We start from the raw sequence: 115343 nt of genomic DNA on the forward strand, positions 1-115343 counted from the left end.
GCCATGGCGACATACTTCTCGTAACGCGCATCGGCACTGACCGCACCTGGATCCTTGCCGCCGTGGCCGGCGTCGATGGCGATCACGTACGGATGCAAGCGCGAGCGCGTCGCGATGATCGGCGCCTCTGCAGCCACGACTGTCGACAGCGGCCCCGCGCTGGATGCGGCAGCCAGGTCCAGTAACAAAACATTGCCGTCCCAGCGCGTAGTGACTGCGACCGGCTGGGCCAGATCGAGCACCACACGCATCCCATCGGCGTGTGGCCCGCTGCGGATGGCGATGACCGCCGTGCCAGGGGGCAGAGGCGCAATGCGCGGCGACTGGCTTGAGACGCCCGACAAATCGATCACCAGTCGCTCAGGATCGGACAACCCGAAATTGTTGTAGACCGCCTGCGCACTCAACTCCAGCCTTAGGCGCAGCACATCGCCTTGCTGCTGCACGCTGCATCCCTGCAGGGCTGGAAGCGCCTGCGCATTTCCCAGACCCGGCGAGAGCACCAACCCAGCGCCAACACCCTGCAGCAATTGCCGCCGCTTCATCGCGCACGCCCTCGCTCAACCAGGCGTTCGGTACGCCACAGAAGGCGGAACCACGTGATGAGACGCGATTCCAAACCGCGCACGGACGGCAGCAAAGAGAACGACATAGAAGGAAACGACTGCCCGGAGAAAATTAAGTGTTATAAAGTAACATTAGTTCTGCGAAAGCAAGTCCGTCACTCACTTTCTGCGCCTCGGCGTTCATCTCCTCGCCCCGGAACCCTGCCCGATGTCTACCCACCTCCCCGATAGCTACGCCGCCTGGCGTCATTGCATCGAAGTCGACTGCGCCCAACCGCTGACCGCACTCTTCATCGCCCAGCGCCTCACCGACCTGCGCACGCCCACCGACCACCATACCCAGCAACTCCTGCGCCGCTGGGGTCCGGGGCATCACCAGCAGGTGATTGATTGGTTTGAACGTGCCTTTAGGGAGCTTTCGCCGAACTGATAAGAGCGGCTAACAAAACGTAGGGAGCAGTCGTCAGCTGGGGGCGGACGGCGCGCTCAGAGCCGGAATGTACGAGTGGTACATGGTGGTACATGCAGGTTCTGAGCAACGGCCGCGCCCGCCTGGCGGCTGCACAGTCCTTTCGCTAGCTGCTCTAAGTTGGAATATCTCCAAAGCTGCACCTCGTGGCGAGGTAGATGGGACCGGCACAAGCACTTTGCCTGGTTCTTCAAGCCATACAAGCAGCAAGCCATAAGACCGAGAGGATTGGCACCCAACAAAATCCACCGCATTCGTCCGACTATCGCGTTAAACGATTTTGCGACCAGGGCGCAACACTCCGGCGCGTCTCAGACGTACCTTATGCGGGCCTGAATTGCAGGCAACATCGCCCCGCGCAGGGGAAGGCGACATCATGGAAGTAAAATCGAACGTATTGAAGGCACTTCTTGTGCTGGGCTGCGCATCGCTCGCTGGTCACGTCTCGGCGCAGTCAGGGGGGTGCTGTGCAGGTGGCGTTGGCGCGCGCGCAACAAACGGACTAGGCGAGCGTAGCCCCGCTGCAGCAACCAATCTTGCACTGGATTCCGCCTGGTCGATCTACGAGTTTCAACGCGACGGTGTGACCTACCTCCAGATCAACGATACTGCAGGGTTGGTCCGAGCAGTCGTCGCTCGCGTCGATAATGCACTCTGGACCCTGCCGATGGGCAAGGATGCTGATCGCGTCATTCTCCCCGCTACAAACTCGATCTGGGCCAACACCGCACCTACGACGTCGTCAGACGAGCTCGGACCAAGCGCTAAAGTGGTTTACCGGACAGAAAACTTCACCGTGCATGTCGAGCGGCAAGCCAACGGGGAACGCTGGAAGGTTGCGCCGTCGCAATAGCAGGCGACGCTTCGGCCATAAGGAAAGTTAGGACCAACGCATGGCGGCGGCGAAACGTGCCGCCATGCGACTTAAGCCGGGCACGGAATTCGGCCTCAGCCTCAGGAGAATCACGCCGCACCGAATCAATCAAAGATGTGTCCGCAAACACGCGCATGACGATGCCCTGCGCCCCCCGGCCACGCCAAACACGCGCATGTAGAAAATGCTTGTCTGCTTCAGGCAGAAGCTCTAGCGCATTGAGCGTGCACCGGTAAGCAGCCAGCTGCAATCCCAATGAAAGTTTGAAGCAGTCCCCGTGCAGAAGGCATTCGAACGTGCTTGACGTCAATCGCTCCAAACCTTCACGTCGAAGTGAGCCGAATAAACCGTGCGTCTCGATCTCAAGCGGATAGAGAGCGGAAACATATTCATGCAGAAGCCTGGATTCGATCACCGCGATACGCGTCATTTCCATTGCAACCGCATGATTTCCGCGTTCCCGCAGATCAGCAATCGCGCGCTTGCGTATACGGTTCATTTGAACATTGAGATCGGAGTACTCCACGACCCGATTACGCAATGTTCGCTCAGCGGCAAGATAACTGGCTTGGACGGCCTCCTGAGCGTCAGCCTTGATTCGCCTGATGGTGTCGAACCGCCTGATCGGCTTGACCAGTTTCTTACCGAAGATAAACAAGCACGTACTCACGGCCACATGAAGGAGCTGAGCAGCATAAAGATTTGCGTTGTAATAGCCTATTTCATAGGTCTTCGGAATCGTAATCGCCAACGCAAAGTTGGCTAGAAGCGTACCCAGTGCGGTTCCTGTCCATCCATGACGAAACGTCAAGAAAACAGCGGGCCCAATTAACGCCACCATCAAGCCCGTTCTGAAAGAAGGCTCCTGGACGAAGCCGATTACATAGAACAGACCCACGATCACAGCGACCGACACGCCGAGATCTCTCGGCAGATCCAGACGAGCAATTTCTTTTCGCCGAGGCGACCAAAGCATCGCGGGAAGCAGAAACACCAAAATGCCCAAGTAACTGCCCAGCCAGTACCGGAGCGAGAACTCCATAAAATTCTTTGTATCTGGCCCTCCGAGTCCCGCATTGAGGGCGATGCTCCACAACGAATTACACAAGGCGATTGCAATCGCAAAAGGGATAAGCACGGAAGCATGAAAGAGCACCTTGCCCACATAGTTGCGGGCCAACCAAACAACCAGCGCAATCATGGGCGCATGGACGAATGGGCTGACGTATGCCCAGGCAAGATCGTAATTTTGGGTGTGTGAGAGCGGAACACGCAACCAGAGCATGGCGGCCGCGTCGCCTACCAACAGGAACGGCCACTCCCGATAAGGACGGAACAACAGCGTGATGACACGCAAGCCGACAGGCAGGTACCACTGATCAATGGAGCAATACCAAAGCGACAGAAATGCCAAGCAATAGCAGACGCTTATCAGCGCGCCCCTGAAGAATTCCTTTGCTACCACCATCCCACCACTCCTTGGTTCCACGATTGATCTCTAGTCTGTAGGGAAGCGCCCGATGGAGTATAGCGTTGGCGCACAATTTGAAATAAGGCTGTCAATTTCCTTGAGCCACGCTCGTATCCAGAGACCCACGTTGCACTCCACTTGGTGCACTGTTCACGCGCCTGGAGGGTTCGAGCGCAAGACCCAACGCATCAACTGACGCACACACCGTATCGAATGACTGGCTAGACAGGCAGAAAGCCGCGCATTGCGCGGCCTTCTGCATTTCCTATGCTGATTTCAGCACAACGCGCTGGTCAACCCTCCATCTGCTCCAACTCCTTGCCCTTGGTCTCGTAGACGTACTTGAGCACGAAGAACACCGAGATGAAGGCGGCAACCGTGTAGATGCCGTAGGCGCCGGCGAGACCGATGCTGCCTAGCAGGATCGGGAAGCTGACGGTGATGGCGAAGTTGGAAGTCCACTGCGCGGCACCGGCAATGGCCAGGCCCGAACCGCGGATCTGGTTGGGGAACATCTCGCCCAGCATCACCCACATCACCGGGCCCCACGAGGCGTTGAAGAACACTACGTAGACGTTAGCGGCCACCAGCGCCAGCATGCCCATGGCATCGGACATCGCCAGCTTGCCTGTGGCGTCAAGCGACGCGGTGGCGAACGCATAAGTCACCAAGGCCAGCGACACAGCCATGCCGACCGAGCCGATCCACAGCAGCGGCTTGCGGCCGATCTTGTCGACCAGCATCACCGTGACCAGGCAGGCGCCGATGCTCAGGCCGCCGGAGAGCACGTTGATCAGCAGTGCGTCCTGTTCGGAGAAGCCCACCGCCTGCCACAACACTGCGCCGTAATAGAACACCACGTTGATGCCGACCAATTGCTGGAACACTGCCAGGCCGACGCCGATCCAGACGATGGGGCGAACCTTGCCGGTGGCCTTGCTGATCAGGTCGGAGAACTTGGGCTTGTGCTGGTCGGCCGACATGGACGCGGAGATTTCGGTCAGCTTGGTCTGCGCGGCAGCATTGCCGTACAGCCGCTTGAGCACCACCAGCGCCTGCTCGCGACGGCCCTTGACCACCAGGTAGCGCGGGCTTTCGGGGATGACCAGCAGCAACAGCAGGAACGCCAGCGACGGAATCGCCTGCATCCAGAACATCCAGCGCCAGGCGGCCTGTCCGGCCCACAATGGCTCGGTGGAGGCACCCGCCGCGTTGGCGAGCAGATAGTTGCTCAGGAAGGCGCAAAACAGCCCGCTGATGATGGCGATCTGCTGCATCGTGGCCAGCCGGCCGCGATAGCGTGCGGAGGCGACCTCGGCGATGTAGGCCGGTGAAATGACGCTCGCCGCACCGACGGCAAAGCCGCCCATGACGCGCGCGAAGATGAAAAAGCCGGAGCTGTGCGAGGCACCGGCACCGATGGCCGAGAGCAGGAACAGCGCCGCAGAAATGATCAGGACCGCGCGGCGGCCCCAACGGTCGGCCAGGCGGCCGGCGAAGAAGGCGCCGATGGCGCAACCCAGCAGCATCGAGGCGACCTCGAATCCGGTCTCGGCTGCGCTGGAATGGAAGGTCTGCTTCAGGCCATCGACAGTGCCGTTGATCACGCCGCTATCGAAACCGAACAAAAAACCGCCGATCGTTGCAACGCAACTGATCAGGACGATGAAACGGGTGTTCTCACCGGCATCGGGGGCGCCGTTTACGGAGACACTGGACATGGGTTCACCTGGAAACATGCAAGGGAGCGGTCACTGGTGTGGCCGCCGTCGGCCGGCGACGCGATGCGCCGCCGGCCACGGGACATCAACGCGTCAGGTACTGATTGATCAGGTTTTCGTAGGCTTCCTGGCGGCCGCTGATCTGGGTCGGCACATTGCCGGCCGCATGCTTGGCCACGTCCACCAGCGTGCTGGACCCATTGGCGAACGCCGCACCGGCGCCGCTGTCGAAGCTGGCGTAACGCTCGGCGCGCCAGGTTTCCAGCGGCGAGGACGTCAGCAGCGCGTTGGCCACTTCCAGACCGCGTGCGAACGCGTCCATGCCGCCGATATGCGCCATGAACAGGTCCTGCGGGTCGGACGATTCACGACGCACCTTTGCATCGAAGTTCAAGCCGCCCGGTGCCAGCCCGCCCTGCCGCAGCACTACCAGCATCGCGCCGACGGTGTCGTACAGGTCGGTCGGGAACTGGTCGGTATCCCAGCCGTTCTGCGGGTTGCCGCGGTTGGCATCGATGCTGCCGAGCAGACCGGCATCGGATGCCACCTGCAGGTCATGCTCGAAGCTGTGGCCCGACAACGTCGCATGGTTGGCTTCGATATTGAGCTTGAAATCCTGGTCCAGGCCATGCTGACGCAGGAAGCCGATCACCGTGGCGCTGTCGAAGTCGTACTGGTGCTTCATCGGCTCCATCGGCTTGGGCTCGATCAGGAAGTTGCCCTTGAAGCCGATCGCGCGGCCGTAGTCGCGTGCCAGGGTGAGGAAGCGCGCCATGTTGTCCTGCTCGCGCTTCATCTGCGTGTTGTGCAGGCAGGCATAGCCTTCGCGGCCGCCCCAGAACACGTAGTTTTCGCCGCCCAATTCCACGGTGGCATCGATCGCAGCCTTGACCTGCACCGCCGCGCGCGCCACCACATTGAAGTCCGGGTTGGTGGATGCGCCATTCATGTAGCGCGGGTGCGAGAACAGGTTCGCAGTGCCCCACAGCAACTTGATGCCGGTGTCGGCCTGGCGCTGCTTGGCGATGCCGACCATGTGGGTGAGGTTGCTTTCGTATTCGCCGATATCGTCGGCATCCGGCGACAGGTCGATGTCGTGGAAGCAGTAATACGGCACGCCGAGCTTGGTGAAGAATTCGAACGCGGCATCGGCCTTGGCTTCGGCGCGCCCCAGCGCGGTATTGCCCGCATCCCACGGATACGCGCGCGTGCCCGGGCCGAACGGATCGGCGCCGTTGCCGCAGAAGCTATGCCAGTAGGCCACGGCAAAGCGCAGATGCTCGGCCATGGTCTTGTCGCCGATTTTTTTGTTGGCGTCGTAGACCTTGAACGCGAGCGGGTTATCGGAGTCGCGGCCTTCGAAGCCGATCTTGCCGATGCCGGGGAAATATTCCTTCGCGCCGATGAAAACGGTGTTGCTCATGGGGTGTGATGTCCTTGGTTCTGGGGGAGTGGTGAATCAGTCAGCGTAGAGCGGGCTGACGACGTGCAGGTGCTTGAGGAAGGCTTGGTAGTGCTGCTGATACTGGGCCACGCGCTGCGGGTCGGGCTGTGCGGCGAGCGCGTCGTCTACCTGCAGGTGCTCCAGCACCACCTCCGACAACGCGGCATCGCCACCATCGTCGCGGTCGCAGGCCCACAGCGCTTGCAGCGCGGCACCGAAGGCGGCGCCTTCGGGTTGGGTTGGCACCACGACGGGCAGATTGAAAACGTCGGCCACCATCTGCCGCCACTGCGCGCTCTTGCTGCCGCCGCCGGTGAGCAGGATGGTATCGAACTGCAGGCCGGCCGCGACGAAAGCGTCGAAGCCATTGCGCAGGCTGTAGGTGGCGCCTTCCATCGCGGCGCGATAGAAATGCGCAGCAGTGGTGTTGTGCAGATCCATGCCGAACAAACAGCCGCGTGCATCGGGCAAATTGGGTGTGCGCTCGCCGTTGAAGAACGGCAGCAACACCAGCCCGTCGGCACCGGGTGCGGTGTCGGCAATCATCGCCTCGGTCTGCTCGCGGGTGATGGAGAACATGCGCATCACCGCTTCGGTGGCGACGGTGCAGTTCATGGTGCAGATCAGCGGCAACCAGCCGCCGCTGGACGAGCAGAACGCGGCCCAGCGTGCGTCGTCGTCCACCACCGGATGATCTGCGTAGGCGAACAAGGTGCCGCTGGTGCCCAGGCTCATCGTCAGGCGGCCCGGCACCACATTGCCGGTGCCGATGGCCGCCATCATGTTGTCGCCACCGCCGGTGGTGACGCGCACGCCGGCCGGCAACTTCAATGCATCGGCGGCCGCATCGGACAAGGCATACACCGCACCGGTTTCCACCAGCGGCGGCAACGCCGCGCGCAGGTCGCGCTGCGCATCGACGGCGCCGAGCATGCGCTCGGACCACTGGCGCGTGCGTACATCCAGCCAGCCGGTGCCGGAGGCATCGCCCACTTCGGCAAAGCGTTCGCCGGTGAGCCAAAAATTGATGTAATCGTGCGGCAGCATCACCGTGGTCATCGCCGCATACGCCTCAGGGCGATGCTTGCGCGTCCACGGCAGTTTGGATGCGGTGTAGCCGGCCAGGATCGGGTTGCCTGCGGCAGCCACGCTGCCTGCCGCGCCGCCCACCGCGTCCATGATTTCGTCGCATTCCAGCGCCGTGCTGGTATCGCACCACAGCTTGACCGGCGCGGTGACGCTGCCATCGGCGGCCACCGGCACGAAACCATGCTGTTGGCCCGACACGGAGATACCGCGCACGCGCGCACGTTGTTCGCCATCGAGCTGCGCGAAGCAATGCACGATGCCATCGACCCACCACTGCGCCTGCTGCTCGCGGGTGCCGTCATCGCGGCTGATCAGCTCCATCGGTGCGGCGATGGTGGCAACCACAGCGCGCTCCTGCGCGTCGTAGGCCACCAGCTTGACGCTCTGCGTGCCCACGTCCAGTCCTACGTACAAGCTCATTGCTTCACCAATCGGTTGTTGTTGAGTCCCACCTGCTGGGTGCGGCCCGCGCCCAGTTCCAGGTCCAGGGTCTGCCCTGCATAGGACAGTTGATAGCGTCCGCCACGATCGCTGTGCAGGCGTGCCTGCTGCAAGCGACCGCCATCCCATTCCAGATCGATGCTGGCGCCGCCACGCACGCGCACGCCGCGCATGCTGCCGCGCGGCCAGGTAGCGGGCAAGGCGGGTAGCAGGAACACACTGCCGCCCCAGCTTTGCAACAGCATTTCGGTGATGCCGGCGGTGCCGCCGAAGTTGCCGTCGATCTGGAACGGCGGATGTGCGTCGAACAGGTTCGGGTAGGTGCGATCGGGCGAAATCAGCAGTTGCAGGATGCGATACGCATGCTCGCCATCGGCCAGCCGTGCCCACAGATTCAGCCGCCAGCCGATCCCCCAGCCGGTGGCGTTGTCGCCACGGATTTCCAGCGAACGCCTGGCAGCAGCGGCCAGCTCCGGCGTATCGCGCAGATTGATCTGGCTCGACGGATGCAGCGCGTAGAGATGCGAGACATGACGGTGGTGGATCTCCGGCGCGTCCATATCCCAATCCTGCTGCCACTCCTGCAACTGCCCCGCCTTGCCGATGCGGTTGGGCGGCAGTTGCTCGCGCAGCGTGGCCAGCTGCTGCGCCAGCGCCGCATCGACGTTGAGCAACTTGCTCATCGCGATGCACTGCGCGAACAGGTCGCGCAACAGCTGCGCATCCATGGTCGGCCCGGCGCACACGGCAGCGCCGAACGGATGCTGGTTTTCCGGCGACATCGATGGATTGGTCACCATCGCGCCCGTTTGCGGGTCGCGCATCAACGTGGCAACGAAGAACTCCGCCGCACCCTTGAACAACGGGTAGATCTTGCTCAGATACGCACGGTCGCGGCCGTAGTCCCAGCGATCCCACAGCTGCTGCAACAACCACACCCCGCCCATCGGCCACAGGCTCCACTTGGCGCCATCGATGGGCCCGGCCTGACGCCAGAGATCGGTGTTGTTGTGCACCACCCAGCCGGGCGCGTCGTAGAGCGTACGTGCGGTATGCGCGCCGGTGGTGGCCAGGTCGAACAGCATGGATTCCAGCGGTTCCACGCACTCGTGCAAGGCGTTGGCCTCGCTGGGCCAGTAGTTCATCTCGGTGTTGATGTTGATGGTGTACTTGCTTTCCCACGGCGGCTGCATCAGGTCGTTCCAGATGCCCTGCAGGTTGGCCGGCTGGGAGCCGGGCCGCGAGCTGCAGATCAGCAGATAGCGGCCGTACTGATGGTAAAGCGCGGCCAATGCTGGGTCGTTGCCGCCGGCAAACCGCTGCACGCGTTGGTCGGTGGGTAGCGCTGCCGCGTCGCTGGTGCCCAGGTCGATCGCCACACGCCGGAACAGGCGTTGGTGATCGGCCAGATGCGCGCGCAGCAATGCGGCATAGTCCAACGTTTCGGCCTTGCGCAGGCTCGCTGCGGTGCGTGCGAGCGGGTCGCCATCCACCGCGTCGAAGCGTTGGTAACTGGTGGCTGCGGTGAGCAGCAAGACCACTTCATCGGCGCCTTCGATACGCAAGCGATCGCGCAACGCGGTCACCTTGCCGCCTTTCACCCGCGGCAGCACGCGCAACGCAAACCGCAACTTGCCGTCGATGCCGGCAAAGCTGCCGTTGCGGCCGGTGAACAGCAAACTGCCCTGCTCTTCCGTGATCTCGCCGTGTTGCGGGCTGTCGATGCCAACGCGCAAGGAAATCGCGCGCGGCCGCTCGCACGACAGACGCACCACGATGCACTGCGCCTGCGCAGAGACGAACACCTCGCGCCGATGCAGCACGCCGCCGGAGCGGAAGCTGGTGGTGGCCACTGCGGTGTCCAGATCCAGCTGACGGCGATAGTCACTGATGCCGTCGACACGATCGAAATCCAGCAACAGATCGCCCAGCGGTTGATACGGCATCTGCTTGAGCGGACGCGAGAGCAGCTTGGCATCGGCCAGTTGTTCGGCCTCGGCATAGCGCCCGGCGAAGATCAGCGCACGTACCTGCGGCAACGCGGCCAATCCGTCCGGGCTGGTGGAATCGTAGGGCCCGCCAGCGTAGAGCGTGTCTTCGTTGAGTTGCAGGCGCTCGTGGGCAATACCGCCCCACACCATCGCGCCGAGTCGGCCATTGCCGACCGGCAAGGCCTCCACCCATTCGTTGGCCGGTTCGCGATACCACAGCTGCAATGCGTCAGCGGGCGCCACGGGCGGCAACGCGGCGTGTTTGGAAGACGCTGCGGCCTGTGCGGCAACCGGTGCGGCGCCCAGGACCGCCATCGCGGCCCCGGTTGCCTTGCACAGTTCCCGACGGGTCAGCACGGCCACCGCCGTGCTGCATCACCGGAACCGCCCGCGACTGCCTTGCGGCGTTCCGGCATCTGCTTGCTCATCGACTGAAGACAGCCTGCGATCATCGACGACGCGCTTTGCCGGACGCAATCTTGCGCTGCAACACGCTGACCGCCTTGCCGTCGTACTGGAGGCTGGTGTCGGTCTTGGGCTCGAGAGCACCGGCATCGTCGCGCGGGCCATCGACGAAGCGCACATTGATGGTGCGTTTGGCCTGCATGCCGGTCCAGCTGCCTTCGCGCTTGCCGATGCTCAGCTCGCCCTTGGCCTGGTTCCATACCAGCGGAATGCGGCTGAACTCGCCCTTTTCGTAGCCATAGCCCTTGCCATCGTCTTCGTACAGCGAGAACTGGCCATCGGCGCCGGTGTAGACCACCACGGTCAGCGGCGCGTCGGGTTTTTGATCTACATATTCCTGCACAGGGCCGGTCGGCACGATGGAGCCGGCACGCACGAACAGCGGCATGCGTTCGATCGGCGCGGCCGCTTCGATGGTCTGGCCGCCGTCGTAACGCTTGCCGGTGGCGAAATCGAGCCAGCTGGTGCCGGCCGGCAGATACACCTGACGCGAGGTGGCGCCGAAGCGGGTCACCGGTGCGACCAGGAACGCCGGTCCGAACAGGTACTGGTCGTTGATGTCGCGCGCCTTCGCATCATTCGGGAAGTCCATCATCATGCCGCGCATGATCACGCCATCGCGCTGATAGGTATCGCCGGCCAGGCTGTAGATATACGGCAGCAACGCGTAACGCAGGCGGTTGTAGTAGGCCATGCTGTCGTAGAACGGCGTGCCTTCCGGGGCGATGTTCCAGATTTCGCGGTACGGGAACTGGCCGTGCGAGCGGAAGATCGGCACGAACGCACCGAACTGGAACCAGCGCGTGTTGAGCTCGCGCCATTCCGGCAGATGCGCCGGGTCCTGGTTCTCGTAGCGCTTCTCCACCGCAAACCCGCCGATGTCGAAGGTCCAGTTGGGCAGGCCCGACAGCGCCATGTTGACGCCGGCGGAAATCTGGTCGTGCATGTCGTCCCAACGCGACACGATGTCGCCGCTCCACACCGCCACCGCATTGCGCTGGGTGCCGGCATAGCCCTTGCGCGAGAGGATGAACACGCGCTTGTCGTCAGCCGCACGGTCGCCTTCGTAGACGCCATGGGTGTGCGGCAGCGGGTAGGAATTGAAGTATTCGGTGGACGAGCCCAGCGCGGTCGGCGTGGTGCGTGCCTTGCGCTCGCCGATGTCCAGGTTGGAGTGCACGTCCGGCTCGTCGGCGTCCATCCACCACGCATCGAAGCCCTTGCTGTTGAGCTTCTCGTTGACCTGGCGCCAATAGATCGCCTGCGCCTTCTCCGAGTACGGGTCGTAGAACGAGTTCTTGTAGCCCTTGGCGATCCAGTCCAGCTCATTCACTTCCACGTTGCGCTTGTACATGAAACCGGCGGCATCCAGTTCCTTGTAGTTGGCGGTGGTCGGATAGAACTTGGGCCAGATCGAAATCATGATCTGCGCGTGCATGTCGTGCACGGACTTGACCATGCCATCCGGATCCGGGAAGTGCTTCGGGTCGAAATCATGCGACCCCCAGGCGTTTTCCGGCCAGTACGACCAGTCGAGCACGATGTTGTCCAGCGACAGCTTGCGCTTGCGGTACTCGGCCAGCACGCCAACCAACTCATCCTGGCTTTTGTAACGCTCGCGGCTCTGCCAGAAACCATAGGCCCACTTGGGCAGCATCACCGACTTGCCGGTGAGTTCGCGGTAGCCGGCCACGGCTTGGTCGTAGGAATCGGCCGAGACGAAGTAGTAGTCGATCATCTGGCCGGCTTCAGACCACAGCGAGAGATCTTTGGCTTCGGCTGCCGGCAGCGGGTCGCGGTGCAGCAACGCGATGTAGCTGGGGTCGATCAGATCCCATTCGACCTTGACGGTGTGGCGCTTGCCCGGCTCCAGGTCCAGCTTGAACTCGTGATTCCACGGGTTCCAGTTCTGCCGCCAGCGATCGATCACCAGCTTGCCGTCGACGTACAACTTGGCGTATTCGCTCGAATACAGCGAGAAGGTGTGCTCGCCACCGGTGAGCGCTTCGATCTCGCCCTCCCAGGTGACCTGCATGCGGCTGTCCTTGTCCTTGGTGATGGCCTTCTTCGGGAACTTGGTCAGGTCGCTGAGGTACTGGTAGTTCACCTCGCTCTCGCGACGCTCCAGCACCTGCTTGCCGTTGATGGCATAGCGTGCGGTCAGTGCGCCGGCCTTGCCCTTGGCGTCGTACAACTTGAGCGTCTTGGGCAGCGGCTGCAGGCCGCGCGGGTCACCCAGGCGGCTGATCGAGTTGTTGTCCCACAGCAGGCCGTAGTTGCGGCTGGACACCAGGTACGGTACCGCCATGTCGATGTTGTTCTGCTGCAATTCGACATTGCGGCCCTTCTGATTCATCCAGCCCTGCTGGTGCTGGCCGAAGCCATACAACGCTTCGTCATCGGGCGACTGGAAGCGCTGGCGCACGCTCAGGTACTGCTTGCCTTCGACCTTGAGCGGGGCAAAGCTGCGCCCGCCGGCCACTTCAGACAGCACCGGCTTGCCATTGGCATCAGCGAAGCTGACATGGCCGTCGACGGTGGACACCGTGGCGGTGACCTTGCCGGTCTTCAGCTGCACGCTGTCGGCCTGCTCGGCCACCTGGAAGGCGCTATCGCCCTGCACCGGCACGCGCATCAGGCTGGGGCTGCGTGCGAAGTCGCCGTCCGGATCGGCACTGACGCGGATGATGCCGGCATCGACCACCTGCAGGCGCACCGGTGCGGCGCCCTTGGCGCTCGGCACCACGGTGACGCCATCGGCGGCCTTGCGCACTTCCTGCGCATGCGCGGCATTGGCCAGCAGGGCCAGCGACAACGCCAGGCAATGGGCAAGCGGTGTACGTCGGTTGGCAGGCGCGGTGCCGGCGGAACGGATGGTGGTTTGCATGGTCACTCCCTTTGAATTTCGAAACGCTGCCGCGGGGGCGGCAGCGCATGGGTTGCTGATTATTTGTAGGTGGCGAGCTTGATCTTGAGCAGCTGTGGCACGCTGGAAAAATTGACGCCGTAATCGGTCTGGTCGCCGTTCCAATTGCGCTGGAACTTCCACTGGGTGTCTTCGTACACGCCTTCCTCGACACGGTCGTAGAACATGTTTGCGGTGGCGTCGCTGGCCGGGTGCAAGGTCACGCGCACGTGGTAACCGGTGACCAGAAATTCGTCCGGGCCCAGCTCGGCGATCAACGCCGCACCGATCGGTTCCGGGTTGCCTGGCGGCTCGCCCTTGAACCAGAACTGTGGCACGCCGTAGGTGATGGTGGCGCTCCAGCGGTCGTTGAGCTTGAGTTCCTGCACGGCCTGGCCGGGCTCTTCGGCGGTGCCGTGCAGCTTGCCTTCGGAGGCGGCCTTGGCGAACGGGCGCATGCCCATGCTGACCGCCTGGAAGCCGAGCGCGAACGGCGCCAGCGTTTCTTCGTTGACGTGCTTGGCGCCCAGCGGATAGTTGGAGTAACGCGTGTAGTCCATACCGAACGCCGACCAGCCGATGCCGTTGTGGCCCAGCGTGGGATACAGGTAACGCGCGTATTCCTGGCGGTTGCCGGTTTCGGCCACGAACAAGGCATTGTCCGGGCGCGCGTAACGCTCCAGCACCGTGGTGTACATGCGGTATTCGGGCATGTAGATGTCCGGCGCCAGCAGATCGATATGCGGGCCGGCCGCCTTCCAGACATCGAGCACGTTGTCGGTGGGACCACCGCTGGCGTACTGACCGGGCTGTCCCGGATTGAACGGGCCACGCAGCGCGGCATTGACGTACATCGGCAACGGATACTCGGCCTTGCCGGCTTCGGCGACCTGATCGATGTAACGGCCGATCGACCACGCATGGAAGATTTCATCGGCATCGGCGCCGAACACCTGCGCCCAGCTACCCGGCTGCTTGTTCAAGCGCTTGAGCAGTGCCTCCGGTACCGGGCCGTCGAAGAGTTTTTGCGCCATCGGCGAAAAGTCGCGCACGCTGCCGTAGGTGCCCGGCTCGTTTTCCGGCTGGATCATGATCACGGTGTGTTGCGGGTCGACCTTTTTCAGGTGCTGCATGAAGGCGACGAACGCCTTGCGATCGGCATCCAGCGTGGCCTGCGCATGCGGCGACAGCGACCCGATCGCCTTGCCCTCGCGAGTGATCACACGCGGGAAGCGCTGGTTGTCGGCCTTGACCCACAACGGCGCGTAGGCCGGGCCATTGTTTTTCCAGGTCGCAAACCACAACAGCACCAACCGCACCTTGTGTTCGCGCGCCTGGCTCAGCAGCGTGTCGACGAAGGAGAAATCGAACTTGCCTTCTTCCGGCTCGACCTGTTCCCAGGCGATCGGCACCTGCGCGGTGTTGGGGCCCAGCACCTGCATGGCCGGCCACACCTTGTCCATCACGCCGGGATAGTTGCTGGAGTTGTTGACCTGCGCGCCCAGGATCAGGAACGGCGCGCCGTCGACCATCAAGGCATGCTTGCCGTCCTTGCTGACGAACTGCGGCATCGCTGTCTGCGCGGCCGGCGTCTGTGCGCTGGCCGGCGTTGCAGCTGCGGTGGTTGCAGCCGGCGTGGAGGCGGCAGGCTTAGCTGCATCGCCCTGCTCGCCGGACTGGCACGCGGCCAAGGCCAGCGTCAGCGCGGACAGCAGCAGCGGACGCAGGCAACGCCGCGCGTTGGAATACGTGATGGCATGTGCAACGGGGGAATACATGGACATAAGGCTCCGTGTCACCAGGTATCGGTGCGGAATGGGGAAACAGGGAGGGCGTCGCGATTGATCAGGTTGGCGTCGTCGGGGTTCTCGCTCCAGCCGTAGCGCACTGCAACCGGTGCAGGCACCGCATCGCTCTGCACGCTCACCCGATCGCCGTCGATGCGCGCGGTGGCCGGATGGAACTGCTTGTCAGCACCAGCGACACGCAAGCCCTGCACTGCACCGCCGCCACGTACCTGCAGCGCACTGCCCTGCAGGTCGAATGTCAGCACCGCCTTGCCATCTTCAAACCTTGCCCGCTTGAACACCGGCGCGCTGTACACCAGCGTTTCGCCGTACGCCACGTGCCGCGCCGCCAGCGCCAGACGATGGCCGACATCACGCTTGTTGGTGGGATGGATGTTAGTGGGGTTGCCGATATCGATGATCACCGCCTGCCCGGTCGCCGGCAGCGCCAGCGTCTTGGACTGCGACTCACGCAACAGCGCCCACGGGCTCAGCTCGCCCTTGTCGCCGCCGGCCTTGAAGTTGGCCAATTGCACCCACAAAAACGGCAGCGCCTTGGCACCGCGCTCGGCACGCCATTGCTGGATCATCGCGGCGAACTGCTCGCGATACGCCACGGCTCCGCTGTCGGTGGCGTTGGTTTCACCCTGGTACCAGATCACGCCCTTGACCGGGAACGGCTGCAGCGGGTGGATCATCTGGTTGTAGAGCAGTGTCGGCAGTTGGTTCTTGTTGTCGACCAACGACACGCGCACCTGCGCCGGGCGGAATTTCCAGCCGCTAAGCGCGCGCTTGGCGCCATCGTTGGTCTGCACGAAGCGTTGCTCATCCGGGCCGTGCATGCCGCCACCGCCGCTGAGGTCTTCCACCCGCACGGCGATGTGATTGACGCCGGCATGCAGTGCCGCCGCAGGCACGCTGTAGACGCGCGGCAGATTCCATTGCTTCTCGGTCGTGCCTACCTGCTGACCGTTGACGTAGGTGATGTCCGAATCGTCGATCTGGCCCATGCCCAGCGTGATTCCGGCCTTGGCCTCGGCAGCGCTCAAGGTCACCGTAGTGCGGTACCAGGCAATGCCGTCCATGCCGTCGTACCCGCTGGATTCCCACTGCTGGGTGGTAGGGATGCTGTCCCAATCGCTGTCGTTGAACTCGGCGTTGCGCCACTGCGGCATGTCGCCGTCGACCTTGGGCCAGCGCGCAATGCGCTTGCCGGTGGCAGCCTGTGCGGCAGCGTCGCGTTGCTTGATCGCCTCGATCGCGCCCTGGTTCTGCTCGGCATTCAAGCCCAGCGATGCGGCATCCATCCACGCCTCGATCGCACTGCCGCCCCAGGTGCTGTTGACGATGCCGATCGGCACGCCAGTGCTGGCGCGCAGCTCTTTGGCGAAGAAATACCCCACCGCGGTGAACTCGCCGGCAGTGGCCGGCGTGGCGGCCTTCCACTCGCCACCGGTCAGGCGCGCTTCCGGCTGCACCGACCACGACTTGGGCACATTGAAGTGGCGTAACTGCGGGTCGTTGGCGGCAGCGACCGCCTGCGGGCCGTCGCTGGCCTGCGCCAGCGGCCATTCCATATTCGATTGCCCGCTGGCCAGCCATACATCGCCGACCAGTACGTCGCGCACCTGCAGCTGCCCACCATCGCCCTGCACGCTCAACACGTACGGGCCGCCCGCCTTGTGCGCGGGCAGGCTCACCTTCCAGGCGCCCTGTGCGTCGGCTTTGGCGGTGGCGCGCTTGCCATCGAAGCTGACCGTGATCGCGGCATTCGGCGATGCCCACCCCCACACCGGCATGGGCTGGTCGCGCTGCAACACCGCGCCATCGGCAAACAACAGCGGCAGGGTCGGCTGGGCCAGCGCGAGCGGGCTGGCCAGCACCAGACCCAGCAGGCAGGCGCGGCGAACGAGAGGTGCGGTCATGCGGTGATCTCCAGGAACAGCGCGGCCGGTCGGCGCGCAACGAGGCGATAGGGAATGCAGCGGGTCAAGGTACGGCAGCGCGATGCCGCGCGCAGGCACGCAGCGCTCATCGTGGATCACCGTAAAAAATGCCACGGCCACCGGTGGCGAAGTAGACGCGGCCAGGTCGTCGTGGGTCGCCGGTGACGCTGTAAGGCTTGCCGAAACGGTGCGCATCGTCGTTGATGCGCAGCCACTGCGCGCCGTCGTCGTCGGAGCGGAATACGCCATCTACACCGGCCACACGCCCGGCCAGATACAGCGCTGGCGGTGCGCCATCGCGCAGTGGTTTGCCGATGCCCAGCGAGCGCGCTTCGTCCGGCTTGGACAGGGTCTGCAAGCGTCCGTTCTGCCAACGCATCACGCCCAGCGAAGGGCTGGCCAGATACACCACGCCGGCACGCCAGGGGTCGGGCCGCAGCTGCGGACGCACACGCTCATCGCGTGCAGGGTTGCCGACCTGGTGCCCGATATCGCGGAAGCTGGCCGCGCCATCGGTACTTTCGTAAAAGCGTCCGCTGACGGTGTCGGCGGCATACCAGCGCTGCGCATCGACGCGGTCGGCCACCACCACCGCCGTGTCGGGCAGCCCTTGCACGCGCTGCCAGTGCTTGCCGAAATCGGCAGTACGCCAATTACCGCCGTTGTTGGGCGTCCAGACCACCCGCGATGCATCGGCTGCAATGGCAATGGTGCCCGCACCCTGCCCGGCCGGTGGTTCACTGGCAAACGCGCTCCAGTGCGCGCCACCATCGCGCGACAGCAGCGCGCGGATCTCGTTGTGGCGACGGTCGCGCACGGTGCCGCTGCGCACCAGCGTCAGCGGCGCCTGTCCTGAAGCATCGATGCTCTCGCCGTTGGTCAGACGCGGGCCGGCATACTGCAGCTGCGCGGTATCCAGAGTGTCGTGGCGAAACCCATCGATATCGCCCAGCGCGCTGAGCAGAGGCGCGCCGGCCATCGGGCTGAGCAAGTCCAACGGCACGGTCTCTTCCAGCCCCCGGTCCTGGAACCACCACTGCAACGGTTGCCGCGTGCCGGCGAAGTCGCGCAGATTGCGCGAGGCCCAGATGCCGTAGCCGGTGACAAACAGCGCGTGGTTGCTGTCGAACGGATCGATCGCCAGTGCGCCGATCCAGTGCGGTGTCGCCTGCGCGGTCCACGGCGCGGCGCTGTGATCGAACACCGCATCGGCCAACAATGGCGTCCAGTGCTTGCCGCCGTCGACGCTGCGAAACAGCTCATCGCGCGGCGTCCGCCGGCGGAAGGTACTGGCCAGGAGCACCTGTGGATCGTGCGGGTCCACCGCCACCGCGCCCCAGCCAAAACCATCGCCAGTGGCCGGCTGCGGAATCGGGCTGATCTCGCTCCAGCGCCCCTGCGCCGGGCTGTACTTCCACAGCGCACCACCGGCCATCAAGTCCGGGCCGGGCTGATCGCCGTAGCTGAGATACCACTGCCCATCGCGCCCGCCGTCCATATGGCTGGGGCGCAAGCCTTGCGGCTGCCCGGCCACCGCCGACCACGTGCGACCGGCATCGTCGGACACATACAGGCTGGTGTGTGCGGTGGAGACGCCAACGTAGATCCGTGGCGTGGGACTGCCAGCGCGGCCGCTGGCGGCGTCGAACACGACAAAGGCAATCCCCACCGCCTGGTCGCGTCCGACATGGTTGCGCGCGGTGGCACTGGCCAATGCCTCGGCAGGAAATCCGTCCACCCGCGCCCAGTGCGCGCCGCGATCGTCGCTGCGCCACAGGCCTGCATCGCGTGCGCCCAGCAACAGCACACGACCATCGTGCGGGTCCACCGCCAGCCGTTCGCCGTTGGCGCGGCCCAGTTGATTGCCGCCCAGTTTGAACGGCAGATCGGCGCGCTCGAAGCTGCGGCCGCGATCGAACGAACGCAGCACCGCGGCATTGCCGGCGCGCGCGTGCATATAGGTCCCGGCCGCCAGATAGATGGCGGCGGGATTGGCAGGGTCGATGGCGAACGCATCGATGCCCATCAGATTCCAGTCGTCGGCGCCCAACCAATCGGTCAGTGCCACCCACTGTTGCGCACGCGCATCCCAGCGATATGCGCCACCGACATCGGTGCGCGCATAGGCAAGATCGCGTTCGGCGGGATGAAACAGCACACCGGTGACAAAGCCGCCACCGCCAATGGCCACGCTGCGCCACTGGTACGGCCCCTGCGTGACGGGCTCGGCCGCGTGCACGTGAGACGTCATGAAGAGCAACACCAGCGTCAGGCAAACAGCTGTCAGCCACGCATGTGCTGCGAAAAGGCGGCGCTTAGTAGGCGGATCGATCATGGCGATCATTCCTCCGGCTCCCTTCGCGATCGACGGCAGCGCCATCGATAGGAAAAACACCGGTCCAACGAGCTGCCTGCACAGCTCGCCGGACCGGAGACGCACTTCCTACGGCGCGTTCTACAGGCTGGCCCGCAATGTCAGGCCATACCGACGATCGTTGATCACAAAGTCGCGGTAGCGCGACTCGTTACCCAGGTAGCTTTCGCGACGGGTATCGAGCAGATTCACGCCGTCCAGCGAAATCGACCACACAGCATTGATGTTGAAACGCAGCGAGGCATCCAGCTGGCCGAAGCCCTTGTTGTAGACCGGCAGATTGCCGGTGCCGTTGCCTGCGGTGGTCACCAGCCAGTCGCTGCGCCAGTTGTAGGCCACACGGCCCTGGAAGCGCGAAGTTTCGTAGCTGAGGATCGCGTTGTAGCTGTTCTTGGACAGGCCTTCCAGCGGCACCGTCAACGACTGGCCGTTGGTGTCGGTGGCAGTCGGGCTCGGCGCCTCGCTGTCGACGTAGGTGTAGTTGGTCTGCACGCCGAAGCCGCTCAACCAGCCCGGCAGGAAGTCGAAGAACTGCGTGTAGCCCAGTTCCGCGCCGCGGATCTTGCCCGAGTCGCCATTGACCGGACGGGTGATCTGCCATACCTGGCCGTCGTACACCTCGTTGAAGACGGCGTTGGCGATGAAGCCTTCCACCTTCTTGTAGAACAAGGTGCCGTACATCATCGAGCCCTGGCCGAAGTACCACTCCAGCGCGGTGTCGAACTGATCGGCCTTGACCGCTTCCAGACTCGGATTACCCGCGGCACCGGTGAAGGTCGACGCACCATTGGAGGTGCCGGTGCTCAGGCTCAGGTTCGGATTGAGGCGATCGAAGGTCGGGCGCGAAATGCCGCGCGAGGCCGCAAAACGCCACTGCAGCTGATCGCTCAGCATCCAACGCAGGTTCAAGCTCGGCAGCACGTCGGTGTAGGTCTGCTGTGCATCGACCGGAATCAGACCGCCGCCTTCAGCGTCGGTGCCGGTCCGCACGCCCTGCGAGCCGACTTCGGTCCGCACCACGCGCACACCGATGTTGCCGTCGAACGGGATGTCGCCATCCACGCCGAAGCGCAGCACGCCGTAGGCGGCGTAGGTCTTCTCGTTCTGCGTGTTGATGTTGTTGGGCGCAAATTCCAGCGGGGTGCCGCCAAAGGTCGCAAGCGTCTGCTCGTAGTTACCCACGGCCACATCGGATGCGGTCAAGGTCGGGCCGAAGGTGCTGCTCTTGCCACGGAAGAAGTCGGTGATCGGGTTGGTCACGACGCCAACGGTGGGGAACTGCGAGAACGGTGTGCCGGCGCATCCGTTGATGCACATGAAACGGAACACGTTGCCCTTGGTCTCGGCATCGCGGTCGGTGTAACGCACGCCGGCCTTGAAGCTGCGCACGAAATCGCTGTCGAACGCCAGATCCATATCCGAACGCCAGGCGAATTCGGTGCCCTTGTTGTCGTCCTTGTTATCCAGGTGCCAGCGCCAGCCGTTGTAGTTGTCCTGGTTGGCCAGGAAACCTTCGGCACCGCTTGCATCGGTCACCGACAACTTGGGCAGGTCGCCGCGGAAATCGATGTTGAAGAACGGCGTGTTGTTCAAGCCGGTCGCCACGATGTAACGCGTGCCGGTGGTGGTGGCATCGACATACTGGAAGTCGGTGCTCAGGGTCAGCTTTTCGTTGACCGTCCACTTGGCGCCCAGCGAGTAATCGGTGGTCACCGAATGCCGCTCGGTCAGGCTGGTGTTGGAGTCGGCCGGCACGTTCTGGAAGGTGCCGTTGACGAACTCGTTGCGATCGTTGATCTGGATGCCCGGCGTGCCCTGCATCGGGTTGGCACCGGTCAACGCGAAGAACGAATAGTCGTGCCAGCTGAAGTCATAGTCCGAACGCAGTACCTGCGTATAGACCTCGACCGCATCGTTGGGACGCCACTGCATCGCAAACGCGCCGGTCTTGCGCTCGCGCTCGCCGACGGTGGTGTTGATACCGGCGCCGTGCGGCACCGAGATCTGCTGGCCTTCATAGCCCGGCAGATCGGTCTGGGTGTACCACGGCTCGATCGAAATGGTGTCCTGGCGGAACGGGCTCTTCTGCTGCGAGTAGTTCACCAGGATGCCGATCTCGCCGATCCCGGTCTGCCAGCGATCGCTGAACAGGCCCGAGAACGCCGGCTTACCGTCGTCGGCCAGGTCGTAATGGTTGTACTGCACGCTACCGGCGATCTTGCGGCCGTCGTAATCGAACGGCAGACGCGTGCGCAGGTCGACGGTGCCGCCCAGGCCACCTTCGATCATGTCGGCAGATGGGTTCTTGTACACGTTGACGCCGCCAAGCAGCTCGGCCGACACGTCTTCGAAGCTCAGGCCGCGGCCGTCGTTGGCGGTGAAGATGTCACGGCCATTGAGTTCGGTACGCACCTGGGTCAGACCGCGGATGGCGATCGAGCTGCCCTCGCCGTAGTTGCGCGAAATCTGGATGCCGGAGATGCGCTGCAGCGCCTCGGCGACGTTGTTGTCGGGCAGCTTGCCGATGTCTTCGGCGACGATCGAATCGACGATCTGCTCGGCGTTCTGCTTGACCAGCTGCGCCTTGGTGACGCTGCTGCGCGTGCCGGTGACCTGCACGGTGTCCAGCTGCTGGGTGGTGGCGTCCGATGCGGGCGCGGCAGTGGTGGTCGCATCCTGCGCGTAGGCCTGCGCGCTCAGCAGCGTGGCCACACTGATGGCCATCACGGAGCGGCGGAAATCACGGATCGAACGCTGACCCACAGTCCGGCCTGCCGGAATGTGGCGATATTGCACTGACATGGTGCTCCCTCCCAGGACGCATGTACTACTCGTTTTAGCGGGCCGGTGCGCGAACGCCCTGCCCGTCGTTGTTGCTGGCCCGCATCTGCCACCCGGCAAGACCGGAGGCGCGGATGCGTGGTCGCCCTGGCGGGCAGACCTGCGGCTGCGGCGGGAGCATAGGGCGCGGCCGTCATGCCACACCAATGAAATATTCCTGGAAAGGTATTCGTTAAAACTATAGCAAGCCTGGCAAACCCGATTGCTCCGGCATCGGCAGGCAGGGTAAGTGGCCCGGCAGAAGCGGACTCGACTCTGCGAGTCCGCTCACAGTGGATCCGTGATCGACGTCGCTTACCAGTTCATGCGCAGCACCAGCGAGTAGCGCCGGTCGTTGACGAAGGACGAGCGCGTGTACAGGCGCGGGTCCACTTCGCCGTCCGCATACGAGGTCGGGCCCATCAGCACCTTGGTCACGGTGTTGGTCAGGTTGTTGGCCTGCACGCCCAGCTGCAGATGGTCGTTGAAGCGGTAGAAGAACGAGCCGTCGAGCTGGCCGTAGTCGTCGGCCCAGGTCGGCAGGCGCGTGGCTGCATCGCTGGTGGTCAACAGATAACGCGAGCGCCAGTTGTAGGCCAGGCGCAGCGACAGCGGGCCCTTCTCGTAGATGCCGGCCAGGTTGTAGCTGCGCCGCGACAAGCCTTCCAGCGGCAGCTCGACACCGGTCACCGTGGTGCGGGTGTACGGATCGATGGCGGTATTGGCGCCGCCCTTGCTGTCGACGAAAGTGAAGTTGGCATTGATGCCGAACCCGCTCATCCAGCCCGGCAGTTCGTCGAAGAACTGCGTGTAGCCCACTTCGGCGCCACGGATGGTGCCTTCGTCGGTGTTGTACGGCCGGGTCACCAGCCACTCGCGGTTGTCGTAGGTCTCGCTGCGGGTCTGGGTGGAGAAGTAATCCTTGACCTTCTTGTAGAACAGCGTGGTGTACAGCATGTCGCTGCTGTCGAAGTACCACTCCAGCGCGGTGTCGAACTGGTTGGCTGTCATCGGCTTGAGGGTCGGATTACCTGCAGTGCCGACGAAGTTGGTCGCATTGCCGGCGTCGTCGGTTTCCACGTTGAGCAGCACGTACGGCTGCAACTGGGTGTAATCCGGGCGCGCCATTGCCTTGGACGCAGCGATACGCCACTGCAAGGTGTCGGTGAAGCGGAAGCGCATGTTCAAGCTCGGCAGCACATTGGTGTAGCTGCCTTGCGCGTTGTTGTCGAAGTACTGGCCGGTGTAACGGGCCTGCAGCTCCGGCGACACGTTTAACCCGGACAGGTCCTGAAACTGACCGAAGCCTTCGGCCTGGGTCTTGGTCTGCACGATGCGCACGCCGATATTGCCGTCCACCGGAACACCCCATGCCTCGTCGTTGCCGAAGTACAGCGCCGCGTACGCGGCCTGAGTCCGCTCGAACTGGCGATTGGTGTCCTGCGGCTGATAGGTATCCGGCGCCCAGCCGTAGCCACGCAATGCCACGATCTGCTGTTGCAGCAGGTCCGACGCGCGCCGGTAGTTCTTGACCAGGCCGCCGTTGGGCACCACCAGCGTGGTGGGCACGTTCACGCCGCCACGGAAGAAATTGGAGAAGGTGAACCGCGACGACTCGTCGGGCAGGTATTGCGACATGTCCGCCAGGCCGGTCGCGCTGCCGGGGATCGCCGCCCAGTTGTCCGACAACACGCCCCAGTTGTACCCGGAGTTCTTGTTGGTCTGGTTACGGTCGGTGGCGCGCATGCCAAAGCGCATGAAACGCAGCCAGCTGCTGTCCTGGAAGGTGTATTCCAGGTCCACGCGGGTGGACAGCTGCCGTCCGCGATTCTTGCCCAGGTGATCCATCGCCGCCGCCCAGAAATAATTGGACGGGTCCTGGGTGAAGCCCTGGTTGGCAATCTGCACGGTCGGATACTTGCCCGACACGTCATAGGTCAAGCCAGGCAGATAGGTCGCGCTGAACACGGTGAAGTCCAGCTGGTCGTTCTCCGACTGCACCAGCTGCACATCGCCCTTGATTTGCAGGTTGTCGTTGAAATAGTGGCTGAAGCCCACCGACAGGTCCGAGGTGGTGGTGCGCTGCTCGGAATAGCGGTTGTCGGTATTGAAGCGCACGCCGTCGCCGGTCAGCACGCCGCGCCAGGAGTTGGACACCGGCGAGCCGCGCTGGAAGACGCCGTCCTGGTCGTACTCGAAGGTGGTGCCGGGTGCCGGGCTGATGCTGTTGTTGCTGTCGTTGAAGAACGCCGCGCGCTCCTGCCAGTTCATGTCGTAACGCGAGCGCAGGTATTGCGCGTAGATCTCGGTCTGGTCGCTGGGCTTCCACTGGAACGCTGCGGCAATCCCGTCGCGCTTGCGTTCGAAATCCAGCTGACGCCAGTTGACGCCACCGGGCACGTACACCTCGCTGCGCCCGCTGCCGGCCAGCACCGCGTCGTCGGTGCGCCGCACATACGGCTCCACCTGGATGCCGTCCGAGCGTGTCGCCAGTTCCGAATGGGCGATATCGATCATGAAGCCCATTTCGCCGACACCGGTGTCCCAGCGATCGCTAAACAGGAAAGACGCCGACGGCTTGTACTTCTTGCTCATGTCGCCGTAGTTGACGTCGATATTGCCGCCGACGATGCGCCCCGGGTTGTCGAACGGCATGCGCGTGCGCAGGTTGACCGTGCCGCCCAGACCGCCTTCGATGATTTCTGCCGAGGGGTTTTTGTACACGTCCACGCCGGCCATCAACTCAGCCGGGACGTCTTCAAAGCTCAGCCCACGGCCGCTGGCGGCGCTGAAGATGTCGCGGCCATTGAGTTCGCCGCGCACCTGGGTCAGGCCGCGGATCATCACGCCACTGCCTTCGGCCGAAAAGTGGTCCGGGTCGCTGCGCGCGGCAAAGTGGTCGATGGTCACGCCACTGACGCGCTGCAGGGTTTCGGTGACGCTGCGGTCAGGCAGCGCACCGATGTCTTCGGCACTGACCGAATCCACGATCTGGGTGGAGTCGCGCTTGATCACCTGCGACTTGATCAGGCTGGCGCGCACACCGCGCACCTCCACCGTATCCAGGTCCACCGCGCTGGCGCCGGACTTGTTCGACGCAGCGCCCGGCGACGATTGCGCCTGTTGCGCATACACCGGTGCGGCAAGCAACACGCCGATGCTGACGGCCATGGCCGAGTGACGCAGATGTTGCAGACGACGGGCGCGCACGCCCGCACCTGCCGAGGCATGGCTTGAAAACTTGAACATCTGAATCCCTCCCAGGACGCAAGACGACTGAAGACTGGTTGTCGCGGCGCAAAACGCCCCGCGTGATCGGGTGGAAACAGGCACTGATGCCGATCTCCACCGTTGCTCAACTTGGCGGCTCGGCCGCCGATCACCTGCCCGACTTCACGTGCGCTTCAGCGTGCGATCTGGCGCACAGATATAGGCGCACGGTCTAGCGCCAGCCAATGAAAAATTCACGGACTGGTATTACTTCACGGAATAGAAATGGAAGAGCCCGCTAGGTAAGGGATTCCGGCCCGCGCAGACCGGGGTACAAGCGGCGCGCGGTAGTCCGCAGCGCTTGCAGGATGCGCTCGGCGCCCGGCGGCAGGATGTAATCGCGCCGACGGATGATGCCGAACGACTCCATCCGCACCCCCAGCTCGATCGGCAGCACCGTCAGCAACTTGGCCTGGATCAGCGGCGCCACCGATTCCACCGGCAATGCAGTCAGCATGTCGGTGCCGCGCAACAGCGTGGAAGTCACCGGCAACGACGAGGTTTCGATGGCGTTGGTCGGCGTCTGCACGCCGTGCTCCATGAACATCGAGTCCAGACGCGCGCGCAGCACGCTGTCGGCCGGCGGCAGGATCCAGCCATACCGCACCAGGTCCGCATGCTGCAGGCCGACGCGGCTGGCCAGCGGATGGCCGGCACGGGCGATCACCGAATGCGGCTCATCGGCCAGCGGCTCGAATTCCAGTTCGCCCACGCCTTCCGGGCCGAGGATGCGGCCGATCACGATATCCAGCTGACCATCCAGCAACTTGGCAACGAGCGGGCGGCTGTAGTCCATCTCCACCCGCACCAGGATGTCCGGAAACTCGCGTTTGACCTCGGCAATGGCCTGCGGCACCAGATTGGTTCCTGGATTGACCACGGTCCCGATCGAGGCCTGGCCCATGCGGCCGGCCCGCAACGCGGCGATTTCTTCCTGCGCGCGGCCGATCTCCGACATCGCCGCACGGGCACGCCGGATCAGCACATGGCCGTACCAGGTGGGCTCCACGCCGCGGGCATGCCGCTCGAACAATTTGACCCCCAGCATGTCTTCCATCTCGGCCAGCAGCTTGGACGCGGCCGGCTGGGTCATGCTGGCGGCCTCGGCCGCACGCAATACCGAGCGCTGTTCGTGCAGATGCAGCAATAGCAGCAGTTGACGCGTCTTGAGGCGGGCTGCGTTGAACCAGGGAGTACCGGAATTTGCCATGGGGTGCGGTTGCGGCTGTGTATTCGTCGGAGGAATAGAATATGCCGAAAATTTCATTTGCAGCACATATCTCCCCAGGCGAGGCTAGCGCTCGCCGCAGCAGGAGCCCCTACCTCCCGGGCGCGGCCAGAACAGACGTGACCGCCTTTGATCAGGTGGCAGCACGCACGCCATGACCGCGGAGGTGGACGACGATGACGGCATCTTGCCGGCCACTTGCAGGCCGTAGCGATAGACATGTCGCGCATCACGCGCGCATCGATCACCCGGGCGCCCGCCCACCCGCACTTCGTTTTCTCCTCCGGATTGCGCATCGGCAGCACCTGCTTGCCGCGCGCAGTCGCGCAAGCTCCCACGACGTTGCCGGCCATCTGGCCGCCAACGGCCGCTTTCCGCTCTATCGCGAGTAACACCATGACCTCAGACACCACCGCCAGCCTGTTCGCCTTGCCACTGATCGCCATCCTGCGTGGCATCACGCCGGAAGAAACGCTGGACCATGTCGGCGCACTGATCGACGCCGGCTTCGATGCGATCGAGATCCCGCTCAATTCGCCGCGTTGGCAGCAGAGCATCGCCCTCGCCCAGCAGGCCTATGGCGAGCGCGCCTGGATCGGTGCCGGCACCGTGCTGCGCAACGAAGACGTCGACACCCTGGCCGACATCGGTGCGCGCTTCATCGTCACCCCCAACACGCGCCCCAGCCTGATCCGCCATGCGGTGTCGCGCGGGCTGACCGTGGTGGCCGGCTTCGCCACCGCCAGCGAGGCATTCGACGCCATCGACGCCGGCGCAACGATCCTGAAGCTGTTCCCGGCCGCGACCTATGGCGCTGCGCATGTGCGCGCGCTGCGCTCGGTGCTGCCCACCCACATCCCGGTCTACGTGGTCGGCGGCGTCAGCCCGCAGACCCTGGCCGGCTTCATCGCCCAGGGCGCCGCCGGCGCCGGCATCGGTGGCGAACTGTACAAACCCGCGCAATCACTCGAAACGACCCAGACGCATGCACGCAACTTCGTGCAGGCCTACCAGGAACTGCAAGGATGAAGATCACCCGTCTCACCACCTACCACGCCGCACCGCGCTGGTTGTTCCTCAAGGTCGAGACCGACGAGGGCATCACCGGCTGGGGCGAGCCCGTCATCGAAGGCCGCGCGCGTAGCGTGGAAGCGGCCGTGCACGAACTGGCCGGCTATGTCGTCGGCAAGGACCCGGCGCGCATCAACGATCTGTGGCAGACCATGTACCGCGCCGGGTTCTACCGCGGCGGCGCCATCCTGATGAGCGCCATCGCCGGTATCGACCAGGCGCTGTGGGACATCAAGGGCAAGGCGCTGGGCGTGCCGGTGTACGAGCTGCTGGGCGGGCTGGTGCGCGATCGCATGAAGACCTACCGCTGGGTCGGCGGCGACCGCCCCGGCGCCATCATCCAGCAGATCACCGATTACCGCGCGCTGGGCTTTGACACCTTCAAGTTCAACGGCACCGAAGAAATGAAGCTGATCGACAGCGCGCGCGCCGTCGATGCCGCCGTGGTCAAGGTCGCCGAAATCCGCGAAGCCTTCGGCAACACCATCGACTTCGGCATCGACTTCCACGGCCGCGTCGGCGCACCGATGGCCAAGGCGTTGCTGCGCGAGCTCGAACCGTTCAAGCCGCTGTTCGTCGAAGAACCGGTGCTGGCCGAACAGGCCGAGTACTACCCGCGCCTGGCCGCCAGCACCTCGATTCCGCTGGCTGCCGGCGAGCGCATGTTCTCGCGCTTCGAATTCAAGAACGTGCTGTGTGCCGGTGGCATCGGCATGGTGCAGCCGGACCTGTCGCATGCCGGCGGCATCACCGAGTGCGTCAAGATCGCCGCGATGGCCGAAGCCTACGACGTGGGCTTCGCCCCGCACTGCCCGCTCGGCCCGATCGCGCTGGCGGCGTGTCTGCACGTGGACTTCGTGTCGCACAACGCGGTGCTACAGGAACAGAGCATCGGCATTCATTACAACGAAGGCGCCGACCTGCTCGATTACGTCATCAATAAAGACGATTTTCAGTGCGTGGATGGCAGTATCGCCGCACTGCCCAAGCCCGGGCTCGGTGTGGAGATCGACGAAGAGATGCTCAAGCGCGCAAACGAAAATCCGCCTGACTGGCGCAACCCGGTGTGGCGCCACGCCGACGGCAGCATCGCCGAATGGTGAGCATGCCCGAGCACACCGCCGTACTGGCGGTCGACAGCCGCTGCACGCACGGCGAAGGCGTGCTGTGGTGCGAACAGCGCGAGGCGTTGTACTGGGTCGACATCAGCGAAAAACGCCTGTGGCGGCATCATCCGGCCAGCGCGCAGACACGCTACTGGACGCTGCCCGATCGCCCCGGTTGCCTCGGCCTGATGGACGACGGCCGCCTGCTGATCGCACTGGCCAAGGCCATCGGTATCGCCGACCCGGACAGCACCGAAGACGACGTGTTGCCCTTCGAAAAACTGGCCGATATCGAGGCCGACAACCCGCTGACGCGCAGCAACGATGGCCGCGCCGATCGGCACGGCAATCTGGTGTTCGGCACCATGGACGAACACGACAACAAGGCCGCGCGCGGCGCGATGTATCAGTTCTCGCTGGCACATGGCTTGCGCGCGTTGCCACTGCCGGGCGTGTCGATCCCCAACTCGATCTGCTTCAGCCTCGACGGCCGCACACTGTATTACTGCGACTCGGTGCGCCCGCAGATCCTGTGCTGCGATTACGACCCGGAGACCGCGCAAACCAGCAACACGCGCGTGTTCACCACCCTGGACCGCGACGACGCCGAGCCGGACGGCTCGATCATCGACAGCGAAGGCCATCTGTGGAATGCGCAATGGCGCGCCTCGCGCGTGGTGCGCTATCGCCCCGACGGCAGTGTCGAGCGCATCGTGCACCTGCCGGTCAAACACCCCACCTGCAGCGCCTTCGGTGGCGCGGCGCTGGATCGCCTGCACGTGATCTCCTCGCGCCTGGACCATAGCGCCGAAGAACTCGCACGCATGCCCGAAGCCGGCGGCCTGTTCGTCTGCGACGTCGCCATCGCCGGTCTGCCCGAAAGCCGGGTGGCCAGCGCATGATCGCGGTCGATTGGGGTACCAGCAGCCTGCGCGCCTACCTGCTCGACGCCACCGGCGCCGTGCTCGATCAACGCCGTGGCAGCGACGGCATCCTCGCCTGCCAGGGCCGCTTCGGCGAGGTCCTGCGCACATTGATTGATGGCTGGGACGGCCCGGTCGTGCTGTCGGGCATGATCGGCAGCCGCAACGGCTGGGTCGAACAGGCCTACCTGCCCTGCCCGGCCGACACCACCGCATTGGCTGCGGCCATGCGCTGCTACGACGATCTGCTGCCTGGCCGCACGCTGTGGTTCGTGCCCGGCGTCAGCACCGGCGCGCAGCATGGCGTGCCGGATGTCATGCGCGGCGAAGAAACCCAACTGGTCGGCCTGTTCGCCGCACTTGGCGACGGCGACCACATCGCCTGCCTGCCCGGCACGCACAGCAAATGGGCGACGATCGCCAACGGCCAGCTGACCGACTTCGCCACCGTCATGACCGGCGAACTGTACGCGGTGCTGCGCCAGCACAGCATCCTCGGCAAGCTGATGCCCGACGAGCATGCCGATCTCGATGAGGCCGCATTCCTGTCAGGCGTGGATCGCAGCGCCGAACCCGGCGGCCTTAGTCACCACCTGTTCGGCACCCGCACGCTGGGCCTGTTCGACCGCCTCAGCACACAGGCCCTGCCCTCGTACCTCTCGGGCCTGCTGATCGGCCACGAGCTACGCGAGCATCGCGGCAGCCACGCCACTGTGCACCTGGTCGGCAGCCCCGCCTTGGCGCAGCGCTACGCCCTGGCGTTGACGCACCTGGGCGTCGCCACCCAACAACACCCGGAAGACCTGGCCGCCACCGGCCTGTTCGCGCTGGCCCGGCAACACGGCCTGACCTGAGTTCCCTGAGGGGAGACAGGACGCAAAGCCCCTCTCCCCGTGGGGCGAGAAGGCACGGCTTGCGTACCATCGGCGCGCGGGCCTTGGAGCGCCCGCGCCGCAAGCGCGGGCCGGGACGCGGAGCGGAGGTTGGGGTGAGAATACGGCGGAAGACAGCCAACCCACCCAGCGAGATCCAGGCATCAAGGCACCCGCAGACCACGACCAATCCATCATATGCGCGGCAAACAATCTCCGTCCCACCTCACACCCACCACCCGACTGCTTTAGAATTACGAGGCTAAACGCCGGATTCCGCCATGCCTTTTGTTGTCACCGAAAACTGCATCAAGTGCAAATACACCGACTGCGTCGAGGTCTGCCCGGTGGATTGCTTCCACGTCGGCCCGAATTTCCTGGTCATCGACCCGGACGAGTGCATCGACTGCACCCTGTGCGAGCCCGAGTGCCCGGCTAATGCGATCTATCCGGAAGATGACGTGCCCGCAGGCCAGGAAGGCTTCGTCGCGCTCAACGCCGAACTGGCCAAGGCCTGGCCAGTGCTGACCGTGCGCCAGGAGCCCCTGCCCGATGCGGCAGACTGGGACGGCAAGCCGAACAAGCTACCGCTGCTGCAGCGCTAAGGCGCTGTCCCGGCGCGCGACACCATCGCTGCCCGCTAGCAACACCGCAACAACGCAAAACGGGCGCCCTGAGCGCCCGTTTTGCTGTCCGGCAATGGCCAAACCACTCAGCCGCCGAGCTTGCCCTTCAGCGCGCTGATCACCGCCACCGGTGCGGCAGCCGTCGCCGGCATGCCGCGCGGATCCACTGCCGACACATAGCTGCCCGCCTCGACCTTGACCACGCGCACCAGGAAGCTGGAACCCTCGTAGCTGACGTCGTAGGAGCCCAGCATCTGCGCCTTGCTGGCGACGGTCAGGCCGGGAATCTCGGCCAGCGCCGTGCCGACCTTGGCAAACACTTCATCGCGCTCGCCCGGCACGGTGAAACCGCTGTTGGCGCTTGCCGACGGCGGCGTGTTGGTCTGCTGGGTGGTCGATGCCAGGGTCGGCACCTTCATCGCACCGGAGGTGTCGGGCAGGTTCAGATCCGGCGGCACTTCCAGCGGACGGGCTTCCGGGGCCAACGCATAGTCGCCGCGCGCGCCCTTGTGAAACCAGCTGCAACCACTCGTGGCGGCGACGGTGGCGGTCGCCAGCAACGCGAGCGACAGCACGCGGACGGGGGAAACGGAATGACGCATCGATAGATCTCCTGGGTCAGGCCGCGAGCATTTCGCGGCTGGAAAGTGCTTCCAACGCAACGGCGTCGGCGGCAAGGCGGTCGGCGGCAGGCTGGTGCGCCGCAGAAAGTGGCAGCAGCGGCAAGCGCAGGCCGTGCCCGATCCCGGCGCGCTGCAGCAGCGCCTTGACCGGGATGGGATTGGATTCGATCCCGCAGAAGCTATGGTATTCGCTCAGGCGCGCATCCCATGCGAGGGCAGCATCGCGCTGGCCATCGCGGGCCAGATCGCACAAGCGCCGGTACGCCGACGGCAACGCGTTGGACGCCACCGAGATCAGCCCTTGGGCGCCGGATAGCATCGATTGCGCGGCACTGCCGTCATCGCCACTGAGCACCACGAACGCGTCGCTGCGCAACGCCACCAGCGCGGCGACGCGCTCGGGCTCGCTACGCGCTTCCTTGATGCCGACGATGTTGGGGTGATCGACCAGCTCGGCCACCGTCTCCGGCAGCAGATCGCAGCCGGTACGGCCGGGCACGTTGTACAACACCACCGGCAACCCGCCGCTATCGGCCACGGCGACAAAATGCGCTTTCAACCCTGCCTGGGTCGGGCGCACGTACGGCGGCGTCACCACCAGCGCGTATTGCGCGCCCAGCGCGGCGGCGCGGCGCGTCTGCGCAATGGTTTTTGCGGTGCCGGACAGCCCGGTACCGGCCAGCACCGGCACCCGGCCGGCGACCTGGGCCACCGCGGCGCGCAGCAATGTGTCGTATTCGTCGTCGCTCAGCGCGGCGGCTTCGCCGGTGGAGCCGGCAACCACGATTCCCTGGACGCCACCGTGCAGCTGCTGCTCCAGCAGCCGCCGCCAGGCATCCAGGTCGAGTGCGCCGTCCGGCCCGAAGGGGGTCGCCAGCGCGGTGATGATGCCGGAAAGGGACAAGATTCTGCTGCTCTTACGTGACAAGGGGAGGCCCGCGCGCACGCGGGTTGCGACCGCCTGCATGTTACTTGCGGCGCGAAACCACGGGCAAGTATGCTGGTCACCGCCAGGGCGCCTGTCCGGGCGGCCATTCAGCCTGATGCAATGCCGGAAGCCCCTTTGACTGACTCTACACCCCGGCCCTCGCCGACCGAAAATCACCTCCTGATCAACGCCTACACGACGCATCCGGAGTCCCCCCTGTTGCCTGTCACCCGCCGCATCGCCGACAGCGGCTGCAATCTCGTGGACGCTCGCCTGGCCACGGTGGGGCGCGATGTCTCGGTCACCGCACTGGCCACCGGCTCCTGGGATTCGGTCGCCAAGCTCGAAGCGATGCTGACCCGGCTGGAACGCGAGGAAGGCCTCAAGCTGGTCTGGTACCGCACCGGTCCCAAGCAGACCCAGTCCAACCTGTTGCCGTACATCGTCGAAGTGATCGCCGCCGACAAGCCGGGCATCCTGTTCCAGCTGGCCGATTTCTTCGACCGCCAGGGCATCACCATCGAAAACCTGCAGAGCACCCGCTACCGCGCCATGCAGACCGGTGCGGAGATGTTCTCGGCGCAGGTGACCATCGGGGTACCGGCCAACATGCACATCGCCGCGTTGCGCGATGATTTCCTGGAATTCTGTGATCACCTCAATCTCGACGCGATCATGGACCCGATGAAGTTCTAAGGCAGACGCACCGATGGCCATCGCCAAATCCGCGCTGAAACAGATGTTCGATCACATCCGCTCCGAGACCGACTGGAATCTCGACGGCCCGTTGCGCTGGGAATACTTTTTCGCCGACCCGGCGCAGCAGCCGCTGCAACGACTTTCCGAGCAGCTGACCCAGGACGGCTATCGCGTCATCGACATCTTTCTCGGCGAACGCGACGAAGACGACGGCGACGATGAGGAGTCGTATTTCCTGCATGTGGACAAGCGCGAACACCACACCATTGAATCGCTGAATCAGCGCAATGCAGAGTTCGACGCCCTCGCCAAACGTTTCCATGTAGCTGCTTATGATGGGATGGACGTCGGGCCGGCCTGATCGGCCGCCGACCGCCTCTCCCCTTCAGGCTGAGCAACGATGACCGACGCTGTACTGGAACTGCCCGCCACCACCCTCGACCTGCCGCTGGCGCTGTCCGGCGGCACCCAGACCACCCTGCGCGGCTATGCCGGCACGTGGGTGGTGCTGTACTTCTACCCGAAGGACAGCACGCCCGGCTGCACCACCGAAGGCCTGGACTTCAATGCCTTGCTGCCGGACTTCAAAAAAGCCGGCGCTGCCATCCTGGGTGTCTCGCGCGACTCGGTGAAGTCGCACGACAACTTCTGCGCCAAGCAAGGCTTCAACTTTCCCTTGATCAGCGATGGCGACGAAGCCTTGTGCCGCGCTTTCGACGTGATCAAGGAAAAGAACATGTACGGCAAGCAGGTGCTCGGCATCGAGCGCAGCACCTTTCTGCTGTCGCCCGAGGGGCGCATCGTGCAGGCCTGGCGCAAGGTCAAGGTCGCCGGCCATGCCGAGGCCGTGCTGGCTGCCGTGAAGGCGCACGCCAAACAGTGACGCCCCTCGTTTCCCCTGTCCTCCATCACCCTGCACACGCAGGCGTGATGGCTCGCCCCTGCTCCATCACTTGGAAGACCCAATGACCCGAGGCAAGCGCATCTACGTGCTGGACACCAACGTGCTGATGCACGATCCCACCTCGCTGTTCAAGTTCGAAGAACACGATGTGTTCCTGCCGATGCAGGTGATCGAAGAACTCGACAACGCCAAGAAGGGCACCTCCGAAGTCAGCCGCAACGCGCGCCAGGTCAGCCGCTTCCTGGACGAACTGCTGGAAAACACCAACGCCGAGCAGATTCAGGCCGGCATTCTGCTCAGTCATCCGCAGGGCATCCAGCTCAAGGGCCAGGCCGCGATCGGCCGGCTGTATTTCCAGATTCACCCGATCGACCCGGGCCGCACCTTCGGCGCGATGCTGCCGGACAACAAGATCCTGGCCTCGGTGCTGGCGCTACGCGAAGAAAACCCGGATGTGCCGGTCATCCTGGTGTCCAAGGACATCAACCTGCGCATCAAGGCCTACATCAGCGGCCTGGTGGCAGAGGACTACCAGAACGACCGCGCGCTGGACGATTTCAGCCTGCTGTTCACCGGCGCCATCGAGTTGCCGGAAGACTTCTGGCAGAAGCACAACGAGGACCTGCGCAGCTGGAACGAGCGCGGCCGCACCCATTACGAGATCGTGCTGGCCGACGACGAAGACTGGTACCCCAATCAGTACCTGTATCTGCCGGGCGAAGACGACGTCGAACTGCGCGTGGCCAAGGTCGGCGGCGGCAAGGCCACGCTGTGCCTGGTCGACGATTTCCGCCACACCCAGCACGCGGTCTGGGGCATCGCCGCGCGCAACCGCGAGCAGAACTTTGCGCTCAACGCGCTGATGGACCCGGAGATCGATTTCGTCACGTTGCTCGGCACCGCCGGCACCGGCAAGACTCTGCTCGCGCTGGCCGCGGGCCTGGCGCAGACGATGGATCAGCAGCGCTACCGCGAAATCATCATGACCCGCGCCACCGTCAGCGTGGGCGAAGACATCGGCTTTCTGCCCGGCACCGAAGAAGAAAAGATGACGCCGTGGATGGGCGCGCTCACCGACAACCTGGAAGTGCTCACCCACAACCAGGACGGCGGCTCATGGGGCCGCGCAGCCACCAACGACCTGCTCGCCAGCCGCATCAAGATCCGCTCGATGAACTTCATGCGCGGCCGCACCTTCCTGTCGCGGTATCTGATTCTGGACGAAGCGCAGAACCTCACGCCGAAGCAGATGAAGACGCTGATCACCCGCGCCGGCCCCGGCACCAAGATCGTCTGTCTGGGCAACGTCGAGCAGATCGATACGCCCTACCTGACCGAGACGACGTCCGGCCTGACCTACGCGGTGGATCGCTTCAAGGCCTGGCCGCACAGCGCGCATATCACGCTGCGCCGTGGCGAACGTTCGCGTCTGGCCGACTTCGCCTCGGAGGTGCTGTGATGCGAACGCTTCGCAGCGCTACTGCCCTTGCAGTGCTCGCGCTGGCCGGCTGTGCGACCACGCAAGCGCCCTCTACCGTACCGACCAATCTCAAAAGCGGGCAGTCGTGGATCATCACCCGCCAGAGCGTCGCCGAGCAGGTGCTGGACACCTGCTCGCGCGACAGTCCGGCGCGTCATCCAGGCCAGATCACCGGCTATTGGGAACCGAGCCATCAACAGATCGAGCAGCTCGAATCCCGGCAGGATGCGTTGACGCCAAGCATCGCCGAGCCGCGCGAGTTCGACCGGCAATATGTGGGCGTGGTGATCGAGGGCCAGCAACTGGTCTACATCAACGCCTTCAAGCTGCCCAACGACCCGCCAGTGAAACCGGCCAGGGAAGCGATCAAGGTCTGCGACGGCGGTAGCGCCTTCTGGGGTGCGCTGTACGACCCGCAGACCGGCGCGTTCTCGCAGATCGCGGTCAACGGCACCCCGTAACACCGCCCACACGTCAGCATCGCTGCGCCATCCCTGCACAGCCGCCAGCCGGCAGTGCAGAATCGGCGCATGACCACGCCCAGCACGCTGTCCGCATTGACCATCGCCGGTTCCGATTCCGGCGGTGGTGCCGGCATCCAGGCCGATCTCAAAACCTTCGCCGCGCATCGCGTGCATGGCTTGTCGGCGATTGCCGCATTGACCGCACAGCACACACGTGGCGTCACCGCGGTGCACATCCCGCCCATCGCATTTTTGCGCGCACAAGTGGATGCCTGCTTCGCCGATTTCCAGATCCAGGCCGTCAAACTCGGCATGTTGGCCAATGCCGACGTCATCCACTGCGTGGCGGACCTGCTCGAAACCCATCGCCCGCCCTTCATCGTGCTGGACCCGGTCATGGTCGCCACCAGCGGCGCGCGCCTGCTCGAGGACGCCGCACTGGATGCGCTGCGCACGCGCCTGTTGCCGCTGGCAACCTTGATCACGCCCAATACGCCGGAAGCCGAGCTGCTGACCGGCCGCCGCATCGACACGGCCGACGCCGCCGAACATGCGACTGCCGCGCTGCTGGAGCTGGGCGCGAACGCGGTGTTGCTCAAGGGCGGCCATCTGCATGAGGGCGCGCGCGTGATCGATCGCTTCGATGACGGCGTCACCCAGGACGTGTTCATGCATCCGCGTATCGATGTCGATGCGCACGGCACCGGCTGCAGTCTGTCGGCAGCGATTACCGCGCAATTGTGCCAGGGCCTGTCGCTGCTCAATGCCTGCGAAGCAGCGATTGATTACGTGGCGCGCGCCATCCGCCTGGGGCAGCGCCCAGGGCACAGCGAGGTACTGGTGCTCGACCACTTCGGCGCCGCCCCAGCGGTATGAGCGTGCATAGCGAAGGCGTGCACAGCGACATGCTGCCCGCCAGCGCAGCCGATGGACATCGCTGGCAGGTGATTCGCAGCGCACCAGCGCAACCGATCGCCAGCTTGCTGTGGCTGCCGGCATTGGGCGTGGCAGCGCGGCATTACCAAGCGTTTGCCGATGCATTGGCCGCTACCGGGATCGCGGTCTACCTGCACGAATGGCGCGGCAATGGCAGCAGCACGCTGCGCCCATCGCGCCAACACGATTGGGGCTATCGCGCCTTGCTTGCCGACGACCTCCCGGCCAGCCAGGCGCTGATGGATCGGCACGACCCGCAGTACCCGCGCATCGTCGGCGGGCACAGCCTGGGCGGGCAGCTGGCCTGCTGTCATGCCGCGTTGCAGGCGTCGCGAGTTCCTTCGCGACGCGACTCACCGCTGACGCAGCTGTGGCTGGTTGCCAGCGGCTCGCCGTACTGGCGCAACTTTCCGCGCCCGATGCGCTACGGGCTGCCGCTGGCGTATCGCGCCCTGCCCTGGCTTGCGCGCGTACAAGGCGTGCTGCACGGGCGATCGCTCGGCTTCGGCGGCACCGAGGCACGCAGCCTGATCGCGGATTGGGCACAAGTCGGTCGCAGCAATCGCTATCGCGCTGCAGGCAGCACCTGGGATCTGGAGCGCGCACTGGGCGCGTTGACGGTACCGATCAAGGCGCTGACCTTCGACCACGATCACTTCGGCCCGGCTGCGGCGTTGCATGCACTGCTGCAGAAGATGCCGCAGGCGCATGCCGAGGTGCAGCAGTTGGACGATGCGCAACTGGGCGTGCGCAGCGATCACTTTGCATGGATGAAGGCGCCCGCCGCCGTCGCGGCTGCGCTGCAACGCACGCGTGCCGATGCGGTCGGCGACAATCGAATTTCACAAAGGGATTGACGAGTACGTCGGGCATCCGCATAATTCCGCTCCTGACGAGGCGCCCGTAGCTCAGTTGGATAGAGTACCTGGCTACGAACCAGGCGGTCGGGAGTTCGAATCTCTCCGGGCGCACCATCTTCAGGAACAAAAAAAGACAGCACTGAACCGCTGTTTTTTTAGTTAAAACGTCCGACTGCATCGCATCGGATGGCAAGTCAAACAAGATATGCGCCCGTAGCTCAGTTGGATAGAGTACCTGGCTACGAACCAGGCGGTCGGGAGTTCGAATCTCTCCGGGCGCACCAATCTTGAAGAAAACGACCAGCTTGCTGGTCTTTTTTTTGCCTGTCGTTTTTGTCCTGCATCGCCCGCGAATGCGGCTTGTGCAGCATATCGATACGAATGCGCTGCGATGCGCGTTAAAGCGCCCATCAAGACGTAGCGCGCGTTGCCGGATGGGTATGGAAGGCGCGCTCAGAACCACACTGCAAGCAACGCGGCAGCGAGCACCGGCCGCGCCCGCGCGCCAGGCAGGCAGGCAGGCAACTGCACAGTCGTTTGGTGAGCTGTTCTTATCGAACAGGACGCAGAACGCTCACGCGGTAGCGCCCACAGCATCCGACTGGCCGACCACCACCACCGGCAATAACGAGGTCACCGGATGCCCGGCATCGCGCCACGCATCCAGCCCGCCCAGCAACGGACGCACATCGCGATAGCCACGCTCGCGCATCCGACCTGCCAGCCACGCCGCAGACACTTCATCGGGACACGCGCAATAAATCACCACGCTGCGATCGCGCGGCACGCTGGCCAGAATCTGTGCAAGCTGGCGTTCGTCGGCAAACACCGCACCAGGAATCGTGTACGGCTGCAGGTCACGATATCCCGGCGCACGGATATCCAGCACCGTCGGCCGCAGGCTCTCGTCACCGTCCAGCAGCGGCACCAACTCGTCCACTGCAATACGCGCCTGTTCCAGCGAGCGCAGCAGCGTGTGACGCCGCCACCAGCGCCACCCGACGTAGCAGGCCAGCAGCGCGGCCAACACCACCACCGCACCGGAACCGAGCTCGGACAAGAACACGAGCACGTCCTGCACCTGATGGGCGAACACCGCCCCAAGCCCCAATCCGACCAGCGCCCACAGCGAGGCGCCGAACGCGTCGTAACGCAGGAACGCGCCCGGCCGCACCCGCATCGCACCAGCCATCGGGACCGACACCATCGACAGGCCCGGCACGAACTTGGCCACCGCCAGCACGCGTACGCCCCAGCGCGAGAAAAAGCGCTCGGTCTGCTTCATGCAGGTATCGCGCGACAGCGACAGCCGGCACAGCGACTGCAAGGTGCGATTGCCAAAACGACGGCCTGCCAGATACCACACCAGGTCGCCAAGCAGACTCGCCAGCACCGACACGCCCCACGCGGCAAGACCCGCCAGCCACGCCTCGCTACCACCGCGCAGCGCGTAACCGGCGCCGACCAGCACCAGCGTCGGCAGCGCTGGCACCGGCAGCCCGAGCGACAACGCCAGCACGTTGGCAAACACCAGCGCCAATCCGTACTGTTCGATCAAGCCTTGCATGCGACGACCCTGCGCGACGGCGAACGGTCATTATCCGCTCTTGATCACGTTTGCGACTGCCCGGCGGCAGCGAAACGATACGTTTCGGCAAGCGCTTGCAACCATCGCTCGAACAGACCGTCGGCCCGCAACGCGCGCCGCCACCAGCCAAGCGCCTCGCCCTCTTCGCCCGGCCGCCACGCCAGGGAGAAGGTCTCGTCGGCCTTGTGTGCTTCCACCGGCACCTGGCGCAAACGGCCCTCCAGCAGCGCGCCCTGCGCATACGGCTCAGGCAGAAACCCGTAGCCTGCCCCGGCCAATTGCAGCAGCAACTTGGTGTGCATGTCCGGCACGGTCAGCACATCGCGGCCGGACAACAGGCCGACCGTGCGCGGCAGCAGACGCCGCGCCGAGTCCGCCACGGCAATCGCGCGATGGTCGGCCAGCTCGGTCGCACCGAGCAGCTGCGCGCCGGCTAGCGGATGTGTCGCGGCCACTGCGAACACAAAGCGCACGGTGCCGATCTGTTCGGCGACATAACCGCCGCCGCTGGGCCCCTCGCCCGCCGCCACAATCAAATCCACGCGCCGGTCCAGTAGCGCCTCCCAGCTGCCGGACAGCGACTCGCTGAGCACACGCAGCCGGGTGCTGTCGGCCACGGCGTAGAAGTCCAGGATCTGCGCCTGCAGCAGCGCAGCCGGCAACATCGCATCCAGCCCGATCGCAAAGTCCGACTCCCAGCCCGAGGCGACGCGCCGCACGCGCACCTCCAGCTCCTGGGCGGCACGCAGCAGGTTGCGTCCTTCGCGCAGCAGTTCGCGCCCGGCCTGGGTCGGCGTTGCCTTCGGCCCCACCCGCTCGAACAGCTGCACGCCCAGATCGTCTTCCAACTTGGAAACCGTGTACGAGATCGTCGAGGGCACCTTGAACAACACCTTGGCCGCCGCAGTGAACGAGCCGCGGCGGTCGATCGCATCCAGGATCTGTAGCGCTTCCAGGCTGATTTTCATTGTTCGAATTTTTCGATGGTAGCAGCCAAATCTACTCGCTTTTTCTCTGATCGGCAGAGGCGGAGACTACGCATCAAGCCGCTGGGACACCGATTCACCCCCGGCACCAATTCGAATCTTTCAAGGAGAAGCAACATGTTGAATGTCCGCAAGAGCGAAACCCGTGGCCGTGCCGAGCATGGCTGGCTGTCTTCGCGCCACACCTTCTCCTTCGCCAGCTACCACGACCCGCGCCACATGGGCATCGGCCCGCTGCGGGTGATCAACGAAGACAAGGTGACCCCGGGCGAAGGCTTCGGCACCCACGCCCACCGCGACATGGAAATCATTTCCTACGTCCTGGACGGCGCGCTGGAGCACAAGGACAGCATGGGCACCGGTTCGGTGCTGCACTACGGCGATGTGCAGCGCATGAGCGCCGGCAGCGGCGTGACCCATAGCGAGTTCAATCATTCGTCCAGCGAGCCGGTGCACTTCCTGCAGATCTGGGTGATGCCCGAGCGCAACGGTATCGAGCCCAGCTACGAAGAAAAGCATTTCGATGCCGACAGCAAGCGCAACCAGCTGCGTCTGATCGCCTCGCCGGCTGGTGATGACGGCTCTCTGCGCCTGCACCAGGACGCACGGCTGTATGCATCGATCCTCGATGGCGACGTACGCCTGCAGCAGCCGCTGGCTGAAGGCCGCATCGGCTACGTGCAAGTGGCCCGCGGCAGCCTGAGCGTCAATGGCCAGGTGTTGTCGGCCGGCGATGCGGTGCAGGTCATCGGCGAGCCGGAGATCGTGCTGGCCGACGCACGCGACGCCGAAGTGCTGGTGTTCGATCTGCCGAAGTAAGCCGGTCACGGCCCTTGCAGCGCATGCGACCTGCATATGCTGCAAGCGGCGCTGCCCCCAACGCACAAGGCCCGCGCTAGCGGGCTTTGTGCTACGCGCGAAAATCTGGACGCGATGCTTTGCGTGTGGTTCATGCGCTCGCCTTACCTTGCTGCGACAACGCTTGGCTTACACGCACCGTGACACGACATGACATGACGTCCGTCTTCAGCGCCAAAGACGAAAACTTCGACACCCAGCCACCGGGGTCGCAGTCTCAGCGATTGGCCGTTATGCGGCCTGCGATTTGAACGGCGCGTCGGGCTGCGCAGCTCCGTCGGCATCGCCATTGACCAGCGCGAACAACGCGTCCGCATCGGCTTCCAGCACGCGTGCAGACCGCGCCAGATCGTCGACCATCTGCGCCTGGTCGCGCGCCTGCACGCCAATGGAGTGCAGCGCCGTGTTCGCAGTCGAAATATCCAGCGCCTGCTCGTGACTGGCGGCGGCGATCTGCTCCACCGTCGCGGTGACACGCAGTACCGAGGCCACTACATCCTGCATCACCACACCGGCCTGTTCGGCCAGGCGCGAGCCATCGCCGACCTGGTTGGTCGCATTGTCGATCAGGGAACGAATCTCCCTGGCCGACACGCCGCAGCGCTGCGCCAGGCTGCGCACCTCGGTGGCGACCACCGCAAACCCGCGTCCCTGCTCGCCGGCGCGCGCCGCTTCCACCGCCGCGTTGAGCGCCAGAATGTTGGTCTGAAACGCGATGCCGTCGATTACTTCGATGATCTGACCGATGCGGTCGGTTGCCGATCGAATGCCGGCGGTGGTCTTGACCACGTCGGCGATGACGTCCGCACCGCGCCGCGCCACCGCAGCCGAATCTTCGGCCATGCGTCGGGCCGAGCCGGCATTTTCGGAATTGGTGCGCACGGTGGCGGCCAGTTGATCGATCGTGCTCGAGGTCTGCGCCACTGCGCTGGACTGCGTGGACACCCGGCTGACCAGCTCCTGGTTGCTGGCAGAAATATGATGCGACTCGCGCTGCACGTTCTGCGCGATGCTCATGGTCTGCCGCATCAGGTCACGCATGCGCTCGGCAGAGCGCACTTGATCGGTCACGTCGGTGGCGTACTTGACCACCTTGTACGGGCGCCCGGAGACATCCAGGATCGGGTTGTAGGACGCCTGGATCCACACAGCGCTGCCATCCTTGCGCAACCGCCGATACCGCCCCGCGTCGAACTGGCCGCGTGCCAGCTTTGCCCAGAAATGCCGGTATTCGTCGGAGGCGCGGTAGGCCGCATCGACGAACACCCCGTGATGCTGGCCGATGGCCTCGTTCGACGAGTAACCAAGAATCGCCAGGAAATTATCGTTGGCACTCAGCACTCGGCCGTGCAGATCGAACTCGATCACGCCCATCACCTTGTCGATGGCCTGTATGCGCCCATCCGCATCGGCCGAATCGATGACCTGACGGGTGACGTCGGTGGCGTACTTGACCACCTTGTAAGGGCGCCCGAGTTCGTCGAGAACCGGGTTGTAGGACGCCTGGATCCACACCTCTCTACCATCCTTGCCGATGCGCTTGTAGCGACCGGCATCGAATGCACCGCGCCCAAGCGAATCCCAGAACGCGCGATAGGACGCCGATTGACGCGTCTGCGCCTCCACGAACATACCGTGGTGCTTGCCGCGGATCTCATCGAGCCGATAGCCCATGACCTGCAGGAAGTTCTGGTTGGCATCGAGCACCGTGCCATCCAGCGAAAATTCGATCACCGCCATCACCTTATCGATCGCATCGATCCGCCCTTCGAAATCGGCGGTCTGACGGACCTGCTCGGTGATGTCGGTGGCGTACTTCACCACGCGGTAGGCCTTGCCCGCACGATCCAGCAGCGGATTGTAGGAGGCATTGATCCAGACCTCGCGGCCCTGCTTGTCCAGCCGGCAAAAACGCCCGGCATTGAAGTCGCCACGCCGTAACGCATCCCAGAACTGGCGATAGCTCTCGCTGTCGCGATCACTCGTCGTCACGAACATGCGGTGATGCTGGCCAACCACCTCATCACGCCGGTATCCCATAAGCGTGAGGAAGTTCTGATTGGCATCCAGAATGCGGCCGTCCAGATCGAATTCGATCACCGCCATCACCCGATCCACTGCATTGGCCTTGTGCTGCAGCCCACGGCTCCAGGAAGAGAACAGGCGTCCAAGCAACGGTAGGCGCATCACGTCGAAATCCGAGATATGGGTCACGTCTTTAGCGACACGCACGCGCCGTACTTGACCCCCTTCGCTTGCCATAGAGTCGAGTGGTTCAGATGTCAGACGGTCTCTCTCTGGTCGTCCTCTTCATGCCCCGGCATTCCCGAAGTCGAAGCCTCGTTTCCGGGTATGCAAGGAAGACCAGACCCTTCTTCTCCGATCCGCAAGACTAAGGGCGGATGCAGTGCGCTGGCCGCCGAGGCGCGCAGCGCCAGCGTAAAGTCGAGGCCTTGTTTCCTGGCGTGCAAGGACGACCAGACTTTCTTCTCCGATCTGCAACACAGTGGCTGATGCAGTACGTTGGCCGCCAAAGCGCGCGCAGCGCCAGCGTATCGGCGATCGCTCGCGATGGACCCTCCTCCGCCTTGCATCGTTGGAAAAAAGCACCCGTAAACGCCGCTCACACCGGCGGATGCGACCGGCTCTCCGGACCGCTGGCTTCTGCATTTTCGAGAGAGCGACCGACGCCTTACCCGTTGCATGGCGACTCCGTCGACAGCGCCACACGCTCCACAGCATCTATCGCCTTGCAGAGATCGCTGCCGACATCACTGGCGGCGTCACTGGCGCGGCAACATGCGCTGGATCATCGGCAGAACGAGGCTCAGATAAAGATCGGCCACGTCCTCTCGCAGCATCGTCGTGCATCGGCGAGCCACGCGTACAGGAACACGCGTGTGGCAAAAAAGTTGCCGCTTTGATCAAGGAACCGGCAGCTAGCAGGAATAAGGGGAAGCCGGGCAAAACACGCCAGCAAGAAGGCAAACCCAGCAGTTTGGGGAAGGCCTGAGCAACTTGCGGCAGGACGAGTGATCCTGGGATGTCGCTCGAACGCGGTGGTCTTTCATGCTGAACATCAAGCCGTTGCGCGTAGTGAAGATTGCCAGGAGTGTTGATCGAAAACACACAGACGAATTGTTCAGAGCTTCCTTAGGTCTTAGGTCTTAGTTCTGCAGTTAGCGCAGTAGGTGGTCTGCAACGTTGAACGCAGGAGATTGACCCTACAGTTTGCTGTTTGCTGCTGTTTGCATGGCGGGAAATAGCGGCAAGCGGCAAGCGGCAAGCGGCAAGCGGCAAGCGGCAAGCGAAGATGGTTTCGCAGTCCGCTAACCGCTCCCTCCAAACGCGCCTATTTTTCGAACATCAAAAAGCATGAGGGCACGCAACAGGGCAACAAGCCAAGAACAACGCGCCGACCGAGCCAGGTGGCAGGCGACCCGATACATATCGCTTCAACAGCGACACTCGGTGCCGAAATGGTCGACGACGCGACCGATACGGATGGCGGATGGCGGATGGCGGATGGCGCCCATCAGACACGGCAACTGCATGTCGGTTGCGATCTATGGTGGTTGCGGCCTCACGCACGGCGCAATGCCAGCACACCAGACCGATCATCCCGCGGCAATCCGACATCGCTCAAGCCACCAACCCGCGACGCACACTCACGAACGCGCGTCTGGCGCGGTAGCTGTCAGTTATCGGAAGCGATGACGACAAGCCTTGACCAAGAAGCCAGCGCTGCCACGTGCAGCGGCAACGCCACCGCGCATGCTTCGCAAAATGTCTGAGCCTCCCGCAACACAGCTGCCGATCGCCTGTCCCACGCATCGCCGACTCACACACCCGCCTGTTGCAGGCATCGCGGATTCACGCCTTCGATGCGACACAGCTCGCACCACAGCGCCCTCAACCATGAGCGATGCAAGGATCCCCGGCGGCGGCCACGGAGAACGCAGCGATCGAGGAACAACGGCACGGGAAGGCATGAATGCCGAGCACCCACCCGAGCAAGAGCGAGCGCACGGTTTGCAATCCATCAAAGGCAGTGGCGATGGCGATGGAATTTGACGTCACAGCTGGCGATCACCGCTGACTACACCCATCAACCCAAATAAAAACGCCCGCAAATCAAGGATTTGCGGGCGTTTAGAACACTGGCGGAGCGAGAGGGATTCGAACCCTCGATAGAGCTTTTGACCCTATACTCCCTTAGCAGGGGAGCCCCTTCAGCCGCTCGGGCATCGCTCCAGTTTTTGCGTCCTGCCGCGATGTCCGTGGCAGGCCGCGAAGAATACCGGGTAACAGGGGCTAACGTAAACCCTTTATTACGGACAATTCGAAGAATCGTCGCCGTGATGTGCGCCAGAGGCCACCGGCTCGTCCCCACGTTGGATGCGCTGATAAATCTCTTCGCGATGCACAGCCACATCTTTTGGTGCGGTAATGCCAATACGCACCTGATTACCCTTGACGCCGAGCACGGTAACAGTGACCGAGTCGCCGATCATCAAGGTTTCGCCTACCCGGCGAGTGAGGATCAACATTTTGCAAATCTCCTGGAACCGGTGGATTTCCCACCAGCATCGACGGCCTCGTGAGTGAGACGCGCCCTAGGTAAAGGGAATAGACCAGAAATGGTAGCGGGACATCCTGCTAGCCAGCAAGGCATAGCAGGACAAGTGTTCAGCCCAAGTGTTGCTTGACCCAGGAGGGCACACCGTCGAGTGCGGTCGCAAGGGCGGGCCCGTCCTCGCCACCACCCTGGGCGAGATCCGGACGGCCACCGCCCTTGCCTCCGATCTGACTGGCGATGTGGCCGAGGAGTTCCCCCGCCTTCACCTTGCCAGTTGGGCTGCCATTCACGCCGGCGACAAGCGCAACCTTGCCCGCCGATGCACCGGCCAGCACGATCACCGAATCGCCGAGTTGCTGCTTCAAGCGGTCCATCGCCTCGCGTAGCGCCTTTGCATCGAATCCTTCCAGACGTACGGCAACCACCTTGACCCCGTCCACGTCGACAGCACTGGCGCCAAGATCTGCGGTCGCGCCGGAGGCCAGCTTGGCCTTCAGAGATTCCAGCTCGCGCTCAAGACGCTTCTGACGCTCGGTCAGTGCGCGCACCTTGTCGACCACCTCGGTGGTGTTGCCGCCAAGCAGGCTTGCCGCCTCGAACAGCCGGCGTTCTTCATCGGCAACGTAATCCAGCGCGCCCTGCCCGGTCACCGCCTCGATGCGACGCACGCCCGACGACACGCCGCCTTCGGAGGTGATCTTGAACAGACCGATGTCGCCGGTGCGGCTGACATGGGTACCGCCACACAGCTCGGTGGAATAACCGCCCATCTTCAGCACGCGCACGTGCTCGCCATATTTCTCGCCGAACAAGGCCATCGCGCCGAAATCCAGCGCTTCCTGCATGGCCATGTTGTGCACTTCGACACTGTGGTTGGTGCGCACCTCGGCATTGACCTTGCGCTCGACCACTGCCAGTTCTTCCGCAGTGATGGGCTGAAAATGCGAGAAGTCGAAACGCAAGCGGTCGGGCGCCACAAGCGAGCCCTTCTGCTGCACATGTGTGCCCAGCACTTCGCGCAATGCGGCATGCAGCAAGTGCGTGGCCGAGTGGTTGAGGATGGTCTTGCCGCGGCGCTGCACGTCGATGCCGCCTGCCAGCACATCGCCCAGCGCCAGCGCGCCTTCGGTAATGCGTCCGACATGCCCATGAAACTGGCCGGCGAACTTCTGCGTGTCTGCGACGTCGATGGAAACATCGGCCGTACTCAACTGCCCGCTATCGCCGACCTGACCGCCGGATTCGGCGTAGAACGGCGTGCGATCGGTGAACACGATGACCTCATCGCCGGCTTCGGCACGCTCCACCGGGCGGCCCTGCTTGAGCAGCGCGACAACCTTCAGCGCGTCGGCGTCATACGCCTCGTAGCCCAGAAACACCGTCGGCGACATGGTCGCAACCAGATCGGCCGGCAATGCGACGCCGCCGCCGAACTTGCCTGCCGCACGCGCGGTCTCGCGCTGACGCTCCATGGCGAAATCGAAGCCCTCCATGTCCACGCGCATACCGCGCTCGCGTGCAATATCGGCGGTCAGATCGACGGGGAAGCCATAGGTGTCATAGAGACGGAATGCATCCGCGCCGGGAATCACGTCCTGCGAGCGCGATGCAACGTCGTCGAAGATCTTCATGCCGGCGTCCAGCGTCTCGGCGAAACGCTCCTCTTCCGCCAGCAGGGCGCGCGCCACTGTTTCCTGCGCCACCACCAGTTCCGGATAGGCCTCGCCCATCAGCTCGACCAGGGTGGGCACCATCTTGCTGAAGAACGGCTGGCGCACACCTAGCATCCAGCCATGGCGCAGCGCACGCCGAATGATTCGGCGCAACACATAGCCACGGCCCTCATTGGAAGGCAGCACACCATCGACGATCAGGAAAGAACAGGCGCGGATGTGATCGGCAATCACCCGCAGCGACTTGTTTTCCAGATCGGCGATGCCGGTCAGCGCACTGGCCTTGCCGATCAAGGCCTGGAACAGATCGATCTCGTAGTTGGTATGGACGTGCTGCAGGATCGCCGCCAGACGCTCCAACCCCATGCCGGTATCCACGCACGGCGCCGGCAGCGGCACCAGGGTGCCGTCGGGCTGACGGTCGAACTGCATGAAGACCAGATTCCAGATCTCGATGAAGCGATCGCCATCTTCGTCCGGCGAACCGGGAGGACCGCCAGCGATGTGATCGCCATGGTCGAAGAAGATTTCGGTACACGGGCCGCACGGGCCGGTGTCGGCCATCTGCCAGAAATTATCGGACGCGTATGGCGCACCCTTGTTGTCGCCGATACGCACGATACGGCTTTCGGGAATGCCGATCATGTCGCGCCACAAGGCGACGGCTTCTTCGTCGGTGTGGTAGACGGTCACCAGCAGACGGTCGGCCGGCAGCTTCCAGACCTGGGTCAGCAGCTCCCATGCCCAGGCGATGGCGTCTTTCTTGAAGTAGTCGCCGAACGACCAGTTGCCCAGCATTTCGAAGAAAGTGTGGTGGCGTGCGGTGTAGCCCACCGAGTCCAGGTCGTTGTGCTTGCCGCCGGCACGCAGGCAGCGCTGCACGTCCGCAGCACGCACGTAACTGCGTTTTTCCGCGCCAAGGAAGACGTCCTTGAACTGGACCATGCCGGAATTGGTGAACAACAAGGTTGGGTCGTTGCCCGGCACCAGCGGCGCGGACGGCACGATGGTGTGACCCTTCCCCTCGAAAAACGCGAGGAAGTCACTACGAATCTGGGAGGTGCTGAATTTGGCAGGTGCGTTCATGAGCTGGCATTGGGCGGGCGGCAGTCCCGGTCACCCAATGAGATGTGGGCGCAGATGAGGGGAACAACCTTAAACCACGAAGGGTAGCAGGCCTGACGCCCTCAGTCCTCAAGGTCGAAGCGCGTGGCGCTACGAATACTGTTGCCGTCGAAACCTCGCCGGGCCAGCAGATCGGCAGCCTTGCGTCGCTGCGGCAGATCTACCGGGCCTTGCTCGCCGAACCGTCGCCGGATCAGATCGCGTGCGTTCTCGGTCCAGTCACCTTCAAACGTCGCCATGGCGGCATTGATTGCCTCGCTATCCAGGCCATGGGTTCCGAGTTCGGCACGAATATGCAGGGGGCCGTAGCCGGAGCCGGCACGATTGCGCACCACCGCGGCAGCAAACCGGGTGTCGTCTTGCCAGCCCTCGCCAGCCAGCCGCTCCACCGCCGCCTGTGCGGCATCTGGCTCGATACCGCGCGCCAGCAGCTTGCGGTTTAATTCTTTGCGCGAGTGCTCGCGCCGCACCAGCAGACCAAGTGCGCGCTGGACCGGCGTCTGCTCTTTGAACCGCCGTCCCCGCTTTGGTGCGGGCGCTTGCTCGTCCATCGTGACGTGTCCCCGATCGCTGAATCAATGCGCCTTCCATGGCGCCTGCCCTCCTGGCCTTCGATAGATCTACCGCGAGAAGCAACGGCACTGACTCCGCCGTCCTCGCGATAGAAAAACTCCGCCTTACCGGTCGCTCTGCAGTGAGCTGTCGCCAGGCGCTTGAGTCCGTCATGTCCTGCGCGAACATGACGGGCTTTGCGCCATGCCGCCCACTCGGACCGCAATCGCTTGCTGCCGGTAGCGCTTATTCCTTCTCGGCGTCGTCGCCCGCTTCGCGCGGCGCTTCAGCGGGCTGGAACTTCTCACGCAGCTCGGCTTCGAGCTTGGCCGCCACCTGCGGGTTGTCGCGCAGGTAGCCGCGTGCATTGTCCTTACCCTGACCGATGCGCTCGTCGCCATAGCTGTACCAGGCGCCTGCCTTATCCACCAGCTTGGCTTCCACGCCCATGTCGATCAGTTCGCCCTCGCGGCTGATGCCTTCGCCGTAAAGGATTTCGGTCACGACCTGCTTGAACGGAGGCGCCAACTTGTTCTTGACCACCTTGATCTTGGTCTGGTTGCCGATGATCTCGTCACCTTTCTTGATCGCGCCGATACGACGGATGTCCAGACGCACCGAGGCGTAGAACTTCAACGCGTTACCGCCGGTGGTCACTTCCGGGCTCTGACCCGGCATCATGACGCCGATCTTGTGGCGCAACTGGTTGATGAAGACCACCAGGGTGTTGGAACGCTTGATATTGCCGGTCAGCTTGCGCAGCGCTTGGCTCATCAGACGTGCCTGCAGACCTGGCAGCTGGTCGCCCATCTCGCCTTCGATTTCCGCCTTCGGCGTCAGTGCCGCCACCGAGTCGATCACCACGATGTCGACCGAGCTCGAGCGCACCAGCATGTCGGCGATTTCCAGCGCCTGCTCACCGGTGTCCGGCTGCGATAGCAGCAGATCGTCGACATTGACGCCCAGCTTGGCCGCGTAGATCGGGTCGAGCGCATGCTCGGCGTCGATAAACGCAGCGGTGCCACCCAATTTCTGGCACTGCGCAATGGCCTGCAGGGTCAAGGTGGTCTTGCCCGAGGATTCCGGCCCGTAGATTTCCACGACGCGACCCTTCGGCAGGCCGCCGATCCCCAGTGCGATATCCAACATCAGCGAACCGGTCGGAATGATTTCGACCGCCTCGATCACGCGATCGCCCATGCGCATCACGGAGCCCTTGCCGAATTGCTTTTCGATCTGGCTCAGTGCGGCGGAAAGGGCGCGCTTCTTGTTCTCATCCATCTGGGTGATCCTTGTCAGTGATTTCGGTGTGGAGCAAATGTAACGGCGGTGTATCGCACGGGCTGAGACTGGTGGCGACACACTCAGAGTAATGTTGCGAATCCTGTGCGGGCAGCGGCGAATCCTGCAATGCCGGCTGGGGAAAACGCCAGCACAGACATCGGAGCAGCCCTCAGCGATTGGGTCTCAGCAGCCCGCAGTACAGGCCTTCGATGGCGAAATCCTGATCCGGCAACACTTCGATCGGGGCGTAGTCCGGGTTGCGCGGCAGCAGCCGGATCCGGTCCTTGCCGATCTTGAGCAACTTGACGGTGATTTCTTCATCGATCCGGGCCACGACGATCTGCCCCGAGCGCGCGTCGCGGGTGCGGTGGACACCGATCAGGTCACCGTTGAAGATCCCTTCGTCGCGCATCGAATCGCCCTGCACCTTGAGCAGATAGTCCGGCGACGGCGAGAAGAACACCCGGTCGAGCACGACGAAGTCGTCGGAGCCGATATCAGCACCGATCGGCAGGCCCGCTGCGACGCGCCCTAGCACCGGCAGGCGCAGCACGTCGTCGCGCAGTGGCTCGGCGACCGGCGGCGTCCGCGAGTGCGCGCCCTGCCCGGCCAGCCGGATGCCACGTGCCTGACCCGGCACGCGACGGATCGCGCCAGCCTGCTCCAATGCCTCCAGGTGATACTGCGCGGCGCGCACGCCCTTGAAGCCGAAGGCACGGGCGATCTCGGTCTGCGAAGGCGGGACGCCGTCGGCGTCGATACGCTCGGCGATCAAGGCCAGGATTGCTTGCTGGGTATCGGTCAGGTCCATGGTTAGTAGTATTACTACTAACAGAGCCATGCGCAATAGCTAGTTTTCCCTGTCGAGAAGGCCGGCAGCCCTGACGATCGCTAGCGCCGGCTGCGCCAGATCGAAAACAGGATCCAGATGCCGCACAAGCCGGCGCCGATGAATCCGCCGACACCCAGCGCCAGCAGCCAGCGACTGGCGCTCCCGCCGACGCTGTTCATGACGATCGACGAACCGATCACCAGGGCAGCGGTCACGATGCCCATGGTGAGCCGATTGGCGGCGCGGTCGACCTGCTCGCCAAACTCGCGCAGGGCGCGCGTTTCCACGTGCAGCTGCAACTTGCCGCGCCGTGCGGCCTGGATCAGACGCTTGAGATCGCGTGGCAGATCGCCGATCAGATCGATTGCGCCGGTCACGGTGCGTCGACTGCGGCGCAACATGGCGCTGGGCGCGTACCGCTGCAACACCACGCGCTCCAGATACGGCCGCGCTTCGGTGGCCATGTCGAAATCCGGATCCAGCTGGCGCCCCATCCCTTCGAGAGTGAGAAAGGCCTTGATCATCAGCGCCAGATCCGACGGCAGCGTCAGTCCGTGATCGCGCAGGATGGCGGTGACGTCGCCGAGCATCGCGCCGATGCGTAGTTCTTTCAACGGCACGCCACGGTATTCGTCGACGAATGCACCGATGTCCTGTTGCAGACGCGCCTCGTCGATCTCCAGGCTGGTGCCGGCCCACTCCAGCAGCACATCGATGACCGCCTCGGCGTCGTAGCTGACCATGCCGTGCAGCAGCTGCGCGACCTGGAAACGGCGCTGTTCGGACACACGCCCCACCATGCCGAAATCGATGACGGCGATACGACCGTCGCGCAGATAGAAAATATTTCCCGGATGCGGGTCGGCGTGGAAGCAGCCGTCCTGCAGCACCATCTTGAGCACGATGCCGGCACCTGTGCGCGCAAGCGCCTTGCGATCCAGCCCCGCCGCATCGACCGACACCATGTCGCGCCCGGGGATGCCATCGATGAACTCCTGCACATTGAGCGACTCGCAGGTCCACTGCCAATACACCGCGGGCACCACCACCTGCGGGTCGTGCGCGAAGTTGGCGGCGATGCGCTCGGCATTGCGACACTCGGCGGCGAAGTCCAGCTCGCGCCGCAGCGAGACAGTGAATTGCTGCACCACTTCAGCCGGGCGATAGCGCTTGAGATCGGGTGCGCGCGTTTCGACGATGTCGGCCAGCCGCGCAAGCAGACGTAGATCCGCATCGATGGTGTCGCCGATGCCGGGTCGACGGATCTTCAAGACCACCGGCGTGCCGTCGGCCAGCCAGGCGCGATGCGTTTGCGCCAGCGATGCAGCGGCCAGGGGTTGTTCGTCCAAGCGTGCGAACACGCTTTCCGGCTCTGCGCCCAATGCGGCGACCAATTGCGGCCGGATCTGTTCGAACGGCAATGCAGGAACCGCATTTTGCAGTTCGCTCAGTTCTTCGATCCATTCCGGCGACAGCAAGTCGACACGCGTCGCCAGCACTTGCCCCAGCTTGACGAAGGTTGGCCCGAGTTCCTCCAGCGCACGACGCACACGCATGGCGGCGGACATCCGCAAGCGGCCCTCGGCGTTGTTCCAGTGCAGCAACCTGCCGGCACGTTCGAGCACATCGGCCAGCCCGATGCGGCGCACCACATCGCCAAAGCCGTATCGAATCAGGACCGAGGCGATTTCCTGCAGACGCCCCAGGTCACGCACGGTGCCAAGCGCTTCCCACATCAGTGCACCGCCTGCGTAGGTTCGAAATGGGTGGCTGGCTCGCTACACGCCTGCGCGCAGACCTCAACGTGAGCGATCTCTCGGTGCGATAGCGATGCCTCGCGCACCGACCGATCCACGACCACAGGCCCACCAGCATCACGTGCCGGCAAGACAGCCGCGTGACTCCCCGCCTTACGTCGCACAAGCCGGCGCACCTGCGCAGCAATAACCGGCGACGCACCAGGCGGACTGCGCCGGATGAAGATGGATGGCAACGTATCGAACACAGCAGCGGAAAACCCGAACATCGGCACAGAGGTTGGCGAAGAGACTCTAGTTTGTAGCCGATCTCTCTGCCGCTGTCGCGCTTCTGTCTGCTGCGGGCTTAGCGCACAGTGTGGCGCGCGTGCGAGTTGACGCTTCGATCGCGCAGCACGCAGTGCGGCCCAGCGGCTTCAATACCGAAGGCGCAGGGTCAACCCATAGGTCCGCGGCGCACCGAGAAATGCGTTCCAGGAACCGGCCTGCAACGGCGCATCGATGACGACCTGACGATAGGTTTCGTTGCCCAGATTCTCCGCCCAGGCTTCCACCATCCAGCGCTTGTCGTCTGCGCCGATACCGGCCCTGGCATTGACGATGGTGTAGGCCGGCTGCACCTTTTGCGGATCCAGGTCAGTGCCGGCGTTGAAGTCGGATGAGTATTTAGCGCCCAGATTGAAACGCGCCGTCAGCTGATTGCCCAACGGGCGTTCGTAGGTAGCCGACAGATTGCCCGACCAACGCGGTGCGAAGCTCATGCGGCTACCCGGCAGCAGCGCAAGATCGGCGTCGGGCAAACGGTCATCACCATATGTGGTATCCGTGTAGCTGAGCCCACCTTGCAGCATCAAGCCACGCACGCCGGTTTGCCAGAGCAATTCGGTGTCGATTCCCTGCGAAATCACGGTAGGCACGGAGCGAACCACGAAACTGGTGCCGAGAAAATTGTTGAGCTGGAAATCGCTGACGTTCTGGTAGAACAGCGCCGCATTCAACAGCAGATTGCCGTCCATCCAGGTGGTCTTGGCACCCAATTCAAAACTGTTGACGAACTCGCCGGGAAACGCGGTGTCGTCTACCGGAACGATTCCTTGCGCGCCGCTGGACAGACCATCGGCCGACTGCACCCGGTCCAGATTGAAGCCGCCCGCCTTGTAGCCACGGGCGGCCGAGGCATACGTCATCACTTCGTCGCTCCAGCGATAAGCCAGTTTGACGGTCCCGGACCATTCGCGCTCGGTCAGTTCCTGGCGGGTCCTGCGGCCGTTGTGTGCCACGTTACTCCACGGCAGGCAGGTGAATCCGATCACCTGCGGCGCGATCAGCGGTACCGCCGTGGCAGGCACGCCACGTGCACCCAGGGCGGCGCCGATACGGCGCAATGCCGCAGGATTCAACTGCCCGTTGGCAGCGAAATAACTGGCGCACGCCGGGCTGCCGTCTGGATTGTCGTAGGTCGAGGCCAGCACCTTGTTTTCGTGCGTGTAGCGCAAACCCATCACCACATCCAATGCATCGGTCGCATGCCAGGTGTTGTTGGTGAACAGCGCCACGCTCTTGCCATCCTGACGATAACGATCCTGGCTACCAAGTCCGCGGAACAGCGAACCGGCCGGCACGCCGGTGGCATCGGCGAGAAAACGCGGTGCATCTGCACGCGTGGCCAAGGCCGGGTTGATCCGTGCCAGCAGTGCTGTCGAAAGATAGGGTTCGTAGGCGCTTCCGAAGCGATACGACTCGTTGCGTCGCAGCCTTTCGTCGGCATAGAAGAAGCCAATCATCCAGTCCACGCGTTCGGTGGAGCCGGCCAGGCGCAACTCCTGACTGAAGGTTTTGAAGCCGGTGAACGTCTCGTCCTTGCGCGGCTCGCGATACAGCACATCGGCGGCGCTGTAGTCGAAGTCCATGCCGTTGACCGCCGTCCAGTCGCGCAGTGCGGTGATGGATGTCAGCGTCGCCTCGTTTAGCCAGGGCGTGGTCCAGTCGACCTGCGCGGACACGCCGCGATCGCGAATGTTCTGAACGGTGCCGCGATTGCTGTAAGCCAGCCGGCGCGACGGGTCGGCAATGGGAACAACGGCCTGACCTCCCGGAGCGACTGCATCCATGACCGCCGCCAGCGGCCCCCGTTCGGTGGTGACGGTGACGCAGCAATTCTCCGCGCGGTTGGTGGCATCGGCAGAGAAATTGATCGCCAGATCGTGAGACGGCTCCCAGAGCAGCTGGACGCGTCCGGTCTCAAGATTCTGATCGCCGTCGCGTGTATCGGTACGCGGGCCGTTACCGGTGACCACGTCTTCAAACCCATCGCGGCGACGCTTTGCCGCGTAGACGCGTAGCGCGGCGGTTTCACCCACCGCGTCATTGAACGCAGCGGCCAGCCCGAATGCGCCAAAATTACCGGCGGTGATTTCTGCGTCGGCACTGCGCGTAAAGCTGGGCCGCCGGGTCACCACGTTGACGACGCCAGCGGAGGTGTTCTTGCCAAATACCGTGCCCTGCGGGCCCTTGAGCACTTCGATGCGCTCCAGTTCGCCCAGATCGGAGAACGCCACACCGTTGCGCGCACGCGCCACACCGTCGATGACCACGCCGACCGAAGCTTCCAGGCCCGCGTTGTCGCCCACGGTGCCGATGCCGCGAATGCGGATGCTGGTCTGTGCCGCACTCTGCGTACTGGTGACGATCAAGCCCGGCACCAGCACCTGCAAATCCTTGATGTCGTTCACGCCCGTGTCCAGCAGGAGTTGCTCGGACAGCACCGACACGATCACAGGCACATCCTGCAGTTCTTCTTCACGTTTTTGCGCGGTGACTTTCATTGCGGCCAGCGTTGCCGGCTCGGTGTGCTCGGCAGTTGCCTGCGTTTGCGCATGCAACAACGGGGTCTGAATTGCCGCGATAACGGCAAGCGCAAGTGCAGTGCAATAGCAGCGTTCGATGCTCATCAACTTCCCCGGATGAAGAGACGCGTACATGCGCAAGCGCAGCAGATGGTACGAGCCGTGTAGGAAAGACGTTAACGCCCACGTGCAGGGAGCGCGGACCTCAATCCGAACACGGCGCTCCCCTAGCGAACTCTAGCGCTACACCGTGGAACTTGAGCGATCCCGGCGTGGGCACGCACATTGACTGCTGCCGGGTGGATGTCATGGATGTCAGTGGTGGAACATCGGTGAGTGCAGGCGCTGCCGCACGTCCGCTATAGCAGCGCGCTCAAGCCTCGCAGTGCCGCGACCACGGTTTGACGACGGACTGCGTCGCGGTCGCCATCGAACTGGAACAACTGCGCCGTGGCGTAGCCGCCGCGTCGTTTCCAGCCGATCCACACCGTGCCCACCGGTTTGTCTTCGCTGCCACCGCCCGGCCCAGCAATGCCGGTCACGGCGACCGCAATGCTGCCACCGGAGGTCACCAATGCACCGGATACCATTTCGATCACGGTTTCCCGGCTGACCGCGCCATGTACCTCCAGCGTCTGCGGCCTGACCCGCAGCAACGCCTGCTTGGCCTCGTAGCTGTAGGCGACCATGCCGCAATCGAACCAGTCCGAAGAACCGGCAATATCGGTCATTGCCTTGGCAATCCAGCCGCCGGTACAGCTCTCGGCAGTCACCAGCCGCTCGCGCGCCGCGCGTAACTGGGCGCTCAGCGACTCGGCGAGCTGCAGAAGGTCGTGATCAGTGGGAGACGTCATTGCGGGGGTCAGGATTGAACAGCGGTCACTTTTATCCGAATTTGCCCGCGCTGTCTTCCGCCAGCTGACTGGTCAGCGATCGGTGTTTGGACGTTCCGCCTGTTTCGGCAAGTGCCCACGCAGTGCGGGACGCCGCTGATGGAGCTGCAGCCTGACATCGCATCTAAGTGACTGTTTCCCGCTGATCTGCGCAGCAACAGCAGCAACAGATCTGCGCAGCAACAGATGATCGATCCAGGGAGCGCACACGACACTGAAGTCACGGCGGACCTGACGGTCCGCACCGACATGCATCGGGACGCGGCAGCCCGCGCGTGGTGACGCCTGCGATCGGTGGACGGGGCCTGCAATCCGCAGCTGGCACGCAGCTGACTGCGGCCAGCCCCGTCGAATGCCGCGTCAGGTTTCCCAGTCTTCCCGACGGTCCGGCAGCATCGCGCGCAACGGCGCGCCGTCATCTCCGGCGGCAAGCCGTTCGGCTTCGACCATCGGCAGATCGACTTCCAGCAACCAACCGTCCTCGTCGGACTGCTCGTTGCGCACCACTTCCAGCTGATGCAGCTTGGAACGCAGGCGACCGGCCGACGACGGCAAGCGCAGCTGTCCGGTCAAATGACGCAGATCCAGGCGTTGACCGAGTGCGTGCTGCAGTTCCTGCAAGCCACGCCCATCGCGCGCCGACACCCACACGCGTTCGCGCCGCGCCTGATCCGGAATGCCGTCCTGCGCATCGTGACGAACTTCGGCACCGTCGATCTTGTCGATCTTGTTGAACACCAGCAGCTGCGGCAGATCGCCAGCGCCCACCGCCTGCAACACTTCATCGACTTGCAGGATGCGTTCTTCGCGCAGCGGGTCGGCGGCATCGACGATATGCAACAACAAATCGGCGTCGCGCGCTTCGGACAACGTCGAACGGAAGGCAGCAACCAATTGGTGCGGCAAATCGCGGACGAAGCCCACCGTATCGGCAAGAATCGCACTGCCGCCTGGCAATGCGATGCGGCGCACGGTGGGGTCCAGCGTGGCGAACAATTGATCGGCCACATAGGCTTGCGCACCGGTCAACGCATTGAACAGCGTCGACTTGCCGGCGTTGGTGTAGCCGACCAATGCAATCCTCGGCAATTCGCTACGCATCCGCGCACGGCGCATCTGGGTGCGCTGCACCTCGACTTTTTCCAAGCGCTGCTGCAACTGCTCCACGCGCTTCTGCAGCAGGCGGCGGTCGGTTTCCAGCTGGGTTTCGCCAGGGCCGCGCAGGCCGATCGCACCGCCGCGCTGACGCTCCAGGTGGGTCCAGCCGCGTACCAGCCGTGTGGCCATATGCCGCAGTTGGGCAAGTTCCACCTGCAGCTTGCCTTCGTGGCTGCGCGCGCGTTGCGCAAAGATATCCAGGATCAGGCCGGTACGGTCGATCACGCGCCGCTCCAGGTAGCGCTCCAGATTGCGCTCCTGACCCGGCGATAAGGTGTGGTTGACCAACACCAGATCCGCGCCAGTTGCCTCGGCGGCGGCCTTGATCTCTTCCAGCTTGCCGCTGCCGATCAAGGTCGACGGGCTGGGTTTGTCGATGCGCGCGGTGAGCGTTGCCGCCACCGTGGCGCCCGCCGACCTCGCAAGGTCGGCGAACTCCTCCAGCACATCGTCTTCGGCAGGCCCACCTGCATGGGTCTGAATCAACAGCGCGTGCTCACCCTTGCGGGAACGATCAAACACGCGTTACTCCATTACTGCTCGACGTCGTCATCTTCCGCTTGATTACCTTCATTGGATTGCACATACCCACCACCCGGCCCCACGCGCACGTTGCGCGCCGGCACGACCGTGGAGATGGCGTGCTTGTAAACCATCTGACTCACGGTGTTGCGCAGCAGGACCACAAATTGGTCGAACGACTCGATGGTGCCCTGCAGCTTGATGCCGTTGACCAGATACACAGAGACCGGCACCCGCTCGCGCCGTAGCGCATTCAGGAATGGGTCCTGCAACGATTGCCCCTTAGCCATCGAAAAATCCTCTTCATTATTGTTCTTATTGTCCCGGTCGACACCTGCTATCCCCAGCCGGCCCCGGAAACGGGATGTTACACGCCTGAAGCCTGCTGCACAGTGGAACGATGAGCGAGGAAGCCGACAAGTGCATCGTCCAATTGATGCCGATCACGCTCCGGGTCGAACCAGCGTGCGTCGAGCTCGCCACGCAGCCAGGTGAGCTGCCGTTTGGCCAGTTGCCGGGTCGCCTGAATCGCCTTGTCGCGGAACTCGGCCAAGCTGCCGGCACCGTCCAGATAGTCCCAGGCCTGGCGATAGCCGACCGCGCGCACTGCCGGCAAATCCAACGGCGCCGCCGCGGCGCGCATCTGCGGCAACTCCCGCAAACGCTCCACTTCGGCGAGGAAATCCTGCGCCAGCATCGCGTCCAGGCGCTGCGCGATGCGTGCGTGCAGCACCGCTCTATCTTGCGGCGCCAGCACGATTTTCAAGACCCGCAGCGGCAGGCGCGGCCCGGACGGGAGCGCCTGCCAGTAGCTGATCGGCCGCCCACTGAGCCGGTACACCTCCAGCGCACGCTGGATGCGCTGCGGGTCGGTGGCATGGATGCGCGCTGCGGCGATCGGGTCGACCTGCGCCAGTTGCGCATGCAAGCCGGCCCAGCCTATTTGCTCGGCCTCGGCGGCGATTGCGGCGCGCACTGTCGGGTCGGCTTCGGGCAATTGCGACAGCCCTTCGAGCACTGCACGAAAATACAGCCCGGTGCCGCCGGCAAGGATCGGCAACTTGCCGCGCGCAACGATGTTGTCGATCGCCTTGCGTGCATCGGCGGCGAACTCAGCGGCCGAATAGATCTGCCAGGGGTCGCGCAGGTCGAGCAGATGGTGCGGTACTGCGGCGCGCATCGCGGCATCGGGTTTGGCCGCACCGATCTCCAGGCCGCGGTAGACCAGGGCCGAATCGACGCTGACGATCTCTCCGTTCCAGCGTTCCGCCGCCTCCAGGGCCAACGCAGTCTTGCCGCTAGCGGTAGGGCCCATCAAGGCGATCGCCAGCGGGCGTCGGTCGGCCGGCATCAGTCCTCGTCCGGCCAGCGAATGGTCGGCGCCGCCGGCGCACTGACCCGCGGGGTCGGAATCGCCGCCACCGCGTTCCAGACCTTCAAGGCATCCACGGTCGCCGCCACATCGTGCACGCGCAGCAACAAGGCACCGTGTTGCGCGGCGATCAGATGCGCCGCGACCGAGCCATGCACCCGCTCGGCCGCAACCTCGCGACCGGTCAATTCGCCGATGCTGCGTTTACGCGACAGCCCCGCCAGCACCGGCAAGCCGAACTCCTGCAGGCGCTGCAACTGCGCAAGCACGGTCAGGTTATGCGCGGTGGTCTTGTCGAAGCCGAAGCCCGGGTCGAGGATCAACCGGCGCTTGTCGATGCCAGCCATCTCGGCGGCAAAAATGCGCTCGGCCAGAAAACGATGCACCTCCGCCACCACGTCGTCGTACTGCGGCGCGTCCTGCATCGCATGCGGCGCGCTGCGTGCGTGCATCAGCACCACCGGCACGCCCAGTTCGGATGCTGCGTCCAGCGCGCCCGGCGAACGCAACGCGTAGACATCGTTGATCATGCCGGCACCAGCAGCGACCGCTGCGCGCATCACCTCCGGCTTGAAGGTGTCCACGCTGATCGGCACGCTGGTCTGCTGCACCAATGCCTCGATCACCGGGATCACCCGCTGCAACTCGTCTTCCAGCGATACCGCCGTGGCACCGGGACGGGTGGATTCGCCGCCGATGTCGAGCACTGCAGCGCCCTGCTCCACCAGCCGCAGCCCGTGCGCAATCGCCGCCTCGCAGGTCGCGTGCTGGCCGCCATCGGAAAACGAGTCCGGCGTGACGTTGACGATCCCCATCACCTGCGGCGCATCCAGTCGCAAACTGCGACCAGCGCAATCCAGCTTGAGGGCGGTATCGAACATCAGTGGTTTCTCCTGAAGCGAGTGAGAGAGAGGGTGATCTGAGCCGGTGCGGCGTGAGCGAACAGCTGCCCGCCGATTTGGCTATCGGCAGACAATCGCTACCGACTGCAGCGACGACGCGCACCCGGTGAACGGCTGAGGCTAGCGGATGCGGCTTGTTGCAGGGTCGTCCGCGTGTTGCAGGGAGCGTTTGCCATTGTCGCGCAGCCCGCACCGCGTCGCACCCTGTGCGTGGAGAACTCAGGGCTGCGCCCACAGTGGAATGCAGCTTCGATTGCATCGGAAAACGGAACGCAATGCGCTTCATCGCTCGCCGTCGGCCGATCGCTCACCGTCTCCAAACAGCACAACGCAACGGGGCCAGGAATCGCTTCCTGGCCCCGCTGGATATCTGCAGCTGCAAACGCCTGACTTAGATCTGCTCGGCGGGTCCTGCAATCGGCGGCAATGGACGCGGGCTGCCCTTATCGTTGTTGTTGCCACCGTCCTTGTCGGACTTGGCCCAACCGGCCGGCGGTGGCGGCTCGCGGCCTTCCATGATGGCGTCGATCTGCGGCACGTCGATGGTTTCGTACTGCAGCAGCAATTGCGACATCGCGTGCAGCTTGTCCAGGTTCTCGGTGAGGATGGCTTTGGTCTTGCCGTAGGCCTTGTCCAGGATCGAACGCACGACTTCGTCGATCTTGCGCGCGGTTTCGTCCGAGACATTCTTGTGCTGAGTCACGGAGCGACCCAGGAACACCTCATCCTCTTCCTCGCCATAGGCGACCGGGCCAAGCTCGTCGGACAAGCCCCACTTGGTGACCATGTTGCGCGCCATCTTGGTCGCACGCTCGATATCGTTGGACGCACCGGTGGTGACCTTGTCGCCACCGAAAATCAGCTCTTCGGCAACACGGCCGCCATACAGCGAGCACAGCTGCGATTCGATCGCGACACGGTTCATCGAATAGCGATCGCCTTCCGGCAGATACATGGTCACGCCAAGAGCGCGGCCGCGCGGAATGATGGTGACCTTGTAGACCGGGTCGTGCTCCGGAACCAGCCGCCCGACGATGGCATGGCCCGCTTCGTGGTACGCGGTCAGCGTCTTCTCGTCTTCGCTCATGGCCATCGAACGGCGTTCGGCACCCATCAGGATCTTGTCGCGGGCACGATCGAAGTGGTCCATGCGGACTTCCTTCTCGCTGCCACGCGCCGCAAACAACGCGGCCTCATTACACAGGTTGGCCAAGTCGGCACCCGAGAAGCCCGGGGTACCGCGTGCGATGACCATCGGCACCACGTCATCGGCCAGCGGCAGCTTGCGCATGTGCACGCGCAGGATCTGCTCGCGACCCTTGACGTCCGGCAGCCCGACCACGACCTGGCGGTCGAAACGGCCCGGACGCAGCAGTGCCGGATCCAGCACGTCGGGACGGTTGGTAGCCGCGATCACGATCACGCCTTCGCCGCCTTCAAAGCCGTCCATTTCGACCAGCAACTGGTTCAAGGTCTGCTCGCGCTCGTCATGCCCGCCGCCGAGACCGGCGCCGCGATGACGACCCACCGCATCGATTTCGTCGATAAAGATGATGCACGGCGCATGCTTCTTGGCCTGCTCGAACATGTCGCGCACGCGGCTCGCACCGACGCCGACGAACATTTCGACGAAATCCGAACCGGAGATGCTGAAGAACGGCACCTTGGCCTCGCCTGCAATCGCCTTGGCGAGCAGGGTCTTACCGGTACCCGGCGGGCCGACCATCAACACGCCGCGCGGAATCTTGCCGCCCAGCTTGGTGAACTTGGTCGGGTCGCGCAGGAAGTCGACCAGCTCGCCAACTTCTTCCTTGGCCTCGTCGCAACCGGCGACGTCAGCGAAAGTGATCTTGACCTGATCCTCGCCCTGCAGCTTGGCCCGCGACTTACCGAAGCTCATCGCACCCTTGGCACCGCCGCCACCGCCCTGCATCTGGCGCATGATGAAAAGCCAGAAGCCGATGATCAGGATGACCGGCAGGAAATTGAGCACCAGCGACCAGAAACCCGGTCCGGTGGACGGCTTCTGGCGGGTCATTTCGATGTTCTTGCTATACAGCACGTCGACCAGCTTGTCGTCGCGCGGACCGTAGACGGTGGCTTCGCTGCCATCGGTACGCTTGAAGCGGATCGCGTTGACCGCGAGGTTGGTCTCATCGGTGTAGTCCACCGATTTGACGCGCCCGGAGTCCACTTCTTTCAGAAACTGGGTATAGGTGATCGAGTCGGGGCCGACGCCGCCCGCCATCCGCGGCGAGAAGCTCTGGAAGACGACCATCAGCACAACCGCGACGACCACCCACAGCAGCAGATTCTTGGTCAAGTCGTTCATCCTCATTGGCTCCGGTGCCCTCTACTCTTCTATTCTTAAAATTCAGCGATCATTGGCAGCTTACTTGATCTGGGCACGCTTGCCCTGACCGAGCGCATAAACTTCCGGGGATCGCTTACGCGAGGCCGCCGGTTTGCGAATCGTCACCTTGTCATAGCGGCGGCGAAGCTCGCGAATGTAGTCGTCGGACCCAACACCCTGGAACAGCTTGATCAGAAACGCCCCACCCGGCTTGAGGTGGGTGTCGGCAAATTCCATCGCCAGTTCCGCCAGGTGCATCATCCGCGGTTGGTCGACCGCATCCATGCCACTCTTATTGGGGGCCATATCGGACAGAACAAGGTCCACCGGCACATCGCCCAACATCGCTTCGAATTCCGATAGGACGGCTTGTTCCCTGAAGTCGCCATGAAGGAACTCCACCCCGGCCAGCGGGGGCATCTCCAGGATATCCAGCGCCAGCACCCGGCCGGTGTCGCCGAGCGACCTGCGCACCTGCTGGCACCAGCCACCGGGCGCGGCGCCCAGATCGACCACCACCATGTCCGGCTTGAGCAGGCGATCGCGCTGGAGCAATTCCTCCAGCTTGTAGGCGGCACGCGAGCGCATGCCTTCGGCCTGAGCCTTCTTCACGTAAGGGTCGGCGAAGTGTTCCTTGAGCCAGCGCTGGCTGCTTTTACTACGGGAAGGCATTGGCAACGGGGGTCCGAACGGGCCGCCATGATACCCTGAACACCCTTTGCTGCCTTTCGATCCTGCATGTCCATTGTTCTCACCTCCGCCCAGAACCGTTTCCTGCGCGGCCAGGCCCACGATCTCAAGGCGCTGCTGCAAACCGGCGGAAAAGGGGTCACGCCAGCATTTCTGGCCGAACTCGAGGAAGTGCTCGAGCGCCACGAACTGATCAAGGTGAAGGTGGCCTCCGAGGATCGTGAGACCCGCGACGCGCTGATCGCCGAACTGGTCGGGCAAACCGGTAGCGCCCTGGTGCAGCGGATCGGCCACGTTGCCATCCTGTACCGCCCCAGCAAGGAAAAGCGTCAGATCGTGCTGCCGCGCGGCTGATCAACCGAGTCTGTTATGCCTTTAAGCCAAGAACACCCCGATTACGCCTACGCGCTGCGCGCGGCCGACGGCCGCCATGCCAAGGTCAACGAGCAGATCCTGCAGCAGAGTTTCATCCTGATGCCGGATGAGTTGGTGGAACGCTGGCCGGTGCAGGATCTGGAACACCTGCAGGCAAGCCACATGGATGCGGTGCTGGCGCTGACGCCGGCGGTCATCCTGCTGGGCACCGGCGAGCGCCAGCGCTTTCCGAACGCACAAGTGCTTGCCGCCTGCCTGACCCGCGGCATCGGGCTGGAAGCGATGACCAATGCCGCTGCGGCGCGCACCTACAACGTGCTGGCCAGCGAAGGCCGCCGGGTGGCGCTGGCGATGGTGCTACCAGGCTGATTGGCTGGGACGGGAATCGGGAATCGGGAATCGGGAATCGGGAATCGGGAATCGGGAATCGGGAATCGGGAATCGGGAATCGGGAAAGGGTGTTTCCGCAGGTTTCGCTGTCAAGCGAAAATTCTCCAACTACACAACCAGCCGGCCTTAGCGCGGCAACCCAGCCCATCCCGCAGCGCCAACAGCCCCAGGCTGTTACGAATCCCCAATTCCCAATCCCTACTCCCCAATCACTTCTTCGGCAAATACAGCAACGGATCGACCGGTTTGCCGTTGTAGCGAATCTCGAAGTGCAGCATGTCGCGGGCGGCGCCGCTGCGGCCCATCTCGGCGATCTGCTGTCCGGCCTTGACGCTCTGGCCTTCGTTGAGCAAACGCTTGCGGTTGTGGCCGTACGCCGACAACCACTGGTCGTTGTGCTTGATGATGATCAGCTCGCCATAGCCGACCAGGCCGGCGCCCGAGTACACCACCACGCCATCGGCCGCAGCTCGCACGGCCTGCCCGCTGGCGCCGGCGATGTCCACGCCCTGCTTGGTAGTTTCGCCGGTGACGAAGGTACCCACCACCACGCCGTCGGCGGGCCAACGCCAGGAAAAGCCGCTGCTGACAGGCGCGGCGACCGGCGTGGCCGGACGCGGCGGCACCACCGTGCCAGCCACCGGCGCGCTGGTTCCCGGCTTGCTGGCACCAGGCGGATACAGCTTCAAGGTCTGGCCGGGATAGATGGTGTTGGGCGAGGACAGGCCGTTCCACGCGGCCAGATCCGGCGCGGTGATATTGGTGCGGCGAGAAATCGCATATAGGGTGTCGCCGCGCTGCACGGTCACCGTCGCACCGGGACGCGGCACCGATGGCCGTGGCGCGGCAGACGGTCGCGAGGATGACGAACTGCCACCGGCGCCAGGGGAACGCACCACTGTCGCGCTGCTGCAGGCGGTCAGCCCGATTGCCACTACGAGCACGACTGCTGTCTTGCGTACCGAATTCATCTGCGTCTTGCTCATCCGTTCGTTGTCTTCCACACCAGCCAAGCTGCGCCTGCTGCAAGCACCGCCATCGCCATCCAGCCCAGCGGCTCGATCCAGCGATGCAGCGCCGCTTCGGCACGTGCGCCGCCGAGGCGGATCGCGCCGGCGACCAGATACACGCGTTTGCCGCGCCCGACCAGCATGCTGGCGATGAAGGGCAGGATCGGCACGCCGACCACGCCCGAGGCCCAGGTAAAGATCTTCAGCGGGATCGGCGTGAAACCCACCAGCACCAGTGCCCAGAACGCTTTCCACGGCGACTCCGCCACCAGCGCGCGCAAGGTTTCGATCTGGGCCTGGATCTTCACGCTCCAGCCCAGCCATTCGATCAGCGGCTGCAGCGCGGCGAAGGCGAAATGCCCCAGCAGATAGCCGACCATTGCGCCGCACACCGAGCCCACCAGGCTCAAGGTGGCGAACCATAGCGAGCGCTTGGGCTCGGCAAGCGACATCGGCGCCAGCATCACTTCCGGCGGCACCGGAAAGATGAAGCCCTCCACGAAGCTGAGGCCGGTCAGCAGCGCTGGCGCGCGGCGGTGGCGCGACCAACGGATGGCCACGTCGTACAACGGCCCGAAAATCTTCATCGAGTCACTCTCATCAGATCAATCCAGCATGCCCGACAACAGCGGGACGAACGTGACCGGCGCCAGAACCTGTTGTTCGATCTCGCCGTCGGCAGCGCGGGTGAGCTGCACCAGCGACTGCGAGGACGCACCACCGACCGGGGCCACCAGGCGCCCACCGACCGCGAGCTGATCGACCAGCGCATCTACCAAAGCCGGCGCTGCAGCAGTGACCACGATGGCGTCGTACGGGCCGTGCTCGGGCCAGCCGATGCGGCCGTCGTCGTGCTTGCTGCGCACGTTCATGCCGAGATGGCGGAAGCGCTTGCGCGCCTGCCGCAGCAGGTCGCCGATGCGCTCGACGGTGTAGACCTCCAGACCCAGCGCGGCGAGGATCGCGCCCTGATAGCCGGAGCCGGTGCCGACTTCCAGCACCTTGGTCGGCGCCACCTGCAGCACGGCCTCGGTCATGCGCGCGACCACCCAGGGCTGCGAGATGGTCTGGCCGTGGCCGATCGGCAGCGCGGTGTCTTCGTAGGCGCGCGAGGCCAGCGCTTCGTCGATGAACAGATGCCGCGGGACAGTGCGCATGGCGTTGAGCGTGGCTTCGTCCTGGATGCCGGCCTCGCGCAGGCGCTCGACCAGACGGTCGCGCACCCGCTGCGAGGTCATGCCGATGCCGACCGATTCCGGTTGCAGCATGCGCAGCCTCGGCGTCATGCCGGGCCGTCCAGTGCAGCGGTCAGACCGCCGACCCAGCCGGCCACCGTCTCCAGCGCCTGGTAGCGGGTGAGATCGACATGGATCGGCGTGATCGAGATATGCCCCGTGCGCACGGCATGGAAATCGGTGCCGGCGCCGGCGTCCTGTTCCGGACCGGCCGGGCCGATCCAATACACGGTGCGGCCGCGCGGGTCTTGCTGCGGCACGCAGGGCTCGGAGCGATGCCGGTTGCCGAGCCGGGTGACTTCGAAACCGAGCACATCCGACCAGGCCAGATCCGGCACGTTGACGTTGAGGATGGTGTCGGCCGGCAATGGGTCGGCCTTCAGCCGCGCGACGATTTCCACTGCGGCGCGCGCGGCGGTGTCGTAGTGATGGGCTTCGTGGTTATGCGTCACCAGCGACACTGCCACCGCGGGCAGGCCCAGGAAGCGGCCTTCCATCGCGGCAGAGACAGTGCCGGAATAGATCACGTCGTCGCCGAGATTGGCCGAGTTGTTGATGCCGGAGACCACGATGTCCGGGTCGTAATCCAGCATGCCGGTGAGCGCCAGATGCACGCAGTCGGTGGGCGTGCCGGCCACCGCGCAGGTTTGCGCGTCGATGCGGCGGGTGCGGATCGGCACATCCAGCGTCAGCGAATTGCTGGCGCCGGAGCGGTCGCGATCGGGCGCGACTACCATCACTTCATGACCGGCATGCCGCAGCGCCTCGGCCAGGATCTGGATGCCGGGGGCGTCGACACCGTCGTCGTTGCTAACCAGTACGCGCATGAGACTCCTCGGAAAACCTGGCCATGATACCGGATGCGTCCATGCGCTTGCCGCTTGATCTTCGCGTGTGTCTGAGGTTGGACCGGTTACGCTGTACAGATGTCACATCCTGAAGACGAAGACGACAGCGCGCTGTTCCGCGCGGCGATCGGCGCGGTGAAGCCGATCCGCGAAGTGGCGCCGCCGGCCAATGCCAAACCGCGCCCAAAACCCCGCGCGCGCATGGCCGAGCGCGACGAGGCGCAAGCGCACACCGAATTCGCCCGATTGCTACGCGACAGCGCGCCGCTGGAAGCCGGCGACACGGCTAGTTATCGTCGCGAGAATCTTCCCACTCGTTTGTTTCAACGCCTCAAGCGCGGGCAATTTTCGGTGCAGGACGAGCTGGATCTGCATGGCGCCACCGCAGCCCAGGCCGAGGTGTTGCTGCGGCAGTTCCTGCTGGATGCGCATGCGCACGAACATGGCTGCGTGCGCATCATCCATGGCAAGGGCCTGCAATCGGACAACGGCGCGCCAGTGCTGAAGAACCTGATGGACCGCCTGCTGCGCCAGCGCAACGATGTGCTGGCATTTCATTCGGCGCCGCCGACGCAGGGCGGCACCGGTGCGTTATTGGTGTTGTTGGCGCGGCGATAGTGGGGTGATGCGTGGGTAGGTGCGGGTGTGTTTGCTGCCTGGCAGGCAGACGTCGTGTTGGGATGAGTTGCGGTCTATGCGCGTGCAGCCTGACGCTTGCGTTGCGCCACCCATAGTCAGTCCCGAGCATTCGTCTTCACTTCCGAGCATTCGCTGCGCCGGATAGGCTGCTTCGCTTGCAACCGCGCTTGCGTGCGGCTGACAAGCGATCGGTCGTGCAGGTCGCGGCCGGGGCCGCTCCTACGAGAGCGGGACTCGCTGTTGTGCGTGCGTCAGCGGACGGCTTGCTTGATCCGCTCAGTCGCCTTCATTCCCGAGTATTCGCTGCGCCGGAGAGGCTGCTTCGCTTGCAGCCGCGCTTGCGTGCGGCTGACAAGCGATCGGTCGTGCGGGTCGCGGCCAGGGCCGCTCCTACGAGAGCGGGACTCGCTGTTGTGCGTGCGTCAGCGGACGGCGTGCTTGATCCGCTCAGTCGCCTTCATTCCCGAGTATTCGCTGCGCCGGATAGCAGCTTCGCTTGCAACCGCGCTTGCGTGCGGCTGACAAGCGATAGCTAGTCCAGATCGCGGCCGGGACCGCTCCTACGAGAGCGGGACTCGCTGTTGTGCGTGCGTCAGCGGACGGCTTGCTTGATCCGCTCAGTCGCCTTCATTCCCGAGTATTCGCTGCGCTGGATAGCAGCTTCGCTTGTAGCCGCGCTTGCGTGCGGCTGACAAGCGATCGGTGGTGCGGGTCGCGGCCGGGGCCGCTCCTACGAAACCGATGGCTGCGTGGCGTCTGGCATCTGGCATCTGGCATCTGCGGCATAGGGTGCTCTGATTGAGCACGCTTAGTCGTCGGAACGACTGGTTGCCGCTGCACGACCCGCATCGCTGACATCGCCCAGCTCCCACAGCACTGCAGTGGCGTAGCAGCCCGGTGGCAGCGCGAATTCCACCTGCAAGGTCTGCTCGTCCAGCCAACGATATTGAAGCTCCTGTGGACGCAGGCGCAGCGCGCGGCGCTCCTGTTTCAATTCGGCAGCCTCCAGTCCCTGGCGCAACGCCTCCGATTGCGGGTCTGCTAACGCGCCCTGCTCCACCGCGGCGGCCTGAGCGGTGGAACGCAGTTCGCCTACGCCCCACAACGGACCGCTCGGATGGATGTCGAAGCGTGCCAGCCGCTCGGCCAACACCTCGCTCCACGGCTCGGGGCCGAATACGCTGCGCGAGCCATCCAGCATCCACGCTTCGCCATCCAGCGCCGCATCCCAGCTGCCCTGCTCCACACGTGCGCTCAGCACGCGATTGAACAGCGACGAGCGCGCCGCAGATAGCAGGATCGAGCGTTGATCGTTGCGCAGACGGCGCTTGGGGGCCGGCACCAGCGTGCCGTCGGCCTCCTGCAGGTAACCGAACATCGCCAGCGCAGACGCCACATTGCCGCCATCGCGACCGAAGCGCTGTTCGCCAAACCAGTTGGGGATGCCGCGCGCAGCGATTGCCTGTAACCGTTGTTCGATGGCGCCGCGCTCCCCCTGCACCTGACGCAACGTCAGCACGAAGCGATTGCCCAGCAGCGCGCCGCGTTGCAGCTTGCGGTTATGCCAGGTGCTGTGGACCACCTGCATCTGCGCATCGTCGAGCGTGGCAAGGTCCGGGGCGATGCGCTTGGGCAGGTGCACACTGAAACGTTGCGTGGTCACTGCATGGCGATCCTTCAGCCCTGCATAGCTGACGCCCATCTCCGCGATGCCCGCCCATTTCGCAAGGTGTTTAGCGATGTAAGCCGTGTTCTGCCCACGCTTGCGAATGGTAAGCAACAGATGCTCGCCTTCGCCCGAGGGCTCGAACGACGGCAGCTCATCGACCTGGAAATCTTCCGGCGTGCTGCGCATTGCCGCGCTGAGGACCGCTGCGCCATGCGCGCGCGGAAGAGAAGATGTCTCGCTCATAGTGTGGTTCGCCTTCGCGCCGACGGATCGTGCGCTGTTTGCCGAGCTCTCGGCGCGGAATGTGGTGGTGCATGCCAAAAACCCGGCATGCAGGAGTGCGTTGTCGAGCAGCTAACAAAACCACGGCGCTCACCGCCAGCCGGATGCGGCCGGTACTCGGTACGGCATGTACGACTCGTACACTGCAGTTGCGAGCGCGGCCGTCCACACCCACCTGACGACCGCTCGCTTGTGTGTTAGCCGCGCTTAGAGCGCGATCTTGCCCAGAAGCACCGCAGCCTGCGCGGCGATACCTTCGCCACGACCGGTGAAACCGAGCTTCTCGCTGGTCGTCGCCTTGACGCTGACCGCATCGAGCTCGATGCCCAGCAGTCCGGCAATGCGTTCGCGCATGGCCAGCGCATGCGGGCCAACCTTGGGCCGCTCGCAGATGACGGTGATATCGGCATTGCCGACACGCCAGCCACGCTCGCGCAGCAATTGATCGCAGTGCTGCAGAAACTGCGCGCTGTCGGCATCCTTCCAGCGCTCATCCGAGGGCGGGAAATGCTGACCGATATCGCCCAGCGCCAAGGCGCCCAGCATGGCATCGCAGAGCGCGTGCAACACCACATCGCCGTCGCTGTGCGCGAGCACGCCGTGGCTATGCGCAACACGCACGCCGCCAAGCATCACATGGTCGCCATCGCCAAACGCATGTACGTCGTAGCCCTGGCCGATTCGGAAATTGAAGGACATGGAAAACCCGTGGTGATTAAGAGGCGTCGCTGCCGTCGCTGGCAACGACACCCAGCCCGGCATCGCTGCGCGCGGGTGGCGCAACCTCGTAGGACGCAGCGGCCGGATCGGCGTCTACCGCAACGCCGCGGCGTACAAGTTCGAACTCGAAGCGTGCCAGATCCGCCGGCGTGGTGACCTTGAAATTGTCCTCGGCGCCTTCCACCAGCAACGGACGCAACCCAAGTCGCTCCATCGCCATGGCCTCGTCGGTGACGTCGACGCCGGCAGCCGACGCGTCGGTGAGACCACGGATCAGCTGATGCCGCCGAAACAACTGCGGTGTCAGCGCGCGCCACAGGCGCTCGCGTGGCTCGGTGCCATCGATACCGCCGTCGTCGCCGGCACGTTTAAGCGTGTCGCGCACCGGTGCGGCCAGGATCGCGCCGACCGGGTCGCCACGGCCGATTTCCAACAGCCGGTCCAGATCTGCCAATGCCAGATTCGGACGCGCGGCATCGTGCACCAGCACGAAGTCGTCCGCACGCACGCTCTCGGGCAGGGCCAGCAAGCCGGCCAGTACCGAAGCTGCGCGTGTGGCACCGCCAACGCAGGTCAACACGGGTTTGGACTGCACCGCCGTCCAGCCCGGCCAGTCGGCATCGCCTGGCGCAATCGCCACCAGGATGCCGGCGACCGCCGGATGCGCGGCCAGCGCGGCCAGGGTGTAGGCCATCAGCGGTTGGCCCGCGGCTGGCAGGTATTGTTTGGGAAGCGCGCCGCCAAACCGCGTGCCGCGCCCTGCGGCCGGCACGATGGCCCAGATCGAGCCGGTCATGGATGCTGTTCCGTCGCAGATGCGGGCTCGGACGTGGCCGGCGCGGGCGCAGGTTCAGTGGTTGCGGCAGGCAGCAGCGGCGCATCTTCGACCACGCGATAGAACGTCTCGCCCGGTTTGATCATGCCCAGCTCGCTGCGTGCGCGCTCTTCGATTGCCGCCTCGCCGTCCTTCAAATCCTTCACCTCTGCTGCCAACGCCTGGTTGCGTTGGCGCAGACCTTCGTTGTCCTGTGTCTGATGCGCGACCTGGGCTTCCAGCATCATGACTTCACCGGAATTCCCAGGCCCGAACCAGAAGCGGTACTGCAGCCAAGCCAGCAGCACCGCCAGCACCAGCAGTAGCCAGCGCCAGTTGCGCACGGCTTATCGCTTGATCGAAACGAACGCGTCGCGGCCGGCGTAACGCGCGCCGGAGCCCAACGCCTGCTCGATGCGCAGCAGTTGGTTGTACTTGGCCACACGGTCGCTGCGGCACAGCGAGCCGGTCTTGATCTGGGTGGCGGTGGTGGCCACGGCGATGTCGGCGATGGTGGTGTCTTCGGTTTCGCCGGAACGGTGCGAGACGATGGACGCGTAGTTGGCTGCGTGCGCCATGGCGATCGCTTCCAGCGTTTCGGTCAGCGTGCCGATCTGGTTGACCTTGATCAGGATCGCGTTGGCGGTGCCCGAGTCGATGCCCTGCTTGAAGATCTTCGGGTTGGTGACGAACAGATCGTCGCCCACCAGCTGCACCTTCTTGCCGACGCGGTCGGTGAGCAGCTTCCAGCCGGCCCAGTCGTCTTCGGCCAGGCCGTCTTCGATGCTGATGATCGGGTACTGCGCCACCCAGTCGGCCAGGAAGTCGACGAACTGCTCGCTGGTCAGGCGCTTGTTCTCGCCGACCAGGTTGTACTTGCCGTTGTCGTAGAACTCGCTGGAGGCCACGTCCAGGCCCAGCAGCACGTCTTCGCCGGCGGTGTAACCAGCCTTGCCGATCGCTTCGAGAATGGTGTCCAGCGCTTCGACGTTGCTGCGGAAGTCCGGCGCAAAGCCGCCTTCATCGCCCACCGCCGTGCTCAGGCCGTGGCCCTTGAGCACCGACTTGAGCGAATGGAAGATTTCGGTGCCGGCGCGCAGCGCTTCGGAGAACGAGCTGCAACCGACCGGCAGCACCATGAACTCCTGGAAGTCGACGTTGTTGTCGGCATGCGCGCCGCCGTTGATGATGTTCATCATCGGCACCGGTAATTGCACATCGGATTCGGTGATGGTGGACAGGTACTGCCACAGCGGCTGCTTGCGCGAGGCGGCAACCGCATGCGCGGCGGCCAGCGAAACACCCAGCAGCGCGTTGGCGCCCAGGCGGCCCTTGTTCTCGGTGCCATCCAGGTCGATCAGGCGACGGTCCAGACCCTGCTGGTCGGCCGCGTCGAAATCCTTGAGCGTCTCGGCGATGGTGCCGTTGACGTTGTCCACCGCGTGGCGCACGCCCTTGCCCATGTAACGGGTCTTGTCGCCGTCGCGCAGCTCCACCGCTTCCTTGGTGCCGGTCGAGGCGCCCGAGGGCACTGCCGCGCGGCCGAACGAGCCGTCTGCCAGCGTGACTTCGGCCTCCAGCGTGGGATTGCCGCGGGAATCGAGGATTTCGCGGGCGAGGATCTTGGCGATAGTGGTCATAGGTCGATCGGTTACCAGTAAGGGGGAAGTACACCGGAAACAAGCTGCCGGATTATCGCTGCACACCGGTCCATTGCCAAATCGCATGGAGCGGATGCGTGCCAGACCGGCAAGACTGCGCGACTAGGCCTTCAGGGCCAGCAGCGACAAACAAAACAGCAGTAGCAAGAGCAGCAGCAGCGTCAGGCCCATGGCTGCAGCGCCCGGCTGGCGACGCTGCGAGAACGCAACCGGGCTGGCGACAAGACCGCCCAGCGTGACCAGCGCGCCTACCAACAGCGTGACAAACATCGGAATGCGCGTGGCCTGCATCGCATGGCTGCCGTCGCCCGGCATGCCGATGCTGGCGGTCACCAGGAAGGCCATCACGGCCAGGCAGGCCCATGCCGCGAGCGACAACCCCAATGCCATCCAGCCCCAGGGCCAGTGCCGCCAGTGTCGGCGTTGGCGACGCGCTGCCGCCAACGCCCATGGGTCGGAACTCATACGACCTCGGAACTCATGCGAAGCGCGCGAACCCGTGCTTCTTGGTCACCGCATCCAGCTCCATCAACGTTTCGAGCAGTTCTTCCATGCGGTCCAGCGGCCAGGCATTGGGGCCATCGGAGAGCGCCTTGGACGGGTCCGGATGGGTTTCGGCGAACAGGCCGGAAATGCCCACGGCCACCGCAGCGCGCGCCAGCACCGGCACGAACTCGCGCTGGCCACCGGAGCTGCTGCCCTGCCCGCCCGGCAACTGCACCGAATGCGTGGCGTCGAACACCACCGGGCAGCCGGTGTCGCGCATGACGCTGAGCGAGCGCATGTCGCTGACCAGATTGTTGTAGCCGAACGAGGCGCCACGCTCGCAGACCATGATCTGCTCGTTGCCGGTCGACTTGGCTTTTTCGACCACCGGCTTCATGTCCCACGGCGCCAGGAACTGGCCCTTCTTGATGTTGACCGGCTTGCCGGCGGCGCAGACGTTTTTGATGAAGTCGGTCTGGCGCACCAGAAACGCCGGGGTCTGCAACACGTCGACGACCGCGGCGACTTCGTTCATCGGGGTGTATTCGTGCACGTCGGTGAGCACCGGCACGCCGATCTGCTTTTTCACCGCATCCAGCACCTTCAAGCCTTCTTCCAGGCCGGGGCCGCGGAAGCTGGTGCCCGAGGTGCGGTTGGCCTTGTCGAAGCTCGACTTGAAGATGAAGTTGACCCCGAGCTTGCCGGTGATCTCCTTGAGCTTGCCGGCGACGTCGAGCTGCAACTGCATCGACTCGATCACGCACGGGCCTGCAATCAGGAACAACGGTTGGTCGAGGCCCACTTCAAAGTCACACAGTTTCATCAGGTCACCTTATTTCGATTGAAGCCTCTCTCCCGTCGGGAGAGAGGCTGGGGTGCGGGTAAGGACGCGAAGCACTGGTAAAGCTCAATGATTTGCCCTGGCTGGCGCGTAGCGACGCGTTTGTCATAGCCGGCAACTTCCAGCGCGTTACGGCGCCCCCTCATCAGGCGCTTGGCGCCACCTTCTCCCGAGGGGAGAAGGCACTGCTCACGCACGCGCTTCCTTCAGCAGCTTGCCGCCGGCCTTCTTCTCGCGCGCGGCGCGCACGAAGCCGATGAACAACGGGTGCCCGTCGCGCGGGGTGGACAGGAACTCCGGATGCGCCTGGCAGGCCAGGAACCAGGGGTGTGCATCGCGCGACAGCTCGACCACTTCCACCAGCGTGTCGTCCATCGACTTGCCGGAGATCACCAGGCCGGCATCTTCCAGCTGGGTACGGTAGCGGTTGTTGAACTCGTAGCGATGGCGATGACGCTCGGCCACCACGTCCTTGCCATACACCTCGCGTGCCAGCGTGCCCGGCTTGAGTCGCTGCTCCTGCAAGCCCAGCCGCATGGTGCCGCCCAGGTCGGACTTTTCGTCGCGCTTTTCGACTTCGCCGGTGGCGGTGCGCCATTCGGTGATCAGGCCGATCACCGGATGCGGCGACTGGCGATCGTTTTCGGTGCTGTTGGCCGCGTCCAGATCAGCAACATGACGTGCATAGTCCACCACCGCGGCCTGCATGCCGTAGCAGATGCCGAAATACGGCACCTTGTGCTCACGCGCGAACTTGGAGGTCTGCACCTTGCCTTCGAACCCGCGATCGCCGAAGCCGCCCGGCACCAGAATGCCGTCGATGTCCTGCAAGGCCGCCATGTCGCTGCCTTCCAGATCCTGCGCTTCCAGCCACTTCAGGTTGACCTTGGTGCGCTGGCGCAGACCGCCGTGACGCAGCGCTTCGGCCACCGACTTGTAGGCGTCCTGGTGATCGACGTACTTGCCGACCACCGCAATGGTGACTTCGTCGAGCGGATGCTTGACCGCATCCACCACCGCCGCCCATTCGGACAGATCGGCTGCGGCGACCTTGTCGCGCAGCTTGAACTGGTCGATGACCAGCTCGTCCAGGCCCTGGCGCAGCAATTCCAGCGGCATGCCGTAGAGCACGTCGATATCCGGGCAGCTGATCACCGCACGCTCGGAGACGTTGGTGAACAAGGCAATCTTGCGACGCTCCGAATCCGGCACCGCCTGCTCGGAGCGGCACAGCAGCACGTCCGGCTGGATGCCGATCGAGCGCAGTTCCTTGACCGAGTGCTGGGTCGGCTTGGTCTTCAATTCACCGGCCGCGGCGATGTACGGCACCAGGGTGAGGTGCATGAACATGGCTTTTTCCGCGCCGCGCTCGGTGCGGACCTGGCGAATGGCTTCCAGGAACGGCAGCGACTCGATATCGCCGACGGTGCCGCCGATCTCGATCAGCGCCACATCGAAGCCGGCCGTGGCCTCGTCGATGCAACGGCGGATTTCGTCGGTGATGTGCGGGATCACCTGCACGGTGGCGCCCAGGTAGTCGCCGCGGCGCTCCTTGCGGATCACGTTCTCGTAGATCCGGCCGGTGGTGACCGAATTCTTGCGCGACAGCCGCGTACGCACGTAGCGCTCGTAGTGGCCCAGGTCCAGGTCGGTTTCGGCACCGTCGTCGGTGACGTAGACCTCGCCATGCTGGAACGGGCTCATCGTGCCCGGGTCCACATTGATGTACGGGTCCAGCTTCATCATCGTGACCTTGAGGCCACGCGCTTCCAGAATGGAGGCAAGCGAAGCGGCGGCAATGCCCTTGCCTAGCGAGGACACTACGCCGCCGGTAACAAAAATCAGGGGGGTCATGGGGCTTGAAGCCTCCCGGAAAGCCATAGTTTAGCGGGTGACGGGCGAATGCCCAAGGGTTGTGTGACGCCCGGGGCGTCGCACGCGGCAAATGCGCGCCACGGCGCGCAAATGCAGACGCCCCGGCCGAAGCCGGGGCGTCCGTGGAACACGTCGCGCTGCGCAGATGCGTCAGCGTGCGGGCTTCTCTTCTTCCTCTTCCTCACGCGGCGCGTTGTCGGCCTTGGGCTTCTGCGCGGCAGCGGCCGCGCGGCGCTCGGCCTTGCGCTCAGCGTCGGTCTTGGCCTTGGCATCGTCGGCCTTTTGCGCGGTGGCGCCCTGCCCGGTCTGCTGCGGAGCCGCCTGGGCCAGGGCAGGAAGTGCTGCGACCGCGGCCGCACCGAGGGTGAGCATCAGGATGTGCTTGAACTTCATGGCGTCCTCTTTGGCGTCGGTGACATCCTCAGGTGGGGACGTTTGGTTCCGAAACCAACGCCAGGGTAGCCAGTGGTACCCGGCCGCGCACTGAATGCCGGTCGCGTGCAAAAAAACGCCCCAGCCGCCACACTTGTGCGTCGTTTCACGTGCCAGCGAGATGCATGAACACCCGTTATAACGCCGCCGATATTGAAGTGCTGTCGGGCCTGGACCCGGTCAAACGCCGCCCGGGCATGTATACCGACACCGCGCGCCCGAACCATTTGGCGCAGGAGGTGATCGACAACTCCGTCGATGAAGCGCTGGCCGGACACGCCCGGCAGGTCGAAGTCACCTTGTATAAGGACGGCAGCTGCGAAGTGTCCGATGACGGGCGCGGCATGCCGGTGGACATGCATCCGGAGGAGAAGATTCCCGGTGTCGAACTGATCCTGACCCGCCTGCACGCCGGCGGCAAGTTCAATAATCGCAACTACACCTTCTCTGGCGGCCTGCACGGCGTGGGCGTGAGCGTGGTCAATGCGCTCTCGACCAAGGTCGAGCTGTTCATCAAGCGCGAAGGCAGCGAGCACCGCATGGAGTTCCACGACGGCATCGCCGCCTCCAAGCTGGAGGTCGTCGGCACGGTCGGCAAGAAGAACACCGGCACGCGGCTGCGTTTCTGGGCCGACCCGAAGTACTTCGACACACCCAAATTCAATGTGCGTGCGCTGCGCCATCTGCTGCGCGCCAAGGCGGTGCTGTGCCCCGGCCTGACCGTCAAGCTGCATGACGAGGCCACCGGCGAGCAGGACAGCTGGCACTTCGAAAACGGCCTGCGCGATTATTTGAAGGGCGAGATGGCCGAGCACGAGATGCTGCCGGCCGACCTGTTCGCAGGCAGCCTGAAGAAAGACACCGAGATCGTCGACTGGGCCGCCGCCTGGGTACCCGAAGGCGAGCTGGTGCAGGAAAGCTACGTCAACCTGATCCCGACCGCGCAGCACGGCACCCACGTCAACGGCCTGCGTTCGGGCCTGACCGATGCGCTACGCGAGTTCTGCGACTTCCGCAATCTGCTGCCGCGCGGCGTCAAGCTGGCACCGGAAGACGTGTGGGACCGGGTCACCTTTGTGCTCAGCCTGAAGATGACCGACCCGCAGTTCTCCGGGCAGACCAAGGAGCGGCTGTCCTCACGCCAGGCGGCCGGCTTTATCGAAGGCGCCGCGCACGATGCCTTCAGCCTGTATCTCAATCAGAACGTGGACATCGGCGAGAAGATCGCGCAGATCGCCATCGACCGCGCCAGTGCGCGGCTGAAGACCGAAAAGCAGATCGTCCGCAAGAAGGTCACCCAGGGCCCCGCCCTGCCGGGCAAGCTGGCCGACTGCATCAGCCAGGATCTGTCGCGCACCGAACTGTTCCTGGTCGAAGGCGACTCGGCCGGCGGCTCGGCCAAGCAGGCGCGCGACAAGGATTTCCAGGCGATCCTGCCGCTGCGCGGCAAGATCCTCAACACCTGGGAAGTGGCATCGGGCAGCGTGCTGGCGTCTGAAGAAGTGCACAACCTGGCCATTGCGATCGGCTGCGACCCGGGCAAGGACGACATCACCGGGCTGCGCTACGGCAAGGTGGTGATCCTGGCCGATGCGGACTCCGACGGCCTGCATATCGCCACGTTGTTGACGGCGCTGTTCCTGCAGCATTTCCCCGCGCTGGTGGCCGCCGGACATGTGTTCGTGGCGATGCCGCCGCTGTTCCGCGTGGACGTGGGCAAGCAGGTGTTCTACGCACTGGACGAAGAAGAAAAGACCACGCTGCTGGACAAGATCGCGCGCGAGAAAATGAAGGGCCAGATCAGCGTCACCCGCTTCAAGGGCCTGGGCGAGATGAACCCGCAGCAGCTGCGTGAATCCACCATTCATCCGGACACGCGCCGGCTGGTGCAGTTGACCATCGACGACGGTGAACAGACCCGCTCGTTGATGGACATGCTGCTGGCGAAAAAACGCGCGGGCGACCGCAAGCAGTGGCTGGAAACCAAGGGCGACCTGGCGTCGCTGGAAGTCTAAAGCCCTGCAAAAACGCCCTCTCTCAACACAGAGAGGGCAACGTACACGCGTGCGCTTCCTGCACGCGTGTGCGTGGTTAAGCGCCCTCTCTCAGCGTAGAAGGCGCAGCACACGCGCTTACTACTGGTGCGCGTGCGCGGCGCCAAGCGCCTTGCCGCAGGCGTAGTTGCGCAGGCAAAGCAGATACAGCGATGCCTGTGTGCGGTACTGACTTTCGCCATCTCCCGGCAGCGATCCATCTGTTTGAACTGCAACGCATCGCATTGAATGACCGGGGCGCGCTGACGAGCCGGTCTAAAACCGCCTCAACGCACGCCCGGCAACACCTGCGTTGCACCGGTCACCAGACCGCAGGCGTGGTCCTGCACCTCTTCGCCACTTGCACGGTTACCGCTGCGTGCATCCTGCCGCGTCGCCAGTAGAACGAACCCCGGTCGCCCGTCATGCAGTTGCGCGCCGGCGACCACCAGCGAGTAATCGCGCAAGCTGGCATCGGCGGGAAGCGCGTCTGCGAGCAGGCGAATCGGATCTTGCTCCAGCGCAGTGCCTTCCAGCGTCCTGGCCAGATACACATGACCCAGCAGCGGCTCGGCCAGGGCACGCCATTCCGGGCCGATCTGAGTGCGCTGACGCTGCAGCGCTGCGTATACGTCCGGACGCAGGCAATCGATATGGATATGCAGTTGCTCCTGCGAGCGCCCGTGCGGCGAGTTCAACGCAAGGCTCACGTATTGCCTTGGCAGCGGACGTTGCAGCGCGTGCGCCACGAAACTGCGCGCATCCCAGGCAGTGGCGAAATAATTCGGCGCGTCGGCGCGCAGCAACGCGGGGTCTTCGATTCCACTGACCCGCACGCTGGGCACCAACAAATACTGGAAGCTGCCGTGACGGTCTTTCAACAGCACCGCCTGGCGCGCCGGATCCGACCACACGGCGGCGCAGTCAGGCGGCCGCGACGCCTCTGCCAGACATCGGGTCGAGACGATGCGCCACAACGCATCCGGGTCGCTGGGATGACGTACCGGTGCAGGTGGCGCTGCCGCACAGCCAGCCAACAGCAGCAACACGGCACACGCATGTCGAAGGGCACCAGGCCTCATCTGCAGCTCGATCACCAGGGCGCGCCATGATAGCGAGCCGCTCGGAATCGGTCAGCGCGACAGGCATGCCTTTTTGCACATCCACCGCGCGGTGCCGCAGCCTAGCATCGGCGTTCTTCCGTTCGAATGCCGATTGCCCATGCCCTCCTTGTTTCATACCGGCCTGCTGGCCTGCCTGCTGTTCGGCGTCCCGGCATTCGCCGCCGCGCAGGACAGCAAGTCCGATTCCAAGCCCGATGCCAAGGCCGATACCGCTGCGAGCAAACCCGCACCGCTGCCGGCCGATGTCAGCGTGCGCCAAAGTACGCGCCTTGCCGGGCGAACGCTGAGTTACACCGCTACCGTCGGCACGCTGCCGGTGCGCGATGCGCAGGGCAAGACCACCGGCGAGGTGGTGTTCACCGCCTATACCGTGGACGGCAAGGACCGCCCGGTGACCTTTGCCTTGAACGGCGGACCAGGCGCGGCGTCGGTGTATCTGAACATGGGTGCGATCGGGCCGAAGGTGGTCGGCTTCGGCGCCGAAGGCGACAGCGCATCTGCGCCGGCGACCTTGCGCGACAATCCGGGCACCTGGCTGGACTTCACCGACCTGGTGTTCATCGACCCGGTCGGCACCGGCTTCAGCCGCGCACTCATCGGCGATGAGGAAGCCAAGAAGCAGTTCTACAACCCGCAGGCCGACGTCGAATATCTTTCGCGCGTGATCTACGACTGGCTGCTGAAGAATCGCCGCCTGCAGACGCGCAAGTATCTGGTGGGCGAAAGTTATGGCGGTTTCCGCGGCCCGCGCATCACCCAGTATCTGCAGACCCGCCTTGGCGTGGCGATGAACGGCGTGGTGCTGGTCTCGCCGTTCCTCAACCCGACCCTGGACGACAACAGCGACGTCTCGCCGCTGGCGTGGATGCTGACCCTGCCCTCGATCGCCGCTGCGCATCTGGAACGCCAGGGCCAACTCAGCGACAGCGCGATGCGCCAGGTAATCGACTACACCCGCAGCGACTACGCGGTGGCGCTGATGAAGGGCCGCACCGATCCGCAGGCCACCGAGGCGATGCTGCAACAGGTCACCCGCATAACCGGGCTGGACCCGGCCTATGTGCGCCGCTCCGGTGGACGCCTGGAAACCCAGGCGTATCTACGCGAAGTGTTTCGCGACAAGGGCGAGCTGGGCAGCCGCTACGACGCCAACGTGACCGCCTTCGACCCGTTCCCCAACGACCCCACGCAGCGCGCCAGCGACCCGCTGCTGGACAGCATCATCGCCCCGACCACCACCGCGATGGTGGACTTCGTCACCCGGATCGTTGGCTGGAAAGTCGATGCGCGCTATCAGGCGATCAATTACGAGGTCAATACGGCCTGGGAATGGGGCGATGAGCTGCGCAAGGGCGCGGTGACGCAGCTGCGTCAGTCGGTGGCAATCGACCCCAAGCTGCGGGTGCTGATCGCACATGGCTGGAACGATCTCTCCTGTCCGTTCATGGGCTCGGTGCTCACCGTGGATCAGATGCCGGCGATGGGCGACCCCAACCGCGTGCAGGTACACGAATATCCGGGCGGCCACATGTTCTACAACCGCGCCGATAGCCAGGCCGCGTTCCGTCGTGACGTCAAGGCGATGTACGAAACGCGCTGAGCGCATGCAGTGCCGGGCGTGCGACTTACGTCCGGCGTTGATGGAGCAACCGCGTCGTCATGACGCTTTAAACCGCGCCAGGCGCGGTCGCTTTCACGTTCCAGCCCATCCATTGGTAAAGCCGATACCGCGCGATGCCCAGGTATTCGTGCAAGGCGACATCGGCCAGGGTGAAGTTGTAGCTCTGCGGCAGGATCGACCAGGAGGCGGTCAGCCAGTCCGCGCGCACCGGGATGGCATCGATCCCGAAGTGGCGGAAGTACAGCTCGGCGCGGCGCAGATGCGTGGCCGAGGACACCAGCACAACGCGATCGGGCCGGTGCGCGCGCAGCAAGGGCTGACTGAATTGCGCGTTCTGCCAGGTGTTCATGCTGGACGGCTCCATGATCAGATCTGCCCGATCGATCCCCAGCCCGATCAACACGCGCTGATACACCACCGCCTCCGACAGGCCCAGACCGCGTGCGTCGCCGCCGCTGATCTCGATCTTGCAATCGCCGCCGCTGTGCCGGCATTGCCGATACAGGCGCGCCGATTCGACGATGCGGCCATAGGCGAACATATTGGCTTCGGCCACCGCATCACGGCCTTCCGGACGCACGGTGCCGGCGCCCAGCAGCACGATGACGTTGCGCGCGCCCCATGCATTGAAATCGTTGAGGCCGGTGTGTTGCAGGTTCTGCAGCATCCACGATGGCAGCGGTCCGCAACCGACCGCGAACACCAGCGCCAGGCTGGCCCCGGCCAGCACGCGCGACAGCCGCCGCGAACCGCGACGGTCGATCAACCAGGCCAAGCCGAACAACACGCACACCAGGGCAAGCATCATCGCGGAAGGTTCTCACTCAGGACGCGCAGGCACCCCCGGTCACGGCAGATCCCTTGCGCAATAACAGCGCAGCGTGACGGCGGTGCGTGACCGCACCGCGACATCGCATCAGGTCCAGCCAAACAGCTCGAACAGCGTCAGGATCAGATACGCCACACCGCCCGCGGCGGGAATGGTGAGGATCCACGCCCAGACGATGCGCTCGATCACACCCAGCCGCAGCGAGCGCGGGTTCTTGGCAAACCCCACGCCCATGATCGCGGTGGAAATGCTATGCGTGGTCGACACCGGCATGCCGAAATGCGCGGCCACGGTGAGCACGGTGGCCGAGCTGGTTTCGGCAGCAAAGCCGTGGATGGGATGCAGCTTGACCATCTTGTGGCCGAGCGTCTTGATGATCTTCCAGCCACCGGACGCGGTGCCGGCCGCCATCACCACCGCGCAGGTCAGCACGATCCACATCGGGATGCCGTCACCGGCGGCCAGGCCGGTACCCGGATGCAGAAATGCCAGCCAGCTCGGCAGATTGTCCAGCGCACCGGCCGACTGCGCGCCGATCAGGGTCATCGCAATGATGCCCATGGTCTTCTGCGCATCGTTATGGCCGTGGGCGTAGCCCATGTACGCGGCCGAGGCGATCTGCGCCTTGCCGAAGAACGCATTGACCCAGCGCGGCCGCGCCAGGCGCCCGATCCGGCCACCGAGCCGCGACATGCCGGCGATGATGGCCCACAGCAGCAGCATCACCACGATACCAAGTAGGAAGCCGGCGATCGGCGAGGTGATCATCGGCACGAACACCTTCCACAACAGGCCCTTGTTCTTGGCCCAGTTGCCGACGCTTTCCGACCAGATCAACGCGTCCCAGTTGTTGTGCGCGGCGGCCAGACCGGCGCCGCACAGGCCACCGATCAGCGCATGCGAGGACGACGACGGCAGGCCCTTCCACCAGGTGATCAGGTTCCAGATGATGCCGCCCAGCAGCGCGCACAAAATCACCTGCGGGGTGACTTCGACCACGTTGGTGTTGAGCAGGCCAGACGCAATCGTCAAGGCCACCGCAGTGCCGGTCAGGGCGCCGATCAAATTCATGCCGGCGGCCAGCATCACCGCCCAACCCGGCGACAACACCTTGGTGGCGACAACAGTGGCGATGGAATTGGCGGTGTCGTGGAAACCGTTGATGAACTCGAACACCAACGCGGCCAGGATCACCACCAGAACAAGGGTAAGCACGCGGCGACCTCAGCTGTTCTTCAATACGATCTGGTACACCACCACCCCTGCCTCGCGGCAACGGTCGATGGCTTTCTCCAGGATCTCGAAGAACTCCTTGAGCAGGAACATCTGCAGCGTGTCCAGGCGGCCGGAATAGATGTCGCGGTACAACTCGAGCATCAGGCGGTCGGCCTCGTTTTCCAGCGTGCGCAGCTTGTCGTTGAGCGCAGTCATGCGATCGATGTTCATCTGCGGCAGGTCGGTGACCATCTCCACCACCACCGCGGCGGCCTGCTCCAGCATCGCCGCGCGCGGAGCGAAGTCGATGTGTTCCAGGTGCTTGGTGGCCAGCGAATAGCGGTCGGCGAATTTTTCGACCTGCTTGGGAATCTTGTACAACGCCGAGCCCAGCGCTTCGATGTCTTCGCGCTCGATCGGGGTCATGAAGCTGTCCACCAGCGCCTGGCCGATCTTGTCGGAGGCGGCGCGTTCGCGCAGGCGGGCCAGCTTGAAGGCGTCCAGCGCGGGCTGCCGGTCGGACGTGCGCATCATGGCGTGCAACGCCTTGGTGCTGTCGTAGGCGGCCTGCGCCGCTTCGTTCAGAAGCGAATAGAACTGCTTGCCGGAACCGAAGATGGTCTGCAACGAGAACATGGGTGGAGAACTTCCTGCCGTCGAGGGAGAGACGGGCGCCAAGGACGAATTATGACCGTTCCATGACCTGTCTGGGTATATCGGCACCGCGCACGGCCTTCACATCGGCATTTCCCGGCTCGAATCACCCTGTAATTTGCTAACATGCCTCCGCGCTTTCGGGCGCACCCTATGGAAGACGACCCTATATCTCCCCGTTGCCGCCCCGCCCCTGCGCGCGCCGGCCAACCCCGCGCTTGCCCGCCCTCCCCTTCACTGACCGGGGAAGACGCCCGTGGTTGAGTTTCTGATCGTCATCGCGCTGATTCTGTTGAACGGCTTCTTCGCCATGTCGGAGATGTCGTTGATGACCTCGCGCAAGAGTCGCCTGAAGCAGATGGCCGGCTCCAGCAAGCGCGCCGCGCGGGCACTGGCCTTGGCCGAAAGCCCCGAGAACTTCCTGTCCACGGTCCAGATCGGTATCACCTCGATCGGCATCCTGACCGGTCTGTTCGGCGGCGAAGCCATCGGCGAGGCCATCGGCGAGCGGCTGCAGCTGGCCTTCCCTGCGCTGTCGGCCACCTTCTCGCTGGTCGGCGATCCCAAACCGTATTCGGTGGTGATCGGCAGCACGCTGGCAGTGGCGCTGATCACCTTTTTGACGCTGATCTTCGGCGAGTTGGTGCCCAAGCGGCTGGCATTGCGCAATTCCGAAGATATCGCCGGCTTTGTCGCGGTGCCGATGACCTGGCTGGCCAAGATCGCCGCGCCCGGGGTGTGGGTGCTGGCGCGCTCTACGCGGTTGGTGCTGCGCATGCTGGGGATGGGCAAGGACGAATCGGCATCGATCACCGAAGAAGAGATCCGCATGCTGGTGGCCGAAAGCCACGAAGCCGGCGTGATCGACGCGCACGAGCGCGACATGATGAACCGGGTGATGCGCCTGGGCGACCGCACTGCCGACAGCCTGATGACGCCGCGCAACCGCATCGCCTGGCTGGATGCCAATGCCGAACCGGAACGCAACCTGCAGATGATGCGCGAGCACGAGTTCTCGCGTTACCCGGTGTACCGCGGCAGCGACCAGGACATTGCCGGCGTGCTGGAGGTCAAATCGCTGGTCACGCGCCTGGGCGGGCATGGCGAGCACCTGTTCCAGGCACTGCGCGATACCTTGTTCGTGTCCGAGTCCACGCATGCGATGAAGCTGCTGGAGATCTTTCGCGAAGAACAGCAGTCGATGGCGCTGGTGGTCGACGAATACGGCGAAATCCGTGGGCTGGTGACCATCAGCGACCTGATGGGCGCAGTGGTGGGCCGCCTGCAGGCGGTGGAAAACACCGACGAAGACGCGCTGGTGGTAACCCGTGCGGATGGCTCGCTGCTGATCGACGGCTCGCTGCCTGTTGAAGAATTGCGCGAAGTGCTGGGCGCCGAACTGCCGGAAGCCGACGAGGGCGATTACCACACGCTGGCCGGGCTGTGCATTTACTACTTCGGGCGCATTCCGCAGGCCGGCGAATTCTTCGATTGGGCCGGCTGGCGCATCGAGATCGTGGATCTGGATGGTGCGCGCGTGGACAAGCTGTTGCTGAGCCGCGTCGGCGACGAGGACAGCGATGACATCGTCGGATAACGGCGCGCCGCCATCCGACGACTCCGGTGGCGAGCAGATGCGCTACCGCAATGAAGGCATCCGCAGTTTGTTGGCGGCCTTCAGCGACGGCGACCCGGAGCAGGTGCTGCGGGTGCGCGAGATTCTGGCCGACCTGCAGCAGAGCGCATTCGGGGTGTTTTTATTTCTGGCGATCCTACCGTCGTTCATCCCGATTCCGGGCGTGGCCGGCGGCATCAGCGGGCCGCTGACGGTGCTGATCGGAGTGCAGATGATGTGCTGCCTGCGCAAGCCGTGGGTGCCGGCTTTTATCGGCAACCGTGGGCCGCGGCGACGCACCAGCCAGCGTTTCGTGGCGAAGCTGGCGCCGACGCTGCAGCGGCTGGACCGCCTGCTCAAGCCGCGTTTGCACGGGGTGCTCGATCGGATACCGGCGCAGGTGTTCACCGGGTTGCTGCTGGTGCTGGTCGGCATTTTACTGACGCTGCCGATCCCGTTTACCAACTATCTGTTCGGCTTGATCCTGCTGCTGTTTGCGCTGGCCTTGCTGGAGCGCGACGGCGCGCTGATGCTGGTCGGCTGGGCCGCGGCGCTGGTGTCGATCGCGGTGTTCGGCATCACCTCGGATCAGTTGCTGGATCTGATTCGTGGGTGGTGGCCGGTGGCGTGGCGTTGAGTTCTACCGTCGAGTGCGCGCCGGATTGGGCTTTTTGGCGCTGACGGATCACCTCTGATGCTGGAATGGGCGACACTTTTTCGCTGGCGAAGGCTAGTTGGGATGTTCGTTCAACGTCGAGGTTGCTGGCGGACCTACCCTCACCCCAACCCCTCTCCCGCAGGAGAGGGGCTAAAGCGCTTGGCGGGCGGTTGAGCGATCTTGGGTCGCGTACGCACCATGCGGATAACGTTGCGTTGTAAGCGAAGCCTTGCGCCATATGGAAACCAGACGGCCCGTGCGGCGATTGGTTTTCGCCGCCTTTAGAAGGACCGATCGTCTAGAACGCCCGATCGTCGTGCTAAAGCCAAACCTTGGTCATTAGATCGGGACTTGTCGGTTACGTCAGGTCCTGGTGCTCAGATCAGGGCTTGGCGCTTACCTCAGGTCTTGCTTACTTCAGATCGACCACGCGGTTATCCGAGAGGCTGGCAGTATCGTCGGTGACGGCAGCCATGACGAAATACAGCGCCTTGCCCAGCAGGCCGCTGGGGCCGTCCCAATACTCTGCCGACTCGGCGCGTACATGGATCAAGCGCAGGTTGGGATCGTCCTTGCCGCCGGGGAAAAACACCTTCATTGCCGGCGACCACAACGCATCGATCTTGGCGCGGTCGTGCACCACGCGCGCAGTGCCTGCGACCGACACATAGGTGTTCTTGGATGCCGAGGCGTAGGCCACGTTGACGCGTGGGTCGGCGGCGATTTCCGCCACTTTCGGGCTGTCGGCGGCGGTGGCGAACCACAGGTCGCCGTCGAATTCGACTTCCTGCGTGCCCAGCGGCCGGCTCACCAGCTTGCCGTCCGCCGAGACGGTGGTGAACATCGCAATGTCCACGCCGCGAATCAATTCCGCCAACTGCTTGATGCTCTCGCTACGTTCCTGAAGTTGCATGGTTGCCTTCCCAATGGAGATGCATGCATCTGAGCGGATCGACGCGCAAAGCGACGTGAATCACGCAGTGGTCACGTCCAACTCGCGGACCGCTTCTGCCGCGATCTCGAACGAACGCAGGCGCGCGGCGTGATCGTAGATGTTGGCGGTGAACAACAACTCGTCCGGGCCGTGGCGATCGATAAAGGCGGCCACGCCCTGCGCAACCTGGTCGGCATCGCCGAGCACGGTGCATGCCAGGGCACGCTCCACACCGACACGCTCGTGCGGCTGCCAGAAGCTGTCGATATCGTCGATGGGCGGCGGGATCTTGCTGAGCTTGCCGCGACGCAGATTGACGAAACTCTGCTGCTGGGTAGTGAACAACCGACGCGCCTGCGCTTCGGTCTCGGCAGCCACCACGTTCAGGGCGAGCATGACGTGCGGCTTGGCCAACTGCACGGACGGGCGGAATTCGCGGCGGTAGATCGCCACCGCCTCGTCCATTGCATCGGGCGCGAAGTGCGAGGCGAACGCGAACGACAACCCCATCGCGGCAGCCAGCCGCGCACTGAACAGGCTGGACCCCAGCAGCCACACCGGCACATCGATCCCGGCGCCGGGGACGGCCTGCACCAACTGCCCCGGCACCGCGGGGGCGAAGTAACGCAGCAACTCCGCCACGTCCTGCGGGAACTGGTCGGCACCGTCGAAATAGCGGCGCAAGGCGCGTGCGGTAGGTTGATCGGTCCCGGGGGCGCGGCCCAGGCCCAGATCGATGCGCTGCGGGTACAGCGACGCCAGCGTGCCGAACTGTTCGGCCACCTGCAGGGGGGCATGGTTGGGCAGCATGATGCCGCCGGAACCGACGCGGATGGTCTTGGTGCCGCCGGCGACGTGGCCGATCAACACTGCGGTGGCGGCGCTGGCAATGCCCGGCATGTTGTGGTGCTCGGCCAGCCAGTACCGGTGATAGCCCCAGCGCTCGGCATGTTGCGCCAGATCGAGCATGTTGGCGAAGGCGTGGGTGGTGTCGCTGCCTTCGCAGACGGGCGCCAGGTCGAGCACGGAAATGGGCGTCATCGGACGGCTCCGGAACTAAGTGATGTCCAAGAGATGGGGCTGCCCAGGCAGCATTGCCAGTCGGTTGTCCGGCGCTGAGGGGATTACAGCATTCCAGCAGCCGAACACCGGGTGCGGGGCGCGGCCTGCGTCATCAACAGTGGCTGACACCCCATCGCAGGCAGTCGTGAGGCAGGTGTGGCCGGCGCGCAAGAACGGGAGTGCACGAGCGGCACATGCCCCCGCCGGACACAGGCCGCGCCCGCCTGGCGGCTGCACAGTCGTTGTATCGACTGCTCTATGGACAGAGGGCCGCGCCGCTGCATCAGATGCGGTGACCTAGGCGCGAACCCATCGACCGCGCGACGAAGGGCCGGCGCTGCCGGATCAGGCCGCTGGCTATGATGCGGATTGACTTGCAATGCGACACCACGATGACCATGACCGCCCCGTCTGCCCATGACTCCGGTGCCGCTCAGATTTCTGCGCGCATCGACCGACTGCCGGCCAGCGCCACGCTGTGGAGGCTGGTCGGCCTGCTGGCGTTGGGCGGGTTCTTCGAGCTGTACGACCTGTTCCAGACCGCCTACATCAGCCCGGGACTGATTGCCGACGGCATTTTTGCCAAGGGTGCCGATGGCGTCTTCGGGATGTCGGATCAGGCCGCATTCGCCGCAGCGACGTTTCTTGGGCTGTTCGTCGGCGCCGCACTCTTGAGTCCGTTCGCTGACCGCTTCGGCCGCCGCCTGGTGTTCACCTTCGCGCTGGTCTGGTACACCGCTGCCACCGTTGCGATGGGCCTGCAGAGCACAGCCACCGGGGTCATCGTGCTGCGCTTTGTGGTGGGGATTGGGCTGGGCATCGAACTGGTGACCATCGATACCTATCTGTCCGAGCTGGTCCCGCGGCACATGCGCAGCGCGGCGTTCGCGTTTGCCTTCTTCGTGCAGTTTCTGGCGGTGCCCGCAGTGGCGCTGGCCGCGTGGCTGCTGGTGCCGCATGCGCCACTGGGAGTGAGCGGCTGGCGTTGGGTCGTGCTGCTGAGCGGTGTGTTTGCGTTGGCGATCTGGTGGTTGCGTAGCCGCTTGCCCGAATCGGCGCGCTGGCTGGCCGCGCAGGGCCGCCATGCCGAAGCGGATGCGGTGCTGAATCAACTGGAAGCGCGCTGCGTGCGCGATATCGGCGCGCCGTTGCCCGAGCCGCAACTGGCCACCACAGCGCCCGCCAGCCAAGCGCGGGTGTCGGCCTTGTGGCGGGCACCATATCGCGGGCGCATCGGCATGTTGGTGGTGTTCCACATTTTTCAGGCCATCGGTTTCTTCGGCTTCGGCAACTGGTTGCCAGCCTTGATTGCAGCGCAAGGCACCGGTGTCACCAAGAGCCTGGGCTATTCGTTTGCGATTTCGCTGGCCTACCCGCTTGCGCCGCTGCTGTTGCTGCGCTTTGCGCAGCGCTGGGAAAACAAGTGGCAGATCACCGCCTCGGCGCTGGGCGCGGTGCTGTTTGGCGTGCTGTTTTTGCTGCAGCATGACGCCATCGGCATGGTGCTGTGCGGGGCGATGATCGCGTTCTGCAATGCCTGGATGAGTTTTGCCTACCACGGTTATCAGGCCGAACTATTCCCCACCGGATTGCGTGCGCGTGCGGTCGGGTTTTGCTACTCGTTCAGCCGTCTGTCGACGGCGGTGAGCAGCGTGTTGATCGGCTGGCTGCTTGCCCAGGTCGGCAGCCATGGCGTGCTGACCTTTATCGTGATCAGCATGTCGATCGTTGCAAGCGTGATCGCCGTGTTCGGGCCGCGCACGCGTAATCGTGCGCTGGAAGAGATTGCGGGCTAGCGCCTGCGCAGTGGTGTGACAGCTCGGCGATGCACGCGGCTCACGTCATGCGCCGTGGCGTTTTACCAACGCCGCGCTCTTGCCCTTCGGCTGCAAAACCGGTGTCTGTCCAAGTGCAACGGTGCGGTCGGCCACCGAAGCCAGGCTGGTGCGATGCGAAACCACCACCAGCACGGTGTGCGGCAGGCGCTGTCGCAACGTGCACAGCAGCTGATGTTCGGCCTGCGCGTCGAGTGCACTGGTCGCCTCGTCCAGTACCGCCAGGGTCGGCGCGCGCAGCAACACCTGCGCCAACAGCAGACGTTGCAACTCGCCACCGGACAGGCGGCTTTCCGGGCCATTGATCGCGGTGAGCAAGCCGTGGCCGTCGCGCTGCAACCGCGCGTGCAAACCGACCTCGGCCAGGACCTGCCACATGCGGGTCTCGGTGGTGCCCGGCAACGCCCACTCCAGGCAATCGCGCACGCTGCGCTGCCAGGGCCGCACGCCCTGACCGATGTAGGCGCTGTGCCGGATCAGTTGCCGGTAAGCAGTGAAATCCAGCCGACGCCCGCCCATATGCGCATCGAACGCTACGGGCGGCGCCTGCCCGGAGAGCACGTCCATCAAGCTGCTCTTGCCGACGCCGGAAGGCCCGACGATCAAGGTCATCTCGCCGGGCACCAGCAACAGCGGGCCGATATCCAGCGCAGGCAGCGGCGCCGCCAATTCGATGCGCTCGACATGTAACGCGGCCGGCAGCGGCTGCGCTGCGTCGGCCGATGCCTGCATGCGCGGTGCACCCAGATCCACATGGCGCCGCCACAACTGCAGCGCCGGCCACGCAGAACGTAATTGCTGCATGCTCTGCCGCGTCGTCACCAGATACGGCAGCAAGCGACCAAGCAGCAGACTGACGGTGATCAGCGCGGCGCGGTCGGCGCCTTGCCATAGATTGGCCAGCACCAGGATGCCGGCAATTGCGGCTACGGCGGTGAGTTCCAGGAACAACCGACTGCTGGCCACCAGTTCCTGTTGCTGCGCGTAGCCCTGCCCCAACCGCGTTGAAATGCGTTCGTAGTGCTGTGCTTCGACCTCTTCGCGCTGGAACGAGCGCACATGGCGCAGGCGACGCGGAAAATCTTCGCTCAACCAGAACAGCTGCGTCATGTCGGCCACATAGTCGCGACTGATGCGTGCCTGCGCATCGCTGCTGGACAGCCGCACACCCAGCCAGGCCAGCACCAACAATAACGGCGTGGCAAACAGCAACGCAGGTGCGATCAACACCGCGATGCACACGCTGACCACTGCAGTGATGCCTGCCACCAGCAACTGCAGCACGGCGCTGAAGCCTTGCGTTGCGATCTCGATGTTGTAGGTGAGCACGTTGGCGATCTCGGCCGAGCTGGCGCCAGCCAGTGCCGGCAACGGCGCATCGATCAAGGCGGCATGCACGCGCCGACGCAGGCCCACTGCATAGCGGCTGGTCAGGCGTGCGGCCAGGCGCGCCCCGCACCAACGCAGCGTGGCGAACAACAAGCTCACCACCACGAACAGGCTCGCCTGCGTCGGCAGGCCACCCGGCAATGCGAGTTGGTAGCCAGCCAACTGCACGCTGTGGCCGGGTTGCACCAGCGGCACCAGACACACTGCAACGATGCTGCCGACGCACGCGGCCGCCAGCGACAGCGCGACGTACAACCCGACAGCCGGCAGGTCGGCGGGCACCAGCGTGTCGATGAAGCTGCGTAGCGCTGCTTGACTCCGGCCGCCGTGCGCAGGCTTATGCATCTGCGCCGCCGCGCGCATGCCGTGCCGCTCGGCGCGGGCCATCCAGCGCATTGCACGCGCTTTTGATCGTGAAGGCCGTCATCGCAACACCCGCAGCACTGCCTCGACCGAGGCGTGCGGATGCGCGCCGCGACGCAGGGTAAACATCCCGACGCGCTGCACCTGCGCGACAAACCGCTGCCAGCCGGGCTGACCGGCAGCGTACGGCTGATCGCGCGCCAGGGATTCGGCAATCTGCGTGACCGGCACCGGCACCAGGCCCGGTGCGGAGCCATCGGCAGACTGGCTGGACAGCATCAATACCGCGCTTAGCTGCAACGGCGTTGGCGCAAGGGTGGCATGACCGTGGCGAATATCGACCTCGTACTTTTCCACACCGCTGCGGCGACGAATGGTGGGCGCTGCGCCGATCCATGCGCGCGTGTGCGCGTCGAGCAGGCCGAGCGATTCCGGCCGCAGATGCAGAAAGTTGGCAACCCCGGTGGTCAGTAGACTCTCCGGCGCCACGAACACGCCGTCTTCGGCGATGAATTCCAGGCCATGCAGCAGACTGTGCAGCGCCAGCGTGGATTTGCCCGCACCGCTGGCGCCAAGCAACAGCACACAGCGACCGTGCCGGCCCACGCAGGCACCATGCAAGGGCACCAGCCCGATGCCACGCGCGGCAAGCAGGAACACCGCAAATTCGATGAGTTCATAGCGCACGTGATAGGCATGCGCCAGCATGTCTTCAGACACCACCAGCATCGCGCGACGCTCCGTTACCGAGAGCATCAGGTAATTGCAGGCATCCATGACGCCGCAGACCAACCCGCCAACCGCATGCGTGCGCACCGGCGGCGGCGTATCGACAATGGCGCCCGGCGCGCGTGGCACCAGATCCAGGGTGAGATGAAACTGCGGCGCGGCAGGCAGGCAGTGCGCCGGCAGGCCCGCGTAGGCGGCATCCACCAACGCCAGCAAGGCTTCGCTATCGCTGTGAAAGTGGAAGAGCGCGCCGAGAATCTGCCGCTGTACGCTGAAACGACGTGCACGCTGCTCACTGAACGGATCTGCCGCGAGAGTGTCCGGTGCAAAAGTGTTCGGCGGAACCACGCATGCGCGTTCGCTCACCGGCGTGTGTTGCGCCAACGCAGCCGACTGCGGCATGCCTGTCATCCATTGCATCGATCAGCCGGTGTGTGCTGATTCGCCAAAGAAAGGTTGCATCGTCGAATGCGATGTACCGCTGCATTGCATCGACGCTGCGACGCATCGCAACAGCGCAACCAAAGGCGCCTGCGTGCGCACCTACTGCCGAGCCGAATGCCGGTGTCTGCGCACGCCACCGCTGCGCGTCATCTGGCGACAGAACGAGAGCCTTGTGCAGATGCTAAAGATCCAGGTCAGTCATTCGTATTTCTTGCGTTACGACCCAAAACAATGGGAGCGCGGCAAGCCGTATCCGCCGTTGGCCACCCTGCAGATTGCCGCATTGCTGCGCGAGCGCGGGCATGCGCTGAGCCTGTTCGACGCCATGCTGGCCGACGACGTGGAGGACTATGCCGGCGCGCTGCACGAGGCGCAGCCGGACCTGGTGGTGTTCTACGAAGACAACTTCAACTTTCTCACCAAGATGTGCCTGAGCCGGATGCGCGAGGCCGCCTGCCACATGATCCGGCAGGCGCGCGCCGCCGGGTGCCGGGTGCTGGTAGCGGGCTCGGATGCCTCCGACAACCCAGACGTGTTTCTGGCCGCCGGCGCACACGCGACCTTGATCGGTGAAGGCATCGCGCCGTTGATCGAACTGATCGAACGCGTCGAGGCCAATCCGCAGATCGATGACCAGGCCTGGCTGGCCGGCGTTGCACGCATTGCTACCAGCGACCCTGCAGCAGTCCGCACACATCCCGGTGCGCAGCCACCGGATGCGCGTCTGAGCGGGCTGCCTGCCTGGGACCTGGTCGACATGCCGCGCTATCGGCAGTTCTGGCAGCAACGGCATGGTTATTTCAGCTTGAACATGGCGGCCTCGCGCGGCTGCCCGTTCCGTTGCAACTGGTGCGCCAAGCCGATCTGGGGCAACCATTACAAACGCCGCGGCGCCGAAGACGTGGCCGCAGAGATGATCCATCTCAAACGTAACTTCCAGCCCGACCATCTGTGGATGGCCGACGATATCTTCGGCTTCCATATCGATTGGGTCGAGACGTTTGCGCAGCGTTTGAGCGAGGACGACGGCGCGATTCCCTTCACCATCCAGACCCGTGCCGATCTGGCCAGCGAACGCATGGCTGCCGCCCTATCGCGTGCCGGTTGCGCGGAGGCCTGGATCGGCGCGGAAAGCGGCAGCCAACGCATCCTCGACAAGATGACCAAAGGCACGCAGGTGGCAGAGGTAATCGCAGCACGCGAACGGCTGGGCGCACATGGCATCCGCGTGGGCTTCTTCATCCAGTTGGGGTATCTGGGCGAAGAGCTCGAGGACATTCTGGCCACGCGCGCACTGGTGACGCAGGCCAACCCGGACATCATCGGCGTCAGCGTGTCGTATCCCCTGCCCGGCACCAAGTTCTATGAAGAAGTGAAGAACCAATTGGGTGGCAAGACGCATTGGCAGGACAGCGACGACCTGGCCATGATGTTCCATGGTGCCTACGACTCGGAGTTCTACCGCAGCGTGCGCAATCTGCTGCATACCCAGGTCGACCTGCAACAGGCGCGCGCAACGATGACGGCCGACGCCCTTTCGCAAGCGTCAGAGCAACTGGAAGCGCGTTGGGCCGCACTGATCGCATCGGAACATCTCCACCGTACCGAGCCGCTTGCCACCCTGGCGACGCGGCAGACACGCCAGCTGGAAACGCTGCTGGTGGGCTGATCAAACACGGCAACAAGCGGCCGCCAGATCACCATCATGTGGTATGCGCGGAAATCCCCTTGCAGCACTGCTGCAAGGGCGTCAAGCCGTGCCAGCAACACCACTCACAATCAGCATCGCTATCCCGTTCGCCAACCTGTTCGACTCTCCGGATCACCTGCATGCAGCCTTCGCTTCGCACCATCAGACATGGCCTGCACACTGCCACCGAGCAGCTGGCGCACGAGCTGGCGCAGCCTGGCGACAACGCGCCGCAGTGGGACCGGCTGCAGTGGCAGCTGGCCGCGGCGGCTGCGGCGGCGCATGGCGTGTCGCCGTTGCTGCAGCGGCGCTCGTTGTGGCAGAACGCCGAATGGACGGCCTTCCTGAGCGAGCAGCGCAGCCATGTCGAAGACCGGCACCGGCGTATTGCGCTGCTGCTGACGCAGATCGACGCGGCTGCACGCAGTGCCGGCATTGCGCTGGTGGGACTGAAAGGCAGCGCCTTGCATCGGCTCGGCGTGTATCTGCCCGGCGATCGTCCGATGGCCGACATCGACTTGCTGGTGCAGCCGGACGACGCGCCTGCGGCGGCAGCGTTGTTGTGCGAACTTGGCTATGTGGCGTCGTTCGAACAATGGAAGCACCAGGTGTTCAAACCGCTGCAGGGCGATGCCGTTGCGGGCCTGGGCGAGCACCGCGACGCACCAATCAACATCGAGCTGCATACGCGCATCCAGGAACGCCTGCCGGTGCGTAGCGTGGACATCACCGCGCTGGTCTGGCCGGAGCGCGCGCAGCCGGGACTGAACCCGTATCCCTCCATCGGCGCATTGATGCGTCACCTGCTGCTGCATGCCGCTGGCGGCATCTGCCATCGCAGCATCCGGCTGATGCATCTGCACGATCTGGCATTGTTGGCCACACGCATGGGGCCACGCGATTGGCAGGAGCTGTGGGAAGACCCGGCGATCTCGCCATGGTGGGCACTGCCTCCGTTGTTGTTGTTGCAGCGCTACTACCGCGCAGTGGTGCCAGCGACGGTGATGGCGCGCCTGCATGCGCAGTGTCCGCGGCTGCTGCGCATGCGCGCCGCGCGGCAAACGCTCACCACCGCCTCGTGCTCGAACCTGTGGTTGTCTGCACTACCCGGCATCGAGTGGTCGGGTTCGCTGCGTGAGGCGCGCCAGTATCTGCGACAACGCGTAGTGCCGTCGGCGGAGAGCCGCAAGGAGCGGGCCGACATGTTGCAGACGCAGTTGTGGCTGCAAGGCCAGCCGTGGGTGCGCCAGACCCAGGCACGTCGCCTGATGACTAGGCTGACCCGGCCTGTCCCGCGCACCGACATGCTGTATGTGGTGCGTGCCGCACTCGATGGATATCTGCAGCCTGCGTAAGGCTGCGTTGATGTCCTGTGGAATGCCGTGCTCGCGTCTGATGTCTGCGTTGGCGCGGAACATGCGCCGACACCCCGGCCTTGCATGCTGCGTTGATCGCCGCGTTCAAATTGACTGACCAAAGCAGCGATCAGTGGACGCTTCGTGCTTAGCCACGCTGCATGGCCGCTGGACTACAGCGTGCGTACTGGCTGCGCACGATGTGTCGTTGAATCGCGCCCTCAAGCGTGGTCAAGACAACGTGGCGCGCAGTCGCCAGGTGGATATGGCCGGCGCGCGCAGCACCGCCGTGCACGCGTGCCATATGCCGAACCGAGTACCAGCTTTGCCCGCCTGGTAGCTGCGTAGTAGGCTTTGGGTTCGCTCTAGTTTGTTGGGCCAAGCGGCCGGCGCTCGCATAACTGACGGTAGATCTGCTCGAACAGACGCGTGGTCATGGCCGCGTCTTCGCGCAACGCGCGGCACTGCGCCGCCCATGCCAGACGCAGACGCAGCTCGTCATCGCCGAGCACCTGCCGGATCGCCTCGGCCATGCCCGCCCAATCGCCTGGCGGCACCGCCAGCGCTGCGATCGGCGCCCATTCCACTAAATGCCCGACGGCCGTACCGACGGTCGGAACACCGGCCACGGCCGCTTCCAGCAGCACCATCGGCCCGGCTTCGTGCAGGGACGACATCACCAGCAGATCGGCCGCCAGCATGATCGGGCGCAACTCGCACTGGGTTTTGAAACCCAGAAAACGTACCTGCTCCTGTAGGCCTAGCTGCTGCACCAGGTGCTGCATGGCACCGTCCAGCGTGTCGACACCGACCATGTCCAGCGTAAAGGCCACACCGGCCCGCTTGAGTGCGGCCATCGCGCGCAGCAAGGTGCTCTGGTCCTTGACCGGATTGAGGCTGGCCACGTGCAGCAAACGTGCAACCGCGCCTTCGCGCGGGCGCGGTGGGACGGGCTGCCAGGCACGCAGATCCACGCCCAGCGGTACGCGCTGCGCGCCGATACCGAGCGCTTGCAACGAATCAATGATCGGCGCGCTGGCAGCAGTAACGCGATCGGCCAGGCGCAGGATCACCGCTTCGCGCAGGCGTCCGCGCCACCGCCGCCGGCCGCCATAACCGATGGCATCCAGCGCGACCAGCTCACCGCCGGCGATATGCACCACGCTGGGACGTCGCAGCAGCGTTGCTGCACTCACCGCGATCAGGCTGCAATAGCCGGAAAAGATTGCCTGGATCACCGCAAACGGCGCGCGCCGATGTTCTTCGACAATGGCGCCGATGGCCCGCAGGCGCGTGCGTCGCGCGCCGATGTTGTGCACCTTGGCGCCGCGCAGCATCCAGGTACCGGGCAAGGGTTCCTGATGCAGCACGAACACGTGCACCTCGTGGCTGCGTGCCAGCCATTCGATCAAGGTCAGAAACACCGGAATCACACGCACATCGCCGCTGCGATCCACCCCGCCCGGTACCACCAGCGCCAACTTCATCGTGGGTGCGCTCGCAGTGGTTTCATCAGGCTCGCATACGCCTGTGCCCAGCGCTGCCCCACTGCCGCGAACGACAGCCGCGCATCGAAGTGCGCCCGCACCTGCGCACGGCTGGGCCGCTGCCGCGCTACGCGCAACAACAATTCCGACAATGCGCTGGCATCGCCCACCGGCCAGAGTTCACCGACCGCGCCGTCATCGCTGAGTGCGCGGAAGGCCGGAATATCGGTCAATAACGGCAGGGCGCCGCAGGCATAGGCTTCCAGCGCGGCATAGCCGCAACTCTCGGCATGGCTGGCGGACGCGAAGACATCGCTCGCCTGCAACAGCGTCTGCACGCGCGCATGCTCGATCTTGCCCAACAGCTGCACGCACCCCGCCAGACGCGCATCGTCGCGCAGCCGCTGCTGCACCTGTTCCAGCAAGGGCGCCTGGTCGAACACGCACCACAGCCGCAGACCGGGCAACAGGCGCGCCGCCATGGCAACCGCATCGAGCACGCACAGCGGGTCCTTGGCTGCGCTCAGATGGCCCACCCATAGCACACATGGGTCGCCATGCAGCTGCGTGTGCTCGCGTGCCAGCAGGCGATCGCCCGGCACAAAGCGGCTGCTGGATTCGGGAATCGCAAACAGCTGCGTGCGGCGTTGAAACAGACGCGCGCGCAGAAACGGCTGTGCCATGTCCAACGAGGTAAACGCGATGCCGGCAGCGGCGCGATAGCGAGCCCGCCACACCGCCCTGCTCCACCACCGCGGCGAGCGATTGGCATGATCCTGCAGCAGGATCGGCACATTCGGCAGCAGGCGCGCAAGCCTGCGCGCATCACCGGCGAATTCCAGGCCATGCACATGGATCACGTCGGCGTCGATCTCGCGCAAGAGCACCGACAACGTGGTTGCACGCGCGGCGCTTCCGCGCAAGCCAAGATCGACAAAGCGATAGTCCACGCCTTGCCGTTCGATGCGCGCATTCAACGCAGAGGCCTGGATCACCGAAACGCGTACATCTGCGCTGGCCACCGCCTCGGCGATGTCGGCAAGCGAAGGCCATTGCGCAAACACCTGGTCGGCGCTCAGGCCGGCGGGCGTCGGCACCAGGTTGAGCTGTGCGACATGTCGTGTCACGGTGCGATCGCCGCTGGGCTGGCGTGCTGTGCGGAGTGAACGTAGCCGCCCTCCAAGCAGCACCACAGCAGATCCTGCTGAGGTCCTATGCCACGCGTATTGCGGAGGGACAGCCCCGGCGCGACGCTCACGCGAGACGCCGCAGCCGCAGCACCAGCGCCACCGGTACCTGCAGCGCCGCCTGGTCGAAGCGTGCGCCAGCGGGAATATCGGCCGGGTCCAGCATCGGCTCGGCGACCGCTTCGATCGCGAAGCCCAGGGCCACGCATGCCGAATGCCAATGGCTGTAGAGATGCTGGGTGTGGCGTACCGCATAGTGCTGGCCATCGGCCTTGAAATCGCGGCGCCAACCCAATGCATGGCCGATCGGATGCACGTCGCTGCACAACACGATGCCGCCGATGCGGGTGACGCGATGCAGTTCTTCCAGCGCCGGCCACAGCCGCTGCAGGTGCCCGACCACCAGGCCGCACACACTGAGGTCGGCAACCGCATCGGCAAGCGGCAACTGGTCCAGACTGCCCTGCTGCAGCTGCACCCGCGCAGCTGGCCAATGCTGCGACAGTTCGGTTTGGGCGCGCGCGAGCATCTGCGGCGACAGATCGACACCAGTGACCTGGCGTGCGCCACGGCGTAACGCATGCAGCATGTAGCGGCCGCTGCCGCAGCCGGCATCCACGACATGCTGGTTCTGCAAAGTAGCGGGCATCAAGCCAAGCATCGCGCGCTCTTCGGCCTGCATCACCGGGTTGTGCGCGTGCGGCGGATACGCCTGGGCCCACAACGCATACGCCGCGTCAGGCTCAAGTACCGGAACCGCGCTCACGACGCGGCGCCCATCGCTGCCATTGCGCTCGACGCTGGCTGGAGGTCCTGCACCCGTTGCAAGCCGGGTTCGAGCGCTAGTACTGCCGGATCGGCCAATGTGGCGTCCAGCAACTTGGGGCGTCCATCCAGCACCACCGGAACGGTCTGGATGCCGGCGGCGTCGAACCACGACGCAAAATCCGGATCGGCGATGCGCGGCTTGCCATCGCGAATCACCGCGCGCAACTCGCTGCGTTCGCAGCCGATCACGCTGCTGGCGGGTTCGCCGCCGCGGTCGCGCACGATCACCAGATCTGCAGCAGCGCCCGGCGCGATGCGTCCACGTGTTGGCATGCGCAGAATGCGTGCGGATTGCTCGGTCGCCAGGCCCAACAGCAGGTCCGGCGCCAGCCCGCTGCGGGCGGCGATCCGCAGTTCTTCGAGCAGATCGCGCGCGCCACTGACGCGCGAATCGCTGCCCAGCGCCAGCCGCCCGGCCTTGCACAACTGCCATGGATCGAGCGTGCGCCCCAACAACGCCAGATTGCTCGACGGGCACCACACCACTGCCGCGCCACGCGCGATCACCCGCTCGATATCCTGCTCGCCCATGCCAACCCCGTGGATCAGTACCGTGTTGGACGCCAGGCAACCGAGCCGATCCAGATCGTCGAGTTCGGCACGCGCCACTGCGTCGGTACCTTCGGCCAGATGGATCATCCACGGGTGCGCCGCCGGCGTTGCCGCAAAGCTGCCCTGCACCGGCGGACCGTAGCCGGTCCAACCCAATGCATAACTCCAACCGAATTCGTGCAGCACGCTGACCGGAAAATCGACCTCATCCAGCGTGGCATGCCAGGGGTCGTGCTGCGCCACGCAGGTCACGCCGGCGAGCAGATTCTTTAGGCCGCCATGGCGCAAGCGCACCGCTTTGGGCACGCGCAATGCCGCAGCCACTTCCGGATGTTGAAAGTGCGCCTGAAACGCTTCGATCCATGCGTAGCTGTTGGCGAACGGCGCACCCTGCGGCAGCGGCGGCACGCAGTTCACCTGCAAGTGCTCGTGCGCGTTGATCAGGCCCGGCGCCAGCACATGCCCCTGCAGATCCAGACGCAAGGTCCCGGTGCCCAGCGTGCCACCGAAGTGGCCCGCGCGCAGGTTCACCGCTGCGCGCGACGGGCCCGCGAGCGTGATCGATCGCGCGCCCTGCAGACAGACATCGGCCATGGACATCGGCATCTCCACTCAGCGTTTGCGCATCACGATCAGGAAGTGATCGCCCATGTCGCGCAGCAGCGGCAACCCACCGAAACGATCGTCCAGCCGGCCCAGGCGCTCGGAGACGCGCGGATGGCGCTCGCAAAAATCGACCAGATACGGCGGCGGCAGGAACAGGCTCAGGGCACGGTAGCTGTCCAGCACGAAGTGCTTTTCGAATGCGCGATAGAACTCCCGCGGCAGGTGGTACCAGGTCCAGATGGTGTGGCCGTTCATGCCCACCGCGGTTGCGCCCTTGGCCGCACGCACCGCCGCGCGCTTGAAGCGCCCGCGCAAGGCGTAATGGCCGATTTCCCAGGGGCAGATGCGCCCGATCACCGAAAACACCAGGCAACCGTCGGCACGCAGCAGACGCGCGCATTCGGCGGCCACCGCCGGCAGATCCGGCGCGCAATTAAGCGGGCCGAAGTTGGAATACATGCCGTCGAAGGTGCCCTCGAGCTGGTCGAGCTGTTGGATGCCCACATGCGCGGCCGCCAGACGCTCCTCCAGACCCTGCGTCACCGCGCGATGGCGGGTGCGCTCGATCATGGCCGGCGACCAATCGGTGGCCAGCACGTTGTAGCCGCGGCGCGCGAACTCGCCCGCATCCAGCCCGGTACCGCAGCCCAGATCCACCAAGCGCGAGCCGACCGGCAACTCGGCAGCCACCGTGTCCCACAGCGTGGTGCGCATGCGCTGGATCAGCGCGTTGTTGCCGCGCGGACCGTCGTAATCGGGGGCGACGCTGTCGAACGCGCGCTGCGTCTCCAGCAACTGCTCCGGCGCGACCGTCCCGCCGCGCGCGGCATGCTCACTGACGACTGACATGCATCGCCTCCCCCACCCGTCCTGCTGATTTCACGACACTCTCCAGACGCGGTACCGCCAACGCGGTATCGCTTGATAGACCCGTGAGTGCCAGCACCAGTCGGTTTGGTTGCAGTCCGACCGCTCGCGCGAGCAGTGCCTGGATGGACTAGCGACAGATCCAGCGTTGACAAAAGGCCGCTGGCAGCGCTGCGCGTATCAATCACGACGTGCCGCGCATGCGCGTGCCAACGGCGCTGTCAAGGATCGGCCCGCCACTTCTGACGCACGCGCAGTGGACGGCGGCGAGCGCTTGTCATGGAGCGGCTAATAGAACTTTGGGAGTATTCTGCACGGCGCACCCAACGCCAGAGCGAACGCATGGTCCATGCCGCACCGGCATGCGGCTGCGGCTGCATGGCGGTGCGCGCAGTCGCGTTTGTCAGCTCTTAAGCGATGGCACCGGCGCCTTCAGCACGACGACGACGCCAGGCATTGCGCACCACCGCCACCAGCACGCCAAAGCCCGCTCCACCGAGCAAACCGACCGCCCAGACCATCGCCGCATTCGGAAACGCCCGCTGCTCTGGCGCATACAACGGCCACGCCAATGAGGTTTGATAGGTGTAACGCGCGGTCAGCCGCGCAATCAAATCGTCGCGTTCGGTCTTGATCGCGCGGATAGTAGTGGTGTTTTCGGTCAGCAACACCCCGGCCAGCACCTGCGCCGGACTTGCTGCGGTGCCGGCTTGCAGTTGCTGTTGCAGCTGCTCGCGATTGAGCATGGCAACGCGCAGATCCTCGTCAAGCCCCTGCAGACGGGTATGTGCAAGCGCGAGCGCAGCGGTATTGGTGTCGCCATGCAAGCTCTGCAATGCAGTGACGGTGGCCATCGCCAACGTGCGCGCCTGCTGCGCCGACTCGCCACGAATAGTCACACCGATAAGATTGGCGTATGGGTCCGGATCCGGCTTCAGGCTACCGCGATACAGCTGCGCGGCACGGCTCTTGAGCGGCACCCCGGCCCGGTGCAGGACAGCGTCCTGAAACAGCCGCGTCTTCATGCGATCGATCACCCGCTGGAACGGCTCGACCTTGGGGTCGCGGCCGGCAGGCGTGGGGCCGATCTCGCCCACCTGGATCCACGCGGTGGCGTCCCATTGCGGCTTTGCCACGCGCAGGAAGACGAACGTCATGCCCAGCACCAGCACCAACGCAGCCAGCGCCCAGCGCCATTCGCGTCGCAGGATGCGCCACAGATCGATCAGATAGATTTCGTCGTGTTGATTCATGGTGCGCAGGCTCTGATACGTGACAGTGGGTTGCCGCGCTTAAGCGACAGATGGGGGTACTGCATGGCGGGTGGGCAACAACACGGTGCAGGCGTGCAGCACCAAACACAGCGCAATGAAGCCAAAGTTGGTCCAGGTGAATGCCTGAGGCGCGAATGGCGACATCAGGCAGGCGTAAGCAATACGCAAGAAGATCAGCACGTGGAAAATCGATAGCGAGCCATTGAGGCGGCGGACGCTCCACACCAGGCCGGCATACAACGCCAACAGCGCGAGCAACGCCCCCGGCGCGCCCCAGGCCATCAGAAACGGAAAGAACTCCGTACCCACATTGATGTTGGGCGCATCCAGCGGGATGCTGGTGCCGGCGGTGGCAATCGAACCACTAAACGGCACTAGCTGGTTGATCAGAAAACTGGCGTTTTCGTAGCCTTTGGCCAGGATGGCGCCAAAGTTGTACGGCCCGGCACTGATGTACAGCAGCAGCCACTGCACGCCCTGCGGCATGGCACGGTAAAACGCGCTGAACGGCAATGCCACGGTTGCCAGCGAGCCGGAGCGCAAGGCACCGAGCACCGAGAACACGCTGCCACCTGCCAGCACCAGCACACCGATGGTCTTCCACGGCAACGTGCGCGCCGGGTCCCGCCGCAACACCATCATCAGCACGAACGAGAACAGGCCGGCAAAGATCCGATTGCGGTCGATCACCATGATCGGGAACACAAATCCAAACGTCACCATTGCCGCGCGCAGGCCGCGATGGCGTACGCAGAGCAACGCAATCGGCGGCAGGATCCAGCACATGTTGGAGATATGTCGCACGTGCGAACGCAACGGGCTCAAGGTGGCATAAGACGATGGATCGCTGAATAAGGGAATCGGAAACACCACCACATCGACAATGCAAAACACCGTGACCACGGCTGCCAGCGTCATCGCCAGAAACGCATCGCGGGTTCCGGCATAGCGATGGCGACGGAAACGTTCGAAGCTCGGTAACTTGGTTCCAACCACCAAGTCCAGAACGAACACGCCCATCGCCGCCGCAAGTAGCCAGACGAGTCCTTGCGAGTATCCACGTGGAAGTTCGTAAGTGACAGCTGTGATGAAACAGCTGATGACGATGGGGATAGCCAAGTACGTGTAAGGCCTCCGCATCAACGATCCAACCGTGATGGTCACCCCAACACCCCTGTCTTCGAACTGCACAGAGCAATGAAGTTCCTGACCGAATGTGCCGCGAGGTGCCAAAGGACGGAGGGGTATCTTCTTCGCAGAAAAGAGATCTTTGCGTGTATCAAACTCAACTTGGCACGCAGCATCCACGACTCGACACCTGTGAATAGATCACAGCTGCGCGCTGCAACCCTTGCAAACTCACTCAGATTTTCCAATCGCCTCTCGACATCTCGCGTCTTACTCACATTGGTCTCATGCAACCGATATGCACACACGGCGACGTCAATAAACCCTAGATGATCGCCGGCAACCAATCGAAGAAAGAAATCCCAATCCTCGATCCTGAGCGTCTCATCCCACGTCATCCCTTTATCGAAGGCGCTACGCCTGAGCATCATGACGGCGCCACTCACCGCCCATTCGCTGATAACAGCTCGACGGATCCCTGCATCGGATCCGTACAATTTCTTGTTAGCCAAGTGAAGGTCACGCATCGCACTTTGGTGCAATTGCCTGCCCTCCGCATCGACAACGATCGCATCGCCGATGACAGCGGATTTACGGAGATTTTCCTCAAGATAAGCGACCTGCCTGCCGAGACCGTCTCGAATCAGATAGTCGTCACTTGCAACGATGCGCAGATAGTCACCCCGCGCACATCGCGCAGCCTCATTCAGCGTCGCTGTCACACCGCGATTCGCGCGCTGCACGAACTGCACCGGCAGCCGATGCCCGTGAGCGGCGATCCACTGGGCGATCTTTTCGCCGGTGGCATCGCTGGAACCATCGTCGATGATGACGATCTCCTTGCACGGGTACGGGTCCTCCAACAAGCTGTCCAGGCAACGCTGGACGAAACACTCATGGTTGAACGCGGGGATCAACACCGACACCAACGGCCAGCGCGCGCGCCCTGCCGGTTGCGTACGATCGTTCATGCCGGCTGCACCAGATAGCGCCGTACCACCACGATATTGAACAGCAGATACAGCACGTAGTTGGCGACGAAGGCGTACATCGCACCGATCAGACCGAAGTGTCCGGTGAACAGGTACACCAAGCCCAGATAGCTGGCGGCGAACACGCACTCGGATACCACGAACAAGCGCGTCATGGCCTTGGCCAACATCACATACGACAACACGAAGGCGGCGATCTTGACCACATCGCCCACCAGCTGCGGGCCGTACAGCGCTCTGGCCGCAGCAAACTGCGGGTCGAACAACAGCCAGGTCACCCAATCGCGGCAGACATACACACCCAACGCCATCGCGATCACCGCCGGCATCACGTAACGATACGCAGCGCGCAGCTCGCGCCCCAATGCGGCACGCGCATCCAACGAGGCCAGCTTGGGCAGGTAATACACATTGATGGCGGTAGTGAAAAACAGCAGGTAGGCATCCGACACCCGGCTCACTGCCTGCCAGTAGCCCACCTGCTCCCACCCGAACCGGGCAACAAGATGATCGCGCACCAAAATGATCACCAGCTGCGGCACCAAGGTGGACGTGAGCGTCATCACCGAAAAGGCCGCCAGCCTGCGTGTCATGACGGCATCGAAGCGCGGGCGCAACATCTCGCGCCGAAAATATGGGCTGCGCCGCAGCGCCGGCACCCCCGCCAACAGCCACACCACCTGCCCCAGCACCAGTGCGAGCAATGCACCCTGCAGCTGCGCCATGCTGGACAGCCATGCAACCAGCGCAGCGCTGATTACCGCGCCGCTCACCTGCACGATGGCCAGGCGGCGCACATCCATGAAACCGTTGATCACTGCAAGAATGTAATTGACAAGCGCGATGCCCAACTGCGCGACTGCCAGCACGCAAATCAGCGGTTGGTAGCTGGCATCGCCCAACAGCCGCTCGGCGAGCAACCCGCTGAACGCCAACGCCAGCACCGCCAGCACGCAAGACGCACAGAACGCGTACCACAACGCCGCGCTGAGCAAGCGCGCCTGGGCCGGCGGGTCGTCGCGGTACTCGGCGACGTATTTGACGATACCGGCGCTGATGCCACCACCCGCCAACACCGCCAGCACCGACATCACATTGAGAAACTGCCCGAGTCGCCCCACGCCCTGCGGCCCTGCGTAGACGGCCACCAGCTTGACCACCACCAGCGCAGCGAGCAACTTCGCCAGCGTCGCGACGCCGGTGTAGGCGCTGCTGCGCACCAGATTCATGCGCCGGTGCCGAACGATTGGCAGGCGGCGATCACGCGTTCCACCGACGCTGCATCCAGCGCGGGTCCCATCGGCAGACTCAGCACTTCGGCGTGCAGGCGCTCACTCACCGGCAGACACGCATCGCCGAGTGTTGCGTAGGCCGGCTGCCGATGCGGCGGCACCGGGTAATGAATCTGGGTGTGGATGCCATGGCGCAACAGATGCGCCTGCAAGGCATCGCGCTGTGGGCTACGCACAACGAACAGATGCCAGACATGCTGTTCGTCGGAGACCACTGTCGGCAAGACGATCAAGGGGTTGTCGATACCTTGCAGGTAACGCCGCGCCACTGCGCGCCGCAGCGCGATCTCTTCGTCCAGATAGCCCAACTTGACGCGCAGCAGTGCGGCCTGCAGCTCGTCCAGGCGCGAGTTCACGCCCTGATACAGATGCTGGTACTTCACCTCCGAGCCGTAGTTGCGTAGCGCGCGGATGCGCTCGGCCAATCGCGTATCGGAAGTCACGACTGCGCCGCCATCGCCCAGCGCACCAAGATTTTTCGTCGGAAAGAAACTGAACGCGGCGGCATCGCCGAAAGCACCTGCACGCCTGCCCTGCACCGTTGCACCATGCGCTTGCGCTGCATCTTCGATCAGCAGTAACCCGTAGCGATGCGTCAGCGTCTGCAGCGCCGCCATGTCAGCCAGCTGACCGTACAAGTGCACCGCCATGATGGCGCGGGTGCGTGGCCCGATCGCCTTTTCCACACTCGCCGTGTCCATATTGAAGGTGACCGGGTCAGGCTCCACCGGTACCAGCACCAGATGGTTCTGGCTGATCGCCAGAAACGTCGCGATGAAGGTATTGGCCGGCACGATGATTTCATCGCCCTCGCGTAGCACGCCCAGTTCGCGGTAGCCGCGCAGGATCAGCGACAACGCGTCCAGCCCATTACCCACCCCGACCGCATGCGCCGCGCCGCAGTAACTGGCGAACTCCTCTTCGAACGCAGCCAGCTCCTGGCCGAGCACATACCAGCCAGCATCGATCACCCGCGCGGCAGCGGCTTTGAGTTCATCCGCGTAACGTGCGTTGACCGCGCGTAAATCCAGGAACGGCACATCCATCAAGCCGACCATTTACGACTGCGCTCCCAGCAGTGCGATCCTGCCCGCGACAATGCTGGCGTGTGCACTCAACTGTTCCTGTTCCCCACGCGCTTGTTCCTGTTCCCCACGCACTTCGCCCAGAAATTCGTCGTAATCCAGGATGTAATCGCCCGGGTCGTAGAGCTGGTCGGCCAGCACCATCAGCACGCAGTCGGGGCTGAAATGATGCAGGTCGCGCCACACCATGCGGCCCAGCAGCAGGCCTTGCGAGGGGTCGTTCAAGGTCACCTCGGTCGGGCCGTCGCCCTTGCCTTCGTCCAGCAGGATCGTCACCGAGCCATGCAGGGCCACCGCCAGCTGATTGAGCTGGCGATGCGCGTGCTGGCCGCGGTGGACGCCGCTGCGAGTACCGAACAGGTAATACACGCGGCGTATCTCGAACGGGACATTGCGCTGCTGCTCCAACGAAATGAGCAGGCCACGATCGTCGCCGTGGGTATGCAACTGGATGGGTTCGAAGGCCATGATCCGGGGCGTAAGCGCTGACTGCACGTAGTGCGACATGCCTGAGTGCGCCGGGATGCGTGAAAGGTTGCGCGACGTCACTACCCTGCGAAGCCACGTGCGTGCAAGCGCAGCTTCGCCTTCGAGCGCATTCCGGAACGATAAAAATTCGTTGTGGCGACGCAACCTTTCATCGGTAGCTCCGCACATATCGGTGCACGTTCACCTGGTCGCAGTTCCGGCCGGCGTGGGGAGCCAGGCCTGGCAGCGCAGCACGCACTGCCGGAACCAACGACCACCACCGGTGAGGACACCAACCAGATGCACCCATCTCCCCAGGCGCCCGACACGGCAGCCACCGGCAGCGCAACAGCGCTGCCCTCCTCGACACAGGCCGCGCCTGCGGCGGGCGTGACGCCTTTACCCAAACCGATGCGGGTGCTGCACTGGCTCACCGTGCTGTGCCTGGTGATGGCGGCCAGCCTGATTCTGCTGCGCGCCGAGCTCGATGGACGCGCATTGCGTCAATGGCTGCTCGAAGGCCATCGCCATTTCGGCCTGATGGTGCTGCTGTTGTTCGTGTTGCGCGTCGGCCTGCGGCTGCGTTTGCGCACGCTGCCACCTGGCCCACCCGCATCTTTGATCACGCGCCTGGCCGCAGGCGGCACCCATCTGGCGATGTACGGGCTGATGCTCGCGCTGCCGTTGATCGGCTGGTCGCTGAGCAACGCGTTCGGCAAAACGGTCTATCTGTTCGGACTGGCGCTGCCGAATCTCATCGAGGCAGACCCGGATCTGGGCGACACCCTGGGCGTGTGGCATTTGAATGCCGCCTGGGCGTTGCTGGCATTAGTGACCCTGCATATCGGCGCTGCGCTCTGGCATCACCTGGTGCTGCGCGATGGCCTGCTGTACCGCGTGCTGCCGGGCAAGCGCGCATGAGTCGCCGCACCTCCCTCGCCCTCGTCCGCTCTCTCTCCGTTGAACCCCGCACCGTCGAACAAGGACTTTCCATGCCTATCTCCCAGCCTGCTCCGCGCCGCGCCAGCGCATCGCGCACCGCTTCTCTGACGTCCTTGTTATGCGTGTCCGGCCCGTTGTTGCTGCTGGCCAGCACGCAGGCACAGGCGATTCCCTCGTTCGCCCGGCAGACCGGTTCTTCGTGCGCGGATTGCCATATCGGCTCCTATGGTCCGTCGCTGACGCCCTACGGCATGCGCTTCAAGCTGGGTGGTTTCACCGATACCAATGGCGAAGGCACCAAGATTCCGGTGTCCGGGCAGCTCACCTGGGCGCGCAGCAATCCCAGCCGCGGCGACAGCACCGCACGCCTGACCCAGGCCGATCTGTATCTGGCCGGCCGCGTCAACGACAACATCGGTGGCTACTCCAAGATCCGCTCCAACAACAGCGGCAACGCTACCTTCGATACGCGCCTGGACGATGTGGATCTGCGCTTTGTCAGCAAGCCGTTCCAGATGGCCGGCAAGGACACCATGATCGGCGTCAGCGTCAACAACAATCCGGGCATCTCCGACCCGATCCATGTGTTGCCCAATGCTTCCACCCTGACACCGGCCTCCAACGGCGGCGCATCCACCATGCTCAGCTCCTCGTCGCTGTCCAACCGCGTCATCGGTGCCAGCGTGTACGGGTTGTACGACCGCAACTGGTACGGCGAAGTGGGCAGCTACAGCGCGTTGTCGCCGTCTGCGCAGGATCGCCTCGGCTGGCCGATCAACGGCGACCCGGGCAAGCTCAGCGATACCAGCTATGCGCGTCTTGCTTATATGAAAGACATGAAGCGGCAGTTCTTCTCGGTCGGCCTGACTGCGCTCAACACGCGCCGCCAGCGTCCGCGCAACGGGCCCAGCGACGACCTCACCGACTTCGGCTACGACCTGACCTATCAGTTCCTGGGCACCCGCGAGCACGTGATGTCGCTGGCCTACGTCAATATCTACGAGCGCCGCAAATACGGCACCCCGCTGATGTCGGCCGACCCGACCATGCCCGCGCTGGAGCGCGGCAACGTGCGCGATCAGACCATCAGCATGAACTACGCGTTCAAGCAGACCTACGGTGTGCTGGCCGCGCACATGATCAACACCGGCTCGTTCGATGCGGCGCGTTATTCGCCGGTGGGCATTCCGGACACCACCAGCAACCTGATCCTTCTGTACTGGACCCCGTTCGGCAAGGAAGGCACCTACACCACCATCGCCAACCTGCGTCTGTCGGCGGGCTGGTTCCGGTTCGACAAGTTCAACGGCAGCACCTCCAACGTGTTCCGCGGCCCGCCGATCACCAACCCGCGTGATCTGGACAGCTTCACCATGTCGGTCAATCTGACGTTCTGATCCCCCCACACGTAAGGACCCCCATGAAGTCATTCCATCCAACCCTGTTTTGCGCGTCGCTGGCCGGCCTGCTGCTGGCAGGCGCACTGCTGCCCGGCTCGGCACGCGCCGCCGATGGCAAGAGTGTGTTCATTAGCGAATGCGCCGAGTGCCACAGCGCGACGCAGGGCAAGAACAAGAAAGGCCCGTCGCTGTTCGGCATCGTCAACCGTCCCGCAGCCACCGTGGCGGACTTCAGCGGCTACTCGGCCGATCTCAAGGCAAGCAAGCGCACCTGGGATACCGCCAGCCTCAAGGACTTCCTCAAAAAAGATTCCAAGGCCACGCTGCCGAATACGAAGATGAAGTACGAAGGGCTTGAAGACGACAAGGAACTCGACGCCCTGGTCACCTACCTCAGCACCCTGCGCTGAGGGTCTGCCGGCCCGCCTTGGCACCACTGGCCGGGCCGGCATGCATGGCACAAGCGCAATCGGCGCGGTCCGAAGGGACGTGCCGGTGTGAGGTATCGCCCGCGCAGGCCTGAACGCGACGCTTGCCATTGTGAGGATCGCTTCAAGCCCGGTACAGCGTGCCGGCCGCAGTGTCCGCGGCCTGCATGCGGGTCACCGCTGCACCTGCACAGGTGCACGGCCCGCGTTGCCTGACACGAACCCTTCGCGTATACGGACGGAACCGCCACAGACACGGCGGTCTCGCCCCGCGTGATGGGTCACCATCGCGCACCGCTACGGTCCACGTCCCACGCCCTTGCCGAACGTTTCGCCCGCCAAGCCGTCCCCTTGCCGACCGCGACGCCACACCGTCTGCGACGGGCAGCCATTGCCCGCGAGTGGCTCGGCACGACAGCCGCGCCTTCCCACCCTGCCGAGGGTGCATTGCCAGTTACGGCGGTGCCGGCAGCTGGGGTTGCGTCGCGCGTTGCTGCTTGCGCTGGTCATGGGCCCCTGCGGCACTGCAATGGCAGACAACGTCGGCGGCGCAGTGGCGGTGGCGTCCACCTTGATCGACCGCGGCATCTCCATCGCACCCAACCGCGTCACCTTGCAGGCAGCCGGCTATTGGCTGCCCTCTCCCGGCTGGTCGATATCGGCCTCCGCGGCGCTGCAGTCGCCCTCCTTTAGCGACCCGGTGGCGCTCACGTTCCAGGGCGCGCGTGGCTGGATGATGGGCGATCGCTGGCAGATGCAGGCCAGCCTGCTGTATTACGCCTATCCGGCCGACCGCCAGTCGCGCAGCTTCGACCGCCAGGAAGCCAGCCTGGCCTGGTCCTACCGCGACACGCTCACCTTTTCGCTCTCCAGCTTCAATTTCCCGCGCGCGCAACGCTCGCCCTGGAACATGGTGGTCGACGTCACCGCCAACGTGCCGCTGACGGGGGATTTCAGCCTCTCGGCCGGTGCCGGCATCTCGGACTTTCCGGCGATGTCCTACGGCGCCCAGAGTTCCGGCCGCTATCGGTATGGGCAAGTGGGCCTGAAGTGGAGCCGCGCGGCATGGACCGTGAAGCTGGACCGGGTCGTCACCAGCAACAACACCCCGCGCGCGCAAGGCGGGCCCGGCGAAACGCCGTGGGTGGGCATGGTGTCCCGCAGTTTCTGATTCAACCGCAACCTTTCGCCCGCCTGCGGGCACCTAGAGGTGTCCTACCCCATGCCTGCTTCGATGAATGAGTCCGACACCCTTGGCGATGCCACCGACCGCATGCTGTTGCGCCGCATGGCTGCGGGCGATCGTGACGCCCTGGCGAGCATGTACCACAGCTACCACGGCCGCTTGTGCCGGTTTTTGTCGCGTCTGACGCGCCGCCCGGACATCATCGAAGAGGCCATCAACGACTGCTTCTGGATTGCCTGGCAAAAAGCGGGCGATTTCCGTGGCGACTCGCAAGTGTCGACCTGGATCATGGGCATCGCTTACCGCTGCGGGCTCAAATGCCTGCGCCAGCACGACGGCGAGTCCATCGACGATACCGTTTTGGTGGAAGACCACGCCCCCAGCACCGACGACAACGACGACCGCGAGCTACGCGACTGGCTGGACAAGGGCATGGAACGGCTGTCGCCGGATCAGCGCCTGGTGATCGAACTGGTCTACGGCGTCGGCCACAAGCTGGAAGAAGTCGCCGAAATCATGCAGTGCCCGGTGGGCACGATCAAAGCCCGGCTGTTTCATGCGCGGGTCAAATTACGCAATGTGCTGCCCGGCCTGGCCGGCAACACCCCTTACACGGAGACCCTGCAATGAAGACGTTTTTCATCGCGCCTGGCAAGGAATGCTCGCACGCCTGGGAACTGATGCCGGCCGTTCTGCTGGATAGCGCGACCGAGGAAGAAAACACCTGGCTGATCGCGCACGTGGCCAAATGCACCTCGTGCAGCGCCGAGTTCGCCCAGCAAAATCGCCTGCGTCAGGCGCTGGCGCTACCGCCGGCGGTCAAACTGGACGCCAACGCCGGCCTGCAACGCCTGCTCGGTCGTCTGGATGCACCCGAGGTACGCATCGCACCGGCACCGGCCGTGCGTCGCTCCGGCAGCTGGACCGTGCGTGCGCTGGCCGCCGCCGCGCTGGTACAGGCCATCGGCCTGGGTGTCATGGGCGTCAAGCTGGCCTCGCCGGCACCATCGCACGACTACCGCACACTCAGCAGCGCCACTGCGCTGCCGGTGCCGCAGGGCGCCATCCGCGTGGTGCCGGATGCCAGCATGACCGTGGCCGACTGGGATCGACTGCTGCATGCGCAGCAGCTGCAGGTCATCGGTGGGCCTAACGACATGGGTGCCTACACCGTGGTGCCTGCTGCGCCGCAGCCGCCGGCCCAGCCGCAACGCACCGTGCAGCAACTGCGCGCCAATCCGGGTATCCGGCTGGCCGAGATCGTCTCCGCCCCATGAGCCGTTTCTTCGTCATCGGCCTGGTCGCCGCACTGCTCAGCATGGGCGTGCATGGCAATGCGCATGCCGCGGCGTTGCAGAACACTGCTGAGGATGCAGCCAGCGCCAACGCGACGTCCGCCGATGCGCATACGCCCGACAGCAGCCGGGACATCCTGCTGGCGGTGGCCAATCCGCTCAGCGCGCCGCCGGCCCGTGCCGGCTCCAGCCTGATCGGCTACGCCTCCAGCTATTACGGCGCCGGCCAGAAAGCCGCCGTGCGCATGGAAGCCATCAAGCAGCGTTACAAGCTGCGCGAAGTGTCCGGCTGGCCGATCACCTCGCTGGGCCTGTATTGCGCGGTGCTGCAGCCGCCACCGGGCGTGTCGCGCGATGAGCTGGTCACCGCGCTGGCTGATGACGAGGGCGTGGAGCTGGTGCAGCCGGTGCAGGATTTCTCGGTGTTTTCTACCGATGCGTCGGAAAAGACCACACCGTTGTCCGGCTACAACGACCCATACGTGGACATGCAGCGCGGCTTCATCGATACCGATGCCGCCAGCGCGCAGGCTGTCACCCAGGGGCGCGGTGTGCTGGTGGCAGTGGTCGATACCGGCGTGGACACCAACCACCCCGATCTGAAATCGCGCATCCGCGACGTGCACGACCTGGTCGACGACAAGCCAGGCATGACCAGCAGCGATTCGCACGGCACCGAAGTGGCCGGGATCATTGCGGCCGGCAGCAACAACCACCAAGGCATCGTCGGCATGGCGCCCAAGGCCATGCTGAGCGTCTACAAGGCGTGCTGGTATGCGCCCACGGTCGGCGCCACCGCACGCTGCAATACCTTCACCCTGGCCAAGGCGCTGGCGGCGATCAACAACAGCTCCGCACGCGTGGTCAACCTGAGCCTGGGCGGCCCGGCCGACCCGCTGCTGAGCAAGATGCTGCTGCATCTGGTGCAGCAAGGCCGCATCGTGGTCGCGGCAATGCCGCCGAACGGGCGGCTGGATGGCTTTCCCAACGATGTGCCCGGCGTGCTGGTGGTTCGCAGCAGCAGCGCCACCACTGCCATGCCCGGCGTGCTCAGCGCACCCGGCAAGGACATTCTGACCACCCAGCCGAACGGCCGTTACGACTTCACCTCCGGCTCGTCGATGGCCACCGCACATGTCAGCGGCATGGCCGCACTGCTGTTGTCGCTGTCGCCGT

Annotated in this window: 95 protein-coding genes, 3 tRNA genes, 3 other RNA genes and 1 pseudogene (2 of these 102 cut by a window edge); 35 read left to right on the forward strand and 67 right to left on the reverse strand. The window is 64.3% G+C overall.

Features of this window, described 5'->3' with window-relative positions:
• On the reverse strand, positions 1–545 hold the start of the coding sequence (locus ABQZ00_RS10975; protein ID WP_323538319.1) for an N-acetylmuramoyl-L-alanine amidase. The gene continues 607 nt to the left of window position 1, outside the view; only the first 545 of its 1152 coding nucleotides appear in the window; it begins with the start codon at positions 543–545; its stop codon lies beyond the left edge, outside the window.
• Between the two features lie 229 nt (positions 546–774).
• Here ABQZ00_RS10975 and ABQZ00_RS10980 point away from each other — a divergent pair, with 229 nt between their 5' ends.
• Complete coding sequence (locus ABQZ00_RS10980; protein ID WP_323538318.1) at positions 775–996, forward strand: hypothetical protein; 222 nt, start codon at positions 775–777, stop codon at positions 994–996.
• 7 nt (positions 997–1003) lie between these two features.
• Here the strand turns inward: ABQZ00_RS10980 and ABQZ00_RS10985 are convergent.
• Positions 1004–1080, reverse strand: a non-coding RNA gene (locus ABQZ00_RS10985) — sX9 sRNA.
• A gap of 331 nt (positions 1081–1411) precedes the next feature.
• Here ABQZ00_RS10985 and ABQZ00_RS10990 point away from each other — a divergent pair.
• Entirely contained in the window at positions 1412–1888 is a 477-nt protein-coding gene (locus tag ABQZ00_RS10990) for a hypothetical protein (RefSeq protein WP_323538317.1), read from the forward strand.
• Here the strand turns inward: ABQZ00_RS10990 and ABQZ00_RS10995 are convergent.
• The 12 genes from ABQZ00_RS10995 to ABQZ00_RS11050 form a co-directional block, all read right to left on the reverse strand.
• Complete coding sequence (locus ABQZ00_RS10995) at positions 1827–3377, reverse strand: MASE1 domain-containing protein (protein WP_323538316.1); 1551 nt, start codon at positions 3375–3377, stop codon at positions 1827–1829. The genes ABQZ00_RS10990 and ABQZ00_RS10995 overlap by 62 nt on opposite strands.
• Positions 3378–3673: 296 nt before the next feature.
• The gene (locus ABQZ00_RS11000; protein WP_055854773.1) at positions 3674–5101 is read right to left on the reverse strand and encodes a sugar porter family MFS transporter; all 1428 of its coding nucleotides are present in this window, start codon (positions 5099–5101) and stop codon (positions 3674–3676) included.
• Between the two features lie 85 nt (positions 5102–5186).
• Positions 5187–6524, reverse strand: a complete 1338-nt coding sequence (xylA, locus tag ABQZ00_RS11005; RefSeq protein WP_115559807.1) for a xylose isomerase — start codon at positions 6522–6524, stop codon at positions 5187–5189.
• A gap of 36 nt (positions 6525–6560) precedes the next feature.
• Positions 6561–8054 (reverse strand): xylulokinase, encoded by a 1494-nt coding sequence (xylB, locus tag ABQZ00_RS11010; protein WP_323519125.1) that lies wholly within the window; start codon positions 8052–8054, stop codon positions 6561–6563.
• The gene (locus ABQZ00_RS11015; protein WP_323538369.1) at positions 8051–10381 is read right to left on the reverse strand and encodes a glycoside hydrolase family 95 protein; all 2331 of its coding nucleotides are present in this window, start codon (positions 10379–10381) and stop codon (positions 8051–8053) included. The genes xylB and ABQZ00_RS11015 overlap by 4 nt, the downstream gene beginning before the upstream one ends.
• 133 nt (positions 10382–10514) lie before the next feature.
• On the reverse strand, positions 10515–13418 hold the full coding sequence (locus tag ABQZ00_RS11020) for a TIM-barrel domain-containing protein (RefSeq protein WP_323538315.1): 2904 nt from the start codon (positions 13416–13418) through the stop codon (positions 10515–10517).
• Between the two features lie 59 nt (positions 13419–13477).
• On the reverse strand, positions 13478–15220 hold the full coding sequence (gene galD, locus ABQZ00_RS11025) for a GH35 family beta-galactosidase GalD (RefSeq protein ID WP_503064274.1): 1743 nt from the start codon (positions 15218–15220) through the stop codon (positions 13478–13480).
• A gap of 11 nt (positions 15221–15231) precedes the next feature.
• Positions 15232–17148, reverse strand: coding sequence for a sialate O-acetylesterase (locus ABQZ00_RS11030; protein WP_323538314.1), 1917 nt, complete (start codon positions 17146–17148; stop codon positions 15232–15234).
• Between the two features lie 106 nt (positions 17149–17254).
• Positions 17255–19513 carry a sialidase family protein gene (locus ABQZ00_RS11035; protein WP_323538313.1) on the reverse strand — a complete coding sequence of 753 codons (2259 nt, stop codon included), beginning with the start codon at positions 19511–19513 and terminating at the stop codon, positions 17255–17257.
• Positions 19514–19624: 111 nt separating this feature from the next.
• Entirely contained in the window at positions 19625–22345 is a 2721-nt protein-coding gene (locus ABQZ00_RS11040) for a TonB-dependent receptor (RefSeq protein ID WP_115527624.1), read from the reverse strand.
• 333 nt (positions 22346–22678) lie between these two features.
• Positions 22679–25612, reverse strand: a complete 2934-nt coding sequence (locus tag ABQZ00_RS11045) for a TonB-dependent receptor (RefSeq protein WP_323538312.1) — start codon at positions 25610–25612, stop codon at positions 22679–22681.
• 259 nt (positions 25613–25871) lie between these two features.
• Positions 25872–26843: a LysR family transcriptional regulator gene (locus ABQZ00_RS11050; protein WP_055844203.1), complete on the reverse strand. Its 972-nt coding sequence runs from the start codon at positions 26841–26843 to the stop codon at positions 25872–25874.
• Between the two features lie 414 nt (positions 26844–27257).
• Here ABQZ00_RS11050 and ABQZ00_RS11055 point away from each other — a divergent pair, with 414 nt between their 5' ends.
• The 5 genes from ABQZ00_RS11055 (at position 27258) to fdxA (ending at position 31438) form a co-directional block, all read left to right on the forward strand.
• Positions 27258–27890 (forward strand): 2-dehydro-3-deoxy-6-phosphogalactonate aldolase, encoded by a 633-nt coding sequence (locus ABQZ00_RS11055; RefSeq protein ID WP_323538311.1) that lies wholly within the window; start codon positions 27258–27260, stop codon positions 27888–27890.
• On the forward strand, positions 27887–29035 hold the full coding sequence (gene dgoD, locus ABQZ00_RS11060) for a galactonate dehydratase (RefSeq protein ID WP_055844210.1): 1149 nt from the start codon (positions 27887–27889) through the stop codon (positions 29033–29035). The genes ABQZ00_RS11055 and dgoD overlap by 4 nt, the downstream gene beginning before the upstream one ends.
• The gene (locus tag ABQZ00_RS11065; RefSeq protein WP_323519133.1) at positions 29029–29940 is read left to right on the forward strand and encodes an SMP-30/gluconolactonase/LRE family protein; all 912 of its coding nucleotides are present in this window, start codon (positions 29029–29031) and stop codon (positions 29938–29940) included. The genes dgoD and ABQZ00_RS11065 overlap by 7 nt, the downstream gene beginning before the upstream one ends.
• Complete coding sequence (locus tag ABQZ00_RS11070; RefSeq protein ID WP_323538310.1) at positions 29937–30815, forward strand: 2-dehydro-3-deoxygalactonokinase; 879 nt, start codon at positions 29937–29939, stop codon at positions 30813–30815. The genes ABQZ00_RS11065 and ABQZ00_RS11070 overlap by 4 nt, the downstream gene beginning before the upstream one ends.
• A gap of 299 nt (positions 30816–31114) precedes the next feature.
• Complete coding sequence (gene fdxA / locus ABQZ00_RS11075; RefSeq protein WP_005994928.1) at positions 31115–31438, forward strand: ferredoxin FdxA; 324 nt, start codon at positions 31115–31117, stop codon at positions 31436–31438.
• A gap of 107 nt (positions 31439–31545) precedes the next feature.
• Here fdxA and ABQZ00_RS11080 read toward each other — a convergent pair whose 3' ends face one another.
• Complete coding sequence (locus ABQZ00_RS11080) at positions 31546–32061, reverse strand: hypothetical protein (RefSeq protein WP_055844218.1); 516 nt, start codon at positions 32059–32061, stop codon at positions 31546–31548.
• A 16-nt stretch (positions 32062–32077) separates the two neighbouring features.
• Positions 32078–32986 (reverse strand): 4-hydroxy-tetrahydrodipicolinate synthase, encoded by a 909-nt coding sequence (gene dapA / locus ABQZ00_RS11085; protein WP_323538309.1) that lies wholly within the window; start codon positions 32984–32986, stop codon positions 32078–32080.
• 93 nt (positions 32987–33079) lie between these two features.
• On the opposite strand from dapA, the gene ABQZ00_RS11090 reads away from it, so the two are divergent.
• From ABQZ00_RS11090 to ABQZ00_RS11130, 9 genes are all read left to right on the forward strand, one after another.
• A complete protein-coding gene (locus ABQZ00_RS11090) occupies positions 33080–33706 on the forward strand; it encodes a glycine cleavage system transcriptional repressor (RefSeq protein ID WP_115511939.1) in 627 nt (208 codons plus the stop codon).
• A 13-nt stretch (positions 33707–33719) separates the two neighbouring features.
• Positions 33720–34070 carry a ribonuclease E inhibitor RraB gene (locus tag ABQZ00_RS11095; RefSeq protein ID WP_323538308.1) on the forward strand — a complete coding sequence of 117 codons (351 nt, stop codon included), beginning with the start codon at positions 33720–33722 and terminating at the stop codon, positions 34068–34070.
• 39 nt (positions 34071–34109) lie between these two features.
• On the forward strand, positions 34110–34592 hold the full coding sequence (locus tag ABQZ00_RS11100) for a peroxiredoxin (protein WP_115511940.1): 483 nt from the start codon (positions 34110–34112) through the stop codon (positions 34590–34592).
• 82 nt (positions 34593–34674) lie between these two features.
• Complete coding sequence (locus tag ABQZ00_RS11105; protein ID WP_055844239.1) at positions 34675–36072, forward strand: PhoH family protein; 1398 nt, start codon at positions 34675–34677, stop codon at positions 36070–36072.
• Positions 36072–36554 carry a hypothetical protein gene (locus ABQZ00_RS11110; protein ID WP_323538307.1) on the forward strand — a complete coding sequence of 161 codons (483 nt, stop codon included), beginning with the start codon at positions 36072–36074 and terminating at the stop codon, positions 36552–36554. The genes ABQZ00_RS11105 and ABQZ00_RS11110 overlap by 1 nt, the downstream gene beginning before the upstream one ends.
• Before the next feature lie 69 nt (positions 36555–36623).
• Complete coding sequence (thiD, locus tag ABQZ00_RS11115; RefSeq protein ID WP_323538306.1) at positions 36624–37433, forward strand: bifunctional hydroxymethylpyrimidine kinase/phosphomethylpyrimidine kinase; 810 nt, start codon at positions 36624–36626, stop codon at positions 37431–37433.
• Positions 37430–38350 carry an alpha/beta hydrolase family protein gene (locus ABQZ00_RS11120; RefSeq protein ID WP_323538305.1) on the forward strand — a complete coding sequence of 307 codons (921 nt, stop codon included), beginning with the start codon at positions 37430–37432 and terminating at the stop codon, positions 38348–38350. Before thiD ends, ABQZ00_RS11120 begins: the two co-directional genes overlap by 4 nt.
• 40 nt (positions 38351–38390) lie before the next feature.
• Positions 38391–38467, forward strand: a tRNA-Arg gene (locus ABQZ00_RS11125).
• Between the two features lie 93 nt (positions 38468–38560).
• A tRNA-Arg gene (locus ABQZ00_RS11130) sits at positions 38561–38637 on the forward strand.
• Positions 38638–38927: 290 nt separating this feature from the next.
• Here ABQZ00_RS11130 and ABQZ00_RS11135 read toward each other — a convergent pair.
• On the reverse strand, positions 38928–39920 hold the full coding sequence (locus tag ABQZ00_RS11135; RefSeq protein WP_115561861.1) for a DedA family protein/thiosulfate sulfurtransferase GlpE: 993 nt from the start codon (positions 39918–39920) through the stop codon (positions 38928–38930).
• Positions 39921–39964: 44 nt separating this feature from the next.
• Positions 39965–40909 carry a LysR substrate-binding domain-containing protein gene (locus ABQZ00_RS11140; RefSeq protein ID WP_115527613.1) on the reverse strand — a complete coding sequence of 315 codons (945 nt, stop codon included), beginning with the start codon at positions 40907–40909 and terminating at the stop codon, positions 39965–39967.
• Between the two features lie 135 nt (positions 40910–41044).
• On the opposite strand from ABQZ00_RS11140, the gene ABQZ00_RS11145 reads away from it, so the two are divergent.
• Complete coding sequence (locus ABQZ00_RS11145) at positions 41045–41746, forward strand: pirin family protein (RefSeq protein WP_323538304.1); 702 nt, start codon at positions 41045–41047, stop codon at positions 41744–41746.
• A gap of 270 nt (positions 41747–42016) precedes the next feature.
• On the opposite strand, the gene ABQZ00_RS11150 is transcribed toward ABQZ00_RS11145, so the two are convergent.
• The 16 genes from ABQZ00_RS11150 to rlmE form a co-directional block, all read right to left on the reverse strand.
• Positions 42017–43948 (reverse strand): methyl-accepting chemotaxis protein, encoded by a 1932-nt coding sequence (locus ABQZ00_RS11150; protein WP_323538367.1) that lies wholly within the window; start codon positions 43946–43948, stop codon positions 42017–42019.
• Positions 43949–45946: 1998 nt separating this feature from the next.
• Positions 45947–46039: transfer RNA gene (locus ABQZ00_RS11155), tRNA-Ser, on the reverse strand.
• A 77-nt stretch (positions 46040–46116) separates the two neighbouring features.
• Complete coding sequence (csrA, locus tag ABQZ00_RS11160; protein ID WP_115527611.1) at positions 46117–46335, reverse strand: carbon storage regulator CsrA; 219 nt, start codon at positions 46333–46335, stop codon at positions 46117–46119.
• Between the two features lie 139 nt (positions 46336–46474).
• The gene (gene alaS, locus ABQZ00_RS11165) at positions 46475–49123 is read right to left on the reverse strand and encodes an alanine--tRNA ligase (protein ID WP_323525990.1); all 2649 of its coding nucleotides are present in this window, start codon (positions 49121–49123) and stop codon (positions 46475–46477) included.
• A gap of 101 nt (positions 49124–49224) precedes the next feature.
• The gene (gene recX, locus ABQZ00_RS11170) at positions 49225–49713 is read right to left on the reverse strand and encodes a recombination regulator RecX (protein ID WP_323538303.1); all 489 of its coding nucleotides are present in this window, start codon (positions 49711–49713) and stop codon (positions 49225–49227) included.
• A gap of 247 nt (positions 49714–49960) precedes the next feature.
• Positions 49961–50995 carry a recombinase RecA gene (gene recA / locus ABQZ00_RS11175; protein WP_115511948.1) on the reverse strand — a complete coding sequence of 345 codons (1035 nt, stop codon included), beginning with the start codon at positions 50993–50995 and terminating at the stop codon, positions 49961–49963.
• Between the two features lie 172 nt (positions 50996–51167).
• Positions 51168–51809, reverse strand: a complete 642-nt coding sequence (lexA, locus tag ABQZ00_RS11180; RefSeq protein WP_055844265.1) for a transcriptional repressor LexA — start codon at positions 51807–51809, stop codon at positions 51168–51170.
• Between the two features lie 80 nt (positions 51810–51889).
• On the reverse strand, positions 51890–53566 hold the full coding sequence (ubiB, locus tag ABQZ00_RS11185) for a 2-polyprenylphenol 6-hydroxylase (protein ID WP_115561857.1): 1677 nt from the start codon (positions 53564–53566) through the stop codon (positions 51890–51892).
• 437 nt (positions 53567–54003) lie between these two features.
• Entirely contained in the window at positions 54004–56538 is a 2535-nt protein-coding gene (locus ABQZ00_RS11190) for a TonB-dependent receptor (protein WP_323538302.1), read from the reverse strand.
• Positions 56539–56792: 254 nt separating this feature from the next.
• Positions 56793–57287: a CinA family protein gene (locus ABQZ00_RS11195; RefSeq protein ID WP_005992383.1), complete on the reverse strand. Its 495-nt coding sequence runs from the start codon at positions 57285–57287 to the stop codon at positions 56793–56795.
• A 399-nt stretch (positions 57288–57686) separates the two neighbouring features.
• Complete coding sequence (gene hflX / locus ABQZ00_RS11200; protein ID WP_115511951.1) at positions 57687–59006, reverse strand: ribosome rescue GTPase HflX; 1320 nt, start codon at positions 59004–59006, stop codon at positions 57687–57689.
• Between the two features lie 11 nt (positions 59007–59017).
• The gene (hfq, locus tag ABQZ00_RS11205) at positions 59018–59296 is read right to left on the reverse strand and encodes an RNA chaperone Hfq (protein WP_005915027.1); all 279 of its coding nucleotides are present in this window, start codon (positions 59294–59296) and stop codon (positions 59018–59020) included.
• Positions 59297–59373: 77 nt separating this feature from the next.
• The gene (gene miaA, locus ABQZ00_RS11210; RefSeq protein ID WP_323538301.1) at positions 59374–60357 is read right to left on the reverse strand and encodes a tRNA (adenosine(37)-N6)-dimethylallyltransferase MiaA; all 984 of its coding nucleotides are present in this window, start codon (positions 60355–60357) and stop codon (positions 59374–59376) included.
• Positions 60357–61259: a dihydropteroate synthase gene (gene folP / locus ABQZ00_RS11215; RefSeq protein ID WP_323538300.1), complete on the reverse strand. Its 903-nt coding sequence runs from the start codon at positions 61257–61259 to the stop codon at positions 60357–60359. Before folP ends, miaA begins: the two co-directional genes overlap by 1 nt.
• A gap of 412 nt (positions 61260–61671) precedes the next feature.
• The gene (ftsH, locus tag ABQZ00_RS11220) at positions 61672–63612 is read right to left on the reverse strand and encodes an ATP-dependent zinc metalloprotease FtsH (RefSeq protein ID WP_055844285.1); all 1941 of its coding nucleotides are present in this window, start codon (positions 63610–63612) and stop codon (positions 61672–61674) included.
• Positions 63613–63672: 60 nt separating this feature from the next.
• Positions 63673–64305 carry a 23S rRNA (uridine(2552)-2'-O)-methyltransferase RlmE gene (rlmE, locus tag ABQZ00_RS11225; protein WP_055844288.1) on the reverse strand — a complete coding sequence of 211 codons (633 nt, stop codon included), beginning with the start codon at positions 64303–64305 and terminating at the stop codon, positions 63673–63675.
• A 66-nt stretch (positions 64306–64371) separates the two neighbouring features.
• On the opposite strand from rlmE, the gene yhbY reads away from it, so the two are divergent.
• Positions 64372–64677: a ribosome assembly RNA-binding protein YhbY gene (gene yhbY, locus ABQZ00_RS11230; protein WP_055844291.1), complete on the forward strand. Its 306-nt coding sequence runs from the start codon at positions 64372–64374 to the stop codon at positions 64675–64677.
• 15 nt (positions 64678–64692) lie between these two features.
• Positions 64693–65067 carry an Mth938-like domain-containing protein gene (locus ABQZ00_RS11235; RefSeq protein WP_115527603.1) on the forward strand — a complete coding sequence of 125 codons (375 nt, stop codon included), beginning with the start codon at positions 64693–64695 and terminating at the stop codon, positions 65065–65067.
• 230 nt (positions 65068–65297) lie between these two features.
• On the opposite strand, the gene ABQZ00_RS11240 is transcribed toward ABQZ00_RS11235, so the two are convergent.
• From ABQZ00_RS11240 to surE, 4 genes are read right to left on the reverse strand one after another with little or no spacing between them, the layout of a single operon-like run.
• Positions 65298–66074 carry a peptidoglycan DD-metalloendopeptidase family protein gene (locus ABQZ00_RS11240; protein ID WP_323538299.1) on the reverse strand — a complete coding sequence of 259 codons (777 nt, stop codon included), beginning with the start codon at positions 66072–66074 and terminating at the stop codon, positions 65298–65300.
• The gene (locus ABQZ00_RS11245; protein ID WP_055844306.1) at positions 66071–66685 is read right to left on the reverse strand and encodes a YqaA family protein; all 615 of its coding nucleotides are present in this window, start codon (positions 66683–66685) and stop codon (positions 66071–66073) included. The genes ABQZ00_RS11240 and ABQZ00_RS11245 overlap by 4 nt, the downstream gene beginning before the upstream one ends.
• An 18-nt stretch (positions 66686–66703) precedes the next feature.
• Positions 66704–67384 (reverse strand): protein-L-isoaspartate(D-aspartate) O-methyltransferase, encoded by a 681-nt coding sequence (locus ABQZ00_RS11250; protein WP_055844310.1) that lies wholly within the window; start codon positions 67382–67384, stop codon positions 66704–66706.
• Positions 67381–68160, reverse strand: a complete 780-nt coding sequence (surE, locus tag ABQZ00_RS11255) for a 5'/3'-nucleotidase SurE (RefSeq protein WP_055844314.1) — start codon at positions 68158–68160, stop codon at positions 67381–67383. The genes ABQZ00_RS11250 and surE overlap by 4 nt, the downstream gene beginning before the upstream one ends.
• 99 nt (positions 68161–68259) lie before the next feature.
• Between surE and ABQZ00_RS11260 the strand changes: the two genes are divergently transcribed.
• Positions 68260–68799, forward strand: coding sequence for a Smr/MutS family protein (locus tag ABQZ00_RS11260; protein WP_323516971.1), 540 nt, complete (start codon positions 68260–68262; stop codon positions 68797–68799).
• Positions 68800–69628: 829 nt separating this feature from the next.
• Here ABQZ00_RS11260 and truD read toward each other — a convergent pair.
• Positions 69629–70732, reverse strand: a complete 1104-nt coding sequence (gene truD, locus ABQZ00_RS11265; RefSeq protein WP_323538298.1) for a tRNA pseudouridine(13) synthase TruD — start codon at positions 70730–70732, stop codon at positions 69629–69631.
• Positions 70733–70898: 166 nt separating this feature from the next.
• On the opposite strand from truD, the gene ABQZ00_RS11270 reads away from it, so the two are divergent.
• Positions 70899–70974, forward strand: a non-coding RNA gene (locus ABQZ00_RS11270) — sX9 sRNA.
• 4 nt (positions 70975–70978) lie between these two features.
• On the opposite strand, the gene ispF is transcribed toward ABQZ00_RS11270, so the two are convergent.
• The 8 genes from ispF to ABQZ00_RS11310 form a co-directional block, all read right to left on the reverse strand.
• Complete coding sequence (ispF, locus tag ABQZ00_RS11275; protein WP_055844320.1) at positions 70979–71470, reverse strand: 2-C-methyl-D-erythritol 2,4-cyclodiphosphate synthase; 492 nt, start codon at positions 71468–71470, stop codon at positions 70979–70981.
• Between the two features lie 16 nt (positions 71471–71486).
• A complete protein-coding gene (gene ispD / locus ABQZ00_RS11280; RefSeq protein ID WP_323538297.1) occupies positions 71487–72287 on the reverse strand; it encodes a 2-C-methyl-D-erythritol 4-phosphate cytidylyltransferase in 801 nt (266 codons plus the stop codon).
• On the reverse strand, positions 72284–72649 hold the full coding sequence (ftsB, locus tag ABQZ00_RS11285) for a cell division protein FtsB (RefSeq protein ID WP_115511963.1): 366 nt from the start codon (positions 72647–72649) through the stop codon (positions 72284–72286). The genes ispD and ftsB overlap by 4 nt, the downstream gene beginning before the upstream one ends.
• Before the next feature lie 3 nt (positions 72650–72652).
• Complete coding sequence (gene eno, locus ABQZ00_RS11290; protein WP_115511964.1) at positions 72653–73945, reverse strand: phosphopyruvate hydratase; 1293 nt, start codon at positions 73943–73945, stop codon at positions 72653–72655.
• Between the two features lie 123 nt (positions 73946–74068).
• Positions 74069–74431: a hypothetical protein gene (locus tag ABQZ00_RS11295; RefSeq protein WP_323538296.1), complete on the reverse strand. Its 363-nt coding sequence runs from the start codon at positions 74429–74431 to the stop codon at positions 74069–74071.
• 13 nt (positions 74432–74444) lie between these two features.
• A complete protein-coding gene (kdsA, locus tag ABQZ00_RS11300) occupies positions 74445–75275 on the reverse strand; it encodes a 3-deoxy-8-phosphooctulonate synthase (protein WP_005992423.1) in 831 nt (276 codons plus the stop codon).
• Between the two features lie 207 nt (positions 75276–75482).
• The gene (gene pyrG, locus ABQZ00_RS11305) at positions 75483–77147 is read right to left on the reverse strand and encodes a CTP synthase (protein WP_055844331.1); all 1665 of its coding nucleotides are present in this window, start codon (positions 77145–77147) and stop codon (positions 75483–75485) included.
• 171 nt (positions 77148–77318) lie between these two features.
• Positions 77319–77561 carry a hypothetical protein gene (locus ABQZ00_RS11310; RefSeq protein ID WP_055844334.1) on the reverse strand — a complete coding sequence of 81 codons (243 nt, stop codon included), beginning with the start codon at positions 77559–77561 and terminating at the stop codon, positions 77319–77321.
• A 164-nt stretch (positions 77562–77725) separates the two neighbouring features.
• Here ABQZ00_RS11310 and parE point away from each other — a divergent pair, with 164 nt between their 5' ends.
• Positions 77726–79615 carry a DNA topoisomerase IV subunit B gene (parE, locus tag ABQZ00_RS11315; RefSeq protein WP_115527596.1) on the forward strand — a complete coding sequence of 630 codons (1890 nt, stop codon included), beginning with the start codon at positions 77726–77728 and terminating at the stop codon, positions 79613–79615.
• A 305-nt stretch (positions 79616–79920) separates the two neighbouring features.
• On the opposite strand, the gene ABQZ00_RS11320 is transcribed toward parE, so the two are convergent.
• Positions 79921–80715, reverse strand: coding sequence for a CDP-diacylglycerol diphosphatase (locus tag ABQZ00_RS11320; RefSeq protein WP_323538295.1), 795 nt, complete (start codon positions 80713–80715; stop codon positions 79921–79923).
• A gap of 139 nt (positions 80716–80854) precedes the next feature.
• On the opposite strand from ABQZ00_RS11320, the gene ABQZ00_RS11325 reads away from it, so the two are divergent.
• The gene (locus tag ABQZ00_RS11325; RefSeq protein WP_323538294.1) at positions 80855–82357 is read left to right on the forward strand and encodes a S10 family peptidase; all 1503 of its coding nucleotides are present in this window, start codon (positions 80855–80857) and stop codon (positions 82355–82357) included.
• A 67-nt stretch (positions 82358–82424) separates the two neighbouring features.
• Here the strand turns inward: ABQZ00_RS11325 and ABQZ00_RS11330 are convergent, their stop codons facing one another.
• From ABQZ00_RS11330 to ABQZ00_RS11340, 3 genes are all read right to left on the reverse strand, one after another.
• Positions 82425–83186 carry a YdcF family protein gene (locus tag ABQZ00_RS11330; protein WP_115511968.1) on the reverse strand — a complete coding sequence of 254 codons (762 nt, stop codon included), beginning with the start codon at positions 83184–83186 and terminating at the stop codon, positions 82425–82427.
• A 108-nt stretch (positions 83187–83294) separates the two neighbouring features.
• Positions 83295–84422 (reverse strand): inorganic phosphate transporter, encoded by a 1128-nt coding sequence (locus tag ABQZ00_RS11335; RefSeq protein WP_055844347.1) that lies wholly within the window; start codon positions 84420–84422, stop codon positions 83295–83297.
• 9 nt (positions 84423–84431) lie between these two features.
• A complete protein-coding gene (locus tag ABQZ00_RS11340) occupies positions 84432–85058 on the reverse strand; it encodes a DUF47 domain-containing protein (RefSeq protein ID WP_055844350.1) in 627 nt (208 codons plus the stop codon).
• A gap of 274 nt (positions 85059–85332) precedes the next feature.
• On the opposite strand from ABQZ00_RS11340, the gene ABQZ00_RS11345 reads away from it, so the two are divergent.
• On the forward strand, positions 85333–86673 hold the full coding sequence (locus tag ABQZ00_RS11345; RefSeq protein WP_323538293.1) for a hemolysin family protein: 1341 nt from the start codon (positions 85333–85335) through the stop codon (positions 86671–86673).
• A complete protein-coding gene (locus ABQZ00_RS11350) occupies positions 86657–87328 on the forward strand; it encodes an exopolysaccharide biosynthesis protein (protein ID WP_055844356.1) in 672 nt (223 codons plus the stop codon). Before ABQZ00_RS11345 ends, ABQZ00_RS11350 begins: the two co-directional genes overlap by 17 nt.
• 433 nt (positions 87329–87761) lie before the next feature.
• On the opposite strand, the gene ABQZ00_RS11355 is transcribed toward ABQZ00_RS11350, so the two are convergent.
• The 3 genes from ABQZ00_RS11355 to ABQZ00_RS11365 all read right to left on the reverse strand — a co-directional run bounded on the left by ABQZ00_RS11355 (position 87762) and on the right by ABQZ00_RS11365 (position 89541).
• Positions 87762–88262 carry a pyridoxamine 5'-phosphate oxidase family protein gene (locus ABQZ00_RS11355; RefSeq protein WP_055844359.1) on the reverse strand — a complete coding sequence of 167 codons (501 nt, stop codon included), beginning with the start codon at positions 88260–88262 and terminating at the stop codon, positions 87762–87764.
• Between the two features lie 60 nt (positions 88263–88322).
• Positions 88323–89324, reverse strand: a complete 1002-nt coding sequence (locus ABQZ00_RS11360; RefSeq protein WP_323538292.1) for an LLM class flavin-dependent oxidoreductase — start codon at positions 89322–89324, stop codon at positions 88323–88325.
• A 141-nt stretch (positions 89325–89465) separates the two neighbouring features.
• Positions 89466–89541: non-coding RNA, sX9 sRNA (locus ABQZ00_RS11365), on the reverse strand.
• Positions 89542–89737: 196 nt separating this feature from the next.
• Here ABQZ00_RS11365 and ABQZ00_RS11370 point away from each other — a divergent pair.
• Positions 89738–91141 carry an MFS transporter gene (locus tag ABQZ00_RS11370; protein ID WP_323538291.1) on the forward strand — a complete coding sequence of 468 codons (1404 nt, stop codon included), beginning with the start codon at positions 89738–89740 and terminating at the stop codon, positions 91139–91141.
• A 45-nt stretch (positions 91142–91186) separates the two neighbouring features.
• On the opposite strand, the gene ABQZ00_RS11375 is transcribed toward ABQZ00_RS11370, so the two are convergent.
• Positions 91187–92914, reverse strand: coding sequence for an ATP-binding cassette domain-containing protein (locus tag ABQZ00_RS11375; protein WP_323526078.1), 1728 nt, complete (start codon positions 92912–92914; stop codon positions 91187–91189).
• Between the two features lie 78 nt (positions 92915–92992).
• Positions 92993–94063 (reverse strand): phosphoenolpyruvate carboxykinase (ATP), encoded by a 1071-nt coding sequence (locus tag ABQZ00_RS11380; RefSeq protein ID WP_323525973.1) that lies wholly within the window; start codon positions 94061–94063, stop codon positions 92993–92995.
• A 156-nt stretch (positions 94064–94219) separates the two neighbouring features.
• On the opposite strand from ABQZ00_RS11380, the pseudogene ABQZ00_RS11385 reads away from it, so the two are divergent.
• Both ABQZ00_RS11385 and ABQZ00_RS11390 read left to right on the forward strand, forming a co-directional pair.
• Positions 94220–95774, forward strand: a pseudogene (locus ABQZ00_RS11385) (B12-binding domain-containing radical SAM protein).
• Between the two features lie 161 nt (positions 95775–95935).
• Positions 95936–97150 (forward strand): nucleotidyltransferase family protein, encoded by a 1215-nt coding sequence (locus tag ABQZ00_RS11390; RefSeq protein WP_323538290.1) that lies wholly within the window; start codon positions 95936–95938, stop codon positions 97148–97150.
• A 365-nt stretch (positions 97151–97515) separates the two neighbouring features.
• On the opposite strand, the gene ABQZ00_RS11395 is transcribed toward ABQZ00_RS11390, so the two are convergent.
• The 11 genes from ABQZ00_RS11395 to ABQZ00_RS11445 all read right to left on the reverse strand — a co-directional run bounded on the left by ABQZ00_RS11395 (position 97516) and on the right by ABQZ00_RS11445 (position 108916).
• The gene (locus tag ABQZ00_RS11395; protein ID WP_323538289.1) at positions 97516–98637 is read right to left on the reverse strand and encodes a glycosyltransferase family 4 protein; all 1122 of its coding nucleotides are present in this window, start codon (positions 98635–98637) and stop codon (positions 97516–97518) included.
• Positions 98634–99764 (reverse strand): glycosyltransferase family 4 protein, encoded by a 1131-nt coding sequence (locus ABQZ00_RS11400; RefSeq protein WP_323538288.1) that lies wholly within the window; start codon positions 99762–99764, stop codon positions 98634–98636. Before ABQZ00_RS11400 ends, ABQZ00_RS11395 begins: the two co-directional genes overlap by 4 nt.
• 127 nt (positions 99765–99891) lie before the next feature.
• Complete coding sequence (locus ABQZ00_RS11405) at positions 99892–100590, reverse strand: class I SAM-dependent methyltransferase (RefSeq protein ID WP_323525969.1); 699 nt, start codon at positions 100588–100590, stop codon at positions 99892–99894.
• Complete coding sequence (locus ABQZ00_RS11410; protein WP_323538287.1) at positions 100587–101804, reverse strand: amidohydrolase family protein; 1218 nt, start codon at positions 101802–101804, stop codon at positions 100587–100589. Before ABQZ00_RS11410 ends, ABQZ00_RS11405 begins: the two co-directional genes overlap by 4 nt.
• A 12-nt stretch (positions 101805–101816) precedes the next feature.
• Positions 101817–102659 carry a class I SAM-dependent methyltransferase gene (locus ABQZ00_RS11415; RefSeq protein WP_323517002.1) on the reverse strand — a complete coding sequence of 281 codons (843 nt, stop codon included), beginning with the start codon at positions 102657–102659 and terminating at the stop codon, positions 101817–101819.
• Positions 102660–103087: 428 nt separating this feature from the next.
• Positions 103088–103930: a Wzz/FepE/Etk N-terminal domain-containing protein gene (locus ABQZ00_RS11420; protein WP_323538286.1), complete on the reverse strand. Its 843-nt coding sequence runs from the start codon at positions 103928–103930 to the stop codon at positions 103088–103090.
• A gap of 39 nt (positions 103931–103969) precedes the next feature.
• Entirely contained in the window at positions 103970–105091 is a 1122-nt protein-coding gene (locus ABQZ00_RS11425; protein WP_323538366.1) for a hypothetical protein, read from the reverse strand.
• A gap of 20 nt (positions 105092–105111) precedes the next feature.
• Positions 105112–106050, reverse strand: coding sequence for a glycosyltransferase family 2 protein (locus tag ABQZ00_RS11430; RefSeq protein ID WP_323538285.1), 939 nt, complete (start codon positions 106048–106050; stop codon positions 105112–105114).
• Positions 106047–107300 carry an O-antigen translocase gene (locus ABQZ00_RS11435; protein ID WP_323538284.1) on the reverse strand — a complete coding sequence of 418 codons (1254 nt, stop codon included), beginning with the start codon at positions 107298–107300 and terminating at the stop codon, positions 106047–106049. Before ABQZ00_RS11435 ends, ABQZ00_RS11430 begins: the two co-directional genes overlap by 4 nt.
• Positions 107297–108409, reverse strand: a complete 1113-nt coding sequence (locus ABQZ00_RS11440; RefSeq protein WP_323538283.1) for a DegT/DnrJ/EryC1/StrS family aminotransferase — start codon at positions 108407–108409, stop codon at positions 107297–107299. The genes ABQZ00_RS11435 and ABQZ00_RS11440 overlap by 4 nt, the downstream gene beginning before the upstream one ends.
• Positions 108410–108421: 12 nt before the next feature.
• Positions 108422–108916, reverse strand: a complete 495-nt coding sequence (locus ABQZ00_RS11445; RefSeq protein ID WP_323522147.1) for a sugar 3,4-ketoisomerase — start codon at positions 108914–108916, stop codon at positions 108422–108424.
• A gap of 300 nt (positions 108917–109216) precedes the next feature.
• Here ABQZ00_RS11445 and ABQZ00_RS11450 point away from each other — a divergent pair, with 300 nt between their 5' ends.
• The 7 genes from ABQZ00_RS11450 to ABQZ00_RS11480 form a co-directional block, all read left to right on the forward strand.
• Positions 109217–109837 (forward strand): cytochrome b, encoded by a 621-nt coding sequence (locus tag ABQZ00_RS11450; RefSeq protein WP_115528260.1) that lies wholly within the window; start codon positions 109217–109219, stop codon positions 109835–109837.
• A 71-nt stretch (positions 109838–109908) separates the two neighbouring features.
• Complete coding sequence (locus tag ABQZ00_RS11455) at positions 109909–111255, forward strand: cytochrome C (RefSeq protein WP_115527578.1); 1347 nt, start codon at positions 109909–109911, stop codon at positions 111253–111255.
• 23 nt (positions 111256–111278) lie between these two features.
• A complete protein-coding gene (locus ABQZ00_RS11460; protein WP_055844416.1) occupies positions 111279–111668 on the forward strand; it encodes a c-type cytochrome in 390 nt (129 codons plus the stop codon).
• 526 nt (positions 111669–112194) lie between these two features.
• A complete protein-coding gene (locus tag ABQZ00_RS11465) occupies positions 112195–112857 on the forward strand; it encodes a TorF family putative porin (protein WP_323538365.1) in 663 nt (220 codons plus the stop codon).
• Positions 112858–112908: 51 nt separating this feature from the next.
• Positions 112909–113502, forward strand: coding sequence for an RNA polymerase sigma factor (locus ABQZ00_RS11470; protein ID WP_193552531.1), 594 nt, complete (start codon positions 112909–112911; stop codon positions 113500–113502).
• Positions 113499–114149 carry a zf-HC2 domain-containing protein gene (locus tag ABQZ00_RS11475; protein ID WP_055844422.1) on the forward strand — a complete coding sequence of 217 codons (651 nt, stop codon included), beginning with the start codon at positions 113499–113501 and terminating at the stop codon, positions 114147–114149. The genes ABQZ00_RS11470 and ABQZ00_RS11475 overlap by 4 nt, the downstream gene beginning before the upstream one ends.
• Positions 114146–115343 carry the 5' portion of a S8 family peptidase gene (locus ABQZ00_RS11480; protein ID WP_323538282.1) on the forward strand. It continues 122 nt past the right edge of the window, so the window shows 1198 of its 1320 coding nt (coding positions 1–1198); it begins with the start codon at positions 114146–114148; its stop codon lies beyond the right edge, outside the window. The genes ABQZ00_RS11475 and ABQZ00_RS11480 overlap by 4 nt, the downstream gene beginning before the upstream one ends.

It is taken from the genome of Xanthomonas sp. WHRI 10204, from assembly GCF_040202875.1.
Lineage (GTDB): Bacteria > Pseudomonadota > Gammaproteobacteria > Xanthomonadales > Xanthomonadaceae > Xanthomonas.

Bases quoted from the DNA above. Each gene is read 5' to 3' on its own strand.
- ABQZ00_RS10980 (WP_323538318.1), top strand. From the start codon at position 775: ATGTCTACCCACCTCCCCGATAGCTACGCCGCCTGGCGTCATTGCATC.
- ABQZ00_RS10990 (WP_323538317.1), top strand. From the start codon at position 1,412: ATGGAAGTAAAATCGAACGTATTGAAGGCACTTCTTGTGCTGGGCTGC.
- ABQZ00_RS10995 (WP_323538316.1), bottom strand. From the start codon at position 3,377: ATGGTGGTAGCAAAGGAATTCTTCAGGGGCGCGCTGATAAGCGTCTGC.
- ABQZ00_RS11000 (WP_055854773.1), bottom strand. From the start codon at position 5,101: ATGTCCAGTGTCTCCGTAAACGGCGCCCCCGATGCCGGTGAGAACACC.
- xylA (WP_115559807.1), bottom strand. From the start codon at position 6,524: ATGAGCAACACCGTTTTCATCGGCGCGAAGGAATATTTCCCCGGCATC.
- xylB (WP_323519125.1), bottom strand. From the start codon at position 8,054: ATGAGCTTGTACGTAGGACTGGACGTGGGCACGCAGAGCGTCAAGCTG.
- ABQZ00_RS11015 (WP_323538369.1), bottom strand. From the start codon at position 10,381: ATGGCGGTCCTGGGCGCCGCACCGGTTGCCGCACAGGCCGCAGCGTCT.
- ABQZ00_RS11020 (WP_323538315.1), bottom strand. From the start codon at position 13,418: ATGCAAACCACCATCCGTTCCGCCGGCACCGCGCCTGCCAACCGACGT.
- galD (WP_503064274.1), bottom strand. From the start codon at position 15,220: ATGTCCATGTATTCCCCCGTTGCACATGCCATCACGTATTCCAACGCG.
- ABQZ00_RS11030 (WP_323538314.1), bottom strand. From the start codon at position 17,148: ATGACCGCACCTCTCGTTCGCCGCGCCTGCCTGCTGGGTCTGGTGCTG.
- ABQZ00_RS11035 (WP_323538313.1), bottom strand. From the start codon at position 19,513: ATGATCGCCATGATCGATCCGCCTACTAAGCGCCGCCTTTTCGCAGCA.
- ABQZ00_RS11040 (WP_115527624.1), bottom strand. From the start codon at position 22,345: ATGTCAGTGCAATATCGCCACATTCCGGCAGGCCGGACTGTGGGTCAG.
- ABQZ00_RS11045 (WP_323538312.1), bottom strand. From the start codon at position 25,612: ATGTTCAAGTTTTCAAGCCATGCCTCGGCAGGTGCGGGCGTGCGCGCC.
- ABQZ00_RS11050 (WP_055844203.1), bottom strand. From the start codon at position 26,843: ATGGCAAATTCCGGTACTCCCTGGTTCAACGCAGCCCGCCTCAAGACG.
- ABQZ00_RS11055 (WP_323538311.1), top strand. From the start codon at position 27,258: ATGACCTCAGACACCACCGCCAGCCTGTTCGCCTTGCCACTGATCGCC.
- dgoD (WP_055844210.1), top strand. From the start codon at position 27,887: ATGAAGATCACCCGTCTCACCACCTACCACGCCGCACCGCGCTGGTTG.
- ABQZ00_RS11065 (WP_323519133.1), top strand. From the start codon at position 29,029: ATGGTGAGCATGCCCGAGCACACCGCCGTACTGGCGGTCGACAGCCGC.
- ABQZ00_RS11070 (WP_323538310.1), top strand. From the start codon at position 29,937: ATGATCGCGGTCGATTGGGGTACCAGCAGCCTGCGCGCCTACCTGCTC.
- fdxA (WP_005994928.1), top strand. From the start codon at position 31,115: ATGCCTTTTGTTGTCACCGAAAACTGCATCAAGTGCAAATACACCGAC.
- ABQZ00_RS11080 (WP_055844218.1), bottom strand. From the start codon at position 32,061: ATGCGTCATTCCGTTTCCCCCGTCCGCGTGCTGTCGCTCGCGTTGCTG.
- ABQZ00_RS11090 (WP_115511939.1), top strand. From the start codon at position 33,080: ATGCTGGTCACCGCCAGGGCGCCTGTCCGGGCGGCCATTCAGCCTGAT.
- ABQZ00_RS11095 (WP_323538308.1), top strand. From the start codon at position 33,720: ATGGCCATCGCCAAATCCGCGCTGAAACAGATGTTCGATCACATCCGC.
- ABQZ00_RS11100 (WP_115511940.1), top strand. From the start codon at position 34,110: ATGACCGACGCTGTACTGGAACTGCCCGCCACCACCCTCGACCTGCCG.
- ABQZ00_RS11105 (WP_055844239.1), top strand. From the start codon at position 34,675: ATGACCCGAGGCAAGCGCATCTACGTGCTGGACACCAACGTGCTGATG.
- ABQZ00_RS11110 (WP_323538307.1), top strand. From the start codon at position 36,072: ATGCGAACGCTTCGCAGCGCTACTGCCCTTGCAGTGCTCGCGCTGGCC.
- thiD (WP_323538306.1), top strand. From the start codon at position 36,624: ATGACCACGCCCAGCACGCTGTCCGCATTGACCATCGCCGGTTCCGAT.
- ABQZ00_RS11120 (WP_323538305.1), top strand. From the start codon at position 37,430: ATGAGCGTGCATAGCGAAGGCGTGCACAGCGACATGCTGCCCGCCAGC.
- ABQZ00_RS11135 (WP_115561861.1), bottom strand. From the start codon at position 39,920: ATGCAAGGCTTGATCGAACAGTACGGATTGGCGCTGGTGTTTGCCAAC.
- ABQZ00_RS11140 (WP_115527613.1), bottom strand. From the start codon at position 40,909: ATGAAAATCAGCCTGGAAGCGCTACAGATCCTGGATGCGATCGACCGC.
- ABQZ00_RS11145 (WP_323538304.1), top strand. From the start codon at position 41,045: ATGTTGAATGTCCGCAAGAGCGAAACCCGTGGCCGTGCCGAGCATGGC.
- csrA (WP_115527611.1), bottom strand. From the start codon at position 46,335: ATGTTGATCCTCACTCGCCGGGTAGGCGAAACCTTGATGATCGGCGAC.
- alaS (WP_323525990.1), bottom strand. From the start codon at position 49,123: ATGAACGCACCTGCCAAATTCAGCACCTCCCAGATTCGTAGTGACTTC.
- recX (WP_323538303.1), bottom strand. From the start codon at position 49,713: ATGGACGAGCAAGCGCCCGCACCAAAGCGGGGACGGCGGTTCAAAGAG.
- recA (WP_115511948.1), bottom strand. From the start codon at position 50,995: ATGGATGAGAACAAGAAGCGCGCCCTTTCCGCCGCACTGAGCCAGATC.
- lexA (WP_055844265.1), bottom strand. From the start codon at position 51,809: ATGGACCTGACCGATACCCAGCAAGCAATCCTGGCCTTGATCGCCGAG.
- ubiB (WP_115561857.1), bottom strand. From the start codon at position 53,566: ATGTGGGAAGCGCTTGGCACCGTGCGTGACCTGGGGCGTCTGCAGGAA.
- ABQZ00_RS11190 (WP_323538302.1), bottom strand. From the start codon at position 56,538: ATGAGCATCGAACGCTGCTATTGCACTGCACTTGCGCTTGCCGTTATC.
- ABQZ00_RS11195 (WP_005992383.1), bottom strand. From the start codon at position 57,287: ATGACGTCTCCCACTGATCACGACCTTCTGCAGCTCGCCGAGTCGCTG.
- hfq (WP_005915027.1), bottom strand. From the start codon at position 59,296: ATGGCTAAGGGGCAATCGTTGCAGGACCCATTCCTGAATGCGCTACGG.
- miaA (WP_323538301.1), bottom strand. From the start codon at position 60,357: ATGCCGGCCGACCGACGCCCGCTGGCGATCGCCTTGATGGGCCCTACC.
- folP (WP_323538300.1), bottom strand. From the start codon at position 61,259: ATGTTCGATACCGCCCTCAAGCTGGATTGCGCTGGTCGCAGTTTGCGA.
- ftsH (WP_055844285.1), bottom strand. From the start codon at position 63,612: ATGAACGACTTGACCAAGAATCTGCTGCTGTGGGTGGTCGTCGCGGTT.
- rlmE (WP_055844288.1), bottom strand. From the start codon at position 64,305: ATGCCTTCCCGTAGTAAAAGCAGCCAGCGCTGGCTCAAGGAACACTTC.
- yhbY (WP_055844291.1), top strand. From the start codon at position 64,372: ATGTCCATTGTTCTCACCTCCGCCCAGAACCGTTTCCTGCGCGGCCAG.
- ABQZ00_RS11235 (WP_115527603.1), top strand. From the start codon at position 64,693: ATGCCTTTAAGCCAAGAACACCCCGATTACGCCTACGCGCTGCGCGCG.
- ABQZ00_RS11240 (WP_323538299.1), bottom strand. From the start codon at position 66,074: ATGAGCAAGACGCAGATGAATTCGGTACGCAAGACAGCAGTCGTGCTC.
- ABQZ00_RS11245 (WP_055844306.1), bottom strand. From the start codon at position 66,685: ATGAAGATTTTCGGGCCGTTGTACGACGTGGCCATCCGTTGGTCGCGC.
- ABQZ00_RS11250 (WP_055844310.1), bottom strand. From the start codon at position 67,384: ATGACGCCGAGGCTGCGCATGCTGCAACCGGAATCGGTCGGCATCGGC.
- surE (WP_055844314.1), bottom strand. From the start codon at position 68,160: ATGCGCGTACTGGTTAGCAACGACGACGGTGTCGACGCCCCCGGCATC.
- ABQZ00_RS11260 (WP_323516971.1), top strand. From the start codon at position 68,260: ATGTCACATCCTGAAGACGAAGACGACAGCGCGCTGTTCCGCGCGGCG.
- truD (WP_323538298.1), bottom strand. From the start codon at position 70,732: ATGAGCGAGACATCTTCTCTTCCGCGCGCGCATGGCGCAGCGGTCCTC.
- ispF (WP_055844320.1), bottom strand. From the start codon at position 71,470: ATGTCCTTCAATTTCCGAATCGGCCAGGGCTACGACGTACATGCGTTT.
- ispD (WP_323538297.1), bottom strand. From the start codon at position 72,287: ATGACCGGCTCGATCTGGGCCATCGTGCCGGCCGCAGGGCGCGGCACG.
- eno (WP_115511964.1), bottom strand. From the start codon at position 73,945: ATGACCACTATCGCCAAGATCCTCGCCCGCGAAATCCTCGATTCCCGC.
- ABQZ00_RS11295 (WP_323538296.1), bottom strand. From the start codon at position 74,431: ATGAGTTCCGACCCATGGGCGTTGGCGGCAGCGCGTCGCCAACGCCGA.
- kdsA (WP_005992423.1), bottom strand. From the start codon at position 75,275: ATGAAACTGTGTGACTTTGAAGTGGGCCTCGACCAACCGTTGTTCCTG.
- pyrG (WP_055844331.1), bottom strand. From the start codon at position 77,147: ATGACCCCCCTGATTTTTGTTACCGGCGGCGTAGTGTCCTCGCTAGGC.
- ABQZ00_RS11310 (WP_055844334.1), bottom strand. From the start codon at position 77,561: ATGAAGTTCAAGCACATCCTGATGCTCACCCTCGGTGCGGCCGCGGTC.
- parE (WP_115527596.1), top strand. From the start codon at position 77,726: ATGAACACCCGTTATAACGCCGCCGATATTGAAGTGCTGTCGGGCCTG.
- ABQZ00_RS11320 (WP_323538295.1), bottom strand. From the start codon at position 80,715: ATGAGGCCTGGTGCCCTTCGACATGCGTGTGCCGTGTTGCTGCTGTTG.
- ABQZ00_RS11325 (WP_323538294.1), top strand. From the start codon at position 80,855: ATGCCCTCCTTGTTTCATACCGGCCTGCTGGCCTGCCTGCTGTTCGGC.
- ABQZ00_RS11330 (WP_115511968.1), bottom strand. From the start codon at position 83,186: ATGATGCTTGCCCTGGTGTGCGTGTTGTTCGGCTTGGCCTGGTTGATC.
- ABQZ00_RS11340 (WP_055844350.1), bottom strand. From the start codon at position 85,058: ATGTTCTCGTTGCAGACCATCTTCGGTTCCGGCAAGCAGTTCTATTCG.
- ABQZ00_RS11350 (WP_055844356.1), top strand. From the start codon at position 86,657: ATGACATCGTCGGATAACGGCGCGCCGCCATCCGACGACTCCGGTGGC.
- ABQZ00_RS11355 (WP_055844359.1), bottom strand. From the start codon at position 88,262: ATGCAACTTCAGGAACGTAGCGAGAGCATCAAGCAGTTGGCGGAATTG.
- ABQZ00_RS11360 (WP_323538292.1), bottom strand. From the start codon at position 89,324: ATGACGCCCATTTCCGTGCTCGACCTGGCGCCCGTCTGCGAAGGCAGC.
- ABQZ00_RS11370 (WP_323538291.1), top strand. From the start codon at position 89,738: ATGACCATGACCGCCCCGTCTGCCCATGACTCCGGTGCCGCTCAGATT.
- ABQZ00_RS11375 (WP_323526078.1), bottom strand. From the start codon at position 92,914: ATGCATAAGCCTGCGCACGGCGGCCGGAGTCAAGCAGCGCTACGCAGC.
- ABQZ00_RS11380 (WP_323525973.1), bottom strand. From the start codon at position 94,063: ATGCCGCAGTCGGCTGCGTTGGCGCAACACACGCCGGTGAGCGAACGC.
- ABQZ00_RS11390 (WP_323538290.1), top strand. From the start codon at position 95,936: ATGCAGCCTTCGCTTCGCACCATCAGACATGGCCTGCACACTGCCACC.
- ABQZ00_RS11395 (WP_323538289.1), bottom strand. From the start codon at position 98,637: ATGAAGTTGGCGCTGGTGGTACCGGGCGGGGTGGATCGCAGCGGCGAT.
- ABQZ00_RS11410 (WP_323538287.1), bottom strand. From the start codon at position 101,804: ATGTCCATGGCCGATGTCTGTCTGCAGGGCGCGCGATCGATCACGCTC.
- ABQZ00_RS11415 (WP_323517002.1), bottom strand. From the start codon at position 102,659: ATGTCAGTCGTCAGTGAGCATGCCGCGCGCGGCGGGACGGTCGCGCCG.
- ABQZ00_RS11420 (WP_323538286.1), bottom strand. From the start codon at position 103,930: ATGAATCAACACGACGAAATCTATCTGATCGATCTGTGGCGCATCCTG.
- ABQZ00_RS11425 (WP_323538366.1), bottom strand. From the start codon at position 105,091: ATGCGGAGGCCTTACACGTACTTGGCTATCCCCATCGTCATCAGCTGT.
- ABQZ00_RS11430 (WP_323538285.1), bottom strand. From the start codon at position 106,050: ATGAACGATCGTACGCAACCGGCAGGGCGCGCGCGCTGGCCGTTGGTG.
- ABQZ00_RS11435 (WP_323538284.1), bottom strand. From the start codon at position 107,300: ATGAATCTGGTGCGCAGCAGCGCCTACACCGGCGTCGCGACGCTGGCG.
- ABQZ00_RS11440 (WP_323538283.1), bottom strand. From the start codon at position 108,409: ATGGATGTGCCGTTCCTGGATTTACGCGCGGTCAACGCACGTTACGCG.
- ABQZ00_RS11445 (WP_323522147.1), bottom strand. From the start codon at position 108,916: ATGGCCTTCGAACCCATCCAGTTGCATACCCACGGCGACGATCGTGGC.
- ABQZ00_RS11450 (WP_115528260.1), top strand. From the start codon at position 109,217: ATGCACCCATCTCCCCAGGCGCCCGACACGGCAGCCACCGGCAGCGCA.
- ABQZ00_RS11455 (WP_115527578.1), top strand. From the start codon at position 109,909: ATGCCTATCTCCCAGCCTGCTCCGCGCCGCGCCAGCGCATCGCGCACC.
- ABQZ00_RS11460 (WP_055844416.1), top strand. From the start codon at position 111,279: ATGAAGTCATTCCATCCAACCCTGTTTTGCGCGTCGCTGGCCGGCCTG.
- ABQZ00_RS11465 (WP_323538365.1), top strand. From the start codon at position 112,195: ATGGGCCCCTGCGGCACTGCAATGGCAGACAACGTCGGCGGCGCAGTG.
- ABQZ00_RS11470 (WP_193552531.1), top strand. From the start codon at position 112,909: ATGCCTGCTTCGATGAATGAGTCCGACACCCTTGGCGATGCCACCGAC.
- ABQZ00_RS11475 (WP_055844422.1), top strand. From the start codon at position 113,499: ATGAAGACGTTTTTCATCGCGCCTGGCAAGGAATGCTCGCACGCCTGG.